This window comes from Gracilibacillus sp. JCM 18860 (assembly GCF_055395245.1).
This window is the reverse complement of the sequence record NZ_AP043868.1, coordinates 2110687-2226029: the sequence shown is the minus strand read 5'-3', so window position 1 is coordinate 2226029 and position 115343 is coordinate 2110687. Positions and strand designations below refer to the sequence as shown.

The 115343-nt window shown below is 37.6% G+C and carries 108 protein-coding genes, 1 pseudogene and 1 riboswitch (2 of these 110 only partly in view); of the genes and pseudogenes, 81 read left to right on the top strand and 28 right to left on the bottom strand.

What is annotated here, in order from left to right:
* From ACZ5R4_RS11175 to ACZ5R4_RS11130, 10 genes are all read left to right on the top strand, one after another.
* Positions 1-235 carry the 3' portion of a PadR family transcriptional regulator gene (locus ACZ5R4_RS11175; protein ID WP_054788294.1) on the top strand. Its footprint begins 110 nt before the window's first position, so 235 of the gene's 345 nt are visible here — the last part of the coding sequence; its start codon lies off the left edge, out of view; its stop codon occupies positions 233-235.
* Positions 232-564, top strand: coding sequence for a DUF1048 domain-containing protein (locus ACZ5R4_RS11170; RefSeq protein WP_054860142.1), 333 nt, complete (start codon positions 232-234; stop codon positions 562-564). Before ACZ5R4_RS11175 ends, ACZ5R4_RS11170 begins: the two co-directional genes overlap by 4 nt.
* A 42-nt stretch (positions 565-606) precedes the next feature.
* Entirely contained in the window at positions 607-960 is a 354-nt protein-coding gene (locus ACZ5R4_RS11165) for a DUF1048 domain-containing protein (protein ID WP_054860143.1), read from the top strand.
* The gene (locus tag ACZ5R4_RS11160) at positions 957-1289 is read left to right on the top strand and encodes a DUF1048 domain-containing protein (RefSeq protein WP_054860144.1); all 333 of its coding nucleotides are present in this window, start codon (positions 957-959) and stop codon (positions 1287-1289) included. The genes ACZ5R4_RS11165 and ACZ5R4_RS11160 overlap by 4 nt, the downstream gene beginning before the upstream one ends.
* Before the next feature lie 368 nt (positions 1290-1657).
* Complete coding sequence (locus ACZ5R4_RS11155) at positions 1658-2431, top strand: ATP-binding cassette domain-containing protein (protein WP_054860145.1); 774 nt, start codon at positions 1658-1660, stop codon at positions 2429-2431.
* Entirely contained in the window at positions 2421-3170 is a 750-nt protein-coding gene (locus ACZ5R4_RS11150; protein WP_054860146.1) for an ABC transporter permease, read from the top strand. Before ACZ5R4_RS11155 ends, ACZ5R4_RS11150 begins: the two co-directional genes overlap by 11 nt.
* A gap of 242 nt (positions 3171-3412) precedes the next feature.
* A complete protein-coding gene (locus ACZ5R4_RS11145) occupies positions 3413-5509 on the top strand; it encodes a BglG family transcription antiterminator (RefSeq protein ID WP_464367308.1) in 2097 nt (698 codons plus the stop codon).
* 16 nt (positions 5510-5525) lie between these two features.
* The gene (locus ACZ5R4_RS11140; RefSeq protein WP_277678045.1) at positions 5526-5960 is read left to right on the top strand and encodes a PTS sugar transporter subunit IIA; all 435 of its coding nucleotides are present in this window, start codon (positions 5526-5528) and stop codon (positions 5958-5960) included.
* Between the two features lie 233 nt (positions 5961-6193).
* Positions 6194-7738 carry a spore germination protein gene (locus ACZ5R4_RS11135; protein ID WP_109983140.1) on the top strand — a complete coding sequence of 515 codons (1545 nt, stop codon included), beginning with the start codon at positions 6194-6196 and terminating at the stop codon, positions 7736-7738.
* The gene (locus ACZ5R4_RS11130; protein WP_464367307.1) at positions 7735-8943 is read left to right on the top strand and encodes a Ger(x)C family spore germination protein; all 1209 of its coding nucleotides are present in this window, start codon (positions 7735-7737) and stop codon (positions 8941-8943) included. Before ACZ5R4_RS11135 ends, ACZ5R4_RS11130 begins: the two co-directional genes overlap by 4 nt.
* Here the strand turns inward: ACZ5R4_RS11130 and ACZ5R4_RS11125 are convergent, their stop codons facing one another.
* From ACZ5R4_RS11125 to ACZ5R4_RS11090, 8 genes are all read right to left on the bottom strand, one after another.
* Positions 8944-9084: a hypothetical protein gene (locus tag ACZ5R4_RS11125; protein ID WP_347834954.1), complete on the bottom strand. Its 141-nt coding sequence runs from the start codon at positions 9082-9084 to the stop codon at positions 8944-8946.
* The gene (locus tag ACZ5R4_RS11120; protein ID WP_464367306.1) at positions 9081-10175 is read right to left on the bottom strand and encodes a GerAB/ArcD/ProY family transporter; all 1095 of its coding nucleotides are present in this window, start codon (positions 10173-10175) and stop codon (positions 9081-9083) included. The genes ACZ5R4_RS11125 and ACZ5R4_RS11120 overlap by 4 nt, the downstream gene beginning before the upstream one ends.
* 185 nt (positions 10176-10360) lie before the next feature.
* The gene (cysC, locus tag ACZ5R4_RS11115) at positions 10361-10960 is read right to left on the bottom strand and encodes an adenylyl-sulfate kinase (protein ID WP_054788284.1); all 600 of its coding nucleotides are present in this window, start codon (positions 10958-10960) and stop codon (positions 10361-10363) included.
* A complete protein-coding gene (gene sat / locus ACZ5R4_RS11110) occupies positions 10957-12144 on the bottom strand; it encodes a sulfate adenylyltransferase (protein WP_277678042.1) in 1188 nt (395 codons plus the stop codon). Before sat ends, cysC begins: the two co-directional genes overlap by 4 nt.
* Positions 12144-13859, bottom strand: a complete 1716-nt coding sequence (gene cysI / locus ACZ5R4_RS11105; protein ID WP_464367305.1) for an assimilatory sulfite reductase (NADPH) hemoprotein subunit — start codon at positions 13857-13859, stop codon at positions 12144-12146. Before cysI ends, sat begins: the two co-directional genes overlap by 1 nt.
* A 48-nt stretch (positions 13860-13907) precedes the next feature.
* Positions 13908-15704 carry an assimilatory sulfite reductase (NADPH) flavoprotein subunit gene (locus ACZ5R4_RS11100; RefSeq protein ID WP_277678040.1) on the bottom strand — a complete coding sequence of 599 codons (1797 nt, stop codon included), beginning with the start codon at positions 15702-15704 and terminating at the stop codon, positions 13908-13910.
* Positions 15705-15808: 104 nt separating this feature from the next.
* On the bottom strand, positions 15809-16543 hold the full coding sequence (locus tag ACZ5R4_RS11095; RefSeq protein ID WP_109983134.1) for a phosphoadenylyl-sulfate reductase: 735 nt from the start codon (positions 16541-16543) through the stop codon (positions 15809-15811).
* A gap of 81 nt (positions 16544-16624) precedes the next feature.
* Positions 16625-16742: riboswitch (SAM riboswitch) on the bottom strand.
* Between the two features lie 154 nt (positions 16743-16896).
* Positions 16897-17838, bottom strand: coding sequence for an aldo/keto reductase family protein (locus ACZ5R4_RS11090; protein ID WP_464367304.1), 942 nt, complete (start codon positions 17836-17838; stop codon positions 16897-16899).
* Positions 17839-18033: 195 nt separating this feature from the next.
* Between ACZ5R4_RS11090 and ACZ5R4_RS11085 the strand changes: the two genes are divergently transcribed.
* The 5 genes from ACZ5R4_RS11085 to ACZ5R4_RS11065 all read left to right on the top strand — a co-directional run bounded on the left by ACZ5R4_RS11085 (position 18034) and on the right by ACZ5R4_RS11065 (position 23235).
* Positions 18034-19173: a sensor histidine kinase gene (locus tag ACZ5R4_RS11085; RefSeq protein ID WP_109983132.1), complete on the top strand. Its 1140-nt coding sequence runs from the start codon at positions 18034-18036 to the stop codon at positions 19171-19173.
* Positions 19170-19808 carry a response regulator gene (locus ACZ5R4_RS11080; protein ID WP_109983131.1) on the top strand — a complete coding sequence of 213 codons (639 nt, stop codon included), beginning with the start codon at positions 19170-19172 and terminating at the stop codon, positions 19806-19808. The genes ACZ5R4_RS11085 and ACZ5R4_RS11080 overlap by 4 nt, the downstream gene beginning before the upstream one ends.
* A gap of 111 nt (positions 19809-19919) precedes the next feature.
* On the top strand, positions 19920-20852 hold the full coding sequence (locus ACZ5R4_RS11075) for an ABC transporter ATP-binding protein (protein WP_464367303.1): 933 nt from the start codon (positions 19920-19922) through the stop codon (positions 20850-20852).
* Between the two features lie 11 nt (positions 20853-20863).
* Complete coding sequence (locus tag ACZ5R4_RS11070; protein ID WP_109983129.1) at positions 20864-22138, top strand: ABC transporter permease; 1275 nt, start codon at positions 20864-20866, stop codon at positions 22136-22138.
* Positions 22135-23235, top strand: coding sequence for an ABC transporter permease (locus tag ACZ5R4_RS11065; protein ID WP_109983128.1), 1101 nt, complete (start codon positions 22135-22137; stop codon positions 23233-23235). Before ACZ5R4_RS11070 ends, ACZ5R4_RS11065 begins: the two co-directional genes overlap by 4 nt.
* A gap of 143 nt (positions 23236-23378) precedes the next feature.
* On the opposite strand, the gene gdhA is transcribed toward ACZ5R4_RS11065, so the two are convergent.
* Together gdhA and ACZ5R4_RS11055 are read right to left on the bottom strand one after the other, a co-directional pair.
* Entirely contained in the window at positions 23379-24740 is a 1362-nt protein-coding gene (gdhA, locus tag ACZ5R4_RS11060) for an NADP-specific glutamate dehydrogenase (protein ID WP_464367302.1), read from the bottom strand.
* Positions 24741-24963: 223 nt separating this feature from the next.
* Positions 24964-26217, bottom strand: coding sequence for an MFS transporter (locus ACZ5R4_RS11055; protein ID WP_054860161.1), 1254 nt, complete (start codon positions 26215-26217; stop codon positions 24964-24966).
* A gap of 179 nt (positions 26218-26396) precedes the next feature.
* On the opposite strand from ACZ5R4_RS11055, the gene ACZ5R4_RS11050 reads away from it, so the two are divergent.
* The 4 genes from ACZ5R4_RS11050 to treR all read left to right on the top strand — a co-directional run bounded on the left by ACZ5R4_RS11050 (position 26397) and on the right by treR (position 31116).
* Positions 26397-26750 carry a hypothetical protein gene (locus ACZ5R4_RS11050; RefSeq protein ID WP_054788276.1) on the top strand — a complete coding sequence of 118 codons (354 nt, stop codon included), beginning with the start codon at positions 26397-26399 and terminating at the stop codon, positions 26748-26750.
* Positions 26751-26908: 158 nt separating this feature from the next.
* Complete coding sequence (gene treP / locus ACZ5R4_RS11045; protein WP_109983125.1) at positions 26909-28345, top strand: PTS system trehalose-specific EIIBC component; 1437 nt, start codon at positions 26909-26911, stop codon at positions 28343-28345.
* A gap of 359 nt (positions 28346-28704) precedes the next feature.
* Complete coding sequence (gene treC / locus ACZ5R4_RS11040) at positions 28705-30387, top strand: alpha,alpha-phosphotrehalase (protein ID WP_464368486.1); 1683 nt, start codon at positions 28705-28707, stop codon at positions 30385-30387.
* Between the two features lie 15 nt (positions 30388-30402).
* The gene (gene treR, locus ACZ5R4_RS11035; RefSeq protein WP_054860162.1) at positions 30403-31116 is read left to right on the top strand and encodes a trehalose operon repressor; all 714 of its coding nucleotides are present in this window, start codon (positions 30403-30405) and stop codon (positions 31114-31116) included.
* Positions 31117-31155: 39 nt separating this feature from the next.
* Here treR and ACZ5R4_RS11030 read toward each other — a convergent pair whose 3' ends face one another.
* Together ACZ5R4_RS11030 and ACZ5R4_RS11025 are read right to left on the bottom strand one after the other, a co-directional pair.
* The gene (locus ACZ5R4_RS11030) at positions 31156-32157 is read right to left on the bottom strand and encodes a FecCD family ABC transporter permease (RefSeq protein WP_109983123.1); all 1002 of its coding nucleotides are present in this window, start codon (positions 32155-32157) and stop codon (positions 31156-31158) included.
* Complete coding sequence (locus tag ACZ5R4_RS11025; RefSeq protein ID WP_464367301.1) at positions 32154-33170, bottom strand: FecCD family ABC transporter permease; 1017 nt, start codon at positions 33168-33170, stop codon at positions 32154-32156. Before ACZ5R4_RS11025 ends, ACZ5R4_RS11030 begins: the two co-directional genes overlap by 4 nt.
* A 215-nt stretch (positions 33171-33385) precedes the next feature.
* Between ACZ5R4_RS11025 and ACZ5R4_RS11020 the strand changes: the two genes are divergently transcribed.
* Positions 33386-34339, top strand: coding sequence for an ABC transporter substrate-binding protein (locus ACZ5R4_RS11020; protein ID WP_109983121.1), 954 nt, complete (start codon positions 33386-33388; stop codon positions 34337-34339).
* Between the two features lie 39 nt (positions 34340-34378).
* On the opposite strand, the gene ACZ5R4_RS11015 is transcribed toward ACZ5R4_RS11020, so the two are convergent.
* The 3 genes from ACZ5R4_RS11015 to ACZ5R4_RS11005 form a co-directional block, all read right to left on the bottom strand.
* Positions 34379-34636: a hypothetical protein gene (locus ACZ5R4_RS11015; protein WP_109983120.1), complete on the bottom strand. Its 258-nt coding sequence runs from the start codon at positions 34634-34636 to the stop codon at positions 34379-34381.
* Positions 34637-34749: 113 nt separating this feature from the next.
* Positions 34750-35568 (bottom strand): DUF2268 domain-containing putative Zn-dependent protease, encoded by an 819-nt coding sequence (locus ACZ5R4_RS11010; protein WP_109983119.1) that lies wholly within the window; start codon positions 35566-35568, stop codon positions 34750-34752.
* Positions 35565-36269, bottom strand: coding sequence for a class I SAM-dependent methyltransferase (locus ACZ5R4_RS11005; RefSeq protein ID WP_054860165.1), 705 nt, complete (start codon positions 36267-36269; stop codon positions 35565-35567). The genes ACZ5R4_RS11010 and ACZ5R4_RS11005 overlap by 4 nt, the downstream gene beginning before the upstream one ends.
* Positions 36270-36382: 113 nt before the next feature.
* On the opposite strand from ACZ5R4_RS11005, the gene ACZ5R4_RS11000 reads away from it, so the two are divergent.
* From ACZ5R4_RS11000 to ACZ5R4_RS10990, 3 genes are all read left to right on the top strand, one after another.
* Positions 36383-36880 (top strand): Lrp/AsnC family transcriptional regulator, encoded by a 498-nt coding sequence (locus ACZ5R4_RS11000; protein WP_109983117.1) that lies wholly within the window; start codon positions 36383-36385, stop codon positions 36878-36880.
* Positions 36877-38043: an aminotransferase gene (locus ACZ5R4_RS10995; RefSeq protein WP_109983116.1), complete on the top strand. Its 1167-nt coding sequence runs from the start codon at positions 36877-36879 to the stop codon at positions 38041-38043. The genes ACZ5R4_RS11000 and ACZ5R4_RS10995 overlap by 4 nt, the downstream gene beginning before the upstream one ends.
* 175 nt (positions 38044-38218) lie before the next feature.
* Positions 38219-39379 carry a family 43 glycosylhydrolase gene (locus ACZ5R4_RS10990; protein ID WP_109983115.1) on the top strand — a complete coding sequence of 387 codons (1161 nt, stop codon included), beginning with the start codon at positions 38219-38221 and terminating at the stop codon, positions 39377-39379.
* A gap of 36 nt (positions 39380-39415) precedes the next feature.
* Here the strand turns inward: ACZ5R4_RS10990 and ACZ5R4_RS10985 are convergent, their stop codons facing one another.
* Positions 39416-39703, bottom strand: coding sequence for a HesB/YadR/YfhF family protein (locus ACZ5R4_RS10985; RefSeq protein ID WP_054860195.1), 288 nt, complete (start codon positions 39701-39703; stop codon positions 39416-39418).
* Between the two features lie 183 nt (positions 39704-39886).
* Between ACZ5R4_RS10985 and ACZ5R4_RS10980 the strand changes: the two genes are divergently transcribed.
* Positions 39887-40213: a MerR family transcriptional regulator gene (locus tag ACZ5R4_RS10980; protein WP_054789076.1), complete on the top strand. Its 327-nt coding sequence runs from the start codon at positions 39887-39889 to the stop codon at positions 40211-40213.
* Positions 40214-40243: 30 nt separating this feature from the next.
* On the opposite strand, the gene ACZ5R4_RS10975 is transcribed toward ACZ5R4_RS10980, so the two are convergent.
* Positions 40244-40474: a Fur-regulated basic protein FbpA gene (locus ACZ5R4_RS10975; protein ID WP_054789077.1), complete on the bottom strand. Its 231-nt coding sequence runs from the start codon at positions 40472-40474 to the stop codon at positions 40244-40246.
* A 327-nt stretch (positions 40475-40801) separates the two neighbouring features.
* Here ACZ5R4_RS10975 and ACZ5R4_RS10970 point away from each other — a divergent pair, with 327 nt between their 5' ends.
* From ACZ5R4_RS10970 to ACZ5R4_RS10955, 4 genes are read left to right on the top strand one after another with little or no spacing between them, the layout of a single operon-like run.
* Positions 40802-41608: a glycosyltransferase family 2 protein gene (locus ACZ5R4_RS10970; protein ID WP_109983114.1), complete on the top strand. Its 807-nt coding sequence runs from the start codon at positions 40802-40804 to the stop codon at positions 41606-41608.
* 22 nt (positions 41609-41630) lie between these two features.
* Positions 41631-42968, top strand: a complete 1338-nt coding sequence (locus ACZ5R4_RS10965; RefSeq protein ID WP_109983113.1) for an MATE family efflux transporter — start codon at positions 41631-41633, stop codon at positions 42966-42968.
* Between the two features lie 12 nt (positions 42969-42980).
* Positions 42981-43967 carry a Gfo/Idh/MocA family protein gene (locus tag ACZ5R4_RS10960; RefSeq protein WP_109983112.1) on the top strand — a complete coding sequence of 329 codons (987 nt, stop codon included), beginning with the start codon at positions 42981-42983 and terminating at the stop codon, positions 43965-43967.
* A 60-nt stretch (positions 43968-44027) separates the two neighbouring features.
* Positions 44028-44723: a CAP domain-containing protein gene (locus tag ACZ5R4_RS10955; RefSeq protein ID WP_245902241.1), complete on the top strand. Its 696-nt coding sequence runs from the start codon at positions 44028-44030 to the stop codon at positions 44721-44723.
* Between the two features lie 406 nt (positions 44724-45129).
* On the opposite strand, the gene ACZ5R4_RS10950 is transcribed toward ACZ5R4_RS10955, so the two are convergent.
* Positions 45130-47145: a cellulase family glycosylhydrolase gene (locus ACZ5R4_RS10950; RefSeq protein WP_464367300.1), complete on the bottom strand. Its 2016-nt coding sequence runs from the start codon at positions 47143-47145 to the stop codon at positions 45130-45132.
* Between the two features lie 229 nt (positions 47146-47374).
* Here ACZ5R4_RS10950 and ACZ5R4_RS10945 point away from each other — a divergent pair, with 229 nt between their 5' ends.
* The 4 genes from ACZ5R4_RS10945 (at position 47375) to ACZ5R4_RS10930 (ending at position 51087) form a co-directional block, all read left to right on the top strand.
* Positions 47375-48526 (top strand): MFS transporter, encoded by a 1152-nt coding sequence (locus ACZ5R4_RS10945; protein ID WP_109983109.1) that lies wholly within the window; start codon positions 47375-47377, stop codon positions 48524-48526.
* 146 nt (positions 48527-48672) lie between these two features.
* The gene (locus tag ACZ5R4_RS10940; protein ID WP_109983108.1) at positions 48673-49467 is read left to right on the top strand and encodes a basic amino acid ABC transporter substrate-binding protein; all 795 of its coding nucleotides are present in this window, start codon (positions 48673-48675) and stop codon (positions 49465-49467) included.
* Between the two features lie 244 nt (positions 49468-49711).
* On the top strand, positions 49712-50368 hold the full coding sequence (locus tag ACZ5R4_RS10935; protein ID WP_054789083.1) for an amino acid ABC transporter permease: 657 nt from the start codon (positions 49712-49714) through the stop codon (positions 50366-50368).
* Entirely contained in the window at positions 50365-51087 is a 723-nt protein-coding gene (locus tag ACZ5R4_RS10930) for an amino acid ABC transporter ATP-binding protein (protein WP_109983107.1), read from the top strand. The genes ACZ5R4_RS10935 and ACZ5R4_RS10930 overlap by 4 nt, the downstream gene beginning before the upstream one ends.
* A 167-nt stretch (positions 51088-51254) precedes the next feature.
* Here the strand turns inward: ACZ5R4_RS10930 and ACZ5R4_RS10925 are convergent, their stop codons facing one another.
* Positions 51255-52754, bottom strand: a complete 1500-nt coding sequence (locus ACZ5R4_RS10925; protein WP_464367299.1) for a NarK family nitrate/nitrite MFS transporter — start codon at positions 52752-52754, stop codon at positions 51255-51257.
* 253 nt (positions 52755-53007) lie between these two features.
* Here ACZ5R4_RS10925 and ACZ5R4_RS10920 point away from each other — a divergent pair, with 253 nt between their 5' ends.
* The 3 genes from ACZ5R4_RS10920 to ACZ5R4_RS10910 all read left to right on the top strand — a co-directional run bounded on the left by ACZ5R4_RS10920 (position 53008) and on the right by ACZ5R4_RS10910 (position 56083).
* Positions 53008-53931: a fumarylacetoacetate hydrolase family protein gene (locus tag ACZ5R4_RS10920; RefSeq protein WP_109983105.1), complete on the top strand. Its 924-nt coding sequence runs from the start codon at positions 53008-53010 to the stop codon at positions 53929-53931.
* Between the two features lie 310 nt (positions 53932-54241).
* Positions 54242-55405, top strand: a complete 1164-nt coding sequence (locus ACZ5R4_RS10915) for a sensor histidine kinase (protein WP_464367298.1) — start codon at positions 54242-54244, stop codon at positions 55403-55405.
* Positions 55406-55414: 9 nt separating this feature from the next.
* Positions 55415-56083 (top strand): response regulator transcription factor, encoded by a 669-nt coding sequence (locus ACZ5R4_RS10910; protein WP_277678020.1) that lies wholly within the window; start codon positions 55415-55417, stop codon positions 56081-56083.
* A gap of 76 nt (positions 56084-56159) precedes the next feature.
* Here ACZ5R4_RS10910 and ACZ5R4_RS10905 read toward each other — a convergent pair whose 3' ends face one another.
* The gene (locus ACZ5R4_RS10905; RefSeq protein ID WP_464367297.1) at positions 56160-56408 is read right to left on the bottom strand and encodes a hypothetical protein; all 249 of its coding nucleotides are present in this window, start codon (positions 56406-56408) and stop codon (positions 56160-56162) included.
* Between the two features lie 297 nt (positions 56409-56705).
* Here ACZ5R4_RS10905 and argC point away from each other — a divergent pair, with 297 nt between their 5' ends.
* The 6 genes from argC to ACZ5R4_RS10875 all read left to right on the top strand — a co-directional run bounded on the left by argC (position 56706) and on the right by ACZ5R4_RS10875 (position 62928).
* Complete coding sequence (gene argC, locus ACZ5R4_RS10900) at positions 56706-57743, top strand: N-acetyl-gamma-glutamyl-phosphate reductase (protein ID WP_347834980.1); 1038 nt, start codon at positions 56706-56708, stop codon at positions 57741-57743.
* Positions 57744-57757: 14 nt separating this feature from the next.
* The gene (argJ, locus tag ACZ5R4_RS10895) at positions 57758-58984 is read left to right on the top strand and encodes a bifunctional ornithine acetyltransferase/N-acetylglutamate synthase (protein WP_109983101.1); all 1227 of its coding nucleotides are present in this window, start codon (positions 57758-57760) and stop codon (positions 58982-58984) included.
* Positions 58985-58998: 14 nt separating this feature from the next.
* Entirely contained in the window at positions 58999-59811 is an 813-nt protein-coding gene (gene argB / locus ACZ5R4_RS10890) for an acetylglutamate kinase (protein ID WP_109983100.1), read from the top strand.
* Entirely contained in the window at positions 59804-60979 is a 1176-nt protein-coding gene (locus ACZ5R4_RS10885; protein ID WP_464367296.1) for an acetylornithine/succinylornithine family transaminase, read from the top strand. Before argB ends, ACZ5R4_RS10885 begins: the two co-directional genes overlap by 8 nt.
* A 206-nt stretch (positions 60980-61185) precedes the next feature.
* Positions 61186-62085, top strand: a complete 900-nt coding sequence (gene purU, locus ACZ5R4_RS10880) for a formyltetrahydrofolate deformylase (protein ID WP_109983098.1) — start codon at positions 61186-61188, stop codon at positions 62083-62085.
* Between the two features lie 99 nt (positions 62086-62184).
* Complete coding sequence (locus ACZ5R4_RS10875) at positions 62185-62928, top strand: C40 family peptidase (RefSeq protein WP_109983097.1); 744 nt, start codon at positions 62185-62187, stop codon at positions 62926-62928.
* Between the two features lie 131 nt (positions 62929-63059).
* Here ACZ5R4_RS10875 and ACZ5R4_RS10870 read toward each other — a convergent pair whose 3' ends face one another.
* The 3 genes from ACZ5R4_RS10870 to ACZ5R4_RS10860 form a co-directional block, all read right to left on the bottom strand.
* Positions 63060-64325 carry an FAD-binding protein gene (locus tag ACZ5R4_RS10870; protein ID WP_109983096.1) on the bottom strand — a complete coding sequence of 422 codons (1266 nt, stop codon included), beginning with the start codon at positions 64323-64325 and terminating at the stop codon, positions 63060-63062.
* A 134-nt stretch (positions 64326-64459) separates the two neighbouring features.
* Entirely contained in the window at positions 64460-65389 is a 930-nt protein-coding gene (locus ACZ5R4_RS10865; RefSeq protein ID WP_464368461.1) for a DUF4179 domain-containing protein, read from the bottom strand.
* Between the two features lies 1 nt (position 65390).
* Positions 65391-65918, bottom strand: coding sequence for an RNA polymerase sigma factor (locus tag ACZ5R4_RS10860; protein ID WP_054860182.1), 528 nt, complete (start codon positions 65916-65918; stop codon positions 65391-65393).
* A 271-nt stretch (positions 65919-66189) separates the two neighbouring features.
* Here ACZ5R4_RS10860 and ACZ5R4_RS10855 point away from each other — a divergent pair, with 271 nt between their 5' ends.
* Positions 66190-66540 carry a hypothetical protein gene (locus tag ACZ5R4_RS10855; RefSeq protein ID WP_054860183.1) on the top strand — a complete coding sequence of 117 codons (351 nt, stop codon included), beginning with the start codon at positions 66190-66192 and terminating at the stop codon, positions 66538-66540.
* A gap of 244 nt (positions 66541-66784) precedes the next feature.
* Positions 66785-68482, top strand: a complete 1698-nt coding sequence (locus ACZ5R4_RS10850; RefSeq protein WP_464368460.1) for a DUF2207 domain-containing protein — start codon at positions 66785-66787, stop codon at positions 68480-68482.
* A 78-nt stretch (positions 68483-68560) separates the two neighbouring features.
* Here the strand turns inward: ACZ5R4_RS10850 and ACZ5R4_RS10845 are convergent.
* Both ACZ5R4_RS10845 and ACZ5R4_RS10840 read right to left on the bottom strand, forming a co-directional pair.
* A pseudogene (locus ACZ5R4_RS10845) lies at positions 68561-69394 on the bottom strand (IS3 family transposase); the annotation flags it as partial.
* On the bottom strand, positions 69352-69735 hold the full coding sequence (locus ACZ5R4_RS10840) for a helix-turn-helix domain-containing protein (RefSeq protein ID WP_464368475.1): 384 nt from the start codon (positions 69733-69735) through the stop codon (positions 69352-69354). The gene ACZ5R4_RS10840 and the pseudogene ACZ5R4_RS10845, both read right to left, overlap by 43 nt.
* Positions 69736-70395: 660 nt before the next feature.
* Here ACZ5R4_RS10840 and araD point away from each other — a divergent pair.
* The 7 genes from araD (at position 70396) to ACZ5R4_RS10805 (ending at position 79489) form a co-directional block, all read left to right on the top strand.
* Entirely contained in the window at positions 70396-71091 is a 696-nt protein-coding gene (araD, locus tag ACZ5R4_RS10835) for an L-ribulose-5-phosphate 4-epimerase (RefSeq protein ID WP_109984671.1), read from the top strand.
* Positions 71092-71154: 63 nt separating this feature from the next.
* Positions 71155-72639, top strand: coding sequence for an L-arabinose isomerase (gene araA / locus ACZ5R4_RS10830; protein ID WP_054788455.1), 1485 nt, complete (start codon positions 71155-71157; stop codon positions 72637-72639).
* Positions 72640-72873: 234 nt separating this feature from the next.
* The gene (locus ACZ5R4_RS10825) at positions 72874-73995 is read left to right on the top strand and encodes a GntR family transcriptional regulator (protein WP_109984672.1); all 1122 of its coding nucleotides are present in this window, start codon (positions 72874-72876) and stop codon (positions 73993-73995) included.
* 330 nt (positions 73996-74325) lie between these two features.
* Complete coding sequence (locus ACZ5R4_RS10820; RefSeq protein ID WP_109984673.1) at positions 74326-75453, top strand: GntR family transcriptional regulator; 1128 nt, start codon at positions 74326-74328, stop codon at positions 75451-75453.
* 399 nt (positions 75454-75852) lie between these two features.
* Positions 75853-77466 carry an extracellular solute-binding protein gene (locus ACZ5R4_RS10815; protein WP_464368459.1) on the top strand — a complete coding sequence of 538 codons (1614 nt, stop codon included), beginning with the start codon at positions 75853-75855 and terminating at the stop codon, positions 77464-77466.
* A gap of 221 nt (positions 77467-77687) precedes the next feature.
* Complete coding sequence (locus ACZ5R4_RS10810) at positions 77688-78545, top strand: ABC transporter permease (RefSeq protein ID WP_245902338.1); 858 nt, start codon at positions 77688-77690, stop codon at positions 78543-78545.
* A 29-nt stretch (positions 78546-78574) separates the two neighbouring features.
* On the top strand, positions 78575-79489 hold the full coding sequence (locus ACZ5R4_RS10805; RefSeq protein ID WP_109984676.1) for a carbohydrate ABC transporter permease: 915 nt from the start codon (positions 78575-78577) through the stop codon (positions 79487-79489).
* Between the two features lie 76 nt (positions 79490-79565).
* Here ACZ5R4_RS10805 and ACZ5R4_RS10800 read toward each other — a convergent pair whose 3' ends face one another.
* Positions 79566-80177 carry a YesL family protein gene (locus tag ACZ5R4_RS10800; RefSeq protein WP_109984677.1) on the bottom strand — a complete coding sequence of 204 codons (612 nt, stop codon included), beginning with the start codon at positions 80175-80177 and terminating at the stop codon, positions 79566-79568.
* Between the two features lie 583 nt (positions 80178-80760).
* Here ACZ5R4_RS10800 and ACZ5R4_RS10795 point away from each other — a divergent pair.
* The 18 genes from ACZ5R4_RS10795 (at position 80761) to ACZ5R4_RS10710 (ending at position 98691) form a co-directional block, all read left to right on the top strand.
* Positions 80761-82017 carry an extracellular solute-binding protein gene (locus tag ACZ5R4_RS10795; protein ID WP_464368458.1) on the top strand — a complete coding sequence of 419 codons (1257 nt, stop codon included), beginning with the start codon at positions 80761-80763 and terminating at the stop codon, positions 82015-82017.
* Between the two features lie 66 nt (positions 82018-82083).
* Positions 82084-82962, top strand: a complete 879-nt coding sequence (locus ACZ5R4_RS10790; protein WP_109984678.1) for a carbohydrate ABC transporter permease — start codon at positions 82084-82086, stop codon at positions 82960-82962.
* Between the two features lie 38 nt (positions 82963-83000).
* Positions 83001-83846 (top strand): carbohydrate ABC transporter permease, encoded by an 846-nt coding sequence (locus tag ACZ5R4_RS10785; RefSeq protein ID WP_054788458.1) that lies wholly within the window; start codon positions 83001-83003, stop codon positions 83844-83846.
* Positions 83847-83942: 96 nt separating this feature from the next.
* A complete protein-coding gene (locus ACZ5R4_RS10780) occupies positions 83943-84362 on the top strand; it encodes a DUF4064 domain-containing protein (protein ID WP_054860743.1) in 420 nt (139 codons plus the stop codon).
* A gap of 276 nt (positions 84363-84638) precedes the next feature.
* On the top strand, positions 84639-86156 hold the full coding sequence (arfA, locus tag ACZ5R4_RS10775; RefSeq protein WP_277678006.1) for an arabinosylfuranosidase ArfA: 1518 nt from the start codon (positions 84639-84641) through the stop codon (positions 86154-86156).
* Between the two features lie 48 nt (positions 86157-86204).
* Positions 86205-87533, top strand: coding sequence for a glycoside hydrolase family 27 protein (locus ACZ5R4_RS10770; protein ID WP_054788459.1), 1329 nt, complete (start codon positions 86205-86207; stop codon positions 87531-87533).
* A 20-nt stretch (positions 87534-87553) separates the two neighbouring features.
* Complete coding sequence (locus ACZ5R4_RS10765; RefSeq protein ID WP_109984681.1) at positions 87554-89035, top strand: alpha-N-arabinofuranosidase; 1482 nt, start codon at positions 87554-87556, stop codon at positions 89033-89035.
* Between the two features lie 86 nt (positions 89036-89121).
* Positions 89122-90327: an iron-containing alcohol dehydrogenase gene (locus tag ACZ5R4_RS10760; protein ID WP_054860741.1), complete on the top strand. Its 1206-nt coding sequence runs from the start codon at positions 89122-89124 to the stop codon at positions 90325-90327.
* Positions 90328-90605: 278 nt separating this feature from the next.
* Positions 90606-91538 carry a carbohydrate ABC transporter permease gene (locus ACZ5R4_RS10755; RefSeq protein ID WP_109984683.1) on the top strand — a complete coding sequence of 311 codons (933 nt, stop codon included), beginning with the start codon at positions 90606-90608 and terminating at the stop codon, positions 91536-91538.
* Positions 91538-92377: a carbohydrate ABC transporter permease gene (locus tag ACZ5R4_RS10750; RefSeq protein ID WP_109984684.1), complete on the top strand. Its 840-nt coding sequence runs from the start codon at positions 91538-91540 to the stop codon at positions 92375-92377. Before ACZ5R4_RS10755 ends, ACZ5R4_RS10750 begins: the two co-directional genes overlap by 1 nt.
* Before the next feature lie 30 nt (positions 92378-92407).
* Entirely contained in the window at positions 92408-93031 is a 624-nt protein-coding gene (locus ACZ5R4_RS10745) for a YesL family protein (protein WP_054788463.1), read from the top strand.
* A 272-nt stretch (positions 93032-93303) separates the two neighbouring features.
* A complete protein-coding gene (locus ACZ5R4_RS10740) occupies positions 93304-94641 on the top strand; it encodes an extracellular solute-binding protein (RefSeq protein ID WP_054860738.1) in 1338 nt (445 codons plus the stop codon).
* A gap of 144 nt (positions 94642-94785) precedes the next feature.
* Positions 94786-95652 (top strand): nickel pincer cofactor biosynthesis protein LarC, encoded by an 867-nt coding sequence (gene larC / locus ACZ5R4_RS10735; RefSeq protein WP_054860737.1) that lies wholly within the window; start codon positions 94786-94788, stop codon positions 95650-95652.
* 58 nt (positions 95653-95710) lie between these two features.
* The gene (locus ACZ5R4_RS10730) at positions 95711-96277 is read left to right on the top strand and encodes a DUF6609 family protein (RefSeq protein ID WP_464368457.1); all 567 of its coding nucleotides are present in this window, start codon (positions 95711-95713) and stop codon (positions 96275-96277) included.
* 320 nt (positions 96278-96597) lie between these two features.
* Positions 96598-96912, top strand: coding sequence for a PadR family transcriptional regulator (locus ACZ5R4_RS10725; protein WP_245902330.1), 315 nt, complete (start codon positions 96598-96600; stop codon positions 96910-96912).
* 22 nt (positions 96913-96934) lie between these two features.
* On the top strand, positions 96935-97762 hold the full coding sequence (locus tag ACZ5R4_RS10720) for an undecaprenyl-diphosphate phosphatase (RefSeq protein ID WP_054788466.1): 828 nt from the start codon (positions 96935-96937) through the stop codon (positions 97760-97762).
* Positions 97763-97786: 24 nt separating this feature from the next.
* Positions 97787-98416: a hypothetical protein gene (locus ACZ5R4_RS10715; protein WP_054788467.1), complete on the top strand. Its 630-nt coding sequence runs from the start codon at positions 97787-97789 to the stop codon at positions 98414-98416.
* 29 nt (positions 98417-98445) lie between these two features.
* Entirely contained in the window at positions 98446-98691 is a 246-nt protein-coding gene (locus tag ACZ5R4_RS10710; RefSeq protein WP_054788468.1) for a hypothetical protein, read from the top strand.
* Positions 98692-98738: 47 nt separating this feature from the next.
* Here ACZ5R4_RS10710 and ACZ5R4_RS10705 read toward each other — a convergent pair whose 3' ends face one another.
* Together ACZ5R4_RS10705 and ACZ5R4_RS10700 are read right to left on the bottom strand one after the other, a co-directional pair.
* Positions 98739-101030 carry an AraC family transcriptional regulator gene (locus ACZ5R4_RS10705; RefSeq protein WP_464368456.1) on the bottom strand — a complete coding sequence of 764 codons (2292 nt, stop codon included), beginning with the start codon at positions 101028-101030 and terminating at the stop codon, positions 98739-98741.
* 36 nt (positions 101031-101066) lie between these two features.
* Positions 101067-101747: a YesL family protein gene (locus ACZ5R4_RS10700; protein ID WP_347835772.1), complete on the bottom strand. Its 681-nt coding sequence runs from the start codon at positions 101745-101747 to the stop codon at positions 101067-101069.
* Positions 101748-102104: 357 nt separating this feature from the next.
* Here ACZ5R4_RS10700 and ACZ5R4_RS10695 point away from each other — a divergent pair, with 357 nt between their 5' ends.
* From ACZ5R4_RS10695 to kduI, 13 genes are all read left to right on the top strand, one after another.
* Positions 102105-103604, top strand: a complete 1500-nt coding sequence (locus tag ACZ5R4_RS10695) for an extracellular solute-binding protein (protein ID WP_464368485.1) — start codon at positions 102105-102107, stop codon at positions 103602-103604.
* 265 nt (positions 103605-103869) lie between these two features.
* On the top strand, positions 103870-104829 hold the full coding sequence (locus tag ACZ5R4_RS10690) for an ABC transporter permease subunit (protein WP_054860752.1): 960 nt from the start codon (positions 103870-103872) through the stop codon (positions 104827-104829).
* A 20-nt stretch (positions 104830-104849) separates the two neighbouring features.
* Complete coding sequence (locus tag ACZ5R4_RS10685; RefSeq protein WP_109984691.1) at positions 104850-105731, top strand: carbohydrate ABC transporter permease; 882 nt, start codon at positions 104850-104852, stop codon at positions 105729-105731.
* 28 nt (positions 105732-105759) lie between these two features.
* Complete coding sequence (locus ACZ5R4_RS10680; RefSeq protein WP_464368455.1) at positions 105760-106854, top strand: hypothetical protein; 1095 nt, start codon at positions 105760-105762, stop codon at positions 106852-106854.
* A gap of 26 nt (positions 106855-106880) precedes the next feature.
* Entirely contained in the window at positions 106881-108089 is a 1209-nt protein-coding gene (locus tag ACZ5R4_RS10675; RefSeq protein WP_054860732.1) for an MFS transporter, read from the top strand.
* On the top strand, positions 108089-108406 hold the full coding sequence (locus tag ACZ5R4_RS10670; protein WP_054788472.1) for a cupin domain-containing protein: 318 nt from the start codon (positions 108089-108091) through the stop codon (positions 108404-108406). Before ACZ5R4_RS10675 ends, ACZ5R4_RS10670 begins: the two co-directional genes overlap by 1 nt.
* A 4-nt stretch (positions 108407-108410) precedes the next feature.
* Positions 108411-109928, top strand: coding sequence for a glycoside hydrolase family 28 protein (locus tag ACZ5R4_RS10665; protein ID WP_277677999.1), 1518 nt, complete (start codon positions 108411-108413; stop codon positions 109926-109928).
* Positions 109928-111493 carry a glycoside hydrolase family 43 protein gene (locus tag ACZ5R4_RS10660; protein ID WP_109984696.1) on the top strand — a complete coding sequence of 522 codons (1566 nt, stop codon included), beginning with the start codon at positions 109928-109930 and terminating at the stop codon, positions 111491-111493. Before ACZ5R4_RS10665 ends, ACZ5R4_RS10660 begins: the two co-directional genes overlap by 1 nt.
* A gap of 19 nt (positions 111494-111512) precedes the next feature.
* Positions 111513-112610: a glycoside hydrolase family 88/105 protein gene (locus tag ACZ5R4_RS10655; RefSeq protein WP_109984697.1), complete on the top strand. Its 1098-nt coding sequence runs from the start codon at positions 111513-111515 to the stop codon at positions 112608-112610.
* The gene (locus ACZ5R4_RS10650; protein ID WP_464368454.1) at positions 112607-113302 is read left to right on the top strand and encodes a rhamnogalacturonan acetylesterase; all 696 of its coding nucleotides are present in this window, start codon (positions 112607-112609) and stop codon (positions 113300-113302) included. The genes ACZ5R4_RS10655 and ACZ5R4_RS10650 overlap by 4 nt, the downstream gene beginning before the upstream one ends.
* A complete protein-coding gene (locus ACZ5R4_RS10645; RefSeq protein ID WP_464368453.1) occupies positions 113299-113943 on the top strand; it encodes a bifunctional 2-keto-4-hydroxyglutarate aldolase/2-keto-3-deoxy-6-phosphogluconate aldolase in 645 nt (214 codons plus the stop codon). The genes ACZ5R4_RS10650 and ACZ5R4_RS10645 overlap by 4 nt, the downstream gene beginning before the upstream one ends.
* Entirely contained in the window at positions 113940-114950 is a 1011-nt protein-coding gene (locus ACZ5R4_RS10640; protein WP_464368452.1) for a PfkB family carbohydrate kinase, read from the top strand. The genes ACZ5R4_RS10645 and ACZ5R4_RS10640 overlap by 4 nt, the downstream gene beginning before the upstream one ends.
* A gap of 20 nt (positions 114951-114970) precedes the next feature.
* Positions 114971-115343: the 5' portion of a 5-dehydro-4-deoxy-D-glucuronate isomerase gene (gene kduI / locus ACZ5R4_RS10635; protein WP_054788474.1), read on the top strand. 458 nt of this gene lie beyond the right edge of the window; only the first 373 of its 831 coding nucleotides appear in the window; it begins with the start codon at positions 114971-114973; its stop codon lies beyond the right edge, outside the window.

Genomic DNA, 115343 nt, shown 5'->3' with positions numbered 1-115343 from the left:
TGGCTTCACCGATGTAGTGGAAGGCACAGTTTATACGATTACTATGCGACTTGAGAAACATAATCTGGTGGACATCGAGAAAAAGCCATCCACTAAGGGACCGCCGAGAAAATTTTACACACTCAACGCAGCAGGTCAAAAGCAACTTGAAATTTTTTGGAGAAGATGGGATTTTGTCTCAAGTAAAATTAACGAACTCAAAACGAATAAAATCAAAAGGAGAGAAGTAAAATGAATATTTTTGAAAAAATTATTGGAAGTCTGGAAGACAAGCGGGAATGGAAGGCGATGGAGGCGCGTGCAAAGACACTTCCAAGTGAATACCACAACGCTTACAAAGCTATGCAAAAATATCTCTTTAACACTGGAGGCATGATAGATTGGCAAGAAACGAAATTCGTCTTTAATCACATCATCGACCTTCTTGAAGAAGCCGTAGCCGATGGCAAGCGTGTTAAAGAAGTTACTGGCAACGACGTAGCAGCCTTCTGTGATGATCTCGTCATTGATGCAAAATCGTGGGTTGATAAACAACGTCAAAAACTCAACGATGCGATTAAATAATAGTACTTTGCTGAACAGCTTAGTATCTTAAAGGAGAATACAATGAACTTTTTAGAAAAAATAACCGGTAGCGATATGACTAAAGAAATAAAAGGTTTTGAAGCACGAGCAAAAGTCTTGCCAGCTGACTATCAAACTGCTTGGAAAGAAATTAATAGTAATCTCTGGGTTCACGGAGATTTCACCGGTCGTAATCTGATGCCGATTCTTGACAGTGCTCTTGAACTGCTTGAAGTTACATCAGCAGACGGCCAGAGCGTCGATGAAGTACTAGGAGATGATATCAAAGGCTTCTGCGCAGCGCTTGTTGGTGACGAAGGCGCAAAAACTTATAGAGATAAATGGCGTGAACAACTCAACAAGAACGTAGCAAAAAAATTAGGAGGACTGAAATGAGTATCAAGGGAATCATCGAAGGCAAAAAAGTATGGAGAGCCCATGTTTCACGTGTCAAAGCGCTTCCGCAAGATTACCAAATTGTTTATAAAGAGATCCAAAAATATCTCTTTAAAGTCGGTCCTGTTGAGCTAAACGAAGGTATCGGACTGCTCTCAGAGATTATCAACTTCTTTGAAGAAGGCGTAGCTGCTGGGAAAGGTGTGCTTGAAGTCACAGGAACAGACGTTGCTGCTTTCTGCGATGCACTGATTGAAGACTCAAAAACTTACGCTGATATTTATCAAGAATCGATCAAACAAAAAGTCGATAAGGCTAAGAAAAAATAGAAGGAACATAATACTAGACGGCAAAATTCTATCGAACTTTTGCCGAAATATCGTTCGAGTTTGCTTCGTACTAATAATATTATGTTTTTTATTTACCCTGTTGCTTTGCCGACGAACTAATGGCAAATCCTAAAACCTATGTCGACAAGTATCGGAAGATTTGAATCAGAGTATTATTAAGCATTGAGAAAAAAGTAAATTCAATAAATAATTCTGACTGAATAGCTGGTTACAAATGTGGATGTGCACCTTCATTATTCAGTTATATTTTTAATCTGGTAGTAAGTCACACAGATTATCAGTCAGACTGAATAGAAAAATATAGGTAAATTAGCGCCTTGTTGCGCTTTAATAAGGAGGAAAAAAGTATGAGTAATGCAGCGATTTCTGTAAAAGGGTTAAAAAAATCCTTTAAAGACAAGCAAGTTCTAAAGGGGGTAGATTTTGAGGTGCGGCGTGGCGAAATTTTCGCACTGCTGGGATCAAATGGAGCGGGCAAGACGACGACGGTCAACATCCTCTCGACGCTAATGAAGCCCGATGGCGGCGAAGTAGATATTTGCGGCTTTGACGTCCATCGTCAATCTGATCATGTTCACCAGAGCATTAGCCTGACAGGGCAGTTCGCAGCTTTAGACGGCATGCTCACTGGACGGGAAAACCTGATGATGATCGCTGAGTTGCGGGGAGTTTCCAATCCCGCTCAAGTCGCCGACGATCTGCTAGCAAGATTCAGCCTGACCGATGCGGCCAACCGACGGGCCGACAAGTATTCCGGCGGGATGAAGCGCCGGCTTGACATCGCCATGAGCTTGATCGGGACGCCAGCAATCATTTTTCTCGACGAACCGACAACAGGGCTTGACCCCGAAGCACGGATTGAAGTCTGGAATACTGTCAAGAAGCTTGCCGACGGCGGCACGACCATCTTGCTGACGACCCAGTACTTGGAGGAAGCCGAACAACTGGCGGACCGTATTGCCATCCTGCATGGCGGAAAAATCATCACGACCGGTACCCTTTCCGAGCTTAAAGAGATGTTCCCGCCAACGAAAGTGGAATATATCGAAAAACAGCCGACATTGGAAGAGATTTTCCTTTCGGTAATCGGTCAAAAAGGAGGTAATATAAATGAAAAGTAGAACATGGGTATTACTAAGGCGTTTAATGCGCAATATTATGCGCAGTCCAGATACGATTATTACGGTTGCGATTACGCCGATTATAATGATGGTGTTGTTTGTCTACGTATTCGGCGGTGCTATAGAGACAGGCACCGACAACTACGTCAATTATTTATTGCCGGGAATTTTGCTAATCACTATCGCATCAGGCATTGCTTACACTTCCTTACGACTATTTACAGATGTAAAAAGCGGACTGATGGCGCGTTTTATTACCATGCCCATCAAGCGCTCATCGGTGTTGTGGGCTCACGTGTGGACCTCACTTGTTACCAACGTGCTCACTGTCGGTATCGTTATCCTCATCGCGCTCTTAATTGGATTCCGATCTAATGCGGATATCCTAGATTGGCTCGCGGTAGTTGGAATACTCAGTCTGTTTACACTGGCGCTGACATGGCTCGCGGTCATTCCCGGGCTGACAGCACGGTCAATGGAAGGAGCGACAGCATACTCGTACCCGCTGATTTTTCTACCTTTTATTAGCTCGGCTTTTGTTCCCACCGAAACCATGCCTAAAATTGTTCGTGCGTTCGCGGAGAACCAGCCCGTTACTTCAATCGTAAATTCGATTCGTGCCCTCTTATATGAAGGCCAGGTTAACAATAGTATCTGGACTGCTCTTGCTTGGTGCATCGGTGTCATGATCATCGCTTACATTATTTCCAATAAATTATTTAAACGTGAATTAGGGTAAAACAAAGGAAAACACATTTTAGGTTTATTAAAATGTGTTTTCCTTTTAATTTCCACTTCTACACAAATAGAATTACCTAGCTCCACGTGAATTCCGCATTTCTAACTTATTAAATTTTGTCAACATTTAACCAGAAAATAAAATAATAAAATAACGTTGAAACGATGGGGAAAGCAGGTATAAACTGAAAGAAAGTAATTTAAATTTGTCTGTCTTGTATTGGGGAAAGGGAGGGGTGTTTATTGTATTTATCGGGTAGAGAAAGACGTACTATTGAATTACTCTTATCGAAACAGGAGCCAACCACTATCAAAACCATTGCCAAGAACTTAGAAGTAAGTGAAAGAACTGTACACCGTGATTTAAAAAATATGGAAGACGTTCTATCGCAATATGAGCTCCGTATAAACAAGCGCGCAGGTGTAGGGGTATCGGTTTTAGGAGACGATACTGATAAAAAGGCATTAAAGCATGCGATCATGAAGCTACAATATACCGATTATACACCAGATGAGAGACAGTCGATTATACTAACAACCCTTCTTGAAACAAGAGAGCCAATCAAATTATTTCATTTAGCCAGTGAACTAAATGTAACGATTGCCACGATCAGTCATGATTTAGATATGCTAGAGGAAATCATGACAAAGTATGAATTGAACCTAATACGAAGAAGAGGATATGGTGTCAAAATAGATGGTGCAGAAGAAAATAAACGTGCTGCCATCAGTTATTTAATCTCTAAGCATGTCAGTGAATCAGAGGTTATCCAATTACTACGTAAGAACATTGAAAAAGAAGATCCGTCTAATGCGATATCTAATCGTTTGTTAGGTATGGTTGATCAAGATAAATTAACCTATATCGAACAAACGGTGAATGCTTACCGCGCGAATCTTCCCTATGAACTCGCAGACAGTGCCTATGTTGGCCTTGTCGTTCATTTGGCTCTTGCAATGGAAAGGCTACAGAAAGGGGAAAGAATACAGTTCGATCCCGTTTATTTAAAAGAGCTGCAGGAGACAAAGGAATATAAGATCGCACACGAAATTACTTTTACGTTGGAGGAACAGCTACAGATTGAAATACCTAATGATGAAATAGGTTATGTAACCATGCACTTACTTGGTGCTAAACTACGAAACCATGAATATTTGATGGAAGAGTCCTCTCTAGACATTGCTTACAAGGCAAAGCAACTAATTTCCTTTGTTAGTAATATATTAAATAAAGATTTACTGAGTTTAGAGCATATTCTAGATGACCTCGTTGCCCATTTAAAGCCAGCCATTTATCGGCTGCAGCAAGGAATGAATATTAAGAATCCATTAATGGAAGAAATAGAATCAGACTACCATCAGCTTTTCTTTATATTGGAGGAAGGGACAAAGAAAGTGTTTCCTGATATCCATTTTCCAAAAGAGGAAATTGCTTACCTTGTGCTACATTTTGCTTCTGCTCTCTTACGAATGGATAAAGAAATAACGTTAAAAGTACTTGTAGTCTGTTCGAGTGGGATAGGGACATCCAAGATGCTCGCATCGAAGATTATTCAACAAATTCCTGAGATCACCGAGATTGAAAGCTCTTCTTTATTTGATTTAGAGAATAGAAAATGGTCGAGCTATGATTTTATTATCTCAACAGTGCCGATCAAGCATATGGAGCATGAGTATATTTTGGCATCACCTATTCTGACGACAGAGGATATTCATAAGATTAATAGTCAAATCCGAAAACTTAAAATGAAAGCTGGCCTAAAAAAAGCAAAGATCACTACATTAAAAAACAGGAAAATAACGAAGCAAGAAACGGTTAACCACATAAAAGGTATAAAATCGATGACAAGTGCAGTGATTTCCTTATTAGAAGGCTTTTATCTTCAATCCTATCAAGGAAATCAAGCATTAGCTTTTATTTTACAAGAGATTTGTAAGGAGTTAGAGGAAAAGGAAGTAATCACCGATGCCAAAAGGGTAGCAATCAAATTGCAAGAAAGGGCAGACTTAGGTGGATTAGGTATTCCAAATACAATGCTGGCATTATTTCATACACGTAGTGAAGATATTATGAAGCCAAGCTTTACGATCCATCCTTTAGCAAAATCGATCATCGTTCAAGGAATGGATGGTAATAGTATGAAAATCAAACATTTCTTGATCATGCTTTCACCAATTAACGCAGAGGAAGCAGAAATGGAGATATTAAGCTTTATTAGCAGCTTGTTAATTAGAAATCAAGAGAGTACGGAAATATTTCAATCCGAGGATCAGGAGAGAATAGGTTCTTATCTCGCTATCCAATTACATCAGTTTATTAAAGAGAAATTAACGATATAAAAAGGAGTGCTTATAAATGACAAAGGATATTTTAACAAAAGATAATATGATGTTAGGGGCAGTATTAAACGATAAGGAAGAAGCAATTCGCTTGACAGGGAATATTTTGAAGGAAAATGGATATGTAGAGGAATCCTATGTTGATAAAATGTTAGAACGTGAAAAGCTAACCTCCACTTATATCGGAAATAATGTAGCCATTCCACATGGAACTGATGATGCGAAGGATGCGGTCCTTCACACGGGTCTATCTGTGGTCACTGTGCCTGATGGGGTTGATTTTAATGGAGAAAATGTCCATATCTTGATCGGAATCGCTGGAAAAGGGGAGGAGCACTTAGAGATCCTATCCAAGATTGCATTAGTTTGTGCAGAGGAAGAAAATATTCAAAAATTGATCCATGCTGATACGAAAGAGGACATTTTAGCTATTCTAGAAGGAGTCAACTAAATAGTAGACAATATTGGAAGAGTCACAGTCTTTTTCACTTGATCATAAACCCTCCACTTCAGCCAATAGACGCATAAACCTGTCCAGAAAGAAAACCTTTGGTACAGGTTTTTTTGTTTGAAAGACTCTTATTTCTTTTGCCATGAAATACTCCGATTTTCCTTCCTAGTGCATGAATTTTCAAGCTTTCACCCATACTAAAAAATATTACTTCTTTTAGAGAGGGCTGTCAGATGAATAGGAAACGAAAATTATGGTTTGGAAAGAAAAGTGAAAAGAGTCCAAAAACAGAAATCGAACAAATAAAAGGAAATATCCATGGAAATATATCGGATAATAAAGCTGCCTTACAGCAAATATTTCATCAAAGTACAGACATTAAATATCGAGAATTCAACCTACCGCTTCAAGAGCAGAAAAAAGTACTTCTATGCTATTTGGAGGGGTTAATTAATGCAGAAAGTATTAATAAAAGTATTATGGAGCCAATATTAGAGGAGTCTAGTCATTCAGAATCACCAAAAGCTGAGGTAATTCCCTTTATCCAAAATCGTATTGTGCATAACCTGGATGTAAAAGAAGTTACAAATCTTAAGGATATGGTAAAGGGTATTTTAGTAGGGAAGACAGTGATAATGGTAGAGGGTTCTACTGTTGCATTAGTTGTGAATACGATTCGATATGAGTCCAGAGGGATAGAAGAACCAGATACAGAGTCTACCGTAAGGGGTCCGAGAGAAGGATTTAATGAAGTCTTAAAAACGAATACCTCCATGCTTAGACGGATTATCAAAAATCCAAATTTAAGATTTGAAGATATGCAGATAGGTGAACTAACACAAACCACTGTTAGAATTGGATATGTCGATGGAATTGCCAAAGATGATATCGTAAAGGAAGTAAAGAAAAGGCTGAAAGCTATCCAGTCGGACTCTATTTTAGAATCAGGTTATATTGAACAATTTATCCGAGATCATAAATTCTCACCATTTCCCACAGTAGGAAATAGTGAGAAACCAGATAAGGTGGCAGCCAAGCTATTGGAGGGTAGAGTAGCGATTCTATGTGACGGCACTCCTTTTGTTCTGACGGTTCCTTTTTTATTCATTGAAGCATTACAAGTACCGGAGGATTATTATAATAACTACTTGTTTACTACTTTTATTCGCTTTATTCGTATAATCTCCCTGTTTTTGACGATATATACAGCCCCTTTATTTGTTGCGGCCTCCACCTTCCATCAGGAAATGGTGCCAACCTTATTATTAACAACAATGGCAGCAGCAGAGGAGAAGGTTCCCTTTCCAATTATGCTTGAGGCAATATTAATGCTGATTGTTTTTCAGTTATTAAGAGAAGCGGGTGTGCGAATGCCACGACCTGTTGGTTCCGCGATTAGTATTGTGGGTGCCTTAGTAATTGGGGAGGCAACCGTTCAAGCAGGATTAGTTGGGGCACCAATGGTTATCGTTGTCGCACTCACAGCCATTACGGGATTTGTGGTTACGGTCTATAATGGTGTCTCTATCTTGATTCGGTATTTTCTCTTATTATTAGCTGGAACCTTTGGTCTGTATGGTCTACTTATGGGTTCTCTTATCGTGATCACCCATGTCTGTTCCTTGCGCTCTTTTGGAATACCGTATTTAACACCATATGGACCTATTATTCTGAAAGAGTGGAAGGATTTCCCTTTCCGATTACCAATCCAGTTTATGAAAAATAAGCCGAAATCAACAACAAAGAATACGGGTTCTAAGGGAGATGTGTATAGATGATGAAAAGCGGTCATCTTTTTATACGTAAACGATCAGTTAAAATAGTTGCTGTGTTCTTATCTCTATTGCTATTAACAGGTTGCTGGGATCGTTTAGAGCTAACGGAAGTCGGGATTATTACGGCCCTTGCGATAGATAAAAATCCAGAAACAGGTGAATATATTCTAAGTGCTCAATATCTAAGGCCTGCTGCATTAAGTGCTGTTGCTCCATCGCCAGTAGAGCCGTTTATTGTTATTACTTCGAAAGGAACTACAGTCTCCGAGTTAATTCGCAAGGCAGATCAAAATGTAGGGCGTAATGGATTTTATGCCCATAATAAAGTCGTCATCGTTAGCGAAGAGGTCGCCAAGGACGGGTTATTAAATTTATTTGAAACGTTTCAAAGAGACAAAAGGGTACGTAGTTATGTATGGGTTGCAGTAGCAAAGGGCACAATGGCCAGAACCTTCCTTGAAAAAAAGGTGAAATCGATTGCCTCTGTACCAGCTAATTTTTTAAATAGTCTTTTTATTAGCGCAAAATTTGATGCTGTTACCCACAACTTATTAAACTTTTATAAAAAATCACTAAAGGAAGGGATTGATCCAGTATTAGGTGTATTAAGCTTTGATAAAGCCGAAGAATTGGAAGAGGAATCGATTAAATTGACTGGAGGTGCTGTGTTTCAACAGGATAGCTTTGTTGGATTTCTTAACGAAACAGAAGCGATGGCATATAATTGGGTACGAACAGAATCAACGAACAAATCACAGGGTACATTTAAGGTCCCAATGGACGATGGTTCGATCATTTCCCTTCGCTTAATTTCTAAAAAAGCAAAGATCATTCCTACAATAAAAGGAGAGGAACCCATTACCTTTACCATCGAGTTAAATCAGGAAACCCAATTAGTAGAACAAGTAGCCAATAGAAAATTTACTAGTAATCAAGAGGTCGTCGAATATGTCAATAAAGTGAAGGAAACAACGGAGAAACAAGTTGAAGAGGATATCATGCGGTTAGTAGAAAAAACTCAAACAGAATTAAAATCAGATATCTTAGGCTTCGGGGAAACCATTCATAAAAAGAATCCAAAGGTTTGGCACAAAATAAAAGAAAACTGGCAAGAGAATTACCCTAATACAAAGGTAGAAGTAAAAGTTAATGTAACGATTAAGAATGCTGGTTTAATTAAAGGGGAATTGGCACCTGGTGAACAATAATTATTTAAATAACCCTTTTACCAAATAAAATAAAGTGAATAGGCAGATTACCATAATATATATGAGACCACTAATCATAATAAAGGCTAAGAAGTAGTCTTCTTTTAGAACATCGATAATTTTCGTGATTTCAGATTTCATTTCTTCTTCCCTTTCCTTTCATTCCATTTTTTTACAAATGCGAGAATGAGTAAAAATACAGGAATCAAGGAGTATACAACAATATTGTATACTCCTGCCTCCATCCCCTTCCATCTTTGGTGTTCAAGACTTTCAAATTGAAATAGGGCCAATATTGGCAGAAGTAGGCCAAAGATAGCGATCACCCAATTTGGCTTTCGCTTGCCGACCATCCATGTCATCACAATAGAAAAGGCGAAAAAGTGAATGGCAGTTTTGTAAAATCCACCGACAAACATAATAAATACACCCATACTATCTAAATTTGTAAAAATCATACCAATATGGATAGAGAGCAATGTCTCTAATAACGGAATTTCCATATGTGTTGCTAGGTCTGGACCTAAAACAGAAATCATGACAATCACAGAAGTGATTAATATTAAAGTAGAAAAGGTTACGGCAATATAGGTCGTTTTTCGAATCGATTTCTGCTGTTGAACAAAGTGCCAAAATACTAATACAACCACTACTTCTCCGAAAGGAAATCCAAGAACAGAAGGAACCTCTTTTAAAATCGAACCAAACCCTTTGTCTAAAATAGGTAAAAGATTAATAAGATCGAATTCTTCTGCTACAAAATTGAGAACAAAGATTAATATAAGAAAGATAATGAAATACAAAAATACGATTTCAATAGAACGAACAAGTACTTCCATTCCTAGCATCAAAATATACATTATGACGAAGACAAATATATATAAAATTACTGCTAGAGGGGTAAACGGAAGGGCAGTCATTTTAATTAAACTACCAAATTCATAAAAATTATGTAATGCTTGATGGAGAAAATATAGCCCAAAAAGAAAAAGTAACGGTCTTGCTAACATTTTCCCGAACAAATCGTCTAAAATAAAGGCAAAGTCCTTTTGTGGATACATTTTCGGAAATTGAGTATAACACCAAATTAGTGCTAGACTCAGTAGATACGCTACCACTATTACGATCCACGCATCTTGTCTTGCCCCAATTCCTATTGCGAATAGAGTAGTACTACCTACTTCGAATATAACGATTAATGTGAAAAGCTGAATATTTGTAATGCGATCCATATATGTATTCCCCTCATGAAAATTGCCTTATGAACAATAGTGAACATTCTTGTGATAAAATGAACTCCTCTAATGGAAGTCACTCCATATCCTTATTTTGCCCAATTATGTACTGGAATATAATTCGCCCTTAACGGATAAAAAAATCGATTGAAGCTAGTTGCTCTAACTTCAACCGATTCAGCTTAGATATATTGATTGGTTCGTAAATATGCAAGGATTATATCTACCGACTCCTCAATGGAGTTTTGTTCTGTATTCACGACTAGCTCTGGATGCAAGGGCTCTTCATAAGGTGCATCGATACCAGTAAACTGTTTAATTTCACCTGAACGCGCTTTTTGGTAAAGCCCTTTAGGGTCTCTAGCTTCACAGCTTTCTAAGCTGCATTTGATATAGACCTCGATAAAATCTCCTTTAGCTAATAGTTGTCGCACATTATCTCGATCTTCTCGATAAGGAGAAATAAAGGCGGTTAGTGTAATCAGACCTGCATCACTCATTAATTTGGAGACCTCTCCGATACGACGGATATTCTCTTTGCGATCTTCTGGACTAAACCCTAGGTTATTATTTAACCCATGACGAATGTTGTCACCATCCAAGCGGTATGTGCGAATTCCCTTTTCATATAGTGCCTTTTCTAACGCTACAGTGATCGTTGATTTTCCTGATCCAGATAGACCTGTAAACCAAAGCACTGGACTTTGGTGGTCATTTAGCTTTAAGCGATCCTCTTTCGTAATCGCCGATTCATGCCACACAATATTGGTTGCCTTTGTCATGCTTTAGCCCCTCTCTGCAGCCCTTTAATTAATATTTCTGCTACCTCAGGACGAGAGAATTGTCGAGGTAGAGGCTCACCATTACGTAGCTTTTCTCTTACCTTTGTACCACTTAGATGAACATGATCTTCTTTATTATGAGGACAGGTTTTTTGGGTGGCCATGTTCTCACATTTTGTACAGAAGAAGGCATGCTCAAATTTGAAAATGTGAATACCTAATTCTTCCTCATATTGAGCAATTAACTCTTGTGCCTCATAGGTTCCGTAGAAATCACCAACTCCTGCATGATCACGCCCGACGATGAAGTGCGTACAGCCATAATTTTTACGAACAGTAGCATGTAAAATCGCTTCTCTTGGACCAGCATAACGCATAGCTGCTGGATAAATAACTAGTCTCGTACGATTCTTAGGGTAATAGTGTTTTAATATCGCTTGATAGCTTTCCATTCGAATATCTGCAGGGATATCATCAGCCTTTGTCTCCCCCACTAATGGATTTAACAAAAGACCATCGACAGACTCCAATGCACATTTTTGAATATATTCATGCGCACGGTGAACAGGATTTCTCGTTTGGAAGCCGACAACTGTTTTCCAGCCAAGATCCTGGAAGAGCTGGCGAGTTTCAATAGGATCTAAATAAAAGTCCTCAAATCCTTCGTGCTCTGGCCGATTCACTAAATGAATCGGCCCAGCTAAGTAAATGTCGCCTTTTTCATAAAGCTTTTTGACGCCAGGATGGGAATCATCTGTTGTACCATAAACATTTTGAGCTTCTTTCTTTTTGTCATAGCGATAGGCTTCCTCCAAATCGAGAATACCGTATAATACACCGTCTTCACCATATAGGGCAACAGGCTTTCCAATCGTTAGTTTATCGACCTCTTCTTCTGTAACGGCAAGTGTAATCGGAATACTCCAGACAGTACCATCAGCAAGGTGTAAATTGTCTACGACCTCGAGATAATCATTCTCTCCCAAAAAGCCCGTGAGTGGACTAAAGCCACCAATCGAAATTAATTCTAAATCAGATACGCCCCATTTATTGATAGTAAGTGATGGATAATCTTGCGCTCTTTCTATTGCTTTTTCTCGTTCCGCCCCTTTTAGTTCTCTGTTAACTAATTTCCCGCCGTGAGCGGCTATTGTTTGCTTTGCTTCTTCTTTTAATACGGTCATTATAAGACTCCTTTCTTTTCTTTGTGGAAGTTTCGTCCATCATAAACAGCATCGACATAGCCTTTACGAATAACGAAGTCACCGAAATACTCATCTTCTTCCTTTTCTGTAGCATATTCTCTAAATAATTCTTGGAGGGTTGCTAGTATTTCTGCTTCTGCGATATTTTCCTTATATAATTGGTTTAGTCTGTCCCCAATAAAGCTTCCACCTAAATAAAGATTATACTTACCTGGTGCTTTGCCGATGAAGGCAATCTCTGCGAGCGCTGGCCTTGCGCATCCGTTTGGACAGCCGGACATACGGATTACGATTTCTTGCTCTTTTAAGCCTTCTTTCTCCAAAATATCTTCAATCTTGTCGATTAAAGAAGGGAGGTAGCGCTCAGATTCTGCCATTGCTAGGCCACAAGTGGGAAGCGCCACACATGCAATCGAATTTTTCCGCAGCCCTGAATATTGCTTTCCCTCTGTTAGGCCATAAGCATCGATGATTTCCTGAATTTTTTGCTTTTTCTTTGCGGTAACATTGGCAATAACTAAATTTTGATTTGGTGTAAGGCGGAAGTCTCCGGTATGAATATTGGCAATCTCACGCAGTCCTGTCATTAACTTATAATCCTCTGTATCCTTCACACGCCCATTCTCAATAAATAAGGTAAGATGCCATCTGTTTTTCCCTTTTACCCAGCCATAACGATCTCCATTATGGTCAAAGTGATAGGGCTTCGCTTCTTCTAGCTCGTATCCGAGGCGATTAGTGAGTTCTTCTTTAAACCAATCCAAGCCATAGCGATCAATCGTATATTTAAATCGGGCATTTTTACGGTCGCTTCGATTACCATAATCTCGTTGGATTGTTACGACCTTTTCAGCTACATCAATTACATTCTCTTTTGCGCAATAGCCAGCAATTCTTCCTAATTGTGGGTAAGTATTTGTATTGCCATGGGTAGAGCCCATTCCACCACCTACCGTAATGTTAAAGCCGATCACTTCATTGTTCTCAATAATCGCAATGAGTCCAAGATCCTGTGAAAAGACATCAATATCATTGGAAGGAGGTGCGGCAATTCCGATTTTAAATTTTCGTGGTAGATAGGTTTTGCCATAGATCGGTTCTTCCTCTTGTTTGGAATCGATGATTTTCTCATTATCTAGCCATATCTCATGATAGGCACCCGTTTTAGGTGAAAGGTAGTCACTAATACGTTGAGCCCAGTTTTGTATTTGTTCATGAACCTCCGACTGGTATGGGTTCGGATTACACATCACATTACGGTTGACATCACCACAGGCTGCAATGGTCGTCATTAGCTCTTCATTAATGGTTTTAATCGTGTCCTTTAGATTCCATTTCAAAATACCATGGAGCTGGAATGCCTGTCTCGTGGTTAATTTAATCGAATGATCCCCATATCTTTGGGCAAGATCATCGACTGCCAGCCATTGTTTTGGTGTAGCGACACCCCCAGGAATAGCCACACGAAGCATAAATTGATAGGCAGGCTCTAATTTTTGTTTTCTTCTTTCATCTCTTACATCTCGATCATCCTGCTGATAGCTCCCGTGGAATTTTAAAAGCTTTGTATCATCATCGGAAATAGCGGCAGTTAGTGGGTCTTCTAAGCCTTCTTTTATTGTCCCTCTTAGGAATCGACTATCTTCTTTTAATTTTTCTATTGGATCAAGCTTCTTTTGATCTTGATTTGCCATAAAACTTCTCCTCTCCCTATTTCTTATTAGACTCCTGATTCCTCTGTGTTAATAGACATCACGTTGGTATCTTTTTTCTTGCTTTAATTGATTCAAAAAGGCTTCTGCCTCTGTAGAGCTAAGCTTTCCTTCTTGTTCAATAATGGTTAGGAGTGTTTGATGCACATCCTTTGCCATTCGCTTTTCGTCTCCGCAAACATATATATGTGCACCTTGTTCCAGCCAGGAAAATAATTCTTTTGCTTTTTCTAGCATTCGATGCTGCACATATATCTTTTCAGCAGAATCTCTTGAAAATGCAACATCCATCCTGCTTAGATAGCCATTCTTTAGCCAATTTTGCCAATCGACCTGGTATAAAAAGTCTGATCGGAAGTGTTGATCACCAAAGAATAGCCAGGTTTTCCCCTTTAATTCAAGCTCTTCTCGTTCCTCTATATATCCTCTGAATGGAGCAACTCCTGTTCCTGGACCAATCATAATAACAGGTGTGCTATCATCAAAAGGAAACTTAAAATTCGGATTTCGATGAACATATACATTCAATTGATCACCAGGTTGAATTCTCTCTGCAATCTCGCCTGAGCACACGCCATGACGATCACGTCCATGGGTGTGGTAGCGAACCGTAGCAATCGTTAAGTGAACTTCATCAGGATTTGCCTTATAACTGCTTGAGATCGAATATTGTCTTGCAGGAATTTTCCTTAACCAGTGCATAAGGGAGGCAGGGTCCAAATTGCTCGGTGTGAAATCAAGGATTAGATCTAGTAAGTCCCTGCCATGTATATATTCCCTCATCTTGTCACTATCCTCTATTAGCTTGGTAAGCTTTTCATTATCAAAAAATCCTGCAGCTTTTTCGAGCATTCCTTTTGTTAGTTTTGTAATTTCAAAGATAGAGGTTAATGCCTCTTGGATCGAGCGAATTTCCCCTTGCTTGTTTATAGGTATCGTTTGTTCTGCATTCCAATCTAGTTTATTGATGACTGCCTGAACAAGCTCGGGATTGTTCTTTGGATAGATAGCTAGACAATCGCCTGGTTCATAGCTTAGGTTAGAGTTTTCTAATGACAATTCAATATGTCTCGTTTCCTTGTTCGAGCCTCTTCCACTTAGGTCTATATTTTCTAGGACCTCTGCTGGGTATGGATTACTCTTGGAGTATATTGGTGCTTCTGCAGGGGAGGAGGGGACCTGCTGCTCTGAAGCCTGAGTTTGGCTGTCCTCGTTTAATACTTTTAATACACCATTCATCCATTCCTCGGCTAATTCTTCATAATCGACATCACAATCCACGCGTGGGTGAATACGTGTAGCACCTAATTCCTCTAAACGTTTGTCAAAATCCTTCCCTGTTTGGCAGAAATGCTCATAGGATTCATCCCCTAAAGAGAGGACAGAGAATCTTACACTATCTAACTTAGGTGCTTTTCTTCCTAATAAAAACTCATGGAATTGTATCGCATTATCTGGTGGATCTCCTTCACCGTGTGTCGCGGTAACAATTAAGAGATCCTCCACTTCTTTTAATTTCTTTGCCTTAAAATCATCCATGCTTGAAATCACGGTTTTTCGATCCGATGCCTTTAATTGATCATTCAACTGTTCGGCAATTGTTTGACTGTTCCCTGTTTCTGATCCATATAAGATAGTAATGGTTCTTGTTGCTGTCTCGCTCGTTTTAGTCACTTGCTTCGTCGTTTCAGGTGGTGCTGCTGATTGAGATGCAGCAAGGTAGCCGGCAAGCCAATTTTTCTGTGCATCGTTTAAGGTTGGCAATAATTGATTTAAAATTTCTGTTTGTCGTTCATCAAATGGGCTGTTAACCACTTGTAAGGCCAATAAGATCACCTCTCCATTATATTATGTTATGGGAATATTATTTGATTTTCATTATTCCGATAGTTTTACTTAGTTATAGACATAAAAATTTAACCATCTATTTTCTATGGTGTCGTTGTAGTGTGTAAACCACATTCTGTTTTGTTAAAAGAACTCCACCTACCAGCACGCTCATCGTCTGAATTAGTGACAGGGGAGGTACAAGGTATACATCCAATGCTTGGAAAGTTCTGATCATGTAAAGCGTTGTATGGGAGGTTGTGTTTTTTGATGTAGTCCCAAACATCATCCCAGGTCCAATAGATAAGGGGACATATTTTAACAGATTGGAATCTTTCATCCTTGTTAACAAATTGAGTCTTCGCACGACTTAGGGATTGCTCTCTTCTAAGTCCGGATATCCAAGCAACAGCTCCGCTCAGAACCTCCTCTAATGGTTTTACTTTTCGAAGGTAGCAGCATTGATCAGGATTTCTCTTCCAAAGAGCGGATCCATGTTTTTCTGCTTGCTCCTCTACTGTTAATTCAGGTTGCTTCATCGTTATTTGTAAGGAAGGATATTTGTTTTTCACTTCATCAATCAGATCATAGGTTTCTTGAAAATGTAAGCCTGTGTCGAGAAAAACTAATGAAGCATCTGGCTTCACTCTAGCAATTAAGTCTATTAGGACCATACTTTCTGCCCCAAAGCTACAAGCATAAACGAGTGAGTCTCCATAGCTTTTGTAAGCCCAATTAATGATTTGCTCAGCCCCTTTTGTCGGGTCATCTTCACCAGGCGTGAACTCATTCCAAAAACTTTCTTCATAATGAGCATAGGTAATTGCTTGTTCTGACATATTTCTCCTCCTTTTAATCGTCTTTCTCATCAAAAAAACTTCTTATCTGTTCAGATAAGAAGTCTTGTAATCAATCTACACTTCTTATCTTTCGGGATACAACCTAAAGCTGTCCCGCAGGATTTGGCACAGTGTTCATTTGTAAGAACCTGTTGCCGAGGATTCACTGGGCCTGCCCCTCCACCTCTCTGGATAAGAATTCCTTTTATGAATATTTAATGTAATGATAAACCGAATAACAGGAAATGTCAACATGATTTTTTGTAAAAATTGTTAATATATATTTTTATATATATGCAAATAGTCCAATAGATGGGACGAAAATGGGCAGCTAGACCGCCCATTTTATCACCTTAACTGAGAATTTCCTCTGTTTTAGCTAATGTCTCTTGGGAAAGTGTGATGCCAGATGCCTTTGCATTTTCTTCGATTTGTTCTGGACGACTTGCTCCCACAAGTGCGCTCGCTACATTTTCTTGACGTAGGATCCACGCAATGGCTAATTGAGCAAGGGATAGGTTTTCATTTGCAGCAATGGCCTTCAATTTTTCTACTTTTTCTAGATTGTCTTCCGTTAGAATACGTGATAGATTCATATCCTTTTGAGCTGCCCGACTGTTTTCAGGAATTGCTTGTCCTTTTTTATATTTACCAGTTAGTACACCCTGTGCAAGTGGAGAGAAGACAACCTGTCCAATTCCATGCTTTTTACCTACAGGGATCACTTCTTTTTCGATGTAGCGTTGAAGCATACTGTAATTCGGTTGATTGACGACAATACGATCAAGCAATTTTTTGTCAGCTAGATGAATAGCTTCTGTCATTTGCTCTGCCGACCATTCACTAACACCGATATATAAAACTTTTCCCTGTCTAATTAAATCATCAAGCGCTCGTAATGTTTCCTCTAAAGGGGTGTCTTGGTGGTATCTGTGACAATAGTAGATATCGATATAGTCAAGTCCAAGTCGCTTTAAGCTCGCGTCACATTGTTCTACGATGTGTTTTCTCGATAAGCCGTGGTCGTTTGGACCATCTCCCATTTTTCCGAAAACTTTTGTCGCAAGCACATAGGAGCTCCTCGGGTATTTTCTTAATGCTTTACCGACGACCTTTTCTGCATCCCCTCGCATATAGACATTTGCTGTATCAAAAAAGTTAATGCCAAGCTCATAGGCTTTATCAATAGAGGCGATTGCTTTCTCTTCTTCAACATACCCTCCATATGTAAGCCAGCTTCCTAGACTAATTTCACTTACTTTTAATCCAGTATTTCCTAAACGGCGGTATTGCATATCGATCACTCCTTGTTATATTTTAAGCGCTTTCCTAAATAGTATAAAATAGAAAGAAGGAGGTTGCTAGTAATCTGTTTTCAGATCATTCACTAAATCAACGGTGCATTTCGTTCACAACCAGTTTATAATAAAGGAAGACTTCTACCATCGGAGAAATTACAGACGTTAGTTTAAGGAAAATGGAGGATCAAGATGCGTTATTTCTACTGGGCATGGCTTATTATTTGGTTTATCACCTGGACGGGGACAACATGGATGGGAATTCAAGCGGGAGGTAGTGTTGCCTTTCTATTTATGATGTCCGCTTTTGGCTTAGGAGTTTTATTTTTTACCTCTGTCGTAAAATACAAACAGAAGATGCATTTTACTCTATGGCTGCTTTTTCTCGTGATTATCACCATAGCTTTTATTTTACCTAGTTTTTCAACACTCAATCCTTTCGTTTTCCTTTTATTTCTTCTTGTTTTAGTAAGTGCTGCAGAAACCTTTCAAAAACATTACTTTTGGACGATTATGATTCTTGTTTTTCTTTTGTTAACCATTTTTACTTATCCGTATTTTAGCCTTTTTAATGGTTTAATCTTTTGCTACATCTATGTATTAATAGCCATAGGATTATCGATCTATCAAATGAATGCTACAAGATTAAGAGAATTAGAGCTGCGTTATAAGACTCTATTACATACACACCGGCAATTAAAACGTAATTCGATCACACAGGAAAAGCATATTAGAGAGCAGGAACGAGTAGTAATCGGTCGAGAGATTCACGATCGAGCTGGTCATTCCTTGACCAATTTGCTTATGTTAATTGAAACATTTCGCCTTAAAAACGAAAATGATCCAAAGGATTGGGAACAGGTAAAATCATTAGCGCAGGAAAGTCTTAACGAAACACGCCAAGCAGTAAAGGCACTACAAAATGAACAGATTACTGGGATGTCTGCCGTTATTCAATTAATTCGGAAGATTGAAGCAGAACACTTCCTTTCGATTACCTTTTCTATGAGACAAAATGCGCTTTCTGTATCTTTAAGTCCAACACAGGCGAGTGTTGTTTATCGGTGTATTCAAGAAGCACTAACCAATGTGATGCGTCACAGTGATTCAAAGAAAGCAGAGATCATTTTTGAGGCTCCTGGCAATAGTCATTTTCGACTGGAAGTTCATAATGCGCTATCCCGTCCGATACAATTAACAGAAGGATTTGGCCTAAAATCGATGCGAAAAAGACTTCAAGCAATAAATGGTCATTTGGAGGTTCTCGCATATGATAGTCAATTCATTGTTCGGGGAAGCTTCCCGATTAACCAAAAGGATGAGGAAAATTGATTAAAATCTTATTAGCAGAGGATCAGGTATTGGTGAGACAAGGGATCAAAATGATGATCGAAACAGATCCCGATTTAAAGGTGACTGGAGAAGTAGGCAATGGGAAAGAAGCCTTAAAGCTAAGGGAAATAGAATATTTTGATATAGCCATTTTAGATGTTCGTATGCCGGAAATGGATGGTTTAAAGGCCGCAAGAGAAATGCTTGGAAGATGGCCTGAAATGAAAATAATGATGTTAACAACTTTTAACGATGAAGCATATGCAGTCGAAGCATTGAAAATAGGAGTACATGGATATTTATTAAAGGATGCGGATGCTAGCTGGTTAATTCATGCGATCAAGGGTTGTATGAAGGGTGGATTGCAGTTACCAGGGGAGGTAGCGAGTAAAGTAATCCCACAACTGTTGGAGAAAAAGTCTGCTGTTGTCAAGAAAGAACACCCTAGCTTAACAAGGCGGGAGCAGGATATTTTGTACTTACTAGGGGAAGGGAAGGACAATAAAGAAATAGCAACAGAGCTAGCATTATCCGTCGGGACGGTGAAAAATCATATTAGTCAATTACTACATAAATTAAATCTGAGAGATCGCACTCAGCTCGCGATTTATGCTATTCAAAATGACTATGTATAAAATAGTGACTGGAGTCATAAAAGAAATGACTAGAGACAGTGTTCGTACTGTCTTTTTTTTATTACACTTATTAATAGGAGATATGGTCAAGGACATATAGGAGGGATTGGCATGTTAGAAACAGTATCATTACGCAAGGTGTTTAAAAAGCAAGTAGCAGTTGATGATGCAAATTTATATCTTCAAAAAGGAGAGTCTATAGGGTTATTAGGGCCAAATGGGGCAGGTAAATCCACCATGATTTCGATGATGGCTACATTGGTCAAACCAACCTCAGGGACAGTGACATGGGAAGGGCAGGATATTATCAAAAACCCGAACATCATACGACCAATATTAGGTGTTGTTCCTCAAGAAATAGCTTTATATAAGGAGCTATCTGCCTATGAAAACGTGAAATTTTTCGGGAAGATATATCGTCTTAGTGGAAAGGAATTGGAAAGAAGAGCACAGGAAGTACTAGAATTAGTTGGGCTTAGAGATAGACAAAAGGAGCAGGTGAAAAAATACTCTGGCGGGATGCAGCGACGTGTCAATATAGCTGTAGCCTTATTACACGAGCCTGAAATAGTTATCATGGATGAGCCAACGGTTGGTATTGATCCTCAGTCTAGAAATTATATTCTAGAGATGGTTCGTACCTTAAACAAGGAGAAGGGAATGACTGTTCTATATACTTCTCATTATATGGAGGAGGTAGAGAAACTTTGTGATCGAATTTATATAATGGATCATGGCAATGTGATTGCGACAGGAACGAAAGAGGAGTTAACGAGTATTTTGTCCAGTGAAGAGACCATTGACCTTACCCTTGATCAATCAAATGCCTCCTTCGCGAAACTACTAGCACAACAAGATTGGATTTTAAATGTTACCGAATCAGAAAGTAATATGAAGCTAATCGTTCCAAAGAAGAGTAGGAATCTTGCAAGGATTTTTCAATTAGCGGAAAAGGAACATGTTCAAATACTCAGTGCGAACGTACAAATTCCTTCATTAGAAGATGTGTTTTTACACTTAACTGGTCGAAGCTTGCGTGATTAGGAGGTGCACTTATGTTAACTTTTTGGAAGAAAGATCTAAAGATATTATGGCGGGATCGAACCGAATTAATCACTATTTTATTAATGCCATTTGTCTTGATCGTGATCTTAGGATTTGCGTTAAAAGGATTAATGGGCGGAGATGGAAGTGCCTTTGAAATGAAAGTTGCACTTGTAGAAGAGGATAAGACAGAGCAAGGGATCACCGAATTCTCTCAAGAATTACAGCAATCCTCTTTGCCTAATGAGGCGAAGCAACCATTAATGGAAGCTGCGCAATCATTTTCACCGAAAACAATACTACTTGAGGTTTTGGAAAATGATCTATCTGAACAAATCGTACTAGAAAAAATGTCAGAAGCGGATGCCAAGCAACAATTAGCAGATCAAGAGGTGGATTCCATCTTAATTATTCCAGATAACTTCACATATCACACATTACAGAATGTTTTCTTAGGTGAAGAAGTGACGGCAACCTTGAGGGTTATAAAGGGAGAACATGCCAATTTAATCGGCACAATTTTTCAAAATATTGTAGAACAATTTAGCCAAAAACTAAATTTTGAAACAGCGTTAGCCAGTGTGGACGGGGTAAATAAAGCTGCATTAGAGCCAGTTGTGTTAGAGGATATAAGGAAAGAAGAAACCGTGACAGATAGAGATCCAATCTCCTCTATGGAATACTACACCATAGGTATGGCAGTAATGTTTGCTTTCTATATTGCCTCTGCCATGGCTTCAAAAGCTTATACAGAAACCGACCAGCAGGTAGTGGATCGAATTCATTTAAGTGGAAAGCACCCTTTTCACTATTTAGCAGGCAAGGTGTTATCGGTCGTTGTCTTAACAGTCATCCAGATAGGTTTATTATTTGGCCTATCCAGTCTTATTTTACAATCATTTCTTCCTTTTTCTTGGGAAATAGTCCTTAGAATAGGACTGATCACAGTCTTGTATGCATTAGCTATTGGGGCAATTGGTGGCATTTTAACTGCTATCACCGTTAGATCAGGTTCAAGTGTCATAGCAAGTATGTTTGCTACAGGTATTACAAGTGTGCTTGCATTACTTGGTGGAAGCTTTATCCCTACAACTACGCTACCTCCTATTATTCAAACAATTGGGAGTTGGACACCAAATGGCATGGTTATGCAAGCATATATGCTCGCAAATCAAGGACTGGCATTAGATGATATTTTTCCATATCTGCTTCGCTTAACTATTCTTACATTCGTTATCTTTTTATGTAGTATTTTTATCTTCCCGAAAAGGAGGACTGTGACATGAAATCGATTTTTATACTGCAATGGCAGCGTCTTAAAAGGCAGCCTTTAATGATTGTATCGATGATTGTGATGACAATGCTATTCATTTTTTTTATCGGGGGATCAACCGATCAATCCACGATTCCTATTCCGACTAGTTTTTCTGATGAAATAAGTGAAGAAGCTCAAAATGACTGGATCAAGGAGTTAAATGAATTAGATGGTTTTACATTTCAACCTATTAAGGAAAAGGTTATTAAAGAGCAGGTTGCTTTAGGCAATGCCTCTTTTGGTCTAAGAGTCTCCTCTGACTCCTACACCTTTATCACTGGCACGAAGGATTCGAATCAAGCTATAGTGGATCAATTTTTAAGTAATTTATATATGGAAAACAATCAAATAGATCAAGTGATAAAACAGACAGGTAATAATCAAGTTGAGACGATTGTAGAGAATAAAGAGAATAATCCACCAGTAACTGTAAAAGCTTCAGTTGGTGAAACAGATGGAGATTTCTTTGTTTTTGATAATAAGCTTCATGCATTATTTGGAATGACTCTGTTCTTTGCCATCTATACGATTGTTTTTACTTTAAGTGAGGTAGCAGAAGAAAAACAACGTGGTAGCTGGGATCGCCTTATTTTATCTCCGATTAAAAAATGGCAAATATACATCGGATATTTAAGTTATTCCTTTATCATTGGGATGACACAGATAATCATTGTTTTTGTCATGTTTTACTACTTGTTTGGCTTCGAAATAGGTTCTTATTGGCTAGAGATTCTATCCATTGTTGCCCTATACACATTTGCTATTGTCTCATTGGGGATGCTTTTGATCGGTTTTGTAAGGAAATCCTCCCAGCTAGGCGCTATCGTACCAATTGTAGCAGTGAGTATGGCAATGCTTGGGGGCGCCTATTGGCCGATTGAAATTGTGGAGAATCATTTTGTTTTAGCTCTTTCTAAAGGTATTCCTGTTACTTATGCGATGGATGCATTAAAAGGCGTGACAATCTATCAACAATCACTAGCAGAGAATGTTCAATCACTCGCTACGCTGTTCTTAATGGGAGTTATCTGTATGGGAGTTGGAATAAATTTGATGGAAAGAAGATAGAAATAAGAAGGCATAACTAAAATAGTTGAATCATAAGACGAACGATAAATATACTAATGTATTACAACAAAAACTCTCCCTAAGGTAGACATACCTTAGGGAGAGTTTATCATTCATTTTATACTTTTGTTCCATTTCTTTTATTAAATGACACCTTGTGCAACCATTGCATCTGCTACTTTTAAGAATCCAGCGATGTTTGCTCCGACTACTAGGTTACCTGGATGACCATATTCCTCTGCAGCGGTTATACTGTTTTTGTAGATATTTTCCATGATTTCCTGCAATTTCTCATCCACTTCTTCAAATTTCCAAGAAAGTCTAGCACTGTTTTGAGCCATCTCTAATGCAGAAACGGCAACACCACCAGCATTGGCAGCCTTAGCAGGTCCAAATAATACCTTGTTTTCTAAGAATACATCAATTGCTTCAAGCGTTGAAGGCATATTAGCCCCTTCTCCAACAGCCTTGACACCATTTTCTACTAATGTCTTCGCAGACTCCGTGTTTAATTCGTTTTGTGTTGCACATGGAAGTGCGATATCGCAAGGGATGGACCAGATTCCTTCGAATCCATCAGTATATTCTGCTTCTGGATGTTCATTTACATATTCTTTGATACGTTTTCTCTCAACTTCTTTAAGACGTTTAACTGTCTCAAGGTTAATTCCATTTTTATCATAGATATAACCACTAGAGTCACTACATGCTACAACCTTAGCACCGAGCTCTGTAGCCTTTTCTATGGCATAGATGGACACGTTTCCAGACCCTGATACTACTACTGTTTTTCCTTGGAAGCTATCACCTTGATCTTTTAACATTTCTTGTACGAAATAGACAGTACCATATCCTGTAGCTTCTGTACGTGCTAAGCTTCCGCCATAATTGAGTCCTTTACCAGTAAGGACACCTGCTGCTGTTTGCCCACGCATTTTTTTGTATTGACCGAATAAGTAACCAATTTCTCGCGCACCTACACCGATATCACCAGCTGGTACATCTGTATCAGGTCCGATATATTTAGAAAGCTCACTCATGAAGCTTTGGCAGAAGCGCATAATTTCTCCATCAGATTTCCCTTTAGGGTCAAAATCTGATCCACCTTTACCTCCACCAATTGGTTGCCCAGTTAGTGAGTTTTTAAAAATTTGCTCAAAGCCTAAGAATTTAATAATACTTGCATTAACGGATGGGTGAAAGCGAAGTCCACCTTTATAAGGGCCAATAGCACTATTAAATTGAACACGGAAACCACGATTCACTTGCACTTTGCCATTATCATCAACCCAAGGTACACGGAAAGAAATAATTCTTTCTGGTTCTACCATTCTTTCCAAAATTCCTTGCTCCATATATAAAGGCTGTTTTTCAAAAACAGGTACTAATGAATCAAAGATTTCTTTGACAGCCTGATGAAATTCGCTCTCATTAGGATTACGTTTTTTGACTGTTTCAAATACATCGTTCACATAATTTTGTGCGACTTGATTAGCGTTTGTCATAGTCTATTTGTTCTCTCCTTAATTTGAATTTTGATATATATAAAGCATAAGCGTGACACCAATATTTGTTTGATTATCCTGAAAGTTCAGAATTTTATTCTCAAAATGGTAAGGTTTGCTTTTGAATTAATACCATTAGTTATAAGTCTATTATATCAAAAACAGCTAAACAATACTGATATGAGATATGATTGATGCCGTATTGAGATAGGTTTCGCTATAGCTACTTTATTTTTTTATCAGAAGGAACAAAGGATAGAACGATCATCCCTAATACAAACAGTACAATCAAGCTTAATATTCCCATATTAGATTGACCTGTTAATTGAGCGGTAATACCTAGCAATAATGGTCCTGTAATCGAAGCGAATTTTCCAAAAATATTGTAAAAGCCAAAAAACTCGTTCGCTTTCTCCTTTGGAATCAGTTTAGCAAAGTAAGAACGACTTAGTGCCTGAATACCACCTTGAGAGGTCGCTACAAGCATTGCCAGTATCCAGAAATCAATCGCTGTCTCTAGAAAATATCCATAGATACAGACAATGATATAAATAAAAGAACCAATAAATAGCATCGTCTTAGCAGAGAATTTATCTGCAAGCCGCCCATAAATAATAGCAAAAGGTGCTGCAACCACCTGGGTAACAAATAGTACGACTAATAAGACAGTCGAGCTAATCCCTACATCAGTCCCATATGCAGTAGACATCGAAATAATTGTTCCTACTCCATCTATGTAGAAAAAGTAAGCGATCAAAAAAATACTTAAATGTTTATATTGTTTGATATGTTTCATGGTTTCAAATAATCGAATGAAGCTTTGTAGAACTGGTTTTGTATCTCGTTGAATAAAGTAAACCTGTCCTACATTGCGAATAATCGGTACAGAAAATACCGCCCACCAGAGACAAGTAATGAGAAAGGCAATGCGACTCGCAAATGTACTGGAAATCGGAATAATGCCTTGTTGAGATAGTAAGATAATGGAAATGCTAAGAAGGAAGGGAATAGTACTCCCAATATATCCAAGTCCGAAGCCTTGTGATGACACTTTATTCATACGTTTATTATCCGCCACATCTACTAAAAAAGCATCATAGAATATATTGGCACCTGTGGAACCAATGGAAGCAAGTGTATAGAAAATAAGAAGCCATATCCATTGTCCTTCAGGGACAAAAACAAGTGATGCGGTCGAAAAAACACCTAGTCCTAAAAAGCTTAAGAAAAATCTTTTTTTATAGCCTTGATAATCTGCAATCGTTCCTAGAATAGGACCGAGTATAGCTAATATAAAGGTGAAGATGGATATCGTATAGCCTAAATATGCCGTGGAATTAGCGTTCTCAATCCCAGCGCTAGCTGCCTGTGCCTTATAATAAATCGGGAATATAGCGGTAGTAATAATAACAGAAAAGGCAGAACTGCCCCAGTCATATAACATCCAACTTCGTTCTTGTTTGGAAAACCTTCCCATTTTATTTCCCCCCATCAACGACAATTTTTAAAAAAACAACCTTTCTCCTATTTTACTAGAACAGAGTAAAAACACTAGATGAAAATCAATAAATTAAAAGAAAATTAACTTTTAGTTTAATCTTTGTGAAAACGGGTACATTAAATACAACAAATCTAATATTCGAAAGGTTGATAACAATGTATAAAACTATACAAGCATTTTTCAAAACCGAGAATGACGCAGAAGCAGTTAAAGCACTTTTGAATAAACTAAAAACGAATGATTTACGAGTCGATCAATTACCGGAGGAGGGAATTGGCTCTATTTTTCTAGTTCCATTAACATATGGTGGTAACAATTCTACGGGAACAGGCACAGGCTCTCCAACGGGTGCAGCGGGTGGTGTTATTGCAGCAGCTGAGCAAAGTAATGATGATTCGGCGAGAGAGCATGTATTAGAAGCAAAAGTTGAGGAAGAGGATCTTCAAGAAGCATTAAAAATCATTATGGAGAATGATGGACACGTTGACAGGGATTCCGTTGATTTTTGATTTAAAAGTTAACAGAGCAGATCATCCTGCTCTGTTTTCCTTATCACAACGCCAAACTCCTGTAGCCAATATATTTTTTTGTTGACAAACTTGTATATACAAGATAGAATGAAAGCGAAATCATTACATGTATATACAGGGTAAGGGGAGGAAGAATCATGAGTAAATATACCGAGCCAGCAAAAGAACTGCTGGAAAAGGTAGGCGGAAGTGAAAATATTTCGGTTGTGACCCATTGTGCGACGAGAATGCGGTTTGTTTTACATGACTCTAAACAAGCGGACGTAGAAGCAATTGAAGACATTTCTCTAGTGAAAGGAACGTTTACACAGGCAGGTCAATTTCAAGTAATAATTGGTAATGAAGTGGCCTCCTTTTACAATGAATTTACCAAAATAGCAGGAGTTGGGGATACTTCAAAGGAAGATGCTAAAGAGGCTGCGAAGCAAAATATGAATTTTTTACAGCGAATGGTTGCCCATTTAGCGGATATCTTTACACCGATTATACCAGCATTGGTAGTAGGTGGTTTGATCCTCGGCTTTCGTAATGTTATTGGTGAAATCAAAATGGTGAATGATGGGACCCAAACATTAATTGAAACCTCCCAATTCTGGACAGGAGTCTATGATTTTCTTTGGCTCATAGGGGAAGCCATTTTTCACTTTTTACCTGTTGCGATTACTTGGGCAATATCCCGTAAGATGGGAACAACACAAGTGCTTGGAATCGTGCTTGGGATTACACTTGTTTCTCCTCAATTGTTAAATGCCTATGGAGTTGCAGGAGCGGAGGAGATTCCGGTATGGGACTTCGGATTTGCTCAGGTAGATATGATAGGATATCAAGCTCAAGTCATTCCTGCCATATTAGCAGGATTTGTCCTCGCTTATTTAGAGATATGGTTACGAAAAGTTATCCCGCAAGTAGTTTCAATGATTTTTGTACCTTTTTTTGCACTGATTCCTGCAGTGTTAATCGCCCATGTTGTACTAGGACCAATTGGTTGGGAAATCGGTTCGTGGATTTCTAATGTTGTTTATTCTGGTTTAACCTCTGGGTTTGGCTGGTTATTTGCTGCTGTGTTCGGCTTTAGTTATGCTCCGCTTGTAATAACTGGTCTTCACCACATGACGAATGCGATCGATTTACAGTTGATGAGTGAATTTGATGGAACGATCCTATGGCCAATGATTGCACTATCTAATATTGCTCAAGGTTCAGCAGTAGTAGCTATCATATATTTAAATCGAAAAGATAAGAAAGAACAACAAGTTTCTGTTCCGGCGGCCATTTCTTGTTATTTAGGAGTAACTGAGCCGGCAATGTTTGGTATTAACTTAAGATATCTGTTTCCATTTTTTGCAGGAATGATTGGCTCCTCCATTGCGGCGATTATCTCTGTCGGCTCTGGTGTTATGGCAAATTCCATTGGTGTAGGTGGAATCCCAGGTATACTGTCGATCCAGGTTCCAGATATGCTAATGTTTGCTCTTGCAATGATTATTGCGATTGTCGTTCCATTTATCCTGACAGTTGTAATGGCAAAAATGAAAATAGGAAGGGATGCTTACGAGCGCCTAGGGAAATCTTAAAAAATAAAGAGGGTTATAATGAAATAGGGATAAAGAGAATCTAAAAAAACATCTGGCTAAGCATCATGGTATCAAAAAAGTAATGGGCAGATTTGTTCTTCCAACTACTGGAAACATCTCTTGAAATGTCAGTAATAATGAGGATAAGTGCCAAAATACCCGCGATTTCGCATAAAATGGTAGTAAAAACAAGAATAAGTACCAAAATGCCCGCGCTTGCTCTTAAAATGGCACTTATCGAGTGGATAAAGCCCAAAACGCCAGAGCCCGTCCTCAAAATGGCACTTATCAAGTGGATAAAGCCTTCCCTATCTCTTTATAACCCGATCTCTATTCAGTCTAACAAGAAGGTGAACAAAATGAAGGAAAATTGGTGGCAAAAGTCTACCGTCTATCAGATCTATCCGAAAAGCTTCCAGGATACAACAGGTAGTGGAACAGGCGATATACAAGGGATTATCCAAAAACTGAATTATATCAAAAAATTAGGTGTGGACATTATTTGGTTAACACCTATTTATGCATCTCCTCAACAGGATAATGGGTATGATATCTCGGATTATTTTTCGATTCATCCAGAATATGGAACGATGGAGGATTTTGATCAATTGATAAAAGAGGCCCACGCTCTTGGTATCAAGATTATCATGGATATTGTCGTCAATCATACTTCAACAGAGCATGAATGGTTTAAGCTATCCAGAAACCGTGAAGACAAACACTATCAAAATTACTATATATGGAAAGATGGAGAAAAAGAACATCCACCGAATAATTGGCAATCCAAGTTTGGTGGGTCTGCTTGGCAATATGACGAAGCAAGGGGACAATATTATCTCCATTTATTTGATGTAACACAAGCAGATTTAAATTGGGAGAATGAAAGTCTTCGACAGGATGTGTACAAGATGATGAATTTTTGGTTGGACAAAGGGGTGGACGGTTTTCGATTGGATGTGATCAATTTAATCTCCAAAGATCAGCGCTTTTTAAATGATGATGGATCAATATTACCTGGAGATGGGCGAAAATTTTACACAGATGGACCGAGAATTCATGAGTATCTCCATGAAATGAATCAACAAGTATTTCAAGGAAGGAGAACGGTAACCGTTGGAGAAATGTCTTCGACAACATTAGCAGATTGTATACAGTACACGAATCCAGAAAATGAAGAGCTTGATATGGCCTTTCAATTCCACCATCTAAAAGTAGATTATCCGAATGGAGAAAAATGGGTAAATGCTCCCTTCGATTTTATACAATTAAAAAAGATTTTATCTGATTGGCAGACAGGTATGCAAGCTGGTGGTGGCTGGAATGCCTTGTTTTGGTGTAATCATGATCAACCAAGAATAGTCTCAAGATTCGGTGATGACGGCACATACCATCGAGCGTCTGCCAAAATGCTTGCGACCACTATTCACCTTATGCAAGGTACTCCTTACATTTATCAAGGGGAAGAATTCGGTATGACCAATCCAAAATTCACTTCGATGGATCAATATCGAGATGTTGAGTCCATTAATATGTATCATATGAAAAAGAAAGAAGGGATGAAGGAGGAAGAGATACTAGATATTCTAAAAAATAAATCTAGAGACAATGCGAGAACACCAATGCAATGGAACAAGGAGGTAAATGCAGGCTTTACTACTGGTACTCCTTGGATAGAAGTAGCAAAAAATTACCGTCATATAAACGCCGAACAAGCATTAGAGGATCAGGATTCTATTTTTTATCATTATCAAAGGCTGATTCAGCTAAGAAAAGATTATCAGGTCATCACAGATGGGACCTATCGACATATTTTACCTGATGACATTGCCATTTTTGCTTATATAAGAGAGAATGAAGAGGAGCAGATGCTTGTAGTGAATAACTTCTACGAGGATGAAGCCATCTTTCAGTTACCAGAAGACGAAACAGGCTTCACAGCAAATGGGGAAGTTATTTTGTCGAATTACACGACAGACTTTGAGGATCTGCAAAAGGTAAAACTTCGCCCATTTGAATCATTCGTATACTATGAAAGAAAATAAACAGGAGATTTTATCATGAAGAATAAATACATGGTGATCTATCAAGAAATGGTCAACCATATAGACCAAGGTGAATTTAAAGCAAATCATTTCTTACCATCAGAGAATGAGTTAACGGAAAGCTACCAAACCTCGCGCGAAACCATACGGAAAGCTTTAAATTTACTGGCGCAAAATGGTTATATACAAAAAATCCGAGGGAAGGGCTCCTTAGTTATCGATCGAAGCAAGTTTGATTTTCCTGTCTCTGGTTTGGTTAGCTTTAAGGAATTAACGGAAAAACTCGGACAAGCTCCCAAAACAAAAGTACACAAATGCCAACTAATTGAAGCTCCATCCCCTATTCGTCACCATTTAAAGTTAACCAAGAAGGAGCAAGTATGGGAGGTCGTTCGTTCTAGATCCTTTTCTGGTAGTCGAATTATTTTAGATAAAGACTATTTATTAAAAAAATATGTACCCTATATGTCCGAAGAAATTGCTAGTGATTCGATTTACGTACATTTAGAAGATGAACTCCAATTAACGATTAGCTTTGCTAAAAAAGAAATTGTTGTCGAAGAGCCGACAGAAGAAGATAGGGAGTTGTTAGACCTTGAAGGCTTTCACAATATTGTTGTCATCAAAAATTATGTATATTTAGACGATGCTAGTCTTTTTCAATACACAGAATCAAGACATAGACCAGATAAATTCCGATTCGTAGATTTTGCAAGACGGCATCATTAAAAGAATAGAGGCTAGAGACAAGAGGGTGTCCTAGCCAATTTACGCTTTTAACAGTAAATAAATGAAGTAAGGTGTGCTCAATAAAGCAATGATCACTCCGACAGGCAACGAGGTTGGGGAGAATAGATTCTGTGCCAAAATGTCAGCTGTAATGAGAATAAAAGCACCGATTAGGGTAGCAACAGGAATCATATATTGATGTAATGGCCCTACAATTCGTTTGGCGATATGTGGGGCTACTAAGCCAAGAAAGGCAATGCCTCCCCCCGCTGCTACCGAGGCACCTGCTAGTGCGACAGCAGCAAATAAAAGCCACAATCTTTCTGCCTCAACTCTTGCACCTAAACTGGAAGCAATTGAATCTGTTAATGTCATCACATTTAAAGTATTGGACTTCCAAATAACAAAAGGAATGAAAACAAGCATCCATGGCAATAGAGCATAGACGAATAACCAGTCAGCATTCCATATATCCCCTGATAGCCAAACCGTTACTTGTCTGAAATCCTGTGGGTCCATTTTTAGCTGAAAGATGATTAAGGCAGCACCAAATCCAGCGTTAACCCCAATGCCGACAAGGATCAGTCGTATGGGATTTATTCCTTTACGCCAGGATAATAAATAAATGATGACTGCTGCAGTGAAAGCACCAAGTAATGCAAAAATCGGCATGCTAAAAATAGATAGACTAGAATTGATTGGGATGACTTCTTGGAAAAAATAGATAAATAGCACAATGAAAAAGCCTGCCCCAGCATTAATTCCGATAATCCCTGGTTCTGCTAATTCATTTTGAGTAATCGATTGTAGGACAGATCCTGATACCGAGAGTCCCATACCAATCAGTAATGCCAGCACAATACCTGGTAGACGAAAGTCGAATAAAACAAGCTCTTGTTGCTTGGTTCCTTGACCAATGATGGTATTCCAAACCTCCATCGGAGAAATAGAAATAACCCCAAGGTTTAAGCTGAGTAAACTGCTAGCGAGTATCGCCAAAATAAGTAAGCTTATAATCAACATATATTTCTTTTTTTTCATAGATTACTTCCCCCTCTATCACGCGCTAAATACAGGAAGAAAGGCACTCCAATTATCGAAGTGATGGCCCCAACTGGTGTTTCATAAGGAGCATTAACCATTCTTGCCACAATATCTGAAGCAACAAGTAGGACTGCTCCAAACACTGCAGAAATCGGCAATATCCAACGATAGTCATTCCCGACTAAAAAACGAACGATATGTGGAATAATCAATCCGATGAATCCAACTGCTCCGGCTGTTGTCACTGCTGCCCCTGTAAGCATAAATACAGAAATGATCGCCAAGCCTTTAATAAGGATATTTTTTTGACCTAATCCAGTAGCTACATCATCGCCAAGACTTAATAGAGTAAGAGAATTAGAAATAAATAAAGCGATAATGAGCCCCACTGTTCCTGTAATAATTAAAATTTTGACCGTCGACCAGTCTGTATTAGCAAGACCACCTGCAATCCAAAAGCTTAGCTGCTTTTCCAATTGGAAGTGTAAGGAGATAATCGATGTGATGGACTGAACGAAAGTACCAATAGCAACACCAGCTAATGCTAGTTTAACCGGGGTTAACCCTGTCTTTGAGGCATTACCGATAATAAATACGACGATGACTGTTATTCCCGCCCCGATAAAAGCGGCATACGTTTGACCTAGTGTCGATAGCGCAGGAAAGAAGGCAAGAACGGTAACTAATCCTAATCCTGCCCCATCTGTAACTCCCATGATGGAAGGGGAGGCAAGGGGATTTCGTGTCATACCCTGCATAATGGCACCAGCCACGGCTAAAAAGGCACCGACAAATGCCGAGCCAATCCCGCGTGGTAAACGGATCTCCCGAATGACCAAATGCTGTGAATTGTCATGATTAAAGTGAAATATACTGTCAAATATGGTTGATAGATGTATATCGGTGGAACCATAGATAATGGAACCAATCATCGCCAAACCTAAAAATAAAATGCCGATAATTATATAGACAAAATGTAATTTTTGTTTTTTATGGTAATTTGCTTGCATCTTTTTTCCCTTCTTATACAAATGTACAGGTATTCTTTAAGCTTATCACGCTAGGTTACTGTCCGTCCATTACTTAATAAACCAATTTTAGTTAAACGCTGTGATGAAAGGAATAGGTAAGAAATCATAGGGGAGCTTGACTGAATCATTTGACTTTTCAATTGAAAATGAATATCATAATCACTATATTACCTAAGAAAGAAAGGAAATGAAGCATGAAGAAAAGCCTTTTAGCTATATTACTGTTTATGTTATTTTTCCTAGCAGCATGTGGTGGAAATGAACAAGAAAATGATGATAATACAGAAGAATCAAATACAGAAGATACAAGTGAATTTAGTCCTGTTACGGTAGAAGGAGAAAACGGAGAGGTTACCATCTCTGAAAAGCCAGAAAGAATTATTGCACCATATATGGAGGATGCCTTAGTTGCTCTTGGAGTGAAGCCTGTTGCTCAGTGGTTCCTAGGTGGATCACCACAGGAGTATTTACAGGATGAGCTAGCAGATGTGGATACCATAGAATGGAATATGCCATTAGAGCAAACATTGAGCTATGAGCCGGATCTTCTTATACTAAGTGCGTTAGATAATATGGAAGGACAATTATCCGATTACGAAAATATTGCGACAACCTATGTATTTAAACCAGAGGATCTAGCAGATGTGCGGAAGCAAGTAACTATTGTTGGAAAGTTATTAGGTAAGGAACAAGAAGCGGAAGATCGTATAGATCAATATGAGGAGAAGATTGCCAGTGCGAAGGAAGCTCTCTCCGATACAGTTGGTGAAGAAACAGTAGCTGTATTATGGGCGATAGGGGATCAATATTTCATGTTTGAACAAGATCGACATACTGGTGAGGTAATCTATGGTGAATTGGGCTTAAAGCCATCACCACTAACGGTTGAACTCGGTGAAGCCGAAGAAACGTGGAATCCGATATCATTAGAAAAAATTGCGGAATTAGAAACAGATCACCTCTTCTTACTAGGGGAGGAAGATGCTGCGGGAATTCAAACATTACAAAACAGTGAAGTGTACAAGAGCCTTCCTGTTGTCCAAAATGAGCAGGTTTATCGAATAACAGATGCAAGCAATTGGACCAATAGAGGAATCGTTGCTTTTGAGAAAACGGTCGATGATATATTGGAGGCATTTGGAGAATAATAGAGGTTGGGCATGAAGCCCAACCTTTTTTCTACTTTTCTACCAGAAGAAGAATGGTAAAAAGGCGATAGTAGCAATGGCCCCTAAAGCAATGCCGAGGCCAAATCCACCCCAACCCCATCCACCATAATAGCCAATTCCATATCCACCAGGACCCCGATTCCCATCAATCGGATCTAAAAACACCTTGGAAGGATTGACTTTACGGATTATTCCTCTATGTGTCTGACCATCGTGAGTAACAATCTTAACTGGACGCCCAACGTTTTGACGACAAAAATCATAGTGACGAGACAAAATTTCGCTCCCCTTTCTCCATGTTTCAAAGAATGATAATAGCACTACTATTACGTTATGTGAGTTAGATATAATGGAGTGGACACCTGTTAACTGGCATTTGCACCATTTTTCTATCCTTTGATAATGGAGAGAAACTCCTCATTTGGGGTATATAGTATTTTTTTGGAGGAGTAGTTTTGCTTAGCTGCATAATTAGATACAAGGTAATAGCCGATGTTATAGCCAAGATGGTTAGGGAGTCCGTGTTTCCCATACATTATAAGATCATGCTTTGCATCAAGCCGCTTAATATCCCGATATTTTTTTATCCATTTATCCCATAAGGCCTTTGCTTGTTTCTCGGAGAGGGTTTGGATAATTTGACTTCCAGAGGAAGAACCGAGTAACCTTCGAACAAGATATTCTGCCGTCCCCTCTAAAATAATGGCATCTAATAAGGTATAGTCCTCCTCGGCCTTTTCAAAGTAATGAAGCCTACACGTATGGCTGTATTCATGTAAAAAAAGTGCTGTTAAAGCCTTAGGTGTTGCCTTAGGTGATAGGAATAGAAAAAGCTTTGAAGGATAGCTTAACCCCGCGTTTCCCTTAAATTGTTCCTGAAGTTCTCTGCTGTTCTCATTGGATGGAAATAGAAAAATATCGGCCTCTGGTCCGTCCCATGCTCGTTTCAATTTTTGATATAGTTTCTTAAAAAATGGATAAAAGTCTTTCTCTAACCACTCTGATAGATATTTAGAATTATTTTTGTGGGGGAGAAATAATCCATGACGTATAAGGTGTTCTTGTAGTGTCTTCTCATCTATGCTCCTAAAAAAGGAGGTGAGCGGTTTACAAATCAGCTTTTGATGTTCCACCAATGGTTGTTTTTGGGAAGTCTTTATTTTGTCTAAATAGGTATCTAACCATTGATCTGTTCGGTGAATGGTCATGTGTATCCCAATCCTTTTTGTGCGATATATAAATAGGCTAAGAGCTCTTTGTCGTAGAGCTGATTCCAATGATAGTGGGATTGGAGTGTGGAAAGCTGTTGTTCATTAAGCTCAGTGATAGCACCTGTTGGCACACTATCTTGGCTTTGCTTTTTCATTTGCTGTACATCGATACGCGTAAATCCATAATCCAACAATAGGGTGAGCCATTCCTTTTTCGTATATAAATGAGGCATTTCATAGAAATTCTGAATCACTTCTCTATCTAATTGGTCCAATGATGGTGATATTGTCATTTCATTGAGAACTAGTGTGCTTTCCTCTTTCATCACACGATCTATTTCTTTTAAACTTCTTCGAATATTCGTAAACGCCAGAACAGATTCGCAGATAATAAGATCAAAGGATTGATCTGGAAATGGAAGATTTTCTACATCACAGGGAAGAATGCTTACATCATCTAGACTATTGCTAAGCGGCATCGCTTTATCCACCATCTCCACGTTGTGATCAATTGCCGTAATAGGAGTGTTTGTGAGCTTTCGTAGCTGCTCCACCGTTTTTCCTACTCCACAACCAATTTCAAGTATATTTTTCACATTTATTAATGGAATTCGATTCATCCAGTTATTTGTTGCCTGTAATCCTCCAGGATGAGCATAGCTTATACCTAGCTGTGCTAAAAGTTGTTGATAACTCATAAGTAGTCTCCTTTTCGAAATTGTCATGGTTTATATTTGAAATGAATTGTAGTAAGATTAAATATAATTGTTATAAGCTAGTGTATACATAATGGTTAAAGAAGGTGAATGGATTGGAACAAAAGGAAATTGAACTGCTGAAGCTTTTAGAGAAAAACGGAAGAATAGATACGAACACGATAAGTAAAATGATTGATGTGGAACCAGATAAAGTGGAAGAAATGATTGCCAATCTAGAAAAAGAGCATGCAATATTAGGATACTCTACGCTTGTGGACTGGTCTAATGTCTATGAATATGAAGGGGTTGCTGCACTTATTGATGTAAAGGTGACACCTGTTAGAGGGGTAGGATTCGATAAAATCGCCTCAAGAATATATCGATTTCCGGAAGTGAAGGCTGTTTATCTAATGTCGGGAGCATACGATTTAAGTGTTTCTGTAGAAGGTAAAACAATGATGGAGGTTAGTCGATTCGTCTCCGAGAAGCTGTCAACATTAGATACGGTTATTTCTACTACTACACATTTTATCCTAAAGAAATACAAACATGATGGCATTATTCTAAATGATGATGAAGATAACGATAAAAGGATTATGGTGTCGCCATGAGTTCTTATTATTTATCCCAACAAGTACAAGAGATAAAGCCATCAGGTATTCGTAAATTTTTTGATCTAGCATCAAAAATGGAAAATGTTATTTCTTTAGGTGTAGGTGAACCAGATTTTGTCACTCCATGGAGTGTCATTGAGGCAAGCTACCATTCGCTTGAACAGGGATATACTGCGTATACGGCGAATGCAGGCCTTTTTGAATTGCGAGAAGAAATCAGCTATTATTTAGAAAATAATTTTGACGTGACATATAGCCCAGAGTCACAAATACTTGTTACTGTGGGCGGTAGCCAGGCAATTGATTTATCCTTGCGTGCAATTATTGATCCAGGGGATGAAGTGATTATTGTGGAGCCTTGCTTTGTAGCGTATAGCCCGATCGTTAGTTTAGCTGGTGGGGTGCCAGTGACGGTAAGTGCGACAAATGACAATGCATTTAAAATTACTGCAGAACAGATTGAACAGGCGATTACCAAGCGGACAAAAGCTATCATATTATGTAGTCCAAACAATCCGACAGGGGCAGTCCTTAGTAAAGAGGATTTAACAAGTATCGCTGCTGTGGTAAGGAAACACGATCTACTCGTGATCTCGGATGAAATTTATGCAGAGCTTTCCTATGATGATAAGGCGCCAAGTGTTGCTTCCATTAATGGCATGAAGGAACGTACCATTGTTGTTACTGGTTTTTCTAAAGCTTTTGCCATGACAGGCTGGCGCTTAGGCTATACGGTGGGCCCTGAAAAAATTATTCAGGCAATGTTAAAGATACACCAATACACGATGATGTGTGCTCCAACGATGGCACAACATGGAGCGCTTGAAGCACTTCGTAATGGAAGTGAAAGTGTGCAGGAAATGAAAACAAGCTACAGGCAAAGGCGGAATTTTGTCGTGAAGGCTTTAAATGAAATGGGACTTTCCTGCCATTTACCAGGTGGAGCGTTTTATGTTTTTCCTTCGATTAAGGCAACAGGAATGAGCTCAGAGGAGTTCGCCCAAAGGTTACTAGAAGAAGAACGTGTAGCCGTTGTACCAGGGGATGTATTTGGCGAAAGTGGGGAAGGTTATATTCGTTGTTCCTATGCGACATCTATTAAACAATTAGATCAAGCAATGAAAAGAATGAGTCGATTTGTAGAAAAGTACACTAAGTAGACAATAGGGAAAAGATTTTAGTCTTTGTTTCAGTTTTTAGCTGATCCAAAGACTTTTTTGTTTTGTCTTTCATTTATAAGTACAAGTTCTCAAATGAAAGACAATAATATTCAGTTGTAAGTACAAGTGAGTTTGTCTATAATAGAATTTATAGAGAGCAGAGAGGATGTACAAGATGGAAGTGAAGCGTATACATGAGGTGAATACAACAACGAATGTAGGGGAGGCTCCTGAATTACCGAATCAAGTAGACGTCGATTTGAATGATGATATAACAGCACCGTTTGACGTAGTTTGGGAAAACACTGATCCTTCTCTTTTGAATCAACAAGGGACAATAGAGATAGAAGGAGAAATTCAACATAAGGATTACCCAAAACCATTTATTGAAAAACGGGCAGACCCATATTTATATAAACATACGGATGGGTACTATTACTTCACTGGCTCTTACCCATTGTATGATCGAATTGTATTAAGAAGAGCCAAAACCATTGATGATTTACCAGAAGCAGAGGAAAAAGTGATTTGGTGGAAGCATGAGTCAGGTATTATGTCGGAGCATATTTGGGCACCAGAAATTCATTTCATTAATGGGAAATGGTACATACACGTTGCTGCCGGGGAAAAGGATGATGTTTGGGCAATTCGTCCATACGTGTTGGAATGCGAAGCGGATAATCCTTTAGAAGGGGATTGGATAGAGAAAGGGCAGGTTAATACAGCGTTCCATAGCTTCTCTTTGGATGCAACCACTTTTGAGCATAATGGGAAACGTTATTTAGTGTGGGCACAGAAAGTAGAAGATGATACGATCTCTAACCTTTATATTGCGGAGATGGAAAATCCATGGACGATTAAAGAACAAGTGTTACTTTCAACCCCAGAATATGATTGGGAGAGAATTGGATTTGATGTAAATGAAGGTGCTGCGATGCTCAAAAATGATCAGAAGATTTTTATTGCGTTTTCTGGTAGTGCTACCGATGAAAATTACGCAGTAGGCTTGCTTTATGCTGATATCAATAGTGATTTATTAAATCCAAAGTCTTGGACGAAAATGAAGGAACCTGTTATGGTATCTAGCGAGAACACGGAAGAGTATGGCCCAGGACACAACAGCTTTTCCGTAGATGAGAAGGGCTATGAGTTAATCATCTATCATGCTCGCCCATATAAAGGGTTTAATACAGATAACCCACTATATGACCATAATCGTCATGCGAGAATCCAGCGTTTATTTTGGACGAAGGATGGTTTCCCATACTTTGGGGAACCAGGTTATTCGATAGACTTTTCAGGGAAAAAAGCAAAAGCTATAGTTGAAATAAAATAACAAAAAGGAGGTGTCATGATGGTGGCACCTCTTTTTCTATTTTATTACATACTCTATTTCATCATATTTTCTTGAATATTTTATATGAAAATTTTTGTTATCAAAATACCACAAGTCCGATTCCTCTACAAAAAACAAAACACCTTCTTCGACGATTTTTAATCCGGCATTGACTGGCTCTGTTTTTTCTAATGCTAATGAAAATCCCTTATGTACGCCTCCGAATCCACCGTATCTAGCAAAAAAACGAACAGCATCGTTTTGTTGTAAGTCAAGCTCTTGAATAAACCAGCGGGCTGCAGGTTTAGTGATGGTCATTTCCATTCTTTCGTCCCCCTTTGTTTCAATATAGCAGACAAGCCAGTAAAATGGCAATGGAATCCACCTTTAATGTTGTTAACTAAATGTTTGTCAGATTATCTTACATAACTTATTTAATCTATAGTTAAAAGGTGTATACTTTTAATCAAGAGGTTTTTACGAAACTAAGCATGGGTGGTGTCTCCTTTGGCTGAAGATCCTTCATATAAAACGCGTAAAGTGATCACAATAGGTGTTGTTAGTGAGTTAACAGGCTTATCAGAAAGACAGATCCGTTATTATGAGGAAAGAAAATTAGTTTTTCCAGAACGATCGGCAAAAGGTAATCGCAAGTATTCCTTTGCGGATGTAGAATTATTGATTGATATAGCTAACAAGCGGGAAGAAGGAGTACAGACATTTGAGATCAGGCAAGACATGCTTCGTGCGGAAAAGAGAAAAGAGAAAAAGAAGAAGCGAGAGCTACTACGTGGTGAAATAAACGCAAGATTCGGTATACAAAAAGAACGATAAGCAAGGTGTTTGTCATATTAGAAGAGAAGCCTAATGAAAATCAGGCTTCTCTTCTTGCCGTTCAGGATTATATCTCGTGAATTTGAAGCTGTTTTGAGTCGTACGATCTAATTCAAGACAAAACTTTTCGTAATCATGTACGATTTCACTTATAGGTTTATTGTAAAGCTCTTGGTTATCTTCTTTTACCACGCCGCTTGCGATTAACTGCTCGATAAGAAATATTTTTTGTTTTTCCACTGCTTCACGTAAAAATGCCATCTTCAAGCCTCCTCAAGAGAAAATCATCATTAATGTAAGTATTACCATGTTTGTTATATGATATACGGATGATGAGTATGCACTTGTTTCTGAATCGTGACGAAATTGTTTTGAATTTGTAATATAAATTGATTTGCTGTATGAATTTCAATTATTTTCACTGGCATTTTAGTTGATATATAATAGAAATTGCTTCATCGATTTTTTGCTCGACTATATCATATGCTTTTATTCTATCGATGTCTTGGCTAGTGTCAATAAAGTTTACATACAATTTAAACAAACTTAATTTAGCCGCAAAATATATGGAAAAGGTGTGTATTTTCTGTGAAACCTACTATTTCTGTTATTATTCCAACATATAATCGTACTGTTGCCTTAGCAGAGCTACTAGCAGCATTAGAACAGCAAACCTATCAGGACTTTGAGGTGATTATTGTCAATGATGCTGGGAAGGATATCTCGGATGTTGTCGCTTTGTATCCAGAATTAACTACTAAATTACTCAATTTAGATAAGAATAGTTACCATGTTAAAGCAAGAAACACAGGTTTAGCATATGCGCAAGGGGAATACATTATGCTTATAGATGATGATGATTTAATCCTCTCGACACATATGGAAAAAATGCTGAATGAAATCACTGGGTATGATTTAGTATATTCGGATGTAGAAATTGTGAATTACCGTGAAACGGAGAGCGAAAGAATCCCTATTAATCATTATTTATTTGCCTATCGAATGGATCTAGAAGCTATGCGTCAATTTTCAACATTTGTACCGTCAGGCTGTTTGTATAGAAAGGCAATTCATGAAGAAATCGGGATATTTGATGAGGCGGTTCGTAATTATTGGGATTGGGATTTCTTCTTGCGTGTGGCGGAAAAATATCGCGTGAAACGGGTGCCTGTGGCTAGTGTGCTTTATGAGTTTTCTGAGACAGGTAATAATCAATCAAAGAATTTAGATAAGATGCGAATTTATTTAGATAAATTATCGCAAAAGCATCAATTAGGTGAGCTGCCGACTAAAAACTTTTTCCTGTTATTGAAGGAGCCTGAGGTAAAGGAAAGAGAAGCCGAGAGCAAGCGCATTTGGGATGGCAAAATGATTCCTTCCCGTTTAAAGCTATAGCTAATTGAAGGAGAGAGGAAAATTGAAGCAAAGAGATTTTACAAAGGGAAATATATGGGCCGATTTATTTTATTTCTCTGCCCCCATCATGTTCGCCAATTTGCTTCAAGTATCGTATCAATTTGTGGATAGTTTATGGGTTGGTAATTTGCTTGGTAGCAATGCATTGGGATCAGTAGCAGTAGCTGGTACCGTTATTTTTACTGTATTGTCTTTCATTATTGGTATTAATAATACGACCTTGACGATTTTGTCCCAACAGAAAGGAAAGGGTAATGATGAAGGACTTCAGAGTTATGTCAATGCTTTTATTGTAACATTGTCTGGCTTGGCTATCCTGATGGGGATAACGGGCTATCTACTTGCAGAGCCGATTCTGAATCTGCTTAGTACGCCTGAGAGCATGATGGAAGATGCTACGATTTATTTACGTATTAACGCTTCTGGTATCCTTTTTTTAGTTGGTTATAATTTTATTAGTACAGTATTGCGTGCTGTTGGAGACAGCAAAACGCCATTGCTGTTTGTTTCCATTGCTGTAGTATTAAACATCGTGCTAGATCCGTTATTCATTTCAACATTTGGCATGGGGATTCAAGGGGCTGCTCTTGCCACGATATTATCACAAGGATTTTCTTTTATCTTCGGAGTTGTTTATATTATAAAGCAAGGATTGATCCCGTTAAAATGGCCATCTAAACCAGAATGGCAAGAGGTAAAACTGATTCTTCATCTTGGTATTCCTTCTGGATTACAGATGGCTGTTATATCAGCAGGGTCTGCTGCTATTATGAGTGTTGTCGCTTCACATGGGGAGGGCGTAGTAGCAGGCTATAGTGCGGCTCAACGTTTAGATAGCTTATTTTTACTCCCCGCCCATGCGCTGAGTGCAACAGTTAATAGTATGGCAGGTCAAAATATTGGGGCTGGCTTATGGAGCAGGGTGAAGAAAATAGCACTATTTGCTACGGTTTATAATGCGATTATTATGTTTGTTTTTGCAGGGCTGATCGTGTTTTTTGCTTCTTTCGGCATTCAACTATTTATTCGAGATCAGGAAGCGGTCCGGTTTGGTGCTAGGTATTTGACCATTGTGGCCTTTTTTTACCCATTCTTAGGAATTAATTTTGTTTTAAATGGAATTGTCCGTGCGTCAGGCGCAATGTATCAAGTATTAATACTCAACCTCTTATCCTTTTGGCTTCTAAGATATCCATTGTCTTATCTTTTCTCCAAATGGTTAGGTGAGGATGGAATTGCTTATGGTATTGGTGTAAGCTTTATGTTAAGTAGCCTGTTTGCATTCGGCTATTACCGATTTGGAAAATGGCGTACGAAACAAATTTTTCAAAAAGAATAGGGGAGTGGAGAAATGACGATAAACATTGGCTTTATTGGTACAGGCGGATTCACTAGGCATCATGTGCAAATCCTATCCAGCTTTGATCATGTGAATGTAGTCGGTTTTGTTGGTTCAAGTCAAGAGAAAGCTGAAAAATTCGCAGAGGAGTTTAGTGGTACTAACGGGTACGCATCACTGGAAGAGATGATGGCAAAGGAAAAGCTGGATGCCGTCTATATTTGTGTGCCACCAATGGGGCATGAATCCTATGAGAAGACATTGATTGAAAATCAAATTCCTTTTTTTGTAGAAAAACCTTTAGGATTAGAGGAAGAGGCAGTCCGGGAAATCAAACATTTAGTGGAGGAAAGAAACCATTTAACTTCCGTTGGTTATCATTTTCGATATGCAGATATTGTAGATAAGTGGATGGAGCTCAATCATACTGTCACGACAGGAATGGTAACGGCAGGATGGATGGGGTCGATGCCTCCTGTTTATTGGTGGAAAAATCAAGCGCTTTCTGGAGGCCAATTTAATGAACAAACTACTCATTTAGTTGATTTGATTCGTTATCTCTATGGGGAGGTGCAATCTGTTTATGCTGTCGAAAACCAGACATCTGCTGCTCAATCAGATGATACGGTAACCGTTGCAGATGTCGGGTCGTTTACATTGACAATGGACAGCGGGATAGTCGTACAAGTAGCTAACACCTCCGTATTGCCTGGTGGCTTAGGGGATGTCCATATTAAAGCATATACAAATAAAGGGATGGTTACTTGGAGAATGAAGGAGCTAGAAGTCGCAACAGTAGGCAAAAAATCAATTTATTCTGCTAAAACCAATCCATACCATGAAGAAGCAAAAGCTTTTTTACAAGCAGTAGAGACAGGGGATCGCAGCTTTATATTATCCTCCTATGAAGATGCTTGGCAATCCTTTAAAATAGCGATAGCTGCAAGAAGGTCTATTGAAGAAAATCGTGTCATTGATTTAAAGGAAATCACTGACTGAATAAAATTTAAAAGAACGTACATAGTAAGGATTGCATAGCTAAAAATGGAGGTAATCCTTATGTACAAATTATTTTTTATAATAAGTTTATTGGTAGGTATGTTTATTACTGGCTGTAACCAATCCTCATTAGAGCCTGAGGATGAAAACATAAACCCTGATTATGTGAACTATACAGATGAACAAGAAAATCAAGCAGATCAAGATCAGGATGGTGGACGCTTCCGTGTTCCCGTTAATCCAGGTAGGGAGCAAAATATTTTCCGATATGACAATCCTGAACCCGGGCAAAATCAGCAGGAAGCAAATGAAATGCCAAATGCGGATAAAGAACAACAGGATCCAAAAGTGGAAAATCAACCAAAATCACAACAATCCAATGCTAATTTTAAACAACGAGTAATCGAGCTGACAAATCAAGCAAGACAAGAAAATGGAGTCGAACCACTTAGTGCTGATCAACAAGTAGCAGAGGTCGCCCAAAAAAAGTCGGAGGACATGTCAGAAAACAATTACTTTTCTCACACTTCTCCAACTTTTGGTTCCACCTTTGATTTGCTCGAGGACTCAGGTGTAGAGTATTCAGAAGCATTAGAAAACATTGCAGCAGGTCAACAGTCACCGCAACAAGTTGTAAAAGGCTGGTTAAACAGTGAAGGCCATCGCAAAAACATTCTAGACCCTAATGTAACACATATCGGAATTGGTTATGATAAAGATGGAAACTACTGGACGCAAGTGTTTATTAAGAAATAGTATGTATCGAACTAGTTGCAGAAAAGCGAGCCGGACTCGCAAAAATAAAGAGTGAGTTGCAAAAAAGGAAGTCCAACTTGCAAGAATAAAGAGCAAGTTGCAAAAAAGCTAGTGCAACTTGCAAGAAAAATGTGTGAGTTGCAAAAAAGCGAATTCACTTGCAAGAATAAAGAGCAATTGCAAAAAAAGGAGTCCAACTCGCAAGAATAAAGAGCAAGTTGCAAAAAAGGAGTCCAACTCGCAAGAATAAAGAGCAAGTTGCAAAAAAAGGAGTCCAACTCGCAAGAATAAAGAGTAAGTTGCAAAAAAGCTAGTCCACTCGCAAAACTAATGAGCAAGGTTGCAAAAAAAGTAATCCCCAATAAAAAATACAAGGGAGTGGAGAAACGCGTTTCTCCACTCCCTCTTATATTATTTTCTTCCTTCTCCATATAAAGAGTCCAATTCCTAGCACCAATAAGATAATCCCACCTAACAGAAAATTATATTGCTGTGTTGCTGTATCTGGTAACCTTTGCTCTTCTATAAAATCAGTTGTTTGTTCTTTTGTTTGAGTTTCTTTGTTTGGAGCCTCAGAGTCTTCTGTTTTCTCATTCTTTTCATTTTCCTCATTGTTTCGTTCCAAATGTTTGTCTTCATCATCTATTCCTTCTGGTACATCTTCTTCTTTTTCTGTTTCATCATTTGAATCCTCTGGATCAGGTTTTGGTTCAGGTTCTTTTTCTGTATCTTTCTCAGGTGGAGCTGGCGTTGATTGTCCAGAAGTCCCTTCAATGCTTGTACCATTTTTTACAATCGTATAGTCCACTTTTTCTCCACTCCAGAAATGGAAAGTTAGTTGAACCTCGCTATCGTTAACCTCTTGGAAGAAATTTTGTTTGAGTTCAATTGTTCGGTTTTCATAGTTCGGAGAAAATGTATAATCAAATTCTTTAAAGCCTGTCCAGTTTTGGGGGCCTGCGATGGATCCATCTGGATAATAGGCCTCCATTGTTGCTAGCTGATCGCCATTAAATGCGGTTGGTATCTGGAAGCTTTCGGTAGTGCCTACTGCATCCTCTAGTAAAGGGGTTTGGTAATTAATGATATCTATATCCCAATCAAAGCCACCAGAGAAATCAACCGTTAAGGTAGCTTGATTTCCTGTTTGGTTAGGATCAACAACTGAAGCGAGAAGTTCTTGATGGAAGGTAACTGCATCAGACGAAACGGTATAGTCTTCAGCTGCTCTTAATGGCTCGCCATCTAATAGGATTTGATTAATCGTATGACTATTGAATTCGAAGGAAATTGTCTTATCCGTAATCTCCTCCCCTTTTTTCAAATAAATAAAATTCTCATTTGGAAGAGCAGATCTTGTCTCCCAGCTTGTTTGGATCATATCGATTAGTTCTGGATCAGCCCATTCCAGACTAGTTCTGCCTAAATGCTGACCGTTATCCCAAAGCATATGCACAAAGCCTTTCTCCTGTGCGTAATGAAGCATATATTCAAAAAATTTTAATTTTTCTCCTTGTTGAATGACGCCAGTATGTCTGTCAAAGCCTAATAAGCCATATTCACCAATGACGACAGGAATGTTATGAGGAGCAAAGGTATTATAGACCCGATCAAAATTATCGATGATATCCTGTTTCACTTCCTCATTAAAGCGTGTATATCCAGCGATATTCACACTAAAGGGCCAAAATCCATAATAGTGCACGGTTGCAATAATATTTGGATCATTAAGCTCAGAAATGAATTGGGACAAACCATCTAACTTCTCTGGCTCTTGTCCTGTATCTAATGTTGGTAGAACCAGTGGGCGAATATCATTCGATCCTCCAGAATTTCGAACAATTTGATAAAATGCTTCGTTTAACTCATCTAAATGCTGTTGCTCATTCTCTTCTACAGCAAATCTTGGCTCATTGATACTTTCAAACATGACTTTTGTTGAATAGTTCTTATAACGATCAGCGAGCTGTGTCCATATCGCCCGATAGCGTTTTACGGTGTTATCATGATCAGTCTCCATTCCATTTTCCATCCAGATCCATGAATCGTGATGGACATTAATCATGACATATAAACCTTCCTCTAAAGCCCAATTAATCGTTTGATCAATCCTGTTTAGAAAATCCTGCTCAATTGTGTAATCTGGACCGGCTGCCATTCGTTGATCAAACGTTATCGGGATGCGAATACTACGGAAGCCTTCTGCTGCTACTTTTTGAATGAGCGCTTTCGTAACAAAAGGATTTCCCCATGCTGTTTCATCCTCTCCTACTGCATCATAGGAATTTCCTAAGTTCCAGCCTGGCTGCATATTCTGGGCATAATCCTCGATGTCGATTTCTTCCTCTGCAAAAGTCATTATGGAAGTAGTACTAAGAAGGAATAAAACCAAGAGCAATACCTTTAATAAAGAAGCTTTCATAGAATGTTTCCTCCTACATGTTTTTTGTAAGCAAAAAGGAAAACGCTTACTAAACACAAGATATCATAGCTAAAAATGGAAAAATACCACGAAAATAAGTGGTGTTTTGCTGTAAAAATTAGACATTTTTTAAATGTTGTGAAAATACAAGCCTTTTCTTTAAATACTAGAAGACGTATAATAGTTAGATTAGTTCTTTTGATTAATCAACAAGAAGGGAGCCATTTATATGGCTAGGGGAGAATCGACCGTACCATTAAAAATGCTTTTGTTTTGGTTTCACGGGGCTAATACGATTATCGTAAGCTTTTTACCATTATATTTACAATACTCGGGGTTAGATGGAACGGAGATTGGTTGGGTAATGGCGATCGGTCCTTTTATCGCAATATTTTCACAACCATTCTGGGGTTATATGAGTGATAAGTATCAAACAGTAAAAAAAATACTTCTACTATGTTTGATAGGATTGCTTATTAGTAGTGCGATTTTTTTGCAAATGAAAACATTACCATTACTGTTATCGCTAGGTGCAGTCTTTTTCTTTTTCTCTTCACCTATTGGGGCATTAGGGGATAGCCTGTCACAACGACGAGCAGATCAGCTCGGAATTTCCTTCGGTTCCATTCGAACATGGGGATCGATAGGGTTTGCAGTGTCTTCTCTTCTAGTAGGAGAAATATTAGCTAAAATCGGGGTTCAATATATCTTATGGCCATACATAATCTTCGCTTTCTTAGCATTACTTGTTGCTACAAGGCTAGTAGACGTAAAGGTCGAAACAAGACCAATTCAATTTCAGGATATTGGCTTATTAATTAAAACGAAACCGTTTGTCATATTCCTTGGTCTCATCACGCTGCTTACCATATCACATCGTGCTAATGATAGTTTTGTAGGTATCTATATTGATTCTCTTGGCGGATCGGAGAATTTAATTGGTTACGCATGGTTTGTTGGGGTTGCAAGTGAGGCATTAGTCTATGCAACAGCTGGACTTTGGTTTCGAAGGTATCATCCTTTAATTTTTATTATTGCTGCTGGTATCTTATATTCTATTCGATGGTTCTTCTATGCTAGTTTTGACGAACCGATTTTTATCGTTGGGCTACAATTTTTGCATGGTCTTACTTTTGGTGTATTTTATCTAACCGCATTTCAATATGTGACAAGACTTATTCCCAAACTATTACAATCAACAGGACATCTAGTTTTTGTATCCGTATTCTTTGGTCTATCTGGTATCATTGGTTCATTATTTGGTGGGATGATCATGGATGCATTTGGTGGTGATACCTTGTATCTGTATATGGGTATTTTGACTTCATTAGGGACTCTGTTGTTGTTGCTGTATCATATGTTACCATTTGGTAAAGTATAATATAGAAGTGGTAGTAAGTTATAAGGTAAAACAAGTTTTCAGAATTATTTTAAAATAAAGACTTTAATCAAACTTATTGTAATTGGAAAGAAAATATCATATGATAAAATACTGTCATGTATAAATACAAAACGGAGTGAATATTTATGAATAAATGGATATTAAAAATAGTACCAGTTTTATTGTTAGCTCTTTTGGTAGCTTGTGGTGGGAACGATGCAGAAGGGGATGCGCAGAGTGACAGCCAAACATTGAATGTATTAACTGAATCGGGATTTAAGCCATTTTCTTTTCTAGATAAGGGAGAGGTTGTTGGCTTTGATATTGATTTGATGGATGCATTAATGAAAGAGGCTGGCTACAAATATGAGCTTAAGAATGTCGGTTGGGAATCGATGCTTGCATCTGTCCAGAGTGGTGAAGCTGACCTAGCTATTGCTGGAATTACGATGAATGAAGATCGTAAGCAAACATACGATTTTTCTTCACCATACTTTGAATCAACACATAAGATTGTATTTCGTTCAGGGGAAAATATAACAAGTGGTGAGGATATTAAGAACGTAAAAGTAGGCGTCCAAACAGGAACAACAGGTGCAGAAGCAGTAGAGAAAATACTAGGTAAAAATCATGAAAATATTGCAAAATACGAATCCAATACGTTAGCATTTATGTCCTTACAATCAGGGGATGTTGATGCAGTAGTGACAGATAATGTCGTAGCAGATGAGTATGTAGCCAATAATCCTGATGCGAATGTTGAAATGATAACAGATCCTGAAACATTTGAGTCGGAATTCTATGGAATTATGTTCCCTAAGGGTAGTGAAGTGAAGGAAAAGTTCGATGCTGCTCTAGAAACATTAATAGAAAACGGAACATATACAGAAATCTATAAAGAATGGTTTGGAGTAGAGCCAGACTTGGAAGGATTAAAATAATTCTCCATATCAGATAAATAAAGAAAAGCGAGACTTTATAAAGCTCACAATAAAGGCGTAGCGGTTTCGTTGCGCTTTTCTATTTTGTAAATTAAGAAGTATAAAACAGGCACCCAAAGGCGCATTGAAAAACGTCCAGCGCAAGCGTCCAGAAACGGGTGCCCAGCGCTTTTGTTGTTTGTTCAGAAACTTATTCGGGAAACAATAGGATAAATGAAATGAAAGAAAGAAGGAGGTTGAAAAAATGGACTTAAGAATGGACATCGTCGTCGAATATTTCCCTTATTTTATGCAAGGGATGGGTTTAACCATTTTAATGTCTGTTGTTGGGGTACTAATGGGATGTATTCTAGGTTTTTTTATAGCATTAGGAAAAATGTCCTCCATCTTCATCGTAAGGCTACCATTTGTTTGGTATATTAATTTCCTTAGAGGAACACCGCTCTTAGTGCAATTATTTTTATTCCATTATGCTGTTTTACCAACAGTATTAGGTTCCACAACTGCTATTACATCCGTTATGGTAACTCTATCGCTTAACTCTTCAGCATATGTTGCGGAAATCTTCAGAGCAGGTCTCCAGTCAATCGATAAAGGACAAGCAGAGGCAGCTCACTCCTTAGGGATGAATAAATTTCAAGTGATGAGGCATGTTCTTTTGCCTCAGGCATTTAAAAGATCAATACCTCCGCTTGGCAATGAGTTTATTGTCTTATTAAAGGATTCTTCTTTAGGTGCTATGATTGCTGCTCAAGAGATACTTTATTGGGGAAGAGCAGCTGCGGGACAGTACCTACGTGTATGGGAGCCATACATCATGGTAGCATTGATGTATTTAGTTCTAACGTTAAGCTTAACCTATCTGCTAAACTATTTGGAAAGAAGGCTTGATGTGAAATGATCTCTGTAAAGCATTTAAAAAAAAGCTTCGGGAAATTAGAAGTATTAAAGGATATTAACGCGGAAATTAAACAGAGCGAAGTGGTTGTGGTAATAGGTCCATCAGGATCAGGTAAATCCACCTTTTTGCGTTGTTTAAATTTAATTGAATCCATTACAGACGGAACGGTTACAATTGATGGAGAAGTCATTACTGATAAAAGTGTAGACATTAATAAATTGCGTACAGAAGTTGGCATGGTATTCCAACAATTTAATTTGTTCCCTCATAAAACGGTATTACAAAACATCACACTGCCAATGATTACGGTAAGAAAATGGAAGAAAGAAGAGGCAGAGAAAAAGGCGCTTCAACTACTTAAAAAAGTTGGACTTGAGGAAAAGGCAGGGGTTTATCCTGATTCCTTATCTGGTGGCCAAAAGCAACGTGTAGCCATCGCCAGAGCGCTCGGCATGGAACCTAAAATCATGTTATTCGATGAGCCTACCTCTGCCTTAGATCCAGAGATGGTCGGAGAAGTACTAGAGGTCATGAAGGAATTAGCTCAAGAAGGTATGACAATGGTAGTAGTTACACACGAAATGGGCTTTGCTCGAGAAGTTGGCGATCGAGTAATATTTATGGATGAGGGATACATTGTGGAAGAAAATGAACCCCAAAGTCTCTTTCAACATCCACAGCATGAAAGAACAAAGGCGTTTTTGAGTAAAGTATTATAAGTGAAGGGATAACCCGAGTTTAGCCAAGCTCGGGTTATTTCTTTATAAGGTCAGAAAGTATAAAGTTTTTGCAGGAAGAATAGCGACGAAGCTTTTGAAGTCCAAAATATAAGAAAAGCTAACGCATCCGCTAAAGGACGTGCGAATATGAGTTTTTCTAAAGTGTTCTACATCGATTTTCGCACTGGTGCAACAATTTGATTAGCTTCTACTAGCTCTTCCTCTGTTAAATAATAGTTTTCTGCGAAGGAGTTCTTTGGCTCGTCTAGCATAAAATAACAGATGATAAAACTAATGATAGCACCTGTTGCCAGCAGAAAAAAGAATTGCTGGGCGCTAACAAAGGTATATAAAGTTAAATATACAGTCGATCCCACATTTCCGTATGCTCCTGACATGCCAGCTATTTGCCCTGTTATTCTTTTCTTTATGAGGGGAATGACGGCAAAGGTTGCTCCTTCCGCTCCTTGAATAAACATGGAAGTAATGATCGTAATGGCGACAGCAAATGCTAATGGCCAGCTCGAATTAATGAACCCCATAAGAAGAAGGCCAATGGAAATACCGATCATATAAACGAGCATAACTTTTCTACGACTTCCTAATCTGTCCGATAACATACCCCCTAATGGCCGTGCAAGTAAATTTACAAAGGCGAAAGAAGAGGCGATGAGCCCAGCTTGTGCCGCCGATAAAGAAAAGGTTAGCTGGAAGAACATCGGGAGCATGGAAACAATAGCAAGTTCCGCTCCAAAATTAGCAAAATAAGTACTATTTAATGCCACTACATTACGGAACTTATAGCGATCCTCCTTAGGCACTCCTTTTTTCAGAATGGGAATATTGATTTTTAAGATGGTATAGAGCTGGTAAAACAGGACAATAAGGATAACTGTATAAACAACATATAATATTGGCTTCGAAATAAACCCTAATCCTTCTAATCTCCATGCACTAATTGCTACTGCTCCGCCTAATGGTAGGGTCCATATCATTAACTGAATTAAGTCGCCCCAGCTACTAACCTCTAATGCAGCAGTTCGCTTAGGCCTGACCAGCTTTTTTCCCTTAGGGGTATCCCGAACGACAAAATAATAGAGGATTCCATATAAAAAGCAAACCACCCCTGTAAATGCGAGGGCGTATCGATAGCCATTATCCCCAGCAAAAACGGTTAACGCCAACCATGGCAATAAAATAGCTGCAGCTGCAGAGCCAAAATTCCCCCACCCGCCATAAATGCCTTCCGCAAATCCGACATGCTTAGGAGGAAACCATTCGGCAACCATCCGAATACCAATTACAAAGCTTGCACCAATACTTCCAAGCACCAATCTTGAAATCATTAATTGAATCCATGTATCACCAAAAGCAAAAACAATAGTAGGTAGTGACATCGTTATAAGTAACCCTGAAAAGACGATTCTCGGCCCCCATTTATCTAACAATTGGCCGATGATAATTCTAGCAGGGATCGTTAACACCACATTACAAATACCGAGAGCTGCTAGGTGTTCTGCCGTGAGCCAATCCATGTTCTCCATCATCGTTGTAGCAAGTGGTGCCATACTGAACCATGCAAAAAAGGAGACAAAAAAAGCAAACCAGGTAAAATGAAGAACCTTTATTCGTTCGCTTTTAAATGAAAACAAATCTTTGATCGTCATGAAAACACTCCCTATAAATAGCTATCTATTTGTCAGACCTGCCAATGGCAGAAGTCTCATTTTATAGTTTGCCATGACTGATTCCCATTTGTCTTAGTAGTTGTAAGAAGGGTTCACATACTTTTTAAAATAAGGGAGGATACAGTGGAAAAATGCTGCATATAATGATGTTGTCCTTTGAAGTAGGTGTTCTTCTTATTCTTTTTCTTTCAATTCCATGATAAGATGATACTAAAGATGGGAGGAGTTAGAGGTGAAGCTGGTAAACTATCGTTTAAAAAATGATTTTTCATTAAACAGGATCGGTATCATGCGTGATGATAAGGTGATCGATTTATCAAAAGGCTATGCACAAATGAAATTAAAAGAAAATAATTTAGCGAGTATAGGTGTATTCCCGAGTGATCCAGATCAATTTTATTCCAATGGAAAAGCTATACTAGAAGAAGCAAAAAAGATCGATGCTTTCTTGCAAAAGGAACCACCAGAATACCAATATAAAAAAGAAGAGGTTGTGATAGGGCCTCCTGTACCGAATCCTTCGAAAATTATTTGTGTTGGGACTAATTATGCGGAGCATATAGCGGAGATGAAAGGGGTAGTTCCCGATTACCCAGTGCTCTTTGCTAAATTTAATAATGCTTTAATAGGTCCTGAGGATAGTATTTATAAAACGGATCAAACGGAAAAGTTAGATTATGAAGCAGAGCTTGGTGTAGTAATCGGACAAAAAGCATCCAATGTGAAACAAGAAGATGTTTTCGAATACATTGCGGGATATACAATCGCTAATGATATATCTGCTAGGGACTTACAGAAGCGGACATTGCAGTGGCTACAAGGGAAATCCCTTGATCATACCACCCCTATAGGTCCATATATCGTTACAGTCGATGACATCCCGAATCCAAATCAATTAAATATTAAGTCATATGTAAACGGAGAAATGCGACAATCCTCTAATACGAAGCACCAAATCTTCAATATTCCACATATCGTAAGCTTTATATCAGAACTAATCACACTAGAGCCTGGAGATATTATTTTGACAGGTACTCCAGACGGGGTCGGTATGGGAATGAACCCACCAACATACCTTAAGCTAGGAGATAAAGTAAGAGTAGAAATTGAAGGCATTGGTATGATGGAAAATGAGGTTGTAGCACCAAGGCAATAGCTCACTCTTTTTAAGGGTGAGTTTTTTATTTTACGTTAAGAAAGTATAAAATTTTTGCAAGTAGTAAAGCGATGAAGCGGAAATTTTGAAGTCCAAGGTATAAGAAAAGCTAACGCATCCGCTAAAAGAACGAGCGAATGCGAGTTTTTCTAATCTTACAATAGTGTTTATATTTTACGGATGTGGATGACTTTAGTAATATATTCATAGATATATTTTCCTTTGTCGAGCATATAATGGACAGAAAATAAACACTTCTAACAAGTAAAAAGCCCCATACAGATAGAGCTTTATTAGATAAGGAGGACTTATGGAACAAACCTTTGAAAAGAATATGTCTCATTTCTTTACTGGAGTTTTTCTCGTCTTAATACCTTTATTTATTCTAGATCGCCAGCATCATTTAGAACTACTTTATACACTTGTTGGATTCTACACATTCGTACAAATAGTAAGGGATTACATTTGGAAACTATCCTTAGAAGATACCAAAGGCATATTATTTTTATGCTTCCAGCTTTTAATAGTTTCTATCATTATAAGTGTCGACCAGTCTTTTATCTCACAGGTATACTTACTTGTTTTAATAGGGGAGGTTGTTTTTCACCATCCATTAAAGGTAAGTATTCCGTTTGCTGCCACTGGATATATCACTTTTGTCGTCGGAAAATGGATAGCGTTTGGGTTTCCATCCTTTCAGGAAATAAGCTTTATTATACCTAGGATTACCGAATTCCTTGTGGTCTTTTTGTTCAGTTATATGGTGTCTAAGTCAGTAAAACAAAAGCAAATGCTTGAAGAAGCCTATGAAAAAATTAAAGCATCTTCTTTGAAATTAGAGGAGAACGTGATTATTTCGGAAAGAAGACGCTTTGCTCGTGAAATGCATGATACCATCGGCCATTCTTTTTCCACATCCTTGATAGGATTACAAGCCGTAATCGCTTTATTGGAAACGAATAAAGCAGAAGCGAAAGAAATGCTACAAAAAATACGAGGTAATTTAGATAAAGGGCTACAAGAAGTACGTCAATCTGTTCATTATTTACAGGAAAGTCATTTTTTTATTGATTTTGAAACTGCTGTCCGTGCATTATTAAACGAAACGGTGGAGCAAACAAGTGTTATCATAGATCAAGATTTACAAATTGAAGAAGAATGGATGAAACCAGCTCAGGAAATAGTTATTTATCGTGCGTTGCAGGAAGGTTTAAATAATGGAATTAGACATGGAGGAGCAGATCGTTTTTTCTTAAGTATTAAGACAGAAGAGAATCTTCTCCATTTTCGACTAGAGGATAATGGCTCAGGTATTGAGAAGACAAAAGTGGAAAAGGGCTTTGGCTTAACAGCAATGGAGGAGAGAGTGAAGGAAATAGGCGGTAGCTTTCAGATGGATTATGATAATAGAAGAACAGGACTTGCACTTATCATTGTGTTACCTCGGGAGCAAGTAAACTTTGGAGAAATGTAGGGTGGAATTATGAGTGAAAATCAAGTGAAGTTAATGGTGGTAGATGACCAAAAGCTTATATGTGATGGCCTTTCCGTTGTCCTCAATCAAATGGATAATTTGGAGGTTATAGCAATTGCCAATGACGGTAAAGAGGCTATTGATAAAGCGGAAGAACTACAGCCAGATGTGATTTTAATGGATATTCGAATGCCAATAATGGGCGGAATAACTGCAACGAGTATCATCAAAGAAAAATACCCACAAATAAAAATTCTCATGCTAACCACTTTCTCAGATGATGCCTATATTTTAGAAGCATTAAGAAATGGAGCAAGTGGTTATGTATTGAAGGATATGAATGTAGTGGATTTGGCTAAGGTTATCCATCAATGCAATAGTGGACAAATAATCATCCCGCAATCTATTCAGCCCATGCTTATGCAATTATTGCAAAAAACGGAAAGAAACGAAGATCCCTTGTCAGCAATCAGAGAAAAGCTACAATCGAGAAATATTCACCTTACGAAAGCGGAAGCAGATGTACTAAAAGAAATATTAAATGGTAAATCAAATAAGGAGATTTCAGATTCCTTGTTTCTTTCCATAGGAACGATCAAAAATTATACGAGTAAGCTTTATCGAAAGCTTGGAGTGTCGAGTCGTGCAGAGGCAATTATTTTAGTGAAAAACCTATAGCATCCTATACGCTTTAAGGGATTAACAACAACAAGGTTTATGGAATGGCAGCTATGTACTTAAAGCGTTCGTGCTTTTATGTTTTTGACTTCACCAGTGTTTCTTTTAATTGACTATATGTTTTCAGAAAAATGGCTACATCCTTTTTTGAAACTCCCTGAATTTTGGCTAAATAAATAAGCCTTAACCACTCTTGGTCGATTCGTTTTGACTCTAACGAAGGTTGTTTCGATTCCCTTTCCATTTTAACCACTCCATTACGAAAGATAAATTTCATCCTCATCATATCTTTTCTTTCCACTTTAAGAAAGATAACGAAAGTCATTTATTTCATAGAAAAGTCATCTATTCGTCATGAGACATTCGGTTTAATTGAGGAGTCAATTAATATCCAAAAGAACACCTCTTTATGCATATTCATGGATATTTATACAATTACTAAAGCGGATATAAAGAATAAAAAGCTGAAACGATAGCGAAATGATTAAATTTAATTAGGAGTATCTTATGGAAAGCTTTCGAATTTTTTATTCTTTTTTGGAAACATTATTGCATGAAAATACAAAATAGAGTATAATTATAAAATATCACATACGGAAAATTGTATAGGAGGATAACAATCGTGAATGTAGCAATTATTGGTGGAACAGGATATGGTGCGGTTGAATTAATTCGATTTTTATATAATCATCCCAATGTTACATTAACTACTATTATTTCGCATTCCAATAGTGGGACTTCCTTTTCTGAAGTATATCCACATTTATCTGATCTTGTAAATGTAGAGATGGAATCGTTTGATGAAGATCAACTAGCGAAAGAGGTGGATATAGTCTTTTTTGCTACTCCATCCAATGTTAGCAAACACCAGATTCCTAAATTAATAGATAAAGGGATCAAATGTATTGATTTATCTGGAGACTTTCGCTTAGAAGACCATGAATTATACGAGCAATATTACGGAGAGGAAATGGCAGAAGCTAAATATATAGATCAAGCAGTTTATGGACTAAGTGAAATAAACAATGAGAGCATTAAAGGTGCTAGCTTAATTGCTAATCCTGGCTGTTATCCTACTGCTACGACGTTAGGTTTAATACCGGTTTTAGCAAATGATATGGTCGAACGGAAAAATATAATAATTGATGCCAAAACAGGCGTTTCAGGAGCAGGTAGAAGCTTATCATTGAATACTCATTTTTCAGAAATGAATGAAAATTTCAAAGCCTATAAGATTGGTAATCACAAACACATTCCCGAGATTGAACAAGTATTATCAAAAGCGGCCGAAGAGGAAATTCAAATCACCTTTACTCCTCATATTGTCCCGATGACTCGAGGAATCATGAGTACAATGTATGTTGATTTAAAGGAAAAACAATCGACTAATCAATTGATTGCATTATATGAAGATTTTTACAAGTATCATCCTTTTGTTCGGATAAGGAAAGAGGGAGTTTTTCCACAAACGAAAGAAGTTTATGGTAGCAATTATTGTGATATAGGATTATATGCTGATCAAAGGACAGGAAAGCTTATTATTGTATCTGTGATCGATAATTTAGTCAAAGGTGCATCAGGCCAAGCAATTCAAAATATGAACATAATGAACGGATGGGAAGAAACGACTGGATTAACTCAGTTGCCGATTTATCCATAAGGAGTGGAGAACGAATGTATAACGTACAACAGGAGAATTTTAAGGTATTAGAAAATGGAAATATAGCCACAGCTAAAGGATTTCATGCAGGCGGTTTGCACTGTGGTATACGGAAACAAAAGATCGATTTTGGATGGTTTTATTCTGATGTACCAGCCCAAGCAGCTGGTGTATATACGACCAATGTATTCCAGGCAGCACCGCTTAAAGTAACACAAGAAAGTATTGCAAAAGAAAATAAGCTACAAGCAGTTGTCGTGAATTCTGGAATTGCCAATGCTTGTACAGGTGAACAAGGTCTAACGGATGCCTATGATATGCGGAAGCTTTTCGCTGAAACAGTTGGTGTGGAAGAACATTTAGCAGCCGTCGCTTCTACAGGCTTAATCGGAGAGCTTTTGCCAATGGAGAAAATTCAAACGGGTATTAGTCAAATTCATACAGCCGAACATCAAGGTGCGGAAAAATTCGAAACAGCTATTCTAACAACGGATACACATGAAAAAGGAATCGCCATCGAATTAGAAATAGATGGAGAGAAAGTAGTTATCGGTGGTGCGGCAAAGGGTTCTGGTATGATACATCCAAATATGGCGACAATGCTAGGTTTTGTAACAACGGATGCAAACATTTCGTCAGAGCAATTATCGACTACACTAAAAAAGATTACTAATCAATCGTTTAATATGATCACAGTAGATGGAGATACAAGCACGAATGATATGGTTTTAGTTTTAGCCAATGGCAAAGCAGGTAATCAGCCATTAACAAACGCCCATTCAGATTGGGAGACTTTTTACTCCGGATTAAAGTTTGTTTGTGAGTATTTAGCAAAAGAAATTGCGAGAGATGGGGAAGGTGCGAGTAAGTTAGTCGAGGTAAACGTGGATGGCTCCTTCTCAGATGAATCTGCTCAGGCTATTGCAAAATCGATTATTTCTTCTAATCTTGTAAAAACCGCTCTACACGGTGCTGATGCTAATTGGGGGAGAATTATTACGGCTATAGGCTATAGTGGTCAGTCATTAAATCCTGATAAGGTAAGCATTTATTTAGGAGATATCCTAGTTGTAGAAAACGGTATTCCCCACCGGTTTGATGAAGAAGAGGCCAAAAATTATTTGCTAAAGGATGAGGTGAAAATCCTTGCAAAACTAGGAGACGGAAACGGTAAAGCAACTGCTTGGGGATGTGATTTGTCCTATGAATATGTCAGAATTAATGCTTCTTATCGAACATAAGGAGGAAAGAAAACGTGAATAAAAAATACGTCGTGATTAAATGTGGTGGCAGTGTATTAGAAAAGCTGCCTCATTCTTTTTATCAAAATGTTGTCGATTTACAAAAGCAAGGCGAATGGCAGCCAATCATCGTTCACGGTGGAGGACCACTTATCTCTAAGCTACTAAAACAAACAGGAGTCCCTACTACATTTGTCAATGGTTTAAGGGTGACAACGCAAGAGGTGCTTGATGTAGTAGAAATGGCGCTGAGTGGTTCTATCAACAAACAGATTGTTAGAAAGCTAGTAGAAGCAGAGGGCAAGGCATTTGGCATCAGTGGTATCGATGGAGGACTGTTAACAGCAAAGCCGGTAGACAATAAGGAGGATATGGGCTTTGTTGGTGAGGTTACGAATGTGAATACCATGATCATCAAGGATTTAGTAGAAAAAGGATTTATACCAATTATTTCTCCGATTGGAATCGATGAGTCAGGTGAGCGTTTTAATATTAATGCCGATATGGCTGCATCTGCGGTTGCCCAGAGCTTAGGTGCAAAGCTTTGTTATATAAGTGATATTCCAGGAATCTACGAAGAAAAAAATGGACAAAAGCATATTTTTCATCAATTGGATCAAGTAAAAGCCAATCAACTCATAGACTTAGGGGTCATAGCAGGTGGCATGATTCCAAAAGTACAGTCAGCGATTAAGGCCTTACATCAACATGTCTTGGAAGTCTCTATTATAGATGGGATAGAACCAGATGGATTATGGCAGTTTATGCAAGGAAAAGAAATTGGTACTAGAATTCTATTAAATAAGGAGGGAAAGAGTCATGTCTGAGAAGGTAGAATTGAACCCAGTTATGAGTACATACGGCCGTTTTCCAATCACATTAGTGAAAGGGAAGGGGAGCTATGTATGGGATGAGGAAGGGAAAAAATATTTAGATTATTCATCAGGTATAGCGACATGTAACTTAGGACACGTTCCTGATGTAGTAGAAAAGGCTGTTCAAGAGCAATTAGGACACCTTTGGCACTGTTCTAATTTATACCATATTCCGTCACAAGACAAGCTCGCACAATTGCTTGTCGCAAATAGTTGTGGAGATCAAGTATTTTTTTGTAATAGTGGTGCAGAGGCAAATGAAGCAGCATTAAAAATTGCTAAAAAATATGCAAAGGATCAATTTCTTAAAGAGATACCACAGATTGTGACATTTAAAAATTCCTTCCATGGACGAACGATGGCCACGTTATCTGCAACAGGTCAGGAGAAAATACATCAAGGCTTTACTCCTTTAACACCAGGCTTTTCTTTCCTGCCTTTTAATGATTGGGATGCACTGGAGCAGTTAACATCGATGAACCCAGATGCTGTTCTCATAGAATTAGTTCAGGGAGAGGGTGGAGTTTTACCTGCCGATAAAGAATGGTTGAAGCAATTGGCAAAGGTATGCTATGATCAACAAATTCTACTTATGGTAGATGAAATTCAAACAGGAATGGGACGAACGGGTACTCTTTTTGCATATGAACAGTATGAAATCGAACCAGATGTGATTAGCTTAGCAAAAGGGCTTGGATCAGGTATTCCAATTGGGGCAATTATTGCCAAGGAGCATGTGGCGAAGGCCTTCAGTCCTGGAACTCATGGTAGTACATTTGGAGGAAATCCGATTGCTACAACGGCGGGAGTTGCAACAGTGACGGAGCTAACGACTACAAACGTTTTGAATGAGGCGAACGAAATGGCTCATGATATTTGGACAGGGTTAGAGAAAATCGCAGCTAAATCCAATACAATCAAACAATTACGTGGTATGGGATTACTAATTGGACTAGAACTAGACAAACCAGCAATTGATTATGTCAATAAAGCTCGGGAAGATTATCAATTACTAGTCATTGTAGCAGGACCGAATGTTTTACGTATTTTACCTCCATTAACGACAACGAGAGAAGAAGTGGATCAATTTTTAGCAATTATGAAGCAGCTGTTTATATAATATGGCATTGAAAAGGAACGCTATCGTAGCAGCATAAACTTAAGTGATAGCGTTCTAGGTGTAACAGAATGGATGAATTGCATGAAGGATAACGGCTCGGCAATTGCCGAGTTTTCTTTATTATGATAAAATAATTCAGAATTCTAAGAGCAAATGCGGTAGAATAGTAATAAATAAAGAATGAATGGAGTAAAGAGGGATCATTAATGAAGACATATATGAAAGAAAAAATAGACACTTTTCGTCAGGAACACAAAAATCGTGCAAGACTGTTAATTAATTGTCCTGATCAGCCAGGTATTGTGGCGGCAGTTTCACAATTTCTTTATGAGCACAATGCTAATATTATTGAGTCCAATCAATATTCGACAGACCCGGACCGTGGTGAATTCTTTATGCGGATCGAGTTTGAAATACCGGAGCTGAAAAGCCAAATAAAAAATTTGGAAGAAGAGTTTCAAGCAATTAGAAAGCAATTCGACATGGAAGCAACCTTTAAATATGTAGATCAATTAAAGAAGGTAGCTATTTTTGTTTCCAAAGAGCCCCATTGCTTATTAGAGCTTTTATGGGAATGGCAAAGTGGTGATATGATAGCGGATATTGGACTAGTCATCAGTAATCACGAGACATCTAGAGAAATTGTAGAATCTTTAGGCATACCGTATTACTATATTCCAGCAAACAAAGATATCCGTGAGCAAGTCGAGCAAAAACAAATTGAGCTACTGAGAGAATATAATGTGGACTTAATCATTCTCGCTCGATATATGCAAATTTTGACACCACATTTTGTTGGAACCTTTAAAAACCAAATTATTAACATCCACCATTCCTTTTTACCTGCTTTCATCGGTGCCAAACCGTATGAGAGAGCATATAATCGTGGAGTTAAATTAATTGGGGCGACTTCTCATTATGTAACCAATGATTTAGATGAAGGTCCAATAATCGAACAGGATATTAGTCGTGTAGATCATCGAGATAATGCAGAGGCAATGAAGAAAATAGGCCAATCAGTAGAGCGTAGCGTCTTAGCGAGAGCGGTCAAATGGCATTTGGATGATCGCATTATTGTATATGGAAACAAAACCATCGTATTTTAACAGGGAAAGCATGTGACTCTTATGTGAGCCATATGCTTTTCTTTTATGTTCTGTTACCGAAATATCCTCCTTGCATAGAATATGGTGGAGGTGTTTTCGGTGAATCGTTTTATGAATGTATTGAAAAAAGGTAACCAAGTTTACGTAGAGGCAATGTATCCTACTTGCTTTAAAATATATAAGGACCGTCAGTTTCTAATGGCTACAGATCAAAATCGCATCATCTCATTTGAAGTGGAGGATTATGTCAAGTCGATAACGATACTTGGCTATTATAATGATCTGATCGTCAGAGAGGATTACTTTCTATCAGATGATAGGGAGCTTGATCGAGATCGCGATTTTCGACCTGGAGATATATTAGTAGCAAGCGATAATGTCAAGAAGGAGTTATCAGGATATATGGGGCATAGTGCTCTCGTAGTGAATGAAAAAGAGGTCGTAGAAGCAGTAGGAGGACATCCAGCTATCACGAAAGATCCGATAAAAGACTTTTTACGGAAACACCCAATTCACGCACAGTTTCGTCCTAAAAATAAAGAGGTCGGGGAGAAGGTGACCGAATTTGCTCTTCAATATTACGAAAAATACCAGGAAAATTTAGATCAAGGGATTAAAAAACCGATTTTTTCTTTTCAATTATCTCAAAATCTAGATGATTTATGGGAATTTACTTATTGTTCTAAGCTGATCTGGCTTTGCTATCATTATGGGGCAGGATACACATTTGAAAATGATGACTTATGGTTTTCTCCAGAGGATTTGTATCATAATTTAATAGATAATGAAGCATTTGAATTAGTTTACAGACATCCAGATCTTCAATTTTTAATCGATACTTAGTAGAGAATGACGCAGAAATTTGGGTTATTTCATGGTTAGACTCATAATAAAAATACTTCATTCCATTGATGTGTCCTTCAATGGAGTGAAGTAATCGGTATTTTTATACTATTTTCAACAAAATTAAACACCTATTTTTCAAAAATGTATTGCTTTAAAAATTCATTGCGAAACTTTCCGTCTGGATCATACTTCCTAACTAGCTGTCTAAATGCTGGCAGTTGTTTATAACGTGTTTGCAGCTTTGTTGGGTCCATTGTGAACAGCTTCCCCCAATGTGGTCTTGGTTGGAATGGTTCGAGTACTGCTTCTATTTTCGGTAGTACTAGCTTCACTTCATTCCAAAGATCCTTCCATGTAAAATGGATCCCAATCGAGTCCTGCTTATAGTTCATACTCATCCAAAGGTCGTCAGCTTTAATACTTCGAAGCTCTGAAACTAATAATAATGGGGCAATTTCATCACGCAGTCCATTCAGTTTTTTCATTGCATCACTTATATGATGACGTGATAATATATACTCACTTTGTAGTTCTTTACCACTACTTGGAGTAAAGTTCATTTTGAAATGTGCTAAACGGTCGTGCCATGGTCCTAGAACACCTAATTGCTCGGTACAATGCTCAGCCCCATGACCAGAGATTGGATGGAGATTCACGTTGGCGAGCTCTGCGCCATAGAAATCTGTATTTAACTCGACAGCATCTTGTTCAGTGATTGTCTGTTTAAGCCAGACTTGGTTAAATCGTTCCTCCTGCCAGTCAGTAAATAAACTAACACTGTAGGCGCTAGCATAAATTTCATCATAATATTGATAAAATTCGTGAAAGGATAGATTTTGATAGACCACTTGTCTCACTTGAAAATCTGGTATTAAATCAAGTGTAAGCTTTGTAATAATACCAAATGCACCAAGACTTACGGACAAGCCTCTCATCTCCTCTTCATGCTCTTCTCGTGTTAACGTAATGATTTCTCCATTTCCATTAACGAATTCAATACCAGATACAATTGTAGCGAGATTTCCATTTTTATCACCAGATCCATGGGTTGCTGTGGCACAAGCCCCCGCCACGGAAATGTGAGGCAATGAAGCAAGGTTATGTAATGCCAGCCCAGTTTCACCAAGATATTGACAGACATCACTATACTTCATTCCTGCTTCGACGGTTATTTTTTGCTTCTCTTTATCAAAATCTATCACCCTATTTAATTGTTCAAGTGAAACGATATGCTCGTTAGAATCCGCAATATGATTAAACGAGTGACGAGACCCTACTACTTTTAATCGGTTACATTTTTTTACTAACCGTTGTATTTCTTCGACACTTTCAGGTATATGCCAATTGCTTGCGTGATAGGTGTAATTACCTGCCCAATTGCGTTGTTTTGTCATTTTGTAAAGCTCCTTTTTCATACAATGCTTGTAGAATATTCACTTGACCGTACAAAGTCGTCGCTAATAGAATAGCACAGAATGTAGAAAAAAAGTAGTGAAGGATGCCAGAGGGGCCGGGATCCCCCTGCACCCTAGTCTCTATAGATCTTTAATACCTGATCATTAGGTAGATGCAAGGTGACCTCTAATGGATTACTATCTGTTGGTATTGCATCATACGTTATTTCAAATGTCGTTCCTGTTATATTGGTACTGTAACCATTGCTTAACAAATTTATTTTTTCTCCGTTTACGATCAATTCCATTTGTTCAAAATTTAAGCTTTCTATCAGCTCCTTATCACCTTTTCCTTTAATGATCGTAGAAGTTGGGGAAGCTTCTATTGTTTGAAAAGTTAACAGTGCCTCATTTAGGATAACTTTCTCATTAATGGTTTGCTTAATCGTGTGTCCCATTGCTTTTTCTGGATTATAAGAGAAAGTGAGTGTTTCGGTTGTTTCGTGAAAATGTACGGTTAATTCCTTCGCAAAGCCGTTAGGAGTCTCAAAGCTATGTGTCCCTCTTATTACCTTTTCATCTTCACTGACTTCCCCCATACCACTTTCATGGGATGCGTTTGTCAAAAATCCTGTGATATTGATTGGCTGGTGATCATATTCGGTATTTTTTACGATAGAGCCGGGACTTTCTAATGTGTAGAACATAATTAATTGATTCTCATCAACGATAATACCATCTATGGTAAAAGTAGTACCATCTTCAAAAGTAATACTTTTATTAATGGTCTGCCCCATGCCTGAATCATTTAGTTGCTGTAATGTATTGGAAATAACAGGATCATAGCCAATGATTTTTTTACCGTAATAGGCAAGGCTTTGGTAATTATAGCCGATAAGAATACTTATAATAATAAGTGCTGCAAGCCTTCGCCAAACTTTACCTGAACGTCGTTGCTTTTGATTTGGAAGATGATCGAGTCTGTTACGCAAGCGTGATTCCAATTCCTTTGGTGCATGAACTTTTTGTAATTGCTCCTTTTCTCGCTCAAATTGTTGTTTCATTCTACCCATCTTGCTCACCTCGATATAAATGATGTAATTTCTTTAAACCATAATAAATTCTAGATTTCACCGTCCCTATGGATGTATTGGTTATCGAACCAATTGTTTTCAAATCCAGGTCATGCAAATACTTGAGTCGAATCACTTCTGCTTGCTGTGGAGTTAACTTTGCAAGCAGATGATCTAGGTCAATCTGGGTGTCTGTTAATTCAAATGCATGATGGGATGTTGCAAATTTGTCTAGTTCTTTATCATCTAAAAATTCCATTCTTTTTCTTTTTCGGAAAGTATCATAACAACACCTGACAAGGATGGTTTTACTCCAGCTATAGAAGGATTCGCGTTTTTGCAATGTATGAATTTTTTCATAAAGAATCACAATCATATCCTCCATCACATCAAGGGCGTCATGTTCATTTTTCATATAGGACCATGCAAGGCGGTAATAGTCGTCTTGTTTTGCTAGAATTAGTTGTAAAAGTGCTTCTTTATTGCCGTTTTGTGCTTTCTTCACAAGCTTGACTGTCAAGTTGTTGCCCCCTTTCTCTAGATAAGAGATCTGAATAGGGAAAAAAGTTCATATCATTTTTCCTGAAATTAGTTTACCATGTAAGGACACATTGAAATGCCCAGTTTTTCAATAAAATCATTGTAAAAAAAGAAAATCCTTTGGTGAATTCTTGATATCGTACACTTTTATCTGTGTTTTTTGAAAATATTACTCCATGATTGTCATCATGTTATGTAGTATAATTGGTATATCGAATATGTAAAAATTTACGGAAAGGAGAAGAAGTATTATGGAAAATAGTGAGGGTAAGATGATTATTCAGGCCATTAGGGAATTGTCAGTCAAAGTAGATCAAATTAGTGGCTTTAATCAACAATTAACAGAAAAAATGGACAAGACCCAAAAGTCCTTGGATCAACTAACAGAGCGAGTGGACGAGACCCAAAAGTCCTTGGATCAACTGACAGAGCGAGTGGATGATAATCAAAAGTCATTACAACAATTAACAGAGAAAGTTGACCAAAATCATACTGCATTATCAAAACGGATGGATAGTATGGAAGAGAAAATGGACTATATTCAACACAAACTGATCGAACATGATCAAGATATTTATACATTAAAGCGAAAGGTGAGATAGGGTATAAAAATAGAGCTAGTCCGCAATGTGAAAATAGATAGCTGAATTAGTTATCAAACAACGAACCCCCCATCACTCGACATTTATTTACCTTTCATAACATCCTTCAGTTTGCTTTTATCTTTATTCGCAACAAACTCGTCAAAGGCAACTTAATCTTATCCAACCCTGATTTGAACTTTTACTTGAATGAAACCTTTTCCATTTTCATGACGTATAGAGAAGGGAGAGGAGCTTAAACCATATGAAAAAGACCATAATATTACTTGCATTTGTTTTTTCTATTTTTTTACTACCTCAGGATGTTTATGCTGTGGATTTTTCCATTACAAACACAGAGATTAACGCTTACTTACAGGAGAATGGTGATGTACAGGTCCAAGAGCAGCACACCTATCGTTTTGAAGGTGATTTTAATGGCATTACACGCTCCATAATTCCAAAAGAACAAACAAAAATAGAAGGCTTTCAAGCATTTGAAAATGGTAAGCCTTTAGAGGTTGAATTAGAAGAGAACGTTTATAAAGTCTATCGAAGTGGTTCCGATCAGAAGATTTTGATTGATCTCACTTATACGATAACTAATGGAGTGGAAGTGTACACAGACTTGGCACAATTTTACTGGCCATTTTTTGACACTAGCAATGAATCAACATATCAAAACATGGACATTTATATCCACCCGCCTCAAGCTTCGGAAGAGGTAATTGCATTGGGTTATGATGAGGCATATGCTACATCGGTTATAGCTTCAGATGGTGTGGTCCATTTTGCTATGGGTGAAGTAGAAAGTGGGACGAAAGGAGATATAAGAGTAGCATATGATCCTAATCTGTTCCCTGCTGCAAGCCTCTTAGCCGATAAAACGATTCGAGATGATATTCTAGCTGATCAGGCCGAACTTGAGCAAGAAAGACAGAATTATGAGAATAGGCAGGAGTTGTTAAATCGTATTTCTCCTTATATCATAGGTGGGTTATCTATCTATTTATTGTTACTTGTAGTAGTAGCATGGAGAAAGAAGAACAGTAGATTATTAGAAATAGAACGTGTCTCTTTATCATCGCAATACTTGCCAAATCAAGAAATGAGTTTACCAGCCACCATGCTATATATGAGAAATATGTCTCCTAGTAGTGAGCTCATCTCAGCTTCATTGATGGATCTAGTAAGAAAAGGATATGTCAAAAAAGATGGTGAAAGTAAATTTGTTATCGTAGATTGTACTACAGATTTTCCACATGAGAGCATATTGATCGAATGGTTATTCCATAAAATAGGCGAAAACGGGGTATTTACCTTATCCGATCTTTCTGCCTATACAAAGGTGAAAGGGAACCATTCCACTTACAGCAGTGACTTTGCCAAATGGATTCAAGCAGTAAAAGAAGAGGTTAAACAGAGCCACTTAGTTGAAAAGAAAAAAGGCTTAAGATGGACAATAGGTATAGTCAGTCTGTTAACAATGCTTTTTGCGATCATACTAGGTGTTCATTCGCTTTTTATGTGGATGTTTTTCTCGATCATCTTAGCATTCGCGTTGTTGCTCTTTGCGATCATTTATCAACCTAAAACCCTTCGAGGTCATCGGATTAGACAGCAATCGAAAAAAATCAGCCTCAATTACGACAATATCAGTGAAAAAGACTGGAATGACTGGATGACTGATGAGCAAATGCAATCATTTATTTACGCGATAGGTACAGGGAACAAGTCGATGCAGAAAAAATTTGAACAACTTAGCAAGAGCTTGTCTTTACCTTCTACTACGGATCACAACATGCAATCACATGATGTGATGATGTTTATCCTCATTGCAAGCACCTTAACCAATCAATTTGACAAAGCGGATTCCACCGTTTCTGCCTCTACTAGCAGTGGGAGTGTTACTGGTGGAGGAACAGGCGTAGGTGGTGGCGGTGGAGGTTCAGGTGCTTTTTAATTGAACTGCCCCCTGTCAAGTAGACAGGTAAATAAACAAAATATTTTGTGCCATGTATGGTTTCCATGCATGGCTTTTTTATGCTGGAATTCTTAACCCCATCTTCAACGTCACGCGCTTTGTATTATAAAATTCAATATAAGCCTCAATATCTTTTTCTAATTCCTCAAATGTGTTATGAGTGGTTAGTCGATACATCTCTTCCTTGATGATCCCCCAAAAGTTTTCCATCGGACCGTTATCAATGCATTTACCAACACGCGACATGCTTTGGGTAATCTGGTGTTCTTCCACAAAACGTTTAAATCCATGGGACGTATATTGAAAGCCGCGATCACTATGAAATAATGTTTTCGCTGGTATAATGGTATCTTTAATCTGAGTAATCGTATCTCGTACTAAGGCATTGTTATTATGTCGGGATAATTTATAGGCTACAATTTTATTTTCACCATAATCTAAGACGGCACTTAAATAAGCTTTCGAATGAACTCCGTACTTAAATTCAGTGACATCTGTTAATAAGACCTCCATCGCGTTATACTCTGCTTGAAATTCTCTATTTAGGACATTTTCAGCCACGTGTTGCGGTTTATGTGGTCTATAGTTGTAACGTTTCCGACGGATAACGGCTTTTAAGCCTACTAAGCGCATCAAGCGGTACACACATTTATGATTCACTTGAGCGTTAAGGAAGTGGTTGAGATAGATCGTGATTCGACGATAACCATAAATCCCTTTATGTTCGTCATATATCTTTTGAATGCAAGCGCTCAAGTGTCTTAAGCGCTTCTCTGTTTTTGTTGGTTTCCGATGGAACCACTTATAATAACCCGAGCGACTCACACCTAATGCTTCACAAAGTATGGTTATTTTGAATCCCTTTTTTTCGAGTTTTTTAATGGTTTGGTATTCGGCCTCATGCCGCGTTTGCGTAACATCAACTCTCTTTCCTCTTCTTCTAACTTTTTTAACGCAGTATTCTCTGTTTCAAGGTACTCATTTCGTGCTTTTAATGCCTCAATTTCCGTTCGTAACTTTTCTTCATCTGTTTGGATCTTGTCTGGCTTTCCGCGACCTCGTCCATCTACCAGCCCGTCAGGGCCATGCTCTTTGTACTTTTGAACCCATGAATAAACATTATTATAAGAAACTTGATATTTTTTAGCTGTTTCCTTATACAATAAACCAGTATTTAAACAATCTTTGACGATTTCAATTCTCTCTTCTTGTGTCGTTTTTCGACTCTTCATCGTATACACCTCGGGTTTGGGAGAATAACTCCTATTCTTTTCCCCTCTAGTATACTTGATGATCCAACTTCTTACAGTATCAGGATTTGGAATATTATATTTCCGAGCTAATTGTTTAAAGGGTATACATTCTACGAGGTACTCGTTAATAACGGACTGTTTAAACTCTTCACTGTAATGATTATTTCTTGATGTCGTTTGAATTCCTTTTAGACCATGATTTTGGTATCTCAGCACCTTTTGACGAAAGGCCGATTCACTTAATAATAAACCAAATGTTTCACGTAATTCTTTAATACTTATTCCATCTTTCAGATACATTTGAATATACCATTCCAACTCTTCAGCTGTATGCTTACTATTTAAACGCATAAAAATCCCCCTAAAGTAGTTTTACTTTTTTAAGTGTCTACTTTAGGGGGAGCATATCAAATAGTGGTGACTGAAACCTTTATTTATTGTTATTGGAAACAAACGGTCTAGTGACAAAAGGTGGCGAAGAATTACAATCACACCAACTAATTTTATAATTTTTTTCTGAAATTCGTATTTCTTTATTGAATGTACGTACGAATTATATTATCATAAAGATAAACCTTTTCACACATACGTACAAGAAAGAGAAAAAAGGAATAGATCAGATAAGGAAGGTGAAGGAATTTGCTAGAAGAGCTGAAACAACAGGTTTTAGAAGCGAATAAGGATTTACCTAAATATGGACTTGTTACCTTTACTTGGGGTAATGTAAGCGGTTTCGACAAGGATTCCGGTCTTATGGTGATCAAGCCTAGTGGAGTTGACTATGATGAATTGAAAGCAAATGACCTTGTCGTATTGGACTTGGATGGGAATATTGTCGAAGGCGAGTTGAATCCTTCTTCTGATACACCTACTCATCGATTGCTGTATCAAAAGTTTTCTGGAATCGGAGGAGTAGTTCATACTCATTCACCTTGGGCGACTAGTTGGTCTCAAGCTGGAAAGGGTATTCCTGCGTTAGGAACAACACAGGCTGATTACTTTTATGGGGAAATTCCATGTACAAGACGAATGACAGAACAGGAAGTCACAGGAGAGTATGAATGGGAGACAGGTAAGGTGATTGCCGAAACCTTTGAGAATATCAATCCATTGCAGGTTCCTGGTGTACTTGTGCACAGCCATGCTCCTTTTAGTTGGGGGAAAGACCCTTATGAGGCCATTCATAATGCAGTTGTTCTCGAGGAAGTAGCCAAAATGGCACTACACACCTATCAGATTAACCCAAATATTAGAGACATGGATTCATTTCTTTTAGATAAACATTATTTAAGAAAGCATGGAGCAAACGCCTACTATGGCCAGGATAAAAAATAACAAACATCAGTGACCATTCAATGAGTTTAGCTAAAGCTATTCAACAATAAGGAGGAATTTATGATGTTAGAAATTAGACCATATACCTTTTGGTTTGTGACAGGAAGTCAGCATTTATATGGAGAAGACGCGATTAAAGAGGTAGAAACAAACTCACGCAAAGTCGTGAAGGGTTTAAATACGGAAGGCAACCTTCCATTTGAAATAGAATTTAAAGAAGTGCTTACAACAGCGAATGATATTCATGCACTAATGCTAAAAGCAAACACTGATGAGAATTGCGCTGGCGTTATTACATGGATGCATACGTTCTCCCCTGCTAAAATGTGGATTGCAGGTTTAAAAACATTGCAAAAACCATTATTACATCTTCATACGCAATTCAATCGTGATATCCCATGGGAAACCATCGATATGGATTTCATGAACTTGAACCAAGCAGCACATGGGGATAGAGAGTATGGATTTATCGGTACGAGAATGGACGTATCACGTAAAGTAGTCGTTGGTCATTGGCAAAGCAAAGAAGTAGCGACAAAAGTTGCAGATTGGATGAAAACCGCAGCTGCGGTTGCAGAAGGTACAAATATACGTGTCGCTCGCTTTGGTGATAATATGCGTAATGTTGCGGTTACGGATGGAGATAAGGTCGAAGCACAAATTAAATTTGGCTGGGTCGTGGATTATTACGGCATTGGTGATCTTGTGGAGGAAATGGAGAAGGTTACAGATCAAGAGCTTGACACACTGTTCCAAGAATACGAAGAGCTCTATGAATTGCCGGAAGAAGCGAAAGAACCAGGCGCCGTTCGTGACTCTATTTTAGAGCAAGGAAAAATTGAGCTAGCATTAAAGTCTTTCTTAGCAAAAGGTAATTACACCGCATTTACAACAAACTTCGAGGATTTACATGGTATGAAGCAGCTACCTGGACTTGCAGCTCAACGTTTAATGGCAGAAGGGTACGGCTTTGCTGGAGAAGGTGACTGGCGTACAGCAGCACTTACTCGTTTCATGAAAATTATTGCAGATAATAAAGGTACTTCTTTTATGGAAGATTACACTTATCACTTAGAGCCTGGCAATGAAATGATTTTAGGTTCTCATATGCTGGAGGTTTGCCCAACCGTTTCTGCTACAAAGCCTCGTATTGTGGTGAACCCACTAGGAATTGGCGGTAAAGAGGATCCTGCTCGTCTCGTATTTGATGGTCGTGGTGGAGATGCAGTGAATGCTTCCTTAGTTGAAATGGGTGGCCGCTACCGTTTAGTGATAAATGAAGTGAAGGCAGAACAACCACAGAAGGAAACACCGAACCTACCAGTTGCCAAGGTATTATGGAAGCCACAGCCGTCCTTAAGTGAAGCAACAGAAGCTTGGATTTATGCTGGTGGCGCACACCATACAGTGCTTTCATTTGAGGTAACGACAGATCAGCTGTACGATTTCGCTAACATGGCGAAGATTGAATGTGTCGTTATAGATAAAGACACGAACTTAAGACAATTCAGAAATGAACTGAAATGGAATGAAGCCATTTATCGTTAAGGTTCGAACAGTTAGAGATCTACATTTAAGTAGATCTCTTCTGTTTATCAACAAGAAATGCTTGACAGCGTATATGGTTAGTTTATGCTTGTATGTAGAGTGCTTTTTTCGAGCTTCTATGAGGAAAACATAATTTCCACTCAAAGCTCAAAACTAAAACCCGATTCTAGAAGGGTTAATTCCATAAAAAAACACGTAAACCGTAATAAAGACAGGTTCAATGAGGTGTAATTGATGCAAACAAAATATAATATTGTCAAGCAAGCTATTAAGTCTCAAATATTAGATGGTACCTATCAGCCACATCAAAAAATAAGCTCTGAAAGCGAATTAATGAAGCAATTCGGTGTAAGTCGTCATACGGTAAGACTAGCGATTGGGGATTTAGTCAACCAGGGATGGCTTTATCGAGAACAAGGTGCTGGAACTTTTTGTGCAGATCGTTCCAGAGAGGATGCCATTGGACGTAATCAACAAAAAAATATAGCTATTATAACTACCCATATTTCTGATTATATCTTTCCGTCTATTATCAGAGGAGCAGAATCCTATTTAAGTCAGCAGGGCTATCAAGTTAGTCTCTTTAGCACAAATAACAATCATGAAAACGAACGGAAGTTTTTGGAAAAAATATTAACCCAACATTTTGATGGGGTCATTATCGAGCCAACAAAGAGTGCTGTGACGAATCCGAATATAAATTATTACTTAAATCTAGAAAGACAAAATATTCCTTATTTAATGATTAATGCTTTTTATGACGAGCTAGAGCCTTTTCATATTGTCATGGATGATGAAAAGGGTGGGTTTTTACAAACAGAACATTTAATCGAATTAGGTCATGAGAATATCATTGGATTTTTCAAAAACGATGATACACAAGGCACAAAGAGAATGAAGGGTTATCTAAAAGCACATCGAAAGTACAATATTGAAATTTTACCAAATAATATTGTCACTTATAGCACGGAGGAAAAGTCGACAAAGCCAATGGAAGTACTGAAAAAGCTTCTGGAGGAAAAGGACGAAAAACGGCCAACTGCTATCGTGTGTTATAATGATGAGTTAGCTATTAAGCTACTAGATGTCATTAGAGAATCAGAGCTTCAAGTGCCAGAGGATATATCTTTAATCGGGTTTGATGACTCGTTTATGGCAGAAGTAACCGAGGTGAAGCTAACAACGATCGCACATCCTCAAAGTGAGATGGGTGAATTGGCTGCGAAGGTTATATTGGATATGGTGAAGCAATCGAAGGGGACAAAGAAGCAATCGACAACAGAAAATGACTTAATTCGTTTCGATCCAAGGCTAGTAATCAGGAATTCGACAGCACCGTTAAAAAAGAAAAAATAATGATAGAAGCATACAATTGGTATGCTTTTTTTATACTTTCTTAACGTATAAAATTTTTGCAGGAAGTAATGTGATGAAGCGAAAATCTTAAAGTCTAACGAAGAAGAAAAGCTGACGCATCGAGTTAAAGACGAGCGAATGCGAGTTTTTCTAATGTGCAAAAACTAGAAAAACAATCAAAAATATTACCAACGTATTGTATTAAAAACAATATTTGTTATACTAGTAGTACGTACAAATTTATCTTTATGCTTATGGAAACGCTATCAGTTATCTGTTACATTCTTAGTTAATTGATTGAATAAAGTAATAAGGTGAGGGGGCTTTTATGTGGAGGCGAAATATAAAAAAATAAAACGATCGATTAAATCAAAAATTTTGGAAGGGCTGATTATGCCTCATGAGAAGATCAGTTCAGAAAGTGAATTGATGCGTCAATTTAATGTGAGCAGACATACAGTGAGACTTGCATTAGGAGAGTTAGTAAGTGAGGGATGGCTATACAGGGAACAGGGTGCTGGTACGTTTTGTACGGATCGGACGAATCGGGATCAGTATCAATCACAGGAAAATCCAACGAAAAATATTGCGATAGTTACAACCTATATATCGGAATATATCTTTCCCTCCATCATAAGAGGTGCAGAGGCACATTTAAGTAAAGAAGGCTATCATGTTAGTATTTTTAATACAAATAATAAATATGACCAAGAGAAGCAAATTTTAAGTAAGATCTTAGCAGGGAACTATGATGGGATTATTATCGAGCCAACTAATAGTGCTTCTTCTAATCCAAATTTACGCTATTATTTGAATTTAGAAAGAGAGAATATACCATATGTTATGATTAATGCCAGCTATGAAGAACTAGAACCAGTAAGCTTTATGATGGATGATGTGAAAGGTGGCTATCTTCAAACAAAGCATTTAATCGAATTAGGTCATCAACATATTGCTTGTATTTACAAAACAGACGATGCGCAAGGACAAAAGCGTCTCAAGGGATATATCAAGGCACATCGGGATTTAGATATTTTATTAAACCCGAAAAATATAATAACTTATCAAACAGAAAATGAATTAAGTACCCCTATAGCAGGGTTGAAAAAACTGCTAAATAATAAACTTGACCGTCCAACTGCTGTCGTGTGCTATAATGACCAATTAGTGCTACGGTTGATGGATTATTTAAGAGAGGAAGGGCTAAAAATACCAGAGGACTTATCCTTTGTAGGCTATGATGACTCCTTACTCTCCGCGATATCTGAGGTTAAACTCACCTCTGTCATCCATCCTAAAAGTAGACTAGGTCTGGATGCTGCCAAAGCGATTATTAGTATGATAAAGAAGAATGATGGGATTCGTTCTAATAGGGGCATATCCAAATTGTACGAACCAGAGCTACAGATACGTCAATCGACGATCAGACTTAATAAAAATCTAGCAAAGGTAGAATAGTTCTTGAGTTACTATTGTCTTTTCCAAAAAAAGAAGGACTTATATTTATTAGCTATTTCAAATAGAACATGCACTCAAGCGATGAGTGCATGTTTTTATGTTGAAAACTATTAGTTACTTCTCAACAACAAAATGTAAACGCAAACAAAAAACAAAAAATAGGATATGAAATCTAAAAATAATTTATTCACACCAAAATCATATTATGGGAAAATGATTAATAAGTTAGGATGAGCGGATTCTTAACTTGTTCGTTCATATAGAGGTGGGTACACCCTACTTATTAGTAAGTGCTTCTTCAAAGAGAAAAGGGAAGGGGAGATTTGCCGAGGTCTAGTTATTTATAGATTAATTGAAAGCGCTATCTTTATTTTTATTCAGTAATGAGGGGGTAAAAGGATGAAAAAAATAATCAATGTATTTTTACTGAGTGCACTCATGATATTACTTCTTGCTGCGTGTAGTAATGACGAAGCATCCAAGGAAAAACAAGAGACAGAGGATGGGAAAGTAGTCTTATCTGGTCTTATTACAAAACATCCTTTGACTAAAGATTTGGCAGATATGGAGTGGTTACAGGAAGTAGAGGATAGAGCGGGAGTGGAAATCAAATGGGAGGAGGTCACTGCTGACTGGGATCAAAAAAAGGGGGCAATGTTAGCGGGTGGTGACATTCCAGATATACTAATAGGGCCGAATGTTATAACAGATGCCGATTTTGCTAAATTTACAGGTTTATTTGAGGATTTGGCTCCTTTAATCGAAGATCATGGCCCGAATATACAAGCAATGTTTGAACAGCAACCAGATACAAAGGTACTAGCAACACAGGATGATGGGGCGATTTTTGGTTTGCCAAAATATCAACGATTCTGGCCACAAACTGCGACTATGCAATTTATAAATAAACAATGGCTTGATAATTTAGGTTTAGAAGTCCCGACAAATTGGGATGAGCTATTCGAAGTGTTAATGGCATTCAAGGAAGAGGATGCAAATGGAAATGGTGATCCAAACGATGAAATACCAATGGACTTTTCTCCAGTAGGAACAGGTGGATTCGGATTCTTCCAACCAAGTGTATTATTGGGGAGCACTGGAATAACGATCACTGGAGGTGGAGGGCAAGGTTATTTTCTTGAGGATGGAGAAGTGAAAAACTTCTTTGTGGATGAACGCTATAAAGAGGTTGTCGCCTTTTTAAATAAATTATATTCCAATGGTTTAATCAATCAAGAAGTCTTCACACAAGATTATACGAAATATCAATCAGTTGCTCGAGGTAGTGGAAAAGATGCAACAGTCGGCTATACGTATGGCTGGGAAAGCATGGACAGATTCGGTCTGAATGTGTCCGATCAATATGTAAGCTTTGCTCCAATGAAAAAGTCCGCAGATTACAATGGTGAGATTTCTTGGTCATATGATTATAATAGCTTGAATTATGGTGTGAACATGGTAGCACTATCTTCAGGGGCAAGTGATAAAGAAGCTGCTATGAAATTTATTAATGAGCTATACAATCCGGAGGTAAGCTTACAAGTATTATTTGGTTCACTTGGACCTAATATTGAAAAGGCGGATGATGGCTCTTATAAGATTCTTCCACCAAAGGATGAGGAGATGGATCCAGGAACATGGAAATGGACATCTACCTGGGCAGATAATGGCCCGATGTTTATATCCGATGAGTTACAAGTGGAATTAGGAACAGATATGCAGGCAGTCGGTGCACAACAAGAGCCGTTTGATAAAGCTTTTGAGACATTGGATAAAGAAAATGATGTATTCCCTGGTATGTTCTTGAAATATTCAGATGCCGATAATAATCAGATGAGTCTCATCAACACAGACTTTATGAATCTAGCAATGGCAAAGTTCTCAGAATGGGTAACAGAAGGCGGAATTGAAGAACAATGGGGTGGCTATGTAAAGGAAGTAGAAGCTATTGGCCTGCAAACAAACCTAGATATTATTCAAGGCTATTATGATGATTATAAAAGTAACCACTAGATAATCATGCATCCAAATTAAGAGTCTGGGACATAACAAAATAGGAAGATGGAGATACTCATACTTTCCTACCCTATTGTCCCGGCTCTTTGCACTACGAGGGGGGAGAATAGATGGCTGTTTCAGAAATGAATAGTTCTTTATCAGAACAAAAATCCAAATCTACTTATAAAAAGCCGAATATTTTTAATACATTTAAGCGGGATCATCAGCTTTGGATTATGATACTACCTGCGATAATTTGTGTGATTATTTTTAACTATATTCCCATGTATGGCATTCAGTTAGCCTTTCGAGAGTATGATTTCACCGCTGGCCTAACTGGTGGGGAATGGGTAGGATTGCAGTACTTTGAACAATTTATTAAAAGTCATATGTTTACAGATCTCATTAGAAATACTTTAGTGATCAGTATTACTACGATTGTTGTAGGGTTTCCTGCTCCTATTATTCTTGCGTTATTAGTAAACCAAATTCGTTGGAAAAGAGGTAAACGAATATTACAAACAACCGTTTATCTTCCACATTTCATATCGATTGTTGTTTTAGTTGGTTTACTGAATGTCTTGCTTTCTCCTAATACTGGATTAATTGGTCTGCTCATCGCAAAAATGGGCTTTGAAGGTACTAATCTGCTAGCATCCACAACAGCATTTGTACCTGTATATGTTCTTTCAGATATTTGGCAGCATGTTGGTTGGAACAGTATTATCTATCTTGCGGCATTATCGAGTGTGGATCCACAGCTGTACGATGCTGCTAAGATTGATGGGGCTAATCGGTGGCAGATCATTCGAAATGTGGAAATACCTGCGATTATTCCAACCATCATCATTTTATTAATTTTAAATATGGGAACCGTTATTAGTACAGGCTTTGAAAAAATATTCCTTATGCAAAATTCATTAAATTTACCAATTTCTGAAGTGATTGAAACATATGTGTACAAAATCGGGATTATTTCTAATCAGTTTAGTTATGCAGCAGCCATTGGATTGTTTAATACATTAATAAACTTTACCCTATTAGTTATTGTCAACTCCATTGCAAAACGCGTAGCTAAAATTAGCCTTTGGTAACGGAAAACATATTAGGAGGAGGAAATGCCATGACATCGATTACGATGAATCGTATTAAAAATAAAAAAGCCTCAGATCTCATCTTTGATGCATTTGTTTTCGGGTTATGTATCATCATATTTTTTGTTATTGCTTATCCTTTATATTTTATTGTGATCGCATCAGTAAGTGACCCGACCTTAGTATCAACTGGAAAAGTATTTCTCTTCCCGCAAGGATTTAGCTTTTTTGGATATGAAGAGATATTTAAGGATGCAAGGATATGGATTGGTTACCGAAATACATTGTTTTATGCTGTTGTAGGTACCTTTATTAATTTATTATTTACACTTCCTGCAGCCTATGTCTTATCTCGTCAAGAATTTCGCGCTAGAAGATTTCTTATGTTTTTCTTTGTCTTTACGATGTTTTTCAATGGTGGGTTAATCCCAACATATTTACTCATGAAGGATTTAAGTTTAATAGATACACCCTGGGTCTTCATATTTAATCCACTTACGGTTAATGTTTTTAATCTCATCATTACACGTACCTTTTTTGAAAGTAACATTCCGAATGAGATGTACGAAGCTGCAACGATTGATGGCTGCTCCCATTTCAAGTTTTTTAGCAAAATTGTATTACCACTATCTAAGGCCGTTATCTCGGTTATCGGTTTATATTACTTAGTATGGCACTGGAACGACTTCTTTACTGGCTTAATTTATATTCGTAACTATGATTTACAGCCACTACAGATTGTTTTGCGAGATATATTATTATCAAATCAAGTGTTTGCGGAAGGTGCAGGAAGTGGTGGTACAGGTGGAGGATATGCACAGAGGTATGCCGATCAAATTAAATATGGAGTGATCATTGTCTCCTCCTTACCAATTCTTATCCTCTATCCATTCATTCAAAAATACTTTGAAAAAGGTGTTTTAATAGGCTCTGTAAAAGGATAGAAGCAATTAAGAAGGACCTGACTAACGATAGTCAGGTCCTTTTTAAATGGGATAAGGACATATATGGATCGATTCCTTATGCTTCTTTTTGTGTGGTGAAAAATGTAAGAGAATATTTCATGATTGGGTATGCAATACTGCTTACACCTAGAAAAGGTAATAAAACCGGAAATCGATAGAATATATAGAAAATTACAAGTATACAGACAACAAGTGCAATGGTTTGTAATGGTTTACCAATTAATAAAATGAAAGCATATTTTACATAGGTAATAGGCTTTAACTGAAAATGAACATACACGGGTAAAAAATACATAGCCACAAGTAGAAATAGAATCAGTAATCCATAGGTTAAGATCATGAGTACGGAATTAAGTAATGATGTTTCTAGTTGCCCAATTATCCGTATATTGAGAAACAGAATGCTACCTATTAATGTCATCCCATAACCATACAGATTTGCTTTGACCAATTCTTTCTTGAAGTAATAGAAAAAGGTCTGGAATAATTTTATATCACCGGAAGCTTGAAAGTCCTTTCGAAATGTTGCATAAATCGCAACAGTTGCTGGAAATACCCCTAAAAAGATAAACCCCGATAAAGAAAGAAGTATCCAACATATATTGAGGATAAATAATTTATACATCCACTCACCGAAAGAAAAATACCACGTGCTTAAATGAGACATTATTTCACCAACCTTTCATTAGGATCAATCCTTGTTACACAAAAAAGGTAACCGCTTGCAATGGATTTCTTAACTAATATATTACACAAAAGTAAAAGACACGTAAATAACTTTTCCAATAATAGAAAAAAAGGATATACAATCAAAAGGAAAGATAGATAACTATTTTTATATAGTTTACTAGCTGTTGTTCGTCGTTTAATAAATACGAGCTATAATTAAGTCTGTCAATCAAGATTATACGCATCGAATGATTAACATATTTGTTAATCATATCTAAAAGTTGTTGCAAAAATTAATAAAAATATATTGAAATCGAAATAGAAGTTGTATATAATTAGTGTACGTTATCTCATACGTACAAATTTTACGTTTTATAAAAGTTGTTCGTATTAAGTGTGTTTTATGATATACCAATTATAAATATAATTAGCAAGAAGGAGATGATTTACAAAGAACTGTAAGCGTTTTTTATTTGTCGTTTAAACAGGATAAAAGTCAGTAGTGAAAATACTGAAAACGGTAGAGGCCAATTAGTGATTTACTTTGAAACTAAAAATAAAATTATTTGGGGGTTTAATTAATGAAAAAGTTCCTATCAGCAATGTTACTTTTGTTAGTGTTTACATTAGTAGGATGTAGTAGTGATAAAAATACCATCCAATTTTGGACACCATTAACTGGTGAAGATGGTGCTTATATGGATGAATTAGTAGATAAGTATAATGAAACAGATCCAGAGTTTAAAGTAGAGCATGTCGTTACTTCGGATATGTACACGAAAATGTACACTGTATTGAATTCTGGAAACGGTATCCCTGACTTGTCCATTATTCACGCAGATAGAGTACCTAGCTTTGTCAAGCAGGACTTATTGGAACCGATGACAAAGGTCATGGAAGCGCAACCAGAAATTAAGACAGAGAATTTCTTAGAAGAAGCTTGGAACGCAGGGAATGTGGAAGGTACTCAATATACGGTTCCATTAGATATCCATTCTAATGCGATGTATTTTAATAAGGATTTAATGAAGAAATATGGTGTGGAAAATTGGTTAGATGATAATGTTGTCACATTTGATGAAATGCTTTCCTTACAAGGTAAGCTAGAGGAAGGCGACTATGTTCTAAATGATGCTTTAATTAGCTGGGTAATCCTAGCTCAGATCCAAAACTTGGGTGGCTCCATTGAAGAAGGTGGAAAACCAGCTGTCAATACTCCAGAAATGAAACAAGCAATTGAAGCGGTGAAGCAACTATCAGATGCAGGCTTAATGACACCTTACGGGGAAGATGGTTATTTAATGTTCCAATCTGGTAATGTACTATTCTCTACAGATGGTACTTGGAGCTCAACTGGACATGCGCAAGTAGAAGGATTAAATTTTGGTGTAACCAATATTTATGCTTTCGAACCAAGCACTTTCCATAACCGTGCATCTTCTCATTTATTCTCTATGCTAACAAATGAAGAGAGAACAGATGAAAAAGAACAAGGTATCGCTGATTTCTTGGAATTTATTCGTCAAAATTCTATTAAATGGGCAGAGGCTGGCCAAATCGTAGCAAGTAAAGAAGTAGTAGAGAGTCCAGAATATGATGAATATATGCAGTCATTCTTCACATCTACTCCGGAAGAAGAGGAATCACTATATATTTATACGTATGAGCACTATCCATACATTCAAGAAGCGTTAGATACCTATGTGGCAGATATGATCCATGGTGAAATAGATGTGGATACAGGATTAGCGGAGATGCAAAAATTCGTGGAAGATAAGGTTTCAGAAGGTTCATTAGATATTGAAAATGCTGAGACCGAGGAAGCAACGGAAGAGTAATGATTTGTAAGAAGCAATGTGCCATGTCTCATTGGCACATTGCTTTTGAACAAGGAGGTAGTACGGTTGAACAATAAAAGAAACTTCGCACCGATATTTTTTGTGGGCCCACATATTATCTTATTTATTGTGTTCATATTGATCCCTTCTATTTATGGTATATATGCGTCATTTACCAATTGGAATTTAATCAGTGATCCTGTATGGGTAGGTTTAGATAATTATAAAACCATTTTAACAGACGCAGATTCTACCTTTTATGCTCAATTTTTTAATGGCTTAGTAAATACATTGCTTTTTGTCGTGTTTACCGTTCCGTTGATGATCATTATCCCGTTGATGATCGCCGTTGCCTTAGAACATAAAGAAGTAAAATTCACGAGTTTATTTCAAACACTACTTTATGTGCCTGGTTTAATATCCATTTCTGCAGCAGCCTTAATCTGGTCACTTATTTTCAATAAGCAGCTAGGTGTTGTGAACAATTTATTTGGTTCAGAGCATGTGTGGGCAGCAACTCAGCCTTATGCTTGGCTAACGATCATTGTCATCACTGTATGGGCAGGTATTGGTGGTAATATGATTATTTATCGTGCAGGTATTAATGGTGTATCAAAGGACTTATATGAATCAGCGGAAATAGATGGGGCAGGTCCAGTAAGGAAATTCTTTAGTATCACACTTCCGTCTATTAAGTTTCCATTAATTTATACAATGGTCATGACAACAGCAGGGGCGTTTAACGTTTTTGCACAGCCTTTAATGATGACAAGTGGTGGACCGAAGCAAGGAACGACAGTACTCATGATGTATATACGCGATTTAGCTTTTAGTCATGGTGAATCCATTGCCGGGATCGCATCAGCGATGGCGGTATTACTAGGTTTAGTCATTCTCGTGATATCTGCTATCCAATATTACGTAATGAGTCGCAATGCTGCCTAATAGCATCATATTGAAATGACAAGAGTAGAGGTGAAAAAATGCTTAAAAAAATTAAACTATCAAAATATTTATCATACCTGTTTTTAATCGTTGTCAGTGCAATATGGGTGATTCCTGTTCTTTTCGGTATTGTTACATCTTTTCGTTCTCAAACAGAGGTTGTAAATGAAGGATTTAGGTTATTACCTGTCAATTGGATTGTAGAGAATTATGTTGCTATTTTAGAAAACACCTCTTCTGCACCAATTTTACAATGGTTGTGGAATTCGGTTTTTATTGCAACATTACACACACTCTTAGTTGTTGTAGTGATTTCTATAACAGGTTATGGTTATTCGCGGATGAAATTTAAAGGAAGGGATTTCTTATTCTTCACATTACTAGGTATCTCTTTCTTCCCAAATGTAGTAAACTTAATTCCATCGTATAAAATTATTGATATTCTAGGATGGGTGAACACACCTTGGGCGATGATCGTTCCTGGTCTTGCTGGGATGGGGAATATCTTCCTTGTAAGGCAATTTATGAAGGGAATACCGATGGAGCTAGATGAGTCGGCTCGAGTAGATGGTGCAAGTGATTTCACGATTTACTCAAAAATTATTCTTCCACTAATTAGACCGGTATTAATTGTTTGTGCATTGTTCTCGTTTACGGGATCATGGAATGATTTTCTCTGGCCAGTTATTGTTTATACAGATGTAGATAAGATGCCAGTCACAGCAGGGCTATTGCTATTACAAGACATTTATGGAAACTACCGAATGATAGGTCAGTTAATGGGATCAGCTATTCTGGCGATTATTCCAACATTACTCCTATTCTTCTTTGCACAAAAATACTTTGTTTCTGCGATTAATTTAAACTCAGGAATTAAAGGTTAATCGTTATTGTCATGATGTTTGTGGAAATCAACTATATAAGAGACTAGATAAAGACGGACGAATCAAAGCTTTTCTAGCGGAAGTGGGGGAGCGTAAATGAAAAGAGGCTTTGAAAGAAAACTTATTATGATAGGTGCCTTATGGAATTTAGTAACTTCGCTTTTAACAATTTTCAGTTATAATTCCTGGTTTACGTCACAAGGTGAAAAACAGCTACAAAACCTAGATACCAATACGATGATTGCGGGATCGCAAATGGTGAACAATGTTTCCAAGATTATATTTATATTTGGTCTATTTGTCTTAATTGGAGCAATCGTAAACTTTCTAGTTGCTACGAAAATAAAAGATAATGAAATCCAATATAAACTGATAATTTGGATTGGAGTTTGGGCGATTTTACAAATATTGTCTATGGATGTCATAGGATTTGTTCTATACATGCTAGCATTTGTCTTGTATATGGCAAAAAATAAAGCGATCAAGCTATCAGCACAGAAGCTTCAAAACGCATAAATAATTCAGGTAGAGATAATGAGTATCTCTACTCTTTTTTTGTTATTCATGATAAGAAATAACTGGAGAAGAAGAATAGAAAAAATGTTTTTCAATTGGGTTATTTCTCTTGACATATTTCAGTTTTTTTCTTAGTCTTAATATACGTACCATTTTATTATTTTTTAGAATTTAAAGCAAACCCATACGTTCAAGTTAATCCAATGGAAGCAATGATTTATTTTTTTGTAGTTTTGTGAAAGCGTTATAAATCATTATGGTGAGAGGATGGATAATATGGCAACAGAATCAGTAAAAGCAAAAATGGTTGTAGACAAAGAGTTTCAAATCTCTGAAATTGACCCTCGTGTTTATGGATCATTTATTGAGCATCTAGGGCGAGCGGTGTACGGCGGCATTTATGAGCCAGAGCACCCTACTGCTGATCAGCATGGATTTAGACAGGATGTTTTAGATTTAGTCAAAGAACTTCAGGTCCCTATCGTTCGTTATCCAGGAGGAAACATGGTCTCTGCTTATAATTGGGAGGATGGTGTAGGACCGAAAGGAGATCGCCCTAAACGTCTAGAGCTTGCTTGGCGAGTAATAGAAACCAATCAGGTTGGAACAAATGAATTCGTTGACTGGGCAAAGGCAGCGAATACAGATGTGATGATGGCCGTTAACCTCGGAACTAGGGGTGTAGATGCCGCGAGAAACCTATTAGAATATTGTAATCATCCCGGAGGTACTTACTGGAGTGATTTAAGAAAATCGCACGGTTATGAAAACCCTCACAATATTAAAGTGTGGTGCCTAGGTAACGAAATGGATGGCCCATGGCAGGTTGGACAAAAAACCGCACAAGAATACGGAAGGCTTGCTTATGAGACCGCTAAAGCCATGAGACTGGTGGATCCATCTATTGAGCTTGTAACATGTGGAAGCTCAAATTCTAACATGCCTACATTCCCTTCATGGGAAGCAGAAACACTGGAACATACGTATGACGTAGCCGACTATATTTCACTTCACCAATATTATGGTAATAGAAGTGGCGATACAGCTAACTTTTTAGCGAAATCGATGGATATGGAAAACTTTATTCAAACGGTTATTTCAACCTGTGATTACATTAAAGCAAAGAAACGTAGCAAGAAAAAAATGTATTTAAGCTTTGATGAATGGAATGTTTGGTTCCACTCTAATCAACAAGACAAGGAAATAGAGCCATGGACAGTTGCCCCTCCTCAATTAGAGGATGTGTATACATTTGAGGATGCTCTATTAGTAGGTAGTATGCTAAATACTATGCTTCGCCACTCTGATCGTGTGAAAATTGCTTGTATGGCGCAGCTTGTTAATGTGATTGCACCAATCATGACAGAAAATGGTGGTGCAGCATGGAAGCAAACAATCTTTTATCCATATTTTTATACTTCTGTCTTTGGACGCGGAGTCGCTTTGAATCCTGTTGTTAGTTCACCGAAATATGATAGTAAGGACTTCACAGATGTTCCATATTTAGATCCATCTGTTGTATATAATGAAGAAAAAGAAGAGTTGGTAATTTTTGCTACAAACCGTCACCTAGAAAAAGACTTAGAAGTAGACATTGATGTTCGTTCATTTGAAGGCTATAGCGTAATCGAGCATGTAGTATTGGAAAATGAAAACGCAAAAGCAATTAATACAGCAACAGAAGAAAATGTAAAACCACATACAAATGGTGAATCCTATTTGGATGATGGGAAATTAGTAGGTATTTTCCCTAAATTCTCATGGAATATGGTGCGTTTACAAAAGAAAAATTAGTTCGTTCGTTTGTCAATCAGTATGGATACTAGGGAGGATGTAATTTTAATGAAACATCATCATGAAGCCCTAACACCTCCAATGGGCTGGAATAGCTGGGATTGTTATGGTGCTACAGTAACCGAAGAGGAAGTAAAAGGAAACGCTGATTATATGGCCGAACATCTAAAGGATTATGGATGGGAATATATAGTCGTAGATATTCAATGGTCAGAGCCTGGGGCTGTTTCTTCTGCCTATCGGCCATTTGTTCCATTAGAGATGGATGCGTATTCTCGTCTCATCCCTGCTGTCAATCGATTTCCTTCAGCCAGAAATGGCAAAGGCTTTCAGTCTCTTGCCAGTTATGTGCACCAGCTTGGATTGAAATTTGGTATCCATATTATGAGAGGGATTCCAAGACAAGCCGTTCATCAGAATACTAAAATATTGGGGACAGATGTTAGAGCCCGAGATATTGCGAAGCCGAATTCTATCTGTCCTTGGAATACGGATATGTATGGTGTAGACCATACAAAAGATGGGGCCAGGCAGTATTATGATTCTCTCTTTCAGCTTTATGCGGAATGGGGAGTCGATTTTGTCAAGGTAGATGACATTGCAGATTCCAAGCTTTATGGCATTCATGTAGAAGAAATTAAGATGATTCGTAGAGCGATTGATAACTGTGGTAGACCGATGGTGTTAAGCTTATCACCAGGTCCAGCTCCTTTGGAATATGCTAGTCTGCTAGAAGAAAATGCCAATATGTGGCGGATGACTGATGACTTTTGGGATTTATGGCCATTGCTTTATGACATGTTCGATCGCTGTTATAAATGGAGTAAAAACGTCGGACCAGGCTATTGGCCTGATGCCGACATGCTTCCTTTAGGACATATTGGTATACGTTCTGTTGATGGTGGTGCAAGTGATCGTTATACCAGATTTACGAAAGACGAGCAATTGACCATGATGACATTGTGGTCGATCTTCAAATCACCACTAATGTTTGGTGGTGAATTAAGGGACAATGATGATTGGACCTTATCGTTAATTACTAACGAGGAAGTGTTAGATGTACATCGAAATGGTGTAGGTGCTCGTCAAGTTTATCGAGATCTTGATAAAGTCGTATGGACATCCTATGGGGATGATCATACCATCTATGTTGCTTTGTTTAATCTTAATGATCAGAGGGAGCGAGTAACCGTAACCTTTGAGCAGTTAGGTATAGGTGGCGATAAAGTAGAAATGCGTGACCTTTGGGAGAAAGCAGATTTAGGTTTGGCTACAGACATAATAGACTTTGAACTTCCGCCACACGGTACAAAGTTTATTCAATTAACTAATGTATCTGTACAATATTGCCAGCGTGTAACAAAATTGAACTTATAATAAATAATGAGGTGAATATTATGGGGAATAAAGCAGTCATTAATGCAGATGTAGGTCAAGGTACGATTAATAAAAATATCTATGGTCATTTTGCAGAACATTTAGGTCGTTGTATCTATGAAGGAATTTGGGTAGGAGAAGATTCTTCCATACCAAATACAAATGGCATTCGAAAGGATGTGGTAGAGGCATTAAAGAATATTAAAATTCCTGTACTACGTTGGCCAGGAGGATGCTTTGCAGATGAATATCATTGGAAGGATGGAATTGGTCCACGCGAAAATCGTAAACGTATGGTGAACACACACTGGGGCGGAGTAATTGAGAATAACCACTTTGGTACTCATGAGTTTATGATGTTGTGTGACATGCTGGAGACAGAGCCATACATTTGTGGAAATGTAGGGAGTGGAACAGTTCAAGAAATGTCCGAATGGGTGGAATACATGACATTTGACGGCGAGTCCCCAATGGCCAATCTTCGTAAAGAAAACGGAAAAGACGAGCCGTGGCCCCTTAAATATTTTGGTGTTGGAAATGAAAACTGGGGTTGTGGAGGTAATATGCGTCCACAATACTATGCAGATCTTTACCGTCGTTTTCAAACCTATGTAAGAAATTATGGGGACAATAAGATTTATCGTATTGCAGGTGGTCCGAACGTCGATGACTACAATTGGACAGAGGTACTCATGCGTGAAGCGGCAAATATGATGGATGGACTTAGCCTACACTACTATACGATGCCAGGTGAATTTTGGACGGGTAAAGGTTCTGCAACCAACTTCCCTGAAGCGGAGTGGGACATTACATTACAAAGAGCGTACCATATAAAAGAATTGATTGAAAAACATAGTACCATTATGGATAAATATGATCCAGAGAAACGAGTTGGGTTAATTATTGATGAATGGGGAGCTTGGTATGATGTAGAAGAAGGTACGAATCCAGGATTCCTTTATCAACAAAATACGATCCGTGACGCCCTTGTTGCAGGGATTTCATTAAATATATTTAATGATCACAATGATCGTGTCCAAATGACTAATATTGCCCAAACGATTAACGTATTGCAAGCAATGATTTTAACAGATAAGGAAAAAATGATTCTTACACCTACTTATCATGTGTTTGAAATGTATAAAGTTCACCAGGATGCAGAGAAATTGGCTTTAGCTATCCAAACAGATGTGAAAAAAGTCGATGACAAAGACTTGCCGCAAATTACTGCATCTGCTTCCAGAGCTAAAGATGGAACAATTAATATTACGTTATGTAATGTAGACAAAGATAAGGAGACAGATCTTGAAATAGATTTAAGGGGTGTAGATGTTCAAAATGTCTCCGGACGTGTGTTAACAGCAAATGAATTAGATGCCCATAACACCTTCGACAATCCGGATAACGTAAAACCGGTTGAATTTACAGATTTTCAAGTGAACGGCACTGTCTTAACGGTAAAACTACCTTCCAAATCTGTTACCGCAATATCTGTTAAGTAAGGAAAGAAAGAGGAAAAGGTCGATAAGTAAAACTTGTCGGCTTTTTTTAATCGAAAGATATAAAAATGTACAGGGATGTGAGCCAATTGCATTTTCAAGATGAGTTAAATAAGTTAATAAAAGAGCTGGAATGTAATGACATAAATCTTCCGGCTATTTATATAGAAAAAGAAGTGATAAAGCGAATTCCAGAATTTGCAAACAAACATCAATTTAGACATATTGTTATTGTGACAGACGATAACACGAAAAAGGTGGTAGGAGATGAATTAACACTTTTTTTGGAAAAGGAAGGTCTCATTACTCAACTAGTTATTCTAACGCCAACAGAACATAATCAAGTGATCGCAAATGAAGAGACGCTTGTAGAGCTAATGCTAGCCACTTCTCCAGAAACCACATTACTAATCGCCGCAGGATCTGGCACTATTCACGATATTGTTCGTTTTGTTGGCCATAAAATGGATATTCCGTTTATTTCTGTACCAACAGCTGCTTCTGTTGATGGATTCACTTCCAAAGGAGCACCATTAATCTTAAGAGGAAAAAAACAAACCATTCAAACGGCCTCTCCCATTGCGGTTTTTGCGGATATAAATATATTAGTACGGGCCCCTAGGGAGCTGACTGCTGCAGGGTTTGGCGATATTTTAGGTAAGTATACCTCCCTAGTCGATTGGGAAATCTCTCGTCTAATCGCAAATGAACCATATCAAGCACGGGCGGCAGCAATGACGCGATATGCTCTAGATACTTGTATCAATAATATAGAAAAAATAGCTCAACGTGACGAGGAAGGTATAAAAATATTAATACAAGCATTGATTGAATCAGGACTGGTGATGCTTGTATTAGATTACTCGAGACCAGCATCAGGTGGAGAGCATCATCTGTCTCATTTTTTAGAAATGGATATGCTACAAAAAAATCAAAAACAACATTTGCATGGAGCAAAGGTTGGAGTAACAACAGCTATTATTGCTGAGCTATACAAGAAGTTTGTAACAGAATCCTCCTTAGAAGATATAAAAAATGGAACAGTGAAAAAGCATTGGAGGACTATAAAAGAATTGATCCTATCGATACCTGAAGCCGAGCAATTAAGAAGCTATTTAAGAAAAGTCGGTGGACCTGATTCAATACAAGCATTAAAAATAGAGGATAAGGTTGTCCGTGCTAGCTTAAATCAAGCGCATAACTTGAGAGATCGATGTACTGGCCTGCTTTTAATCAATCAAATCAAAAAAACAGAATTGCCTTATCCATTTAATTCAAGTCCTTTGCCAATGTGAAATAAAAACAAATAAGAAGTATCCTTTCCTATTTGAAAAGGATACTTCTTAAAGAAAAGGTTATTCATTAAAGATTTCTAAAAAACCATTGAAAAAAGTTATCCAGTTATATATAATAGAAACAACTCATACTTATACGTACCATTTAAAAGAGTTATGAGTGATTATGGAGATTTGTATCAAAAATGATATAGAAATTATTTATTCGCTAAATGGAAGCGCATACAAATCTTAGGTGATTTTGGTTGAAGCAGTTATATAGAATTGGAGGGGTAAATATGGCAATTAGTCAAACGTCCAACACGGTCGAAAGGAAACAGAGTTCATTTATGAAGTTTCTCAATTCCAAGAAGGTAGTACCATATATTTTTGTGTCACCATTTCTAATTTCGTTTTTAATTTTAACTGTCTATCCAGCAATTCAAGGTATTATTATGAGCTTCCAAAGCGTTTTGCCTGGTCAAGTGAACTTTATCGGCTTAGCTAATTATGAAAGGGTATTCAACCCTACATTTTATAGGGCTCTAACCAATACAACCATCTATGTTGTTTTAACCGTCACTATTTTAACCATACTTCCCATTATTTTAGCAATTATTTTGGATTCAAAATTTATTAAGTTAAAGACATTATTTCGAGCATCCTTGTTTATGCCAGCCTTGGCATCTACCATTGTTGCTGGTATGATCTTTCGCTTAATGTTCGGGGAAACAGATTCCGGTGCGGCGAATCAAATTCTAAATTGGCTAGGCTTTGACTCCGTAGATTGGATGTTTAATGCATGGTCAGGAATGATGCTAATGGTGATGTTATGTGTGTGGAAGTGGCTAGGGGTTAATATTTTATACTTCTTGGCAGCCTTACAAAATGTCCCGGAGGAATTATATGAAGCGTCAGAAATTGATGGTGCGACGATTATGCAAAAATTCTGGTATGTCACCTTACCATTTTTGAAACCGGTTACTATTTTTGTTGTCACCATTTCTATTATCAATGGTTTTAGAATGTTTGAAGAAAGTTATGTATTCTGGCCAGCAGGATCGCCTGGAAATATTGGTTTAACCGTTGTTAGCTATATTTATCAACAAGGTATTCAACAAAATGATATGGGATTTGGTGCTGCGATAGGGGTTATTTTAATGATCATTATCTTTATCGTTAGTTTTATTCAATTAATTCTTACTGGTGCATTTAAGCGAGGTGATGAGTAATGAATAATGCAAAAAGCAGAACATTTAAATGGATTGCAAATGTGGGGATGGGAATTATTTGTTTCATCGCTTTGTTCCCAGTATTAATCTTGCTCCTATCGTCTTTTCGGCCATCATCTGAGTTAATGCGTTCAGGTATTAGTCTCACATTTGATTGGAGTAAGCTAAACATTGATAACTATTTATATATTTTTACTCAAGCGGATGGCTACTGGCAATGGTATATAAATAGTTTAATCATTTCAGTTATTACGATTGTTTTATCCTTATTTTTCTCGTCCATGGTTGGTTATGCGCTCGCTGTTTATGATTTTAAAGGGAAAAATTTATTCTTTGGTTTTGTTGTATTCATTTTAATGGTGCCATTTGAAATCTTAATGTTACCGCTATTCCAGATGATGATAACTTCGGGACTTGTGAATACGTATGCAGGTGTTGTTCTACCAATGATTGTAGCACCTATTGCTGTTTTCTTTTTTAGGCAGTATGCATTGGGATTACCGTTGCAATTGATGGATGCTGCAAGAATCGATGGATCCACGGAATACGGAATCTTCTTTAAAATTATGCTACCATTAATGACTCCATCCTTAGGTGCTATGGCTATTTTACAAGGACTAGGTAGTTGGAATAATTTCTTATGGCCATTAATTGTTTTAAGATCTAATGATATGTTTACATTGCCAATAGGATTAGCGACACTGTTAACTCCTTATGGAAATAATTATGATGTGCTTATAGCGGGATCTGTAATGACAGTAATTCCAATTATCATATTATTTATATTCTTCCAGAGATACTTCGTGGCAGGGCTAACAGTTGGTGGAGTAAAGGGTTAATCATTTTAGAGAGTTAGGGAGTGATGAAAGATGTTTGGACAACAAATAGTGAGTTCATTAGATAAATTTCTAAAAGGTATCCTGAACATTGCTTGGTTAAATCTACTATGGATCTTTTCCTCCCTACTTGGCTTATTCATTGCCGGGGTATTCCCGGCAACTGTTGCTAGTTTAGCAGTTGCAAGAAAATGGGTGCGAAAAGAAGAGATGACCTCGGTTTTACAATATTTTAGAAAGGTATATAAAGAAGAATTTGTGAGATCAAATATTATTGGCTGGATATTGATGGCTATTGGACTTATTCTCTTTGTCAATTACCGTGCTATGATAGAATTAGGAAATCAAATACCGATTTTTGTTGTCTTTGCTTATTATTTAGTCCTTTTCTTTTATAGTTTAGTATTAGTATGGATTTTCCCGTTAATTACACACTACCATACAACAATTAAGCAGTATTTTAAAAATGCATTTATTATTGGAATGTCCAAATTACCTTTTTCCGTTGCTATTTTCGCCGTAATATTTCTAATTTGTTATGTATCATTAGAGCTTCCATCCATGTTTGTATTTATTACCTTTGGCCTCACCGCAATTACGATGATGTTCTTCGTGATGCAGGTGTTCAATAAGATTGACGAGCATAGTTATCGTTAGATTATACGGTTGAATAATCAAATTGTTGAAAATAAAACAGACAACTAAATGTATGTATCGAAAAACTTATTGACAAATTATAAGTTGAATGTTAAGATCAAAGTAATAGAATGGAAGTTACACGAATCTATTTCATGAGTTTGATGTTCAATAAAGTTACGTACAAGTCGAACAAAACTTTGATTAATAAGATTCGTTTTTTTAACAACCATTTTGTAAGCGGTTTCTATTAATGGTAGAACCAAAATATAATATTCATTGGGGGTTGGAAAATGAAAAGCAGAAGAAGTTTGCTCATATTACTTTTTGGATTTGTTGCCATGCTTTTAGTCGCTTGTGGTGGTGGAGATAGCTCAGAGGAAGCTACCGAAACAGTAACAGCTGGTGATGATATCGAAGATGCCACAGAATTAAAGCTTTGGACCTTTGTAGAGTTGCATAACGATTTTTATATGGATGCTGCTGAAAGATGGAATGAGGAAAATCCAGATAGACCAATTAAACTGACAGCTGAGACCTATCCGTACGATAATATGCATAACAATCTCTTGCTTTCATTACAATCAGGAAAAGGAGCACCAGACATAGCAGATATTGAAATTGGTCGTTTTCCTAACTTCCTAGAGGGTGAACCACAATTATTAGCCATGAACGATTATGTAGAACCAGAAATAGATAACTTTGTCAAATCTCGCTTTGAGATCTATGCAAAGGATGGTAACTATTATGGAATGCCAACACACGTAGGGGCATCTGTTATGTACTACAATACTGAGATATTAGAAGCTGCAGGAGTTAACGCAGATGATATCAAAACATGGGATGACTTTGTAGAAGCGGGTAAAAAGGTTGTAGAAAATACAGATGCAATGATGTTTAATACATTCACAGGCGATTATCTTCCATACTTCCAAATGGTATCACAACAAGACTCTGATTTCATTGATGAAAACGGAAACATTACCATTAATAGAGAAGAAAATATACGAGCACTAGAATTATTGAAGCAAATGCAGGATGAAGGAATTGCGGAAGTGGGCCCAGGCGGTGAACCACATGCAGAGGAATTTTATGCTTATATGAATGATGGAGGAGCAGTTGCGATTAGTATGCCAATCTGGTATATGGGTCGTTTCACAGATTATATGACAGATTTAGAAGGAAAAATGGTAGTCCGTCCAATGCCGGCATTCGAAGAAGGTGGCAAGCGGTCTGCCGGTATGGGTGGAACGGGTACTGTTGTAACGAATCAAACAGAACATCCAGAGTTAGCGAAGGAATTCCTTGCTTATGCAAAACTTTCCAAAGAGGCGAATATCAAGTTATGGACAGTACTAGGCTTCGATCCTCCACGTCATGATGTGTGGGATGATCCAGCTATCCTAGAAGATAATAAGTTCTTCCAATTCTTTGGTGATGATATCTTTGACACATTGAATGATATAAAAGATGAAATTAATGCATTGAATATTACGGAAGATACACCAACAATTGCAACAGAGCTAAATACAAATACGTTAAATAGTGTATTAAGGGACGGATCGCAAACCGCTGAAGAAGCACTTAATAAGGCACAAGAAGCCGTTGAATCGCAAACAGGCAGTGAATAAGAAAAATGGGGCTATTCCATATTGTATGGGATAGCCCTTGCTATTTAATGTAAACCAAAATTGTTCCACGGAAGGTTAGTAAAACATGATTGAAAAAGCTTACAAACAAGTCTATGATAATATAGTAGAAAGAGGTGATTGGAAATGAGAACATTATATATCGATTGCTTTTCAGGGATAAGTGGTGACATGACAATCGGTGCATTATTGGATACTGGAATTTCGATAAAATTTTTAGAGGAAGAATTATTCAAGCTAGGTATACACCAAGAATATGAGTTGAAGACAGAACGAGTGAATAAAAATGGAATCTCAAGCTTAAAGTTTGATGTGTTATTTGATGATCATCATGAGCATGGGCACCATCATCACCATCACGATCATAATCATGTTCGAGAACACGATCATGATCATGGGCATCATCATAAGCATGGCCATCATCATGAGCACGAGCATAACCACCAACATGACCATCATCACATCCATGATCACCACCATCATCGTACATATAAAGATATCGTCGAATTAATTGCCAATTCTGAGTTAAGTGATTCTGTCAAAGAAATATCCCAAAAGATATTTCGCGTAATTGGCGAGGCAGAAGCGAAGATACATGGGATGGATTTAGAGAAAGTACATTTCCATGAAGTCGGAGCAATTGATTCGATTATTGATATTGTTGGAACAGCAATTCTTATCGATAAGTTAGCGGTGAATCAAATTATTGCATCACCCGTTCCAACCGGCTCAGGAAGAATTAAGATTGATCACGGTATTTATCCAGTCCCGGCACCAGCTACACTTGAGATTTTAAAAAATGTCCCACTTCAAAATATCGATGTAACAGCAGAGTTAACAACTCCTACCGGTGCAGCCATCATAAAGGTGTTAGTTGACGAATTCAGTCAATCGGTACCAAGTATGAAGATCAACCAAACCGGATATGGTGCGGGTACGAAGACCTTTAGAGAACATCCAAATGTTCTTCGAGTAATGCTAGGTGATTTCTAGTTGTTTATATTAAACTGCAAGATATTAAAGTTGACATGACAAAAAGAGGAGGGAGAAAATGGGGGGAGAAGGAAGGGAAAGAGAATATAATACTCAAAGAACGGTAGGGGTATGGTTAGTTTATGTTGGAGTTATTATTATTGTTTCGGCGATAATGGGTGGAGACTTATTTATTCATCCGTTTATTATGGGGTTTGGTTATTTTATTGGTTTTTTCTTAATTCTTGTTCTTCCTTTTCTTAATAACAAGCTATCATATGGTAAGAATTCTAAGTTTCAAGATAGAATGGACAATATTTCGGTTGTTGTAACTATTGTTCTCTGTACGATTTGTGGGTTAATTATTGGCTCTGATGATTTAAGATTGCTTTGGCTATGTATTTTTACCATTATAGGTATTCATTTCTTTGGTTTTTATTTTTCTCAAGGTAAAATAATTCTCTTGTTAGGGGTATTGACGACAGTGAACTCAATAATGGGAATCCTTTTAGTTAGTGTTCCTTTTCTTTTGTTCGCAATGATTGACGGTATTTTAAAAGTAATTTATGGGTTCAAAATGCTCCTTATGAAACGTCAAACGAAAAATTCAAATATGGGTGATGAAGCATTAAACAACTTCAACTAAAGGGAGCGCTAGTTCAATAAGGGAAGAAAAAAGGAGTAAAAACGCGCAAATTTGAATTGCACCCCAATTGTTGGACACAATCTAACAATTGGAGGTGCAGTTTTTGTATGCTAATTGTAATGTTACTCGTTTGGAATTGAAATGCTAAAAGGGCTGTTATTTTGTTTGTTAATTAACATTTTCCTTCCCAAGACCTGTACCCGTTACTTTATGAAGTGGGTTTTTTTTCTTTACATATTTTTTGTTAAAATACCTTGCATTATTAAGTAATTTATATTAGAATACTTAATGTTATTAAGTAATATAGGGAGGTAAACAGATTGAATAAGGAAATGCTGAAAGGTACAATTGATCTTCTAATACTATCCCTATTATTAAATGAAGATAGCTACGGCTACCAGATATCTAGAAAAATAAAAGAAAGAACGAGCGGCTCATTCGAACTACAGGAAGCCACCTTATACTTATCACTTAAACGCCTAGAGAAAAATGAGGCCATTACTTCTTATTGGGGCAAGGAAAGTCAAGGTGGAAGGAGGAAATATTACAGAATAACCGATATTGGCAAAAAGCAGTACATACAATATAGTGAAGATTGGAAACAGATGGTCCAGATGATGAACGCTTTTATATAAGACAAGAAAAGGAGAAGAGAATATGGATTTTAGTGCAGAGCTTCTAACATTAATTAAGTATTTTATATTAGGTCTTGTCCAAGGGATTACAGAACCAATCCCCATTTCCTCAAGTGGACATTTAATCATTTTTAGAGAACTATTTGGAGTGAAGGCAAACGGATTGTCCTTTGAGATTTTTGTCAATTTTGCTTCTTTACTTGCTGTTTTAGTCATTTATCGAAACGATATTATTCGATTAGTGACAAATGGTACAAGGTATATCGTGAAAAAAGAAAAGGAAGAGTCTGATCGCAAGGACTTTCAATTTATTATCTATCTAATTATTGCTACCATTCCAGTTGGGGTTTTTGGTGTGCTATTTGGTGATGCTATTGGCGATGCATTGAGTAACACTAAGATTGTAGGGTTTACGTTACTTATTACAGCTGTGGCTCTATGGCTTATTCGTAACTTAAGAGGTCGTAAGAATGATGGAGATTTAACAACAAAGGATGCTATTATTGTGGGTCTTGCCCAAATGGTTGCCCTAACCCCTGGAATTAGCCGATCAGGAGCTACCATCGTTGGATCAATGCTAGTTGGAATGAAACAAGAAACAGCACTTCGTTTTGCTTTTCTACTTTATATTCCAGTAAGTTTAGGTACAGGGATATTAGAAATACCGGAAATTCTGAAGGACCCAAATATAAATTCTCTACTAATCCCATATATTATTGCCTTTATTACCACCTTTATTGCAACCTATTTCGCTTTAAAATGGTTTATGGATATTATGGCAAAAGGAAATTTAAAATATTTCTCTTACTATTGTGTAATTGTAGGGATTCTCGTAATTTTGTTCCTATAATTTTCTGAAATGGAGGTATAAGCTATGCGCAATTGGATAATCAAGATTACTAGTTTCAATGATTTGAAAAACAAATGGTTATTATGCCTCTCTGTGATCATTTTTGCTACCACACTTTATATAGATTATAAGGATCATCCTAGCTATACTCCTTTTGCTATACTCCTTTGCTATGGCTTTGCTATTGTTATAGCTGGGATGTGGTCGATAATTAATTACATTAATCATATAAAAATCCACGCTATGTATAGAAAAGATCATGATCTTGCCTCTTTTGTTGAAAGACTAGCAATGGATAAGGATGAAAAGGCAGAATTACTAGCATACATGGAGGATTTTAAAGCAGACTTAATTGAACAGGGGAAATCATCAGAGGAGGCAGCTAAAATTGCCCTTCATCATTTCACCATGCAGGAATTCGAAAAACTAGCCAAGGATTCTACCATTTTTAAGCTTCCTGCCCATTATTATTTGTGGGGTTATACGGCATTATTAGCTGTTGTGTTTATCTTCACACTAATTCTCGTGAATCTCTGGACGAGTCCTGTGATCATGGTGGTCATCGAAGCCACTTCCTTTGCTTATGCATTTGGGTTTGCTACTGTCTTTTTCATGTATAAAGTAATTGATATGATGATATATAAAAAGCTATAAAAAATAGGACGACTCCACTCGTAGATTGAGTGGAGTTTATTTATACGTGGGACGTAAAAACATATAAGATAAAAGAATATATCTTGTTGAAAGGGATTGGAGCAGCTGAGATCACCAAGATAAAGAAATATATCTTGGCGAAAGCGATTAGAGAAGCTGAGATCACCAAGATAAAAGAATATATCTTCTCAAAAACGATTAGAGGAATCAAGATAACCAAGATAAAGGATATATCTTGGGGAAAACGACTAGACGAGACAAGATTACCAAGATAAAAAATAAGCCCTCCAGAAAACTAGGAGGACTTTACTCAGCCAAAAACCTAAGCTTCTTTGCTTTTATAGCGTAAGCGGTATTTCCCTGGAGTAATACCTTCCATTTTACGGAAGGATCTAATGAAGTTTTGTGAATTATTGTATTGTAATTCCTCGGCAATGTCTTTTACAGATTTATCCGTTGTGGTTAACCAATCCTTCGCTTTATTCAAGCGGTAGCGGAGTAAATACTCACTAAAAGAGAATTTCGTTTCTTTTTGAAAAATACTGCTCAAATAGTTTGGATTATAGTGTAGTTCCGCTGCAATAATATCAAGAGAGATATCTTTATTAAAGTTTTCGTGTATAATGCGAATCATCTTGTCAGAGATTCTTTTGTTTTTACTTTCATCCTTTGCATCTAGATTCGTAATAAGTGGCTGAACGATTCGATGGACAACCCATTCTTTCATTTCTTCTAATGAATGTAGATTTTGATAATGAGTAATCATTTCCGTCGAATCAAAATCCTCTACACTGATCCCGAGCAATTCCTTTAATTCAAATAATTCATAGAAAAATCTTGATAAAATAATTTCTAATTGCTGATGATGAATATCATTCTGATCGATATAGTCAAAAAACTTATCGATCTCCTCTGTTGCCTGATCTTTCTCACTCAATTTTATCGCATCAAAAATCTGGTTTTTGATAGCAACAGGATATGGAGCGATACTCGAATATCTTCGGTTTAAGTTTTTATAATAAATAATGGAGGATTCACCCATTTTTAAACGATATTTTAATGCTTCCTTACTTTCCTTAAATGCTTTATTAGAATCACAAAGATTAACATAACGTAAACTAATTCCGATACTGACACTTAAGTGAAGGAGCTCTTTCACCTTTTGTTGAATTAACTCGACTTGCTGGTTTATGAGGTGGGTATAATCAGAATCCTTCTCACAGTCAGTTATTAAAATGGTTGTTTGAGTATCATTAAGTACAACTGGTGTAAACCGTTGTTCACTAGGAATGATATCCTCCATTAAATTATTAATAGCAAATAATATTAGGTCTTGGTCATTTTTATTAAACTTATTTTGGTCGATGGCATCTACCTTCAATGAAAAGACAGTCAACCAGGACCAGCTTTCTACGTAATGAAAATTCTTTATTTTAGTGTGTAACTCACTTTCACTTACCTTGCCTTGTAATAAACGCATCATAAATAATTGCTTTAATTGGGTAACTTGGTTCTGGACACGTTGTTCTAGCTGATTATTCTGACTTAATAGACTTTCAATATGTGTTTCTATCAATTCAAACTCATTTCGATTACTACTAGCAGCTGTTGTTGGATTGATAGCATTTTTCAATCGTTTAATCGGTTTGTACAAGACCTTACTACCAATAACAGCGAAAATAACCGAGATAATTAATAAAATACTAATAATTAATAAGGTAATCCAACCAATCGAAGATGATTTGACATGCAAATCACTTAGTTTTACAAAGGATAAATAAGTCCAATTATTATAAAGGGATGTTTCGTAGCTTATCTTAAATTCGGTACCATTAAAAGTGTAATTAAATTGGCCCTTCGTTGCTTCTCGGTCAATTTTGTTAAAGAGAGAGGTAGGAATATACCCATCCTCGCCAATATAGCTCGGATTACTTTGGGAGATCGTTTGATTATTTTCATCTAATATTAAAAAAGATTCACTATCATTACTTTCCGCCATAATTTCTGTTAATTCACAGGCAGGAATCAAAACACTGATAATTCCTGTTGGATCACTGGATAAAATCGGTAGCTTTTTAACTAAATTGATGTAATGGGAACAACTATTCTTGGTTGCGTTTGGAAACTGAATATCACTTGATTTTTCTAGGATCCAAGAGGTTTTTTTTGGTGTGTTCATATAGCCTTCATGTATTTGCTCATTGGTCTTTGCATCAAGGTTGACAAGACCATTATTATTGATCAGCCAATCTTCCTTAAAACTAACAAAAACAATATCCTCAATCCCTGTTTCGAGTGTTTGTAAATGATTCAAATCTCTTCTTAATTTGTGAAAATCTTCAAAAGCAAGCGCATTCATATTTTCGTTTAAAAATTGCTTTGTCTGTGTAGAACGAACAAAATAAGTAGTAGAAAGATCTACATACCTTAGAGCCTGTTCGATATTTGTCTTAATTTGAAAAATATTTTGCTTTTTTTCATCATTGGAGTAATCAATGATGGCTTTGGAAGATTGCCAATAAGAAAGACTACCAGTAATAATAACAGGGACGGTACTTAATATAATAAGGAAAGCAATTAACTTAAAGTAATGCTTGGTAGATAATTTTTTCATAGGCATAACTTCCTTATCAAAAATTTATTTCTCACGTTAATTTGTCGTAACAGAATGATCGATTTGCTCTTGTTGAACTTGGAGTAATTGCTGAAAACCTAGATGTGCAAAAAACATAATGATGTAGGCACTAAAGCTAAAACTAAAAAATAGTCCAACACCTGGAAATTTAAAGGATAAAAAATACACTCCAGCTAATATCGTTACCATACATATAGAGTAGTGTAATTTAATAGCTCCGATCGTTACAGCATATCGAATATACTGCCAAAAGGATAATTCAAAATGGACATATACCGGCAGGACATATAACACTAACATGAGATAAAAGAAAGTAGCCATAACAAAAATACCTAATAAAACGGAGTGAAAGCTAGTATCACTCATTAAGCCAGCATATTTTAGGAAAACAGACAAGAAATATCCTAATCCATAAAGGACAACGCCGAATAAATTCGCATTCCAAAAATGAGATTTATAAGCGTCGACAAAGGTTGATAGAATAGGTGTATCTGTTTCTTTTTGAATCCACTTTCTTACAATAGTAAACATGGCGATCGTAGCAGGCATTAATCCAAATAAGATAAGGCCAATTAAAGTGCCGAGTAACCAAATTAAATTTAACCAGGCAAATCTTGTTACCCATGTGCATACCTTATAGAGACTTGCCCAAATACCTGTTAATTCCATCATAAACTCACCTAATTTCACTTTCATTATTACTATATAGAATACATATAAATCAAGAAGAAGTAAACCAGAAAAATGAAACGCTTACATTCGATAATCATTATATGAGATAGTTCTAATCCTTATGACATAACGATTGTAATGATTTTGTAACATAAAATAATCATTATTTCATCACTTCATAATCAATAAGGAAAAATGATTATTTCAGAAAAAAATCTCTAATTAAAAGCTTTTTGTAGTAAACGTTTTCATTAGCTGTGAAAAAGTGATTATATACAAGATGGTATCTATTGCTTACTATGGTAGATGTACAACGATTCAGTTGTAACAAATTAAATAGATATTTGGAGGGTGGTTAATTTGAGTAACTGGAAAAAGATAATGGGGTTAATGCTACTTGCCGTCTTATTACTCGTGACAGCTGCTTGTAGTGACAGTTCTTCAGAAAGTAGTGGAGATAATGAAGGATCTGAAGAAGGATCAGATGGAACTTTTTCTTTTTCAATGATGGCAAACTTACACACACCAGAGGTTCCTGATGAAAAAGTATTAAATAAGATAGAAGAAGTAACAAGCACAGATATTGAGATTCAATGGGTACCAGATAACAACTATGAAGACAGATTAAATACAGCTTTTGCAACAAACTCATTACCAGATGCTGTTTTCTTAAAAAACCAAGCTACCTTTATACAATTCCGTGAAGCAATACAAGATGGGCAGTTTTGGGAAGTTGGACAGTATTTAGACGAGTTCGAGAACTTATCTAAATTGAAACAGAACGTATTAGACAATACGAAGATTGATGGGGAATTATATACTTTATACCAAGGACGCCCATTATCACGTCAAGGTATTATCTATCGTAAAGACTGGGCGGAGAATTTAGGCTTAGAAGCACCCACGACAACCGATGAATTTATGGAAATGGTACGAGCTTTCACAGAGGATGACCCAGATGGAAATGGTAAAGATGATACTTTCGGCTTAACAGATCGAAGTGATTTAATCTATGGAGCATTTAAAACGGTTTCCTCTTGGTTTGGAACACCTAACTATTGGGGAGAAAAGGATGGTCAGCTATTACCAGAATTTATGTTTGATGAATATGTACAAACAATGGACTTCTTTAAAGAAATGCATGAGAACGGATACATTAATCAAGACTTTCCTGTAACAAGTAAACCGGACCAACAAGAATTTATTAAAAACGGCACAGCAGGTGTTTATGTAGGTGCGATGAGTGATGTAGGAAGCTTACATGATGATGCAATTGCGATCAATCCTGACGCACAATTTGATGTACACAATTATGTAGAAGGGCCAAGTGGTGAGTTTGGTGTATGGTCGATTCCTGGCTATGGTAACTTAGTAATGTTCCCTAAGAGCTCTGTTGAATCCGAAGAGGAATTGAAGAAAATCTTAGGCTTCTTTGACCAAATGATGTCTCCAGAAGTAGCTAATTACGCTTACTGGGGCTTTGAAGGAGAGCATTATGAATTAGTAGATGGTGCTGCTAAAGTATTAGATTCCGATAAAAATGAACGCGAGGTAAAACCATATCAAGCAATTGAAATCGGAGAGCCTGAAACAAATGGTCGTTACTTAGGTTATTTTGATTATGAACCAAAGGCAAAATCGGAAGAATTATTCCTTGAAAATGAAGAACACCTTATTAATGATCCAACAGTGCCACTTTATTCGGAAACATACGTAAAAGAAGGTGGTACACTGCAACAAATCATTACAGATGCTACGTATAATTACATTCTAGGTCAAATCGACAAAGATGGATTTGATAAAGCCATTGAAGAATGGAAGTCACAAGGTGGAGATAAGATTATAGAAGAATACAATGCATCCTATGAGGAATCAAAATAATCATGCTCAGGGCTCTTAGATCATTTTAAGAGCCCTGAAATTTAACTGCACTACTATTGTCTGTTACTAAGAAGTTCCTATAATGAGGAGATGATCATTATGTTATGTTAGTTACTTTTATGAACAGCAACTCTTAAGAATAAGCTTATGGCAGTAGTGAAAGGTAACTCGTAAGATAATGATTATTTACGTTATATGAATTCTCACGTACGATTTGGATAAGCAGATGCATAGGTAGTGATATTCAGAGGAAAGGAAAATGTCTATGGAAACAACAATTTCTCCGAAACAAGAAAAAAGAAATTACAAAAAAATGAGGAAATCAGAGTTATGGAAAAGAATTAAAAAGAATAAATTGATTTATTTAATGATTCTGCCAGGTCTTCTCTATTTTTTCATTTACAAGTATTTACCGATGTATGGGTTAATTATTTCATTTCAAGAGTATAAGCCTTACTTAGGTATTTCGGGAAGTGAATGGGTAGGATTGGAGCATTTTAAACGATTGTTTGCAAGTCCTGATTTTTGGATGATTTTTAAAAATACATTAATATTGTTCGGTTTGCAAATATTTGTTTATTTCCCGATTCCGATTATTCTATCGTTAATGTTAAATGAAGTGCGACATAGCTTCTTTAAAAAGGGTGTTCAAACACTTGTGTATATTCCGCACTTTATGTCATGGGTAGTTATTGTATCTATTTCGTATGTCATGCTCACACTTGATGGTGGTATTGTAAACGCAATCATAGAGTCGCTAGGATTTGAGAAGGTTAATTTCTTACTGAATGAAGACTGGTTCCGACCAATGTATATTTTACAAGTTATTTGGCGTGAGGCTGGCTGGGGTACCATTATCTTCTTAGCAGCCATTACTGCGGTAGATCCTCAATTATATGAAGCAGCAAGAATGGATGGAGCAGGTCGATTCCGTCAGATGTGGCATATAACCCTACCTGCGATTCGAAATGTAATCATCGTTTTATTAATTTTAAAAATTGGGGATGTATTGGAGCTAGGTTTTGAACATGTGTACTTATTATTAAATTCCTCTAACCGTAATGTTGCCGAAATATTTGATACGTATGTTTACGTAGCTGGTTTACAGCAAGGGCAATTCAGCTATAGTACGGCTGTTGGCTTCTTCAAGGGTGCCGTTGGATTGATTATGGTTGTCTTTGCGAACTGGCTAGCGAAGAAATTCAATGAAGAAGGAATCTACTAAGATTAGGCGAGGTGAAGATAATGGCCAAAAAGAAAAGAATAACAATGGGGAGCAGAATGTTTGATTTCTTTAATTACTTTTTGCTTGCATTGATTGCGCTAATTACCGTTTTACCATTTATCCACGTTGTAGGTAGTTCATTTGCTACAAGTGCAGAGGTGGCGAATACGAAATTTTTACTCTTTCCAACTAAATTCACGCTAGATGCATATGAGTACATCTTTTCCACAGATACGATTTTTAAAGGCTTAGGTGTTTCCGTTATTGTGACACTAGGTGGTACGTTATGGAGTATGTTTTTTTCTACCTTAACTGCTTATGGATTAGCAAGAAAAGATTTGGTCGGTCGTCGTGTGATCAATTTCTTGATTGTTTTTACATTACTATTTAATGGAGGAATGATCCCTACCTTCTTAGTTGTTCAACAGACTGGATTACTAAACTCCTTATGGGCCTTAATCATTCCAGTAACTATTAATGCTTTTAATATGATCATCCTCAGAAGCTTTTTCGTTAATATTCCGGAAAGCCTAGAGGAATCAGCTAAGATCGATGGTGCCAATGACTTTAGTATACTCTTTAGAATTGTACTTCCGATTTCATTGCCAGCTATTGCGACGATTTCCTTGTTCTATGCGGTTACTTATTGGAATACGTACATGCATGCCATCCTTTATTTAAGTGATGCAGGCAAATGGCCAATCCAAGTTCTACTGCGACAAATCGTTGTTCTTGCCAGTGGTTTGACATATGATGGGGCAGCCTATACGGATGTTCCACCACCAGAAACAACGATAAAGATGGCAACGATTGTTGTAGCTACAGTACCAATTCTATTAGTCTATCCGTTTTTGCAAAAATACTTTGCGAAAGGTGCTTTACTAGGCTCTGTAAAAGGTTAAGACAATTAATGAGAGGAAGCATAACACAATGGACTGGCGGGAAGAGAAATTACAGCAATTAGATCAATTATACGAGGGAATGTTCGACTGGTTAATGAAACAATATGACCCTGAAACAGGTGGCTTCTATTATGCAAGAAGCTCGGTAGAAAACGAAGACTTCACTCCAGATATAGAATCTAGTGCACAAGCATTGAATATACTAATTCGGCATCATCTATTAGATCAGATGCCGAATCCCATAAAAGGAAAAATGGTACAATTCTTTCAATCGAAGCAAGACGTAAAAACTGGATACTTCTATGATCCACATCCAAGAATGAAAGAGGATGAAGTAATGGTTCACCGAGCGCTGAATTATTCACTAAACTCCTTAAAAAGGTTAGGGGCATCGAATCGATATCCTCTTCCTCTTTCTTTACGAGAAGCTCCTGCTTATACTACTTCTGTAGAAGCATATCGCGAGAAATGGGAGAGTATTGATTTGAGAAATAGTTGGAGAGGCTGCGATTTATTAGCCTCCTCTACCGTTTATATAAGAGAGATGCCAAAGGAAACGCAAAGAAAATTTGTCGATGCCTTTGCAGCCTATTTAGCAGGTCTTCAAGATAGGCAAACGGGTTTGTGGGGAGAAGGATCTGTTTATGAAAGAATATCTGGAACTTTTAAGTTGCACACCTTTTACCGAAGCTATCAGATTCCAATGCCTAATAAGGAAAGAATTTATCAAAGTATTCTTAGATGTCTACGGCAGGAAGAGGCTATCGATATGTGTTATATCCGAAATCCTATTGATCTATTATCCTATTTAGCCTTAGATATTCCAGAGGAAGAGCTTAAGGAGATTACATCAATTACGATCGAGAATATGTCAAGGCTTAAGAGAGCAGATGGTGCTTTTTCAAGAGAACTTGCCCATTCACCAAAGGCGCCGAATGTGGCTCAAGTGAAAGAGGGAGATTACTATCCTAACATGCCAGAACCTGTCCAGCTCGGAATGGGATTAGTGGAGGGTGATATGAATGCTACTACCCAAGCAACTCTTATACGTATCCAACTTCATAAATTGTTAGGAGTAGATCCAAAAGCCATCATAGCTAACAGTGAATTTTGGAATAATTAAAATAGTGGAAAGAAGTGTTACCGTTCATGCAACAAGACAGAATCGAGAAGGAAAAGCATTTATCTAAGCATGCTATTAATATTCTCATCAACCATGCGATCTTTCAGTTTGGTGGTTCCCTTTCCATTATTTTTGTCAATTTATATTTATGGCGATTGACGAATAGCTTATGGGTGAATGGAATCTATAATTTAGTAGCCATTTTATCACAGGCTGGAACTACTTTTTTTATAGGCAAAATGTCAAAAAGAAAAGGCAGAACAACTATTTATCGCTATGGCATCGTGATGACTGCCTTATTTTATTTATTCATTGTTATTGTCCAAGAGCAAATTGTCACTTATTATTATTGGTTTGCTTTGTTGAGAGGGATCGCACAAGGCTTGTATTGGGTTGCGTACTTTACGATCGTTCATGAGGTATCCTCTGATCATAATCGACATCGATATTTAGGCTGGAATCAAATGGTCATGGGAACAACGAATTTGATAGCGCCAGCATTAGCCGGATTTGTGATTGAATTATTTACAGGCTTGACTGGATATGTGATCATCTTTTCGATTGCATTTTTGATGTTTTTTATTGTGACATTAAGAAGCTTCCAAATGGTAAGAGAATCCATACGCCATCGCAATTATTATATGAAATATTTAGGACTTATCGTAAAACGAGAGCGGAGGTTTATAAGTGCCTTAGCAGGATGGTTGGTCATCGGTTTTCCACAAGGGATATTGATGTACATGACACCAATCTTGATTTATAGCATTTTTGAAGATGAAGCGGTAGTTGGATATTTAAATGCAGGATTTCTAGCAGTGTCTATTTTGGTAAGTTTTATCTTTTCTCGTTTTGCTAATATTCAAGATACGAAGCGTTATCTTTGGATAGCAGCGATAGGCTTTTTATTAGCTGGAAGCTTTTTAACCTGGGAAATCGCGATGTGGAGTGTGATCTTCTTTATGATTACGCAAAATATGGTGAAGCCCATTCAAGCAAATGCTTATGCAGCTTATTATTTTCAGTGGATCAATAGAATTCCATTGAAAACAGAGTTTCGAGTGGAGTCGATAGTATTAAGAGAAACTATCATTAATCTAGGTCGTGGATTGGGTATTATCCTATTTATGATCTTTTCCAGTGGCATAGATACAAAGACTGTTGCCTATGTCATTGTTGGCTCAATGGCCATTCAATTATTTTTACCAATGTTAATCACAGATAAGGAGGATGCATAATGAGTGTCATTAATCAATGGGAGCAAGCGGAACCAGGGGTGAAGCGAAAAATTCATCGTCCTGGAAACAAGGTGATGATGATGGAGGTTGTCTTTGAAAAAGGTGCGGAAGGTTCTAGTCATCATCATCCACATGAGCAATTAACCTATTGCCTTGAAGGGAAATTAGCTTTTCAAGTGGATGAAAAGGAAATAGTTATTGAAAAAGGTGAAACCATACATATACCGTCCAATGCGGTCCATGGAGTGAAGGCACTAGAGCCTAGTAAGCTATTAGATGTATTTACCCCATTAAGAGAAGATTTACTGAAGGAGTGATGACATGGGTTTTTATGATATTACAGAATTCGGTGCATTGCCTGATGATAGTGACGTTAGTACGAATGCTATCCATCAAGCAATTCAAGCATGTACAAAAGCGGGTGGAGGAACGGTTTATGTTCCAGCAGGTAAGTTCATAACAGGCCCAATCCAATTAGCGAGCAATCTAACCTTATATTTAGATGCAGGTGCAGTCCTGTCCTTTATCGATGATTTCGATCAATTTCCAGTGGTGAAAACGAGATGGTCTGGCTATGTATGTCATGGGTTTATGCCGCTTGTTTTTGCACAAAATGCGGAAAATGTAACGATTAAGGGTGAGGGTGTGTTGGATGGAAATGGGCAAGCCTGGTGGGAGATCAATGGCAAGCTGAGAAAAGGAGAGCATTATGAATCGCTAAAAACAAAGGAAATTGCAAAAGCGAATGCCCTCTTTACAGAGCCAGCAGATACAAATCTTGTAGAATGGCCATCACAATTCTTGCGACCGCCATTGATTCAATTTTATCAGGTGAAAAATGCAAGCATCAGTGGAATTACGGTTACTAACTCTCCTTTTTGGAATACACATCTTGTCTTCTGTCAAAACATATCGGTGCATAATGTTCATTTCTTAAACCCTTCTGATACACCGAATGGAGATGGATTGGATATTGAATCATGTCTTAATGTACGAGTTTCTGACTGTCATTTTGATGTTGGCGATGATTGCGTTGTACTCAAATCTGGTATTAATGAAGATGGTCGCCAATACAATGTACCGACGAAAAATGTAACCGTAACGAATTGTACGATGCACCATGGCCATGGTGGGGTGGTGTTTGGTAGTGAAAATTCAGGTGGTATCGAAAATGTAACGATATCTAATTGTGTATTTAATGGAACAGATCGTGGAATACGAATGAAAACGAATCGAGAGCGTGGTGGTTTTATTCGTAATGTTTTAGTGAATAACGTCTTGATGGAAGATGTATTGTGTCCTTTCACGATTAACTCCTTCTATCGTCACGGAGTAAATAGAAGTAACCCAGAATTGTTGGATGCTAAAGCTATTCCAATCAGTGAAAAAACGCCTATAGTAGAGCAGGTTCGAATTAGCCATGTGACAGCGAAAAATTGTCGAGCAGCAGCGGGATTCCTTTATGGGCTTCCAGAAATGCCGGTAAAGGAAGTGAGCCTAGAGCATGTCACCATTGAGATGACTCAGGATTACCATGTTCCTGGAGGAGAACCAGATATGGTTAGAGAGGTTATCGAAATGGCTGGGGAAGGTATGTTTGCGAAATATATTAACGACCTTCAGCTTCACCATGTTCGAATTCTAACAAGAAAAGGTCCTGGGCTAGTAATAGAGGAATCAAATGATATTATGCTTGAACAGTTTGCTTTAAAAAATAAAGAGATGGGTACTCCAGTGGTTGTATCTAAGAACACAGAGAGTATTCATGTAAACGGAATACAAAGAGATCAGCTAGGCGATGATTATTTGAAAAGAGTGGAAAGTGAGGTTACTCCATAATGAAAACCTACCAAAATCCGATTATTCCCGGTTTTTATCCAGATCCATCCATTTGTCGAGTAGGAGAAGACTATTACCTTGTGACATCAAGCTTTGAATATTTCCCAGGTGTGCCAATATTCCATAGTAAGGATTTAGTCAATTGGCGTCAGATTGGTCATGTATTAGATCGACCGGAACAATTGAATTTAGATCAGACTCCTAATTCTAGAGGGATTTATGCACCAACGATTCGTTATCATGATGGCATTTTTTATATGATTACAACATTTGTCGTTAGTCAAACAGGTGCTAGACGTAATTTTTACGTAACGGCAACAGATCCCGCTGGTCCGTGGTCTAAGCCTAATTGGCTTGAGGATGCACCAGGAATTGATCCCTCCTTATTATTTGATGATGATGGAAAGGTCTACTATACAGGTAATCGCAAGCCACCATCAGGTCCGAAATATAAAAAACACAATGAGATTTGGCTTCAGGAATTAGATCTAGAGAAAAAGCAATTAGTCGGACCTAAATATAGTCTGTGGGATGGTGCGCTAAAGAATGCTCATGCGCAAGAAGCTCCGCACTTATATAAAATAAATGGTTGGTATTATTTAATGATTGCAGAAGGTGGAACAGGACATACACACGCTGTGACCATTGCACGTAGTAAAAATGTAACGGGACCATATGAAATGACGGAGACGAATCCTATTCTTACACATCGACATTTAGGAAAAAATCACCCAATCGTCAATATCGGTCATGCCGACATTGTGGAGACACAGGATGGTGACTGGTGGATGGTTTGTCTAGGATCACGTCCATATGGAGGCTATTATCGAAATTTAGGACGAGAAACCTTTTTAGTACCGTTTATTTGGGAGGACGGCTGGCCCATTGTTAATCCGGGAAAAGGCTTTGTAGAAGAAGAGATGCCTTTTCCGAAGTTATCGGAGCACAAATGGCCTGCTTTACCACAAGCTGATTCATTTGATGCAGATACACTAGATGATCAATGGAATTTCTTAAGGACACCACGTGGAGATTTTTGGTCATTGTCAGAAAGGTCCGGATTTTTAAGATTAAAAGCGAAAAAAGAAACCATTATGGAAGAGGAAAATCCTTCTTTTGTAGGAAGAAGGCAACAGCATATCGACTTTTTCGCACAAACTGTAATGGAATTTAGTCCAACACAGGATAATGAAACAGCTGGTATTGTCTTATTGCAGAATCAGGACTTTCAATTCCGAATGGAGGTAGTGCTTGAAAAAGGCGAGCGTAATATTCAATTAATAAGAAGAGAAGCAGGTGTGGATAAGCAAGTAGCTAAAAAGCCGATTAATAGTAGCAAATTATATTTGAAAGTAGAGGCTAATGGCCAAAGCTATCAGTTCTATTTTGCGGAAAAAGCTCTAGATTGGGTAGCATTGGCATGTGACGTGGATGGCACGATATTAAGTACAGATAAAGCGGGTGGCTTTGTTGGTGCTTATATCGGGATGTATTGTTCAGCAAATGGGGAAGACAGCAGCAATTATGCAGATTTTGATTTGTTTGAATATCACGGAATTTCTTAAATAGAGAGGGGTCAATGAAATGGTAGTAAAACAAAAAACAGCACTAGATTGGGCAAGGCTTGCTTGTGATACTTTAATGAATCAATACGAGCCCGTCAAACTTCCTCCAGCAGATCGCTGGCATTATCATCAAGGTGTCTTTTTGTGTGGAATGTATGACGTATGGAAATTAACGGGTGAACCAAGATATTTTCATTATTTTAAGGAATATGTAGATAAGTTGATCGATGAAGAAGGGAACTTCTATTTCGCTAGAAGTGAGCTTGATGCGATTCAACCAGGTTTATTATTACTACCTCTTTATCAGGAGACAAAGGAGAATCGTTACAAGGTCGCTGCAGCTAAGCTACGCCATTTATTAGATACATTGAACCAAACAAAAGAAGGTGGTTTCTGGCATAAGGACAAATATCCTTATCAAATGTGGCTAGATGGCTTATATATGGCGGGACCTTTTACAATTCAATATGGCCAAATGTTTGATGAACCAGAGCTTATCGATCTAGTAATGGAACAAGAAAGACTAATGCGAAAGAACACCAAAAAGGAAAATGGCTTATATTACCACGGTTATGATGAAAGCAAAAAAACCCCATGGTCCACAGCAAAAGGCCACGCTCCAGAGGTGTGGGGACGAGCGCTTGGCTGGTATAGCATGGTGACAGCAAACTTTATCGAGATGCTTCCAGAAGGTCATCAGAAACGAGCGGAATTAAAGCACGTCGTGAAGGAATTAATCGATGCACTGATCGAATTTCAGGATGAAAAGACCGGATTATGGTATCAAGTGGTGGATAAAGCGGACGAACAGGATAACTATTTAGAAAGCTCCTGCTCCTGTTTGTTTACTTATGCGATTGCAAAAGCAGTCAACAAAGGCTATATTGACCGTAGTTATTGGGCTAATGCGGAAAAGGCATATCAAGGACTTCTGGAGAACAAAGTACAATTGGATGAGCAAGGAAACTTTCTTTTACATGATATTTGCATAGGAACATCGATTGGCACGTATGATTATTATGTACACCGTGATACAAGTACGAATGATCTACATGGAGTAGGTGCATTTATTTTAGCGAGTATTCAATTAGCTATTGGGAATGAGCAAGGCCAATGAAAAAGATACAGCTATTTATAGCCGGAGACTCAACGATGGCGGATTATGAGGATAGTCACTATCCACAGATGGGATGGGGACAAGTATTGCCTTATTTTTTCACCGATGAAATAAAGGTGCAAAATCATGCCGCTTCTGGAAGAAGTACAAAATCATTCCTCTCTGAAAATAGATGGACTGAAATGGAACGACAATTTCAATCAGGGGATTATGTGCTTATTCAATTTGGACATAATGATCAAAAATTAGATAAAGAACGAGCCACAGATCCTTTTACTACTTATCAAGAGAATTTGCGTTTTATGATAGTAAGTGCTAGAGGCCATGGAGTAACCCCGATTCTACTAACCTCAATCGCTAGAAGACATTTTGATGAAAAAGGCTTCTTAAAAGACACCCATGGTCATTATCCAGATGCAGTTCGCCAGCTCGCACTTTTAGAAAAGGTGGTTTGTATCGATATGCTCCAAAAAACGTCAGAGGCGATAGAAAGGTTAGGGCTCAATGAATCAAAGAAGTGGTTTATGTGGCTTGAAACAAACCAATTTTCTTCATATCCTGATGGGGCGAAGGATGATACTCATTTACGGGAAGAAGGAGCAATGGCTCATGCAGGAATCTTTATACAGGAGTTAATAGAAAGGAGTCATCCTTTAAGTAGATATGTCAAAAAGATAGAGGTGACCGAATGAACAAATTACGTGTATTATCCAATATTGAAGTCCAAAAAGTAGTAGCGGTGATTCGTACAGATACGGAAGAGCAAGCTTTAAAGGTCGTGGATGCCTGTATAGAAGGTGGAATAAAAGCGGTGGAGCTAACTTATTCGATTCCCCATGTAGAGAACGTTATCGAGCAGTTAGTAGAAAAATATCGAGGGGGGAAGGAGATAACGATCGGCGTAGGTACCGTATTAGATGCCTATACAGCAAGACAGGCGATCTTTGCTGGCGCTACCTTTATTGTCAGCCCATCATTTGATGCAGCTACAGCAAAACTTTGTAATTTGTATCAAACCCCATATATGCCGGGTTGCCTAACTGTCACAGAGATTAAGGAAGCAATGGAAAGTGGAGCAGATGTAGTAAAAGTATTCCCTGGCAGTAATGTGAGTCCTGGATTTCTAAAGGCTGTACATGCCCCAATCCCTCAAGCGAACATGATGCCCACAGGGGGAGTGAACCTAGACAATATAAAGGATTGGCTGGAGGCAGGTGCCATTGCTGTGGGGATAGGAGGAAATCTCGTAGCCCCAGCTAAAATGGGTGATTATGCAAAAATTACAGAGCTTGCAAGGCAATATGTAGCAAAAGTAAAAGAGGCGAGTGTATGAGGGTAGTTACGTTTGGCGAAATGCTAATGCGTCTCACCACAGATCCTACAGCTAGACTTCAGCAAACGAATCAGTTCAGTTTTTATTATGGGGGAGCAGAGGCTAATGTTGCCGTTTCACTTGCCAATTTTGGAGTGAATACGAGTTATATTAGTCGCGTTCCACTTAATCTTATTGGTGACACTTGTGAAAGATATTTACGTGGTTGTAGTGTGGATACGTCTTTCTTATTAAAGGGTGGTGATCGCTTAGGACTGTATTTTGTCGAATCAGGAATTGGCAACCGTCCTGGTCAGGTCATCTATGATCGGAAGTTTTCTAGTTTTTCGCAAATAAAGAAGGAAAACATAGAATGGGATCGAATATTAGAAGGTGTAGAGCTTTTTCATACGACAGGTATTACGTTAGCGCTCTCAGAGGAGCTCCAAGAGATCACGATAGAAGGAATGAAACGAGCGAAGGAACAAGGAATAAAGGTTAGCTTTGACTTCAACTATCGTGCAAAGCTCTGGAGTCAACAAGAAGCAAGTATTGTCATCCAAAAGGCTTTGCCATATGTCGATATAGCCTTTTGTAATCATATGGATGCTATTTATCTATTAAATATCGAACCAGTCGAAGAAGAGCTAACGCATAAAGAGAAACTACAGTATTATTATGATAATATCCGAGAGTTATATCCAAATATCGAGCTATTCGCTTCGACGAAAAGGGATGTAAAATCGTCATCTGTTCATTTTTTACAAGGTTATCTATATAGGGAAGGGATGCTCGAGCAAACAGCTACTTATACCATTGAACCAATTATTGATCGTATTGGTGGGGGGGATGCTTATGCAGCAGGAATTCTATACGGGATTCTCCATAGATGGAACCCGATAGATATGGTTCGTTTCGCAACAGGTGCAAGTGTATTGAAGCACACTGTCAAAGGAGATGGCAATGCCTTTTCCATACCTGAGGTGGAGCAATTTATCCAAAGTATAAATCAAGAGATTAATCGATAATTTTCAAGGAGGAATTATTCATGGAAGTACGTTATGCCAACCATCCAGAGGAGATTAAAAGATATAACACAGACGAGCTGAGAGAAAAATTTCTAGTAGAAAAACTATTCGAAGCAGGGAAGGTTCATTTAACCTATACACATGTTGACCGTATGATCTTTGGTGGTGTGACACCTTCATCTGAAGAATTAACGATTAAATTAGATAAACAACTAGGGGTTAGCTATTTTTTAGAGCGAAGAGAGCTTGGGATCATTAATATTGGTAATGATGGCTATGTCCTACTAGATGGGGAACGTTATGAAATGAAACGACATGACGGTCTATATGTAAGTAGAGGAACAAAAGAAGTATGGTTCGGCTCCAATGATCCGGCAGCACCTGCGAAATTCT

Coding starts and splice junctions, on each gene's coding strand:
- ACZ5R4_RS11165 (WP_054860143.1), top strand. CDS start 607: ATGAACTTTTTAGAAAAAATAACCGGTAGCGATATGACTAAAGAAATA.
- ACZ5R4_RS10995 (WP_109983116.1), top strand. CDS start 36,877: ATGAGTTCTTATTATTTATCCCAACAAGTACAAGAGATAAAGCCATCA.
- ACZ5R4_RS10910 (WP_277678020.1), top strand. CDS start 55,415: ATGAGTGAAAATCAAGTGAAGTTAATGGTGGTAGATGACCAAAAGCTT.
- ACZ5R4_RS10800 (WP_109984677.1), bottom strand. CDS start 80,177: ATGTCTCATTTAAGCACGTGGTATTTTTCTTTCGGTGAGTGGATGTAT.
- ACZ5R4_RS10690 (WP_054860752.1), top strand. CDS start 103,870: ATGGAAACAACAATTTCTCCGAAACAAGAAAAAAGAAATTACAAAAAA.
- ACZ5R4_RS11070 (WP_109983129.1), top strand. CDS start 20,864: ATGTTAACTTTTTGGAAGAAAGATCTAAAGATATTATGGCGGGATCGA.
- ACZ5R4_RS11130 (WP_464367307.1), top strand. CDS start 7,735: ATGATGAAAAGCGGTCATCTTTTTATACGTAAACGATCAGTTAAAATA.
- cysI (WP_464367305.1), bottom strand. CDS start 13,859: ATGGCAAATCAAGATCAAAAGAAGCTTGATCCAATAGAAAAATTAAAA.
- ACZ5R4_RS10825 (WP_109984672.1), top strand. CDS start 72,874: ATGCAAACAAAATATAATATTGTCAAGCAAGCTATTAAGTCTCAAATA.
- ACZ5R4_RS10770 (WP_054788459.1), top strand. CDS start 86,205: ATGAAACATCATCATGAAGCCCTAACACCTCCAATGGGCTGGAATAGC.
- ACZ5R4_RS10750 (WP_109984684.1), top strand. CDS start 91,538: ATGAATAATGCAAAAAGCAGAACATTTAAATGGATTGCAAATGTGGGG.
- ACZ5R4_RS11125 (WP_347834954.1), bottom strand. CDS start 9,084: ATGAAATCTGAAATCACGAAAATTATCGATGTTCTAAAAGAAGACTAC.
- sat (WP_277678042.1), bottom strand. CDS start 12,144: ATGACCGTATTAAAAGAAGAAGCAAAGCAAACAATAGCCGCTCACGGC.
- ACZ5R4_RS11075 (WP_464367303.1), top strand. CDS start 19,920: ATGTTAGAAACAGTATCATTACGCAAGGTGTTTAAAAAGCAAGTAGCA.
- ACZ5R4_RS10870 (WP_109983096.1), bottom strand. CDS start 64,325: ATGACAAAACAACGCAATTGGGCAGGTAATTACACCTATCACGCAAGC.
- ACZ5R4_RS10755 (WP_109984683.1), top strand. CDS start 90,606: ATGGCAATTAGTCAAACGTCCAACACGGTCGAAAGGAAACAGAGTTCA.
- ACZ5R4_RS10765 (WP_109984681.1), top strand. CDS start 87,554: ATGGGGAATAAAGCAGTCATTAATGCAGATGTAGGTCAAGGTACGATT.
- ACZ5R4_RS11170 (WP_054860142.1), top strand. CDS start 232: ATGAATATTTTTGAAAAAATTATTGGAAGTCTGGAAGACAAGCGGGAA.
- ACZ5R4_RS11020 (WP_109983121.1), top strand. CDS start 33,386: ATGAAGAAAAGCCTTTTAGCTATATTACTGTTTATGTTATTTTTCCTA.
- ACZ5R4_RS10695 (WP_464368485.1), top strand. CDS start 102,105: ATGGGGTTAATGCTACTTGCCGTCTTATTACTCGTGACAGCTGCTTGT.
- ACZ5R4_RS10780 (WP_054860743.1), top strand. CDS start 83,943: ATGAAAAGAGGCTTTGAAAGAAAACTTATTATGATAGGTGCCTTATGG.
- ACZ5R4_RS10660 (WP_109984696.1), top strand. CDS start 109,928: ATGAAAACCTACCAAAATCCGATTATTCCCGGTTTTTATCCAGATCCA.
- ACZ5R4_RS11030 (WP_109983123.1), bottom strand. CDS start 32,157: ATGAAAAAAAAGAAATATATGTTGATTATAAGCTTACTTATTTTGGCG.
- ACZ5R4_RS10645 (WP_464368453.1), top strand. CDS start 113,299: ATGAACAAATTACGTGTATTATCCAATATTGAAGTCCAAAAAGTAGTA.
- ACZ5R4_RS10795 (WP_464368458.1), top strand. CDS start 80,761: ATGAAAAAGTTCCTATCAGCAATGTTACTTTTGTTAGTGTTTACATTA.
- ACZ5R4_RS10945 (WP_109983109.1), top strand. CDS start 47,375: ATGGCTAGGGGAGAATCGACCGTACCATTAAAAATGCTTTTGTTTTGG.
- ACZ5R4_RS11085 (WP_109983132.1), top strand. CDS start 18,034: ATGCGTTATTTCTACTGGGCATGGCTTATTATTTGGTTTATCACCTGG.
- ACZ5R4_RS10745 (WP_054788463.1), top strand. CDS start 92,408: ATGTTTGGACAACAAATAGTGAGTTCATTAGATAAATTTCTAAAAGGT.
- ACZ5R4_RS10935 (WP_054789083.1), top strand. CDS start 49,712: ATGGACTTAAGAATGGACATCGTCGTCGAATATTTCCCTTATTTTATG.
- ACZ5R4_RS11090 (WP_464367304.1), bottom strand. CDS start 17,838: ATGCAATACCGCCGTTTAGGAAATACTGGATTAAAAGTAAGTGAAATT.
- ACZ5R4_RS11025 (WP_464367301.1), bottom strand. CDS start 33,170: ATGCAAGCAAATTACCATAAAAAACAAAAATTACATTTTGTCTATATA.
- treC (WP_464368486.1), top strand. CDS start 28,705: ATGAAGGAAAATTGGTGGCAAAAGTCTACCGTCTATCAGATCTATCCG.
- ACZ5R4_RS10865 (WP_464368461.1), bottom strand. CDS start 65,389: ATGAAACAACAATTTGAGCGAGAAAAGGAGCAATTACAAAAAGTTCAT.
- larC (WP_054860737.1), top strand. CDS start 94,786: ATGAGAACATTATATATCGATTGCTTTTCAGGGATAAGTGGTGACATG.
- ACZ5R4_RS11055 (WP_054860161.1), bottom strand. CDS start 26,217: ATGGGAAGGTTTTCCAAACAAGAACGAAGTTGGATGTTATATGACTGG.
- ACZ5R4_RS10950 (WP_464367300.1), bottom strand. CDS start 47,145: ATGAAAGCTTCTTTATTAAAGGTATTGCTCTTGGTTTTATTCCTTCTT.
- purU (WP_109983098.1), top strand. CDS start 61,186: ATGAAGACATATATGAAAGAAAAAATAGACACTTTTCGTCAGGAACAC.
- ACZ5R4_RS11005 (WP_054860165.1), bottom strand. CDS start 36,269: ATGAGTTATCAACAACTTTTAGCACAGCTAGGTATAAGCTATGCTCAT.
- ACZ5R4_RS10855 (WP_054860183.1), top strand. CDS start 66,190: ATGGAAAATAGTGAGGGTAAGATGATTATTCAGGCCATTAGGGAATTG.
- ACZ5R4_RS10685 (WP_109984691.1), top strand. CDS start 104,850: ATGGCCAAAAAGAAAAGAATAACAATGGGGAGCAGAATGTTTGATTTC.
- ACZ5R4_RS10640 (WP_464368452.1), top strand. CDS start 113,940: ATGAGGGTAGTTACGTTTGGCGAAATGCTAATGCGTCTCACCACAGAT.
- ACZ5R4_RS10720 (WP_054788466.1), top strand. CDS start 96,935: ATGGATTTTAGTGCAGAGCTTCTAACATTAATTAAGTATTTTATATTA.
- ACZ5R4_RS11010 (WP_109983119.1), bottom strand. CDS start 35,568: ATGACCATTCACCGAACAGATCAATGGTTAGATACCTATTTAGACAAA.
- araA (WP_054788455.1), top strand. CDS start 71,155: ATGTTAGAAATTAGACCATATACCTTTTGGTTTGTGACAGGAAGTCAG.
- ACZ5R4_RS10840 (WP_464368475.1), bottom strand. CDS start 69,735: ATGAAGAGTCGAAAAACGACACAAGAAGAGAGAATTGAAATCGTCAAA.
- ACZ5R4_RS11065 (WP_109983128.1), top strand. CDS start 22,135: ATGAAATCGATTTTTATACTGCAATGGCAGCGTCTTAAAAGGCAGCCT.
- ACZ5R4_RS10675 (WP_054860732.1), top strand. CDS start 106,881: ATGCAACAAGACAGAATCGAGAAGGAAAAGCATTTATCTAAGCATGCT.
- ACZ5R4_RS10960 (WP_109983112.1), top strand. CDS start 42,981: ATGACGATAAACATTGGCTTTATTGGTACAGGCGGATTCACTAGGCAT.
- ACZ5R4_RS10700 (WP_347835772.1), bottom strand. CDS start 101,747: ATGAAAGTGAAATTAGGTGAGTTTATGATGGAATTAACAGGTATTTGG.
- ACZ5R4_RS11095 (WP_109983134.1), bottom strand. CDS start 16,543: ATGTCAGAACAAGCAATTACCTATGCTCATTATGAAGAAAGTTTTTGG.
- treP (WP_109983125.1), top strand. CDS start 26,909: ATGAGTAAATATACCGAGCCAGCAAAAGAACTGCTGGAAAAGGTAGGC.
- ACZ5R4_RS10905 (WP_464367297.1), bottom strand. CDS start 56,408: ATGACTTTCGTTATCTTTCTTAAAGTGGAAAGAAAAGATATGATGAGG.
- cysC (WP_054788284.1), bottom strand. CDS start 10,960: ATGACAAAGGCAACCAATATTGTGTGGCATGAATCGGCGATTACGAAA.
- ACZ5R4_RS10915 (WP_464367298.1), top strand. CDS start 54,242: ATGGAACAAACCTTTGAAAAGAATATGTCTCATTTCTTTACTGGAGTT.
- ACZ5R4_RS10955 (WP_245902241.1), top strand. CDS start 44,028: ATGTACAAATTATTTTTTATAATAAGTTTATTGGTAGGTATGTTTATT.
- ACZ5R4_RS11140 (WP_277678045.1), top strand. CDS start 5,526: ATGACAAAGGATATTTTAACAAAAGATAATATGATGTTAGGGGCAGTA.
- ACZ5R4_RS11155 (WP_054860145.1), top strand. CDS start 1,658: ATGAGTAATGCAGCGATTTCTGTAAAAGGGTTAAAAAAATCCTTTAAA.
- ACZ5R4_RS10940 (WP_109983108.1), top strand. CDS start 48,673: ATGAATAAATGGATATTAAAAATAGTACCAGTTTTATTGTTAGCTCTT.
- ACZ5R4_RS10740 (WP_054860738.1), top strand. CDS start 93,304: ATGAAAAGCAGAAGAAGTTTGCTCATATTACTTTTTGGATTTGTTGCC.
- ACZ5R4_RS10850 (WP_464368460.1), top strand. CDS start 66,785: ATGAAAAAGACCATAATATTACTTGCATTTGTTTTTTCTATTTTTTTA.
- ACZ5R4_RS10670 (WP_054788472.1), top strand. CDS start 108,089: ATGAGTGTCATTAATCAATGGGAGCAAGCGGAACCAGGGGTGAAGCGA.
- ACZ5R4_RS11150 (WP_054860146.1), top strand. CDS start 2,421: ATGAAAAGTAGAACATGGGTATTACTAAGGCGTTTAATGCGCAATATT.
- ACZ5R4_RS10990 (WP_109983115.1), top strand. CDS start 38,219: ATGGAAGTGAAGCGTATACATGAGGTGAATACAACAACGAATGTAGGG.
- ACZ5R4_RS10925 (WP_464367299.1), bottom strand. CDS start 52,754: ATGACGATCAAAGATTTGTTTTCATTTAAAAGCGAACGAATAAAGGTT.
- ACZ5R4_RS10730 (WP_464368457.1), top strand. CDS start 95,711: ATGGGGGGAGAAGGAAGGGAAAGAGAATATAATACTCAAAGAACGGTA.
- ACZ5R4_RS11120 (WP_464367306.1), bottom strand. CDS start 10,175: ATGGATCGCATTACAAATATTCAGCTTTTCACATTAATCGTTATATTC.
- ACZ5R4_RS11050 (WP_054788276.1), top strand. CDS start 26,397: ATGTATAAAACTATACAAGCATTTTTCAAAACCGAGAATGACGCAGAA.
- ACZ5R4_RS10975 (WP_054789077.1), bottom strand. CDS start 40,474: ATGGCATTTTTACGTGAAGCAGTGGAAAAACAAAAAATATTTCTTATC.
- ACZ5R4_RS11135 (WP_109983140.1), top strand. CDS start 6,194: ATGAATAGGAAACGAAAATTATGGTTTGGAAAGAAAAGTGAAAAGAGT.
- ACZ5R4_RS10680 (WP_464368455.1), top strand. CDS start 105,760: ATGGACTGGCGGGAAGAGAAATTACAGCAATTAGATCAATTATACGAG.
- ACZ5R4_RS10785 (WP_054788458.1), top strand. CDS start 83,001: ATGCTTAAAAAAATTAAACTATCAAAATATTTATCATACCTGTTTTTA.
- ACZ5R4_RS10815 (WP_464368459.1), top strand. CDS start 75,853: ATGAAAAAAATAATCAATGTATTTTTACTGAGTGCACTCATGATATTA.
- ACZ5R4_RS10705 (WP_464368456.1), bottom strand. CDS start 101,030: ATGAAAAAATTATCTACCAAGCATTACTTTAAGTTAATTGCTTTCCTT.
- gdhA (WP_464367302.1), bottom strand. CDS start 24,740: ATGACAAACGCTAATCAAGTCGCACAAAATTATGTGAACGATGTATTT.
- ACZ5R4_RS10655 (WP_109984697.1), top strand. CDS start 111,513: ATGGTAGTAAAACAAAAAACAGCACTAGATTGGGCAAGGCTTGCTTGT.
- ACZ5R4_RS10715 (WP_054788467.1), top strand. CDS start 97,787: ATGCGCAATTGGATAATCAAGATTACTAGTTTCAATGATTTGAAAAAC.
- ACZ5R4_RS11160 (WP_054860144.1), top strand. CDS start 957: ATGAGTATCAAGGGAATCATCGAAGGCAAAAAAGTATGGAGAGCCCAT.
- arfA (WP_277678006.1), top strand. CDS start 84,639: ATGGCAACAGAATCAGTAAAAGCAAAAATGGTTGTAGACAAAGAGTTT.
- ACZ5R4_RS10805 (WP_109984676.1), top strand. CDS start 78,575: ATGACATCGATTACGATGAATCGTATTAAAAATAAAAAAGCCTCAGAT.
- argJ (WP_109983101.1), top strand. CDS start 57,758: ATGTATAACGTACAACAGGAGAATTTTAAGGTATTAGAAAATGGAAAT.
- ACZ5R4_RS10810 (WP_245902338.1), top strand. CDS start 77,688: ATGATACTACCTGCGATAATTTGTGTGATTATTTTTAACTATATTCCC.
- ACZ5R4_RS10930 (WP_109983107.1), top strand. CDS start 50,365: ATGATCTCTGTAAAGCATTTAAAAAAAAGCTTCGGGAAATTAGAAGTA.
- treR (WP_054860162.1), top strand. CDS start 30,403: ATGAAGAATAAATACATGGTGATCTATCAAGAAATGGTCAACCATATA.
- ACZ5R4_RS10650 (WP_464368454.1), top strand. CDS start 112,607: ATGAAAAAGATACAGCTATTTATAGCCGGAGACTCAACGATGGCGGAT.
- ACZ5R4_RS10985 (WP_054860195.1), bottom strand. CDS start 39,703: ATGGAAATGACCATCACTAAACCTGCAGCCCGCTGGTTTATTCAAGAG.
- ACZ5R4_RS10665 (WP_277677999.1), top strand. CDS start 108,411: ATGGGTTTTTATGATATTACAGAATTCGGTGCATTGCCTGATGATAGT.
- ACZ5R4_RS10885 (WP_464367296.1), top strand. CDS start 59,804: ATGTCTGAGAAGGTAGAATTGAACCCAGTTATGAGTACATACGGCCGT.